Origin of the sequence: Pseudovibrio flavus (assembly GCF_009711345.1) — a bacterium.
GTDB classification, from domain to species: domain Bacteria; phylum Pseudomonadota; class Alphaproteobacteria; order Rhizobiales; family Stappiaceae; genus Pseudovibrio; species Pseudovibrio flavus.
The window spans coordinates 172,019-287,361 of the sequence record NZ_SMMA01000062.1 but is presented as its reverse complement, the minus strand read 5'-3'; the positions used below and the strand labels follow the sequence as shown (position 1 = coordinate 287,361).

The following is a 115,343-nucleotide window of genomic DNA, read 5'->3' as shown; positions in this document are numbered from 1 at the left end:
ATCTGCATTCATTCTTCAGAAGATGAAGGAAACCGCTGAGTCTTACCTCGGCGAGCCGGTAACACAGGCTGTTATCACCGTTCCTGCATACTTCAACGATGCTCAGCGTCAGGCAACCAAAGACGCCGGTAAAATTGCCGGTCTTGAAGTCCTGCGTATCATCAACGAACCAACCGCAGCTGCACTTGCTTACGGTATGGACAAAAACGACGGTAAAACCATCGCGGTTTATGACCTTGGTGGCGGTACCTTCGACGTGTCCATTCTGGAAATCGGTGACGGCGTATTCGAAGTTAAGTCCACCAACGGTGACACCTTCCTCGGTGGTGAAGACTTCGATATGCATCTGGTTGACTACCTTGCTTCCGAATTCAAAAAGGAACAGGGCATTGACCTCAAGAACGACAAGCTTGCTCTGCAGCGCCTGAAGGAAGCTGCTGAAAAAGCGAAGATCGAATTGTCTTCCGCTTCCCAGACCGAAATCAACCTGCCGTTCATCACTGCAGATGCTTCCGGTCCTAAGCACCTGACCATGAAACTGACCCGCGCGAAATTCGAGCAGCTGGTTGAAGATCTGGTTAAGCGCACCATCAAGCCTATGCAGGCAGCGTTGAAAGACGCAGGTCTTGCTGCAGGTCAGATCGACGAAGTCGTTCTGGTTGGTGGTATGACCCGTATGCCTAAGATCCAGGAAACTGTTAAGCAGTTCTTTGGCAAAGATCCTCATAAGGGTGTGAACCCTGATGAAGTCGTGGCAATGGGTGCTGCAATTCAGGCAGGCGTTCTGCAGGGCGACGTTAAAGACGTTCTTCTTCTTGACGTTACTCCGCTGTCTCTGGGTATCGAAACCCTCGGCGGTGTATTCACCCGCTTGATCGACCGCAACACCACCATTCCGACCAAGAAGTCTCAGGTTTTCTCCACCGCTGAAGACAACCAGACTGCTGTAACCATCCGCGTGTTCCAGGGTGAACGCGAAATGGCTGCTGACAACAAAATTCTTGGCCAGTTTGATCTGGTTGGTATTCCACCAGCACCACGCGGCGTGCCGCAGGTTGAAGTTGCTTTCGACATCGACGCCAACGGTATCGTGAACGTATCCGCTAAGGATAAGGGCACCGGTAAAGAACAGCAGATCCGCATTCAGGCATCTGGCGGTCTTTCCGACACCGATATCGAGCAGATGGTCAAGGACGCAGAAGCTCACGCTGAAGACGACAAGAAACGTAAGGCTCTTGTTGAAGCCAAGAACCAGGGCGAAGCGCTGTACCACTCCACCGAGAAGTCCCTCAAGGAATACGGTGACAAAGTGGGTGATGAAGACAAGTCCAAGATTGAAACCGCAATGGCTTCTTTGAAAGAAGTTCTGGACGGCGACGATCAGGAAGTCATCACCGCGAAGACCCAGGCTCTTGCCGAAGCTTCCATGAAACTGGGCGAAGCAATGTATGCTGCAGCTCAGGCTGAGGAAGAAGGCAATGGCGACGACGGCGACGTTCAAAAGCCGGTTGACGATGTTGTAGACGCTGATTTCGAAGAAATCGACGACAACGACAAGAAGTCCCGCTAATGACAAAGACCCCGCAGAGTTCGCTCTGCGGGGTCCTTTCAGGATTTCAGGGAGTTAAGGGATCCGCAAGACGCAAATCCGCTGACAACCCCAAGGGTTGAGACAGAGGCAACAAGTGCCCTCAGCAGGATTGGTCAGTGATATCTGGCCCGTTTGACGGATTGCCAAGTGCCAGCTTTCTATGTAAGGCGGCTATAAAAATACACAGGCATTGACGTAAGACATTTTCCAACAGGCTCCCCTATGAGGAGCGCGGACTTTGATTGCTGCAAGTCGAGACCCCGCGAACGAGAAGGAAAACAGTCGATGAAAACGCAATGCCCGACACAGACGCGTAGGTCTTTGGAGCTCAATTTATAATGTCTAAGCGCGATTACTACGATGTGCTGGGGGTGTCACGTGACGCTGACGAAAAAGCACTCAAAAGCGCCTACCGCAAACTAGCTATGAAGTTTCATCCTGACCGCAATCCGGGGGATGATGAGGCAGAAGCCAAGTTCAAAGAAGTTAGCGAGGCTTACGATACCCTCAAGGACGGCCAGAAGCGTGCAGCGTACGACCGCTATGGTCATGCTGCGTTCGAAAACGGCGGCTTTGGCGGCGGTGCCCAGCACGGCCATGACTTTGCCTCTGCGATGTCCGACATCTTCGACGAATTCTTTGGCGGCGGCGGTGGTCGTCGTGGCGGGGCTCCGGGCCGTGAGCGCGGTGCTGACCTGCGCTACAATCTCGAAATCACCCTCGAAGAAGCCTACGAAGGCAAGAGCGTTGAAATCGAGGTTCCGACCTCTGTTACCTGTGAAGCGTGTACTGGCACCGGCGCCAAGAAGGGCACCAAGCCAACCACCTGTTCCACTTGTGGCGGTGTAGGTCGCGTACGTGCGGCTCAGGGCTTCTTCACCATGGAGCGCACCTGCCCGACCTGTCAGGGCCGCGGTGAGATCATTACTGATCCGTGCGATAGCTGTGGCGGTACCGGCCGTACAACGCAAAAACGCACTCTGTCGGTCAATATTCCAGCTGGCATCGAAGACGGCACCCGCATCCGCTTGGGCGGCGAAGGGGAGGCCGGTCTGCGCGGTGGTCCATCCGGCGATCTTTACATCTTCCTCAATATCAAGCCTCATGAATTCTTCCAGCGTGATGGCTCGGATGTGTTCTGCCGCGTGCCGATCTCTATGACCACAGCAGCGCTTGGCGGTCAGTTTGAGGTGCCGAGCCTTGATGGCGGTACAGCTCGCGTGAAAGTGCCGGAAAGCACCCAGACCGGAAAACAGTTCCGTCTGCGTGGTAAAGGCATGCCGATCATGCGCTCTAGCCAGTTCGGTGATATGTACATTCAGGTTGTCGTGGAAACGCCAACCAAATTGACTAAACGTCAAAGAGAGCTTCTTCAGGAATTCGAGAAAGAATCTTCTGGCGAAAACCACCCAGAATCGACGGGTTTCTTCGCCAGAGCAAAAGACTTTCTTGAAAATATAAAGGGCTAAGCTCTACCAATAGGTAGAAACAGCCTCTATATTCTTGAGGAAATCCTCAGGGCAGGGAGGGCTGGATGCTGCAGGATACTAGAGTCGCCGTTGATAAAACTTGGCGGCGACTTTTGAAAGAAACGCGTTTTGTGCGTAACTGGGCCGCATCGCCGCTCAGAACAGGTGCCGTTGCGCCCTCCAGTCCTAAGCTGGCCGCTCGAATGGCCAGCTACATTCCTCGACAACTTGATGGTCCAGTGCTGGAACTTGGCCCCGGAACGGGTGCCGTTACCAAAGAAATTCTGCACCGTGTACCTCGCGAAAAGCTCATCTGCCTCGAATACAGCACCGACTTTTGCAATCACCTGCGCGTGAACTTTGCAGGGCTCAAGGTGGTTCAGGGCGATGCTTACAATATGGACAAGGCCATACCGGGCCTTCGTTCCGAGAGCCTCAGCGCCATCGTCTCAAGCCTTCCTCTCGTTACCCGTCCTCCTAAAGAGCGCTTGAAGTGTCTTGAACTTGCGTTCGACCTTCTAAAGCCGGGCGCGCCCTTTATTCAGTTCTCCTATTCGCTGGCCTCTCCAGTGCCTCTGGACATGGAGGGCATGAAGTGGCAGCGTTCGGGCTGGATTTTGCAGAATATTCCGCCAGCACGGGTATGGGTCTACCGAAAACCATAATATCTTTTCCGGCTCTTCAGGTATTGACGCAGGCACCCCGTTAGCCGCTAATTGTCGCCACTAGGTTCGCAAATTTTCAGCAGTTCAAATGAACGATGCGGGAGGCGTTACCATGCCAAGAATTCTTGTTTTTTCTGGGTCCGCACGCGGCGGTTCCCTTAATGGGCAACTTGCTGCTCTGGTTGCCAAGCGCCTTAGCCTTGCTGGCGCTGATACGACAATGATCAACCTCAGTGACTATCCGCTGCCGATCTACGACGGTGATCTTGAAGAAAATGACGGGATTCCCGACAACGTCTACAAACTTAGGGCTTTGATCGAGAACCATCACGGTGTTTTCATTGCCAGCCCGGAGTACAACTCTTCTATCACACCGCTTTTGAAAAACACTCTTGATTGGATCAGTCGCATCCAGCTGCCCGAGGAAGAGCCTTTAGAGGTCTATGGCAAGGGCATCTATGCAATCGGCGGCGTCTCTCCGGGGGCTTATGGCTCCATTCGCAGTCTGCTGCATCTTCGCACTGTTTTGGAAATGGGGCTTGGGGCAACGGTACTGCCAGAGATGATCAGCGTAAACTTTGGCCTCAAAGCTTTTGATGAAAACGGTGACCTTGCCAAGCCGCCTGCTCAGGCACGACTCGACAAGCTGGTAAACCGGCTTATGCGTGAGGCAAGCTACATAGAACTACAAGAACCCTAAGTTTTTTGAGGGTCCTGCATTGGCAACGCGGGAAGGACCACATACATAATGGATCACTTACGCGATCTGACGATCAGCTTCGCAATTAGAAATCAGTAGTTTGGAGTGGTTCGTATGAGCGAAAATCATGAGCCGAAACAATGGCACGGAACAACCATTCTAACCGTTCGTAAGGGCGGTAAGGTGGTCATCGCCGGTGATGGGCAGGTGTCGCTCGGCCATACCGTTATCAAAGGCACTGCACGCAAAGTGCGCCCTTTGGCAAAGGGTGAGGTTATCGCGGGCTTTGCTGGCGCCACCGCCGACGCATTTACCCTTTTCGAGCGCCTTGAAGCCAAGCTGGAGCAGTATCCGGGCCAGTTGATGCGTGCATGTGTGGAACTTGCCAAAGACTGGCGTACAGACCGTTATCTGCGCCGTCTGGAAGCGATGATGCTGGTAGCGGATAAGAACGTCTCTCTCGTTCTGACCGGTACAGGCGACGTGCTCGACCCGGAAAACGGTGTGATGGGCATTGGCTCTGGCGGTAACTACGCCCTCGCAGCTGCGCGCGCTTTGATGGATACTGACCTGAGCGCTGAAGAAATCTGCCGCAAGTCCATGGCAATTGCTGCCGAGATCTGCGTCTACACCAACGATAGCCTCACAATCGAGAGTTTGGATGATCAATCGGGACAGTCTTGATAGGGCTGTCTCCAAAGGCATCCTGACAGCTGACACAGCACAAAACCTCTATGATTTCCTCTTGTCAGAGCAGAGGGAGGCAACCCCTTCTGCCGACTTTGAGGATGTGCGGTTTGTGCGCGGCTTTCATGATGTCTTTATCTCCGCCGGACTGGTTATTCTGATTGTCGGCCTGCTCACAGGCGGCTACGCGCTTGAAATGGCAAACTTGGTCATTTTTGGCGGCGTGGCTGCGGTTAGCTGGGGCTTGGCCGAGTGGCTTGCAAATAAACAGCGGCTGGCGCTGCCTTCCATTGTTCTTTCCCTTTCCTTCGCGATTTTCGCAGGGCTTTCGCTATCTGTGCTGCTAAGAGCAGCGCTGTTTGCGCCTGATTTTTGGGCTTGGATCAATGGCAGTACCTCACGGCTTATCATTCTGGATACGCCGGAGGAAATATGGACAGCGGGTGCCGGAGCCCTTCTGGGTTCGGCTCTGTTTTACGCCCGTTTTGGTGTGCCGATAGCGCTTGCCCAGTGTTTGCTAGCTATTATCGTTATGGCCTATGGCTTCTTGGAGGACGGTCTTGGAACCGTCTCCGATGGTCAGCTGCAGGTGTTTGTTCTTGTGGCGGGTTTCGCCAGTTTTCTGGTGGCGATGTTCTATGATAGCCGCGACCCGAAACGCCAAACACTGAGTGCTGATAAAGGGTTTTGGCTGCATTTGGTGGCAGCCCCCTTGATTGCCCATGGCCTACTCGCCACATTCTCAGAGAATTTACAAAGCAGCGGCGAAGCGCTGATCATGATTTTCATGGTGCTTCTGCTTGGTGTTGTTGCTTTGATTGTCGACCGTAGAGCGCTGCTCATCTCAGGTCTTGGATATATGGGAGTTGCGATTTTCACGCTGCTCCAAGCGGTTAGCGTTGACGAAAAAGTCTTGATCGCTGCCGCTATGCTCATTCTTGGGCTTTTTGTTTTGTCGATTGGTTCCGGTTGGCCCCTTGCAAGAAAGTGGATCATGAAACCACTGGCCGGAACTCCGATTGCAGCAATTGTGCCCCCGACAAGAAAGTAAAAAGGTATGTCGAATTTTTCTCCGCGCGAGATCGTATCAGAACTTGATCGCTACATTATCGGGCAGCACGATGCCAAGCGCGCCGTTGCGATTGCGCTTCGCAACCGTTGGCGCCGCCAGCAGCTTGATGAAGGGCTGCGTGAGGAAGTTCTGCCAAAAAACATTCTGATGATCGGTCCCACTGGTGTCGGTAAGACTGAGATTTCCCGCCGCCTTGCAAAGCTTGCAAATGCTCCGTTCACCAAGGTGGAAGCAACCAAGTTTACCGAGGTTGGCTATGTTGGCCGCGATGTGGAGCAGATCGTCCGTGATCTGGTTGAAGCTGGCATTTCTCTCGTTCGCGAGCAGAGCCGCAAGAACGTAGAAGCCAAGGCACATGTTCTGGCAGAAGAACGCGTTCTTGATGCGCTGGTTGGTCAGAACGCTAGCCCGTCAACCCGTGACACCTTCCGCAAAAAACTGCGCGAAGGCGATCTAGATGAGAAAGAAATCGAGATCGAGGTCCGCGCGGCCCCTCAGATGCCGAACTTCGACATTCCGGGAATGCCGGGCGGTAGCGTTGGGGTGATGAACCTTTCTGACATGCTGGGCAAAGCCTTTGGTGGTCAGACCAAAACGAAACGCGTGTCCGTTCGCGACAGCCACAAGCTGCTGCTGGAAGAAGAGTCCGACAAGCTGCTGGACGAGGAAAAGGTAGTTCAGGAAGCAATTAGCCTCGTTGAAAACTCCGGTATCGTGTTCATCGACGAGATCGACAAGATCTGCGCAAAAGACGGCCGCCACGGCGATGTCTCCCGCGAAGGTGTTCAGCGCGATCTACTGCCGCTTATCGAAGGCACCGTTGTTTCTACCAAGCACGGACCGGTAAAGACCGACCACATCCTGTTCATTGCATCGGGTGCTTTCCACGTTGCAAAGCCATCTGATCTGCTGCCAGAGCTTCAGGGTCGTCTGCCGATCCGCGTTGAACTGAAAGCGCTGACCAAGGATGATTTCCGCTGCATTTTGACTGACACCGAGGTCAGCCTCATCAAACAGTACGTAGCGCTGATGGCTACCGAGCAGGTGAACATCGAGTTCACCGATGATGCAATCGACGAGATTGCGACCATCGCGGTGGACTTGAATGCGACGATCGAGAACATCGGTGCCCGCCGTCTTCAGACGGTGATGGAGCGTATCCTTGATGATATCTCCTTCTCCGCACCGGACCGCTCTGGTGATAGCGTTGTGGTGGATGCTGCCTATGTGAAGCAGCATATCGGCGAATTGGCTAAAAACGTGGATCTATCGCAGTTCATTCTCTAATTGATGTGTGCGTAGAAGAGTTTTCATAGCGATTATTGGACCGCGGCAAGTCTTTGTGCTTGCCGCTCCGCCAACGTGATGGCAGCATAACCTAATGGTAGCGATCAGAAAAAGTAACGAGGAAGGCCACAAACGCAAGTTCCTCGTGGTGGTGGATGACACTCCCGAATGCGGCAGGGCCATCGTTTACGCAGCCAAGCGCGCAGCGCGCACTGGGGGCGTTGTCCTGCTTCTCTATGTGATAGCGCCGGGTAATTTCTCGCACTGGCTTGGTGTTGAAGATATTATGCGCGCTGAGGCAATGGAAGCGGCAGAAACCACCTTGGCAAAAGCGGCGGAAGCCGTAAGGGCAGCGGCGCGAACGGAACCTGAGCAGGTTATTCGCGAAGGCAACAAGTCCGACGAGATCATGGCATTGATCGATACTGATGCCGACGTTGCCAACCTCGTGCTTGCAGCAGGTACAAGCAAAGAGGGGCCGGGGCCTCTGGTGTCGTCTATTGCGGGTAAGTCAGCGGGCTCGTTCCCGATCCCGATCACGATTGTGCCGGGCAACTTGGACGATGATGCTATAGCCGCCCTAGCCTGATTTATGCTAGAGAGCACACAGAATGTTCGTGTGTGCACGACAATGACAGCCTGCGCCTTAGGGTATATGTAGCGCGTGCCGATTAATCGGAGAGTGCGCAACGTAATGCGCTGTCTAAATCGTCATCTTTGGAAATGAGAAAATGTTTATCCAAACTGAAGCAACGCCAAATCCGGCAACCTTGAAATTCCTCCCGGGCCGCGTGGTACTGGCAGAGGGTACCCGCGACTTCCGTAGTTCTGAGGAAGCAAGCGTTTCGGCACTGGCTGAAGCTCTGTTCACCATTCCTGGTGTGGTCGGCATTTTCTTCGGCTATGACTTCATTACTGTAACCAAGGATGATACCGACTGGCAGCATATGCGCCCGGCGATCCTTGGCGCGATTATGGAGCACTTCATGTCCGGTCAGCCGATCCTGAAGGGTGAAGCGGCAGGCGATGAAGACCTTGGCGAAGAGTTTTTTGACGAGGGTGACGAAGAAACCGTCTCCACAATCAAAGAACTTCTGGAGACAAGAGTGCGACCTGCCGTCGCGCAGGATGGTGGCGACATCACTTTTAGAGGTTATCGCGACGGCGTAGTTTACCTAACAATGCGCGGCGCGTGTGCTGGTTGCCCATCTTCAACCGCTACGTTATCCCACGGTATTCAGAACCTGATGCGCCATTTTATTCCGGAAGTTCAAGAAGTTAGACAAATCCAGTAAGTCTAATAAAGTTTTAATGAAAAGGGCGGCTTGGCTGCCCTTTCGCTTTTCCAAAAATCAAGCGCTACTAAAGGGCTAGATCGAAAAGCGCCCTCGACATTTTCTTGTCTCAACGTTAATGAGGCATCATGAAGCTACTCGCAATTGACACTGCATTAAGCACCTGTGCCGCCGCTGTTCTTACGCAGGGTGAAGAAGGTGAAAATATTGTTGCCCAGTCCGAAGACTTGGGTAGGGGCCATGCCGAAAGAATTATGAGCATGGTCGGTAGTGTTATGGCCGAGTCACAGACTACCTTTAACGCTCTAGACCGTGTTGTGGTCAACGTCGGGCCGGGCAGCTTTACCGGGCTGCGCGTTGGACTTTCGATCGCTCGTGGTTTTGGTCTGGTTTTGGAAAAGCCGGTGGTTCCCGTTACCACGCTTGCAGCGATTGCTGCCGAAACTCTGGACAGAACCGGTGAAAAGCGCCCGCTGCTTGTTGCACTGGATGCGCGCCGCGATGAAGTTTATTGTCAGAACTTCACTGCTGATGGTGAACCGGTAGGAGAGGCTCGGGTATCGACGGTAAAGGATCTGGCATTCGCGCTAGATCCGGAAACGCTTCTGGCAGGTTCCGCCGCACAGGCAATTGCAAACGCAGCAGGGCTTGATGCCTCCCGCATTTGCAGTCACGCCGCTTGTGCGTCGATCGAATATGTCGCCCGCTTGGGAAGCAAGGCTCCCGAGGACGAGAAATCTCCTATGCCGCTCTACTTGCGTCCACCAGATGCAAAACCGACGGAAAAAGGAAGAATTCGGCGTCAATGATCACCGGGTGGCTTAAAAAGTCTCCGTTCATAGTTGAAAGAGCAGAGGAAGCGGAACTCCCGCTTCTTGCCAATGTTCATGCCGAGTGTTTCGCGCATGAATGGGGCACCTCTGAACTTTCCAAAATGTTCGAGCAGCGCACGAACGTGTTTTTCGTCGCGCGATATACAGGTGCACTTTCCAGCAGAGACCCTATCGGCTTCTTAATCCTGCGCTCAGTTGCGGGAGAGGCTGAGGTGCTGACGATTGCCGTCTCCCCGAAAAGTCGGGGGCGGGGTGTTGGCCGTGCCCTGATGGAGACCGGAATTTTCCATTTATACTCGGAACGCGTGGAAAGCTTGTTCCTTGAGGTAGATGAAGACAACACAAGTGCGGTATCTCTTTACAAAAGTTTGGGTTTCACCAAAGTTGGCGAGCGCAAAAGCTACTACAGCGCCAGCGAAGGGGCAGGAACAGCTTTGGTAATGCGCTGTGATCTCAATTGATTACTGATCGCGAAGCGCTTACAAGTTTGGTTTGAAAGTTCTTGGGCGTGTAGCCGAAAGTTGGCGCACTTTGCGGATTAGAAGACGCCCGAAAACAAAGAATTAGCGCGTTTTGGGCGATTCAGTTCGAACCATGACGCTCTTGGAAATTTATAGGGCACCTAATGGTCACAGAAAATGAAATGACATTGGTCGAGCTGTGTGCGGTTAAAGGCATGAGAATGACGGACCAGCGCCGTGTCATTGCCAGTGTCATAGAATCCGCTTCCGACCATCCAGATGTTGAAGAGCTGTATCGCCGCGCATCCGCGATTGATCCACGCATCTCCATCTCCACTGTCTATCGTACTGTGAAGCTGTTTGAAGATGCTGGCATCATTGAACGGCATGATTTCCGTGACGGTCGCTCGCGCTATGAAACGGTTTCTGAAGAACATCATGACCACCTGATCGATCTTCGAACCGGCAAAGTGATTGAATTTCGCAGCGAAGAAATCGAGAAAATTCAGGAAGAAGTCGCTCGTCGCTTAGGCTTCAAATTGGTGGATCACCGACTGGAGCTTTACGGCATTCCTCTCAAAAAGGATGAGAGTGAGTAATGGGTAGTTTCAGAGCGGTTGTTGTCCTCATCCTTGTGACAATTCTCTCTCTGGTTCTCATTCCCATACAATGGCTTGCGCTTAAATTTAATTGGTCGATCAAGCGCAAGTTGCCGCTATATTGGCATCAGGTAACCCGAAGGCTGATGGGTATTCGGGTTACGCAAGTGGGCGCAATGGCAGCTCATAGACCGCTTCTCATCACCTCCAATCACATCTCGTGGCTCGATATCGTTGTGCTGGGTTCAGTGCGACCACTCTCGTTTATTGCCAAATCAGAAGTCGCTGGCTGGCCAATCTTCGGGCTTTTTGCCAAGCTGCAACGTAGCGTGTTTGTAAACCGCTCCCGGCGCACCGACACCAGACGGGTAACGCGGGAAGTGGCAGAACGCATGACCGACGGCGATGCCATGGTACTGTTTGCCGAAGGGACATCCAGCAACGGGAACGAGGTGAAGCCGTTCCGCTCCGCCATTATTGGCGCGGTACATCATGCCATGGATGCTGACGGCAACAGCGATACGTACGTACAGCCGCTTTCCATTGCCTACACCCGTCTACACGGCATGCCGATGGGACGGCAGTGGCGCCCGCATGTCGCGTGGTATGGAGATATGGATCTACCCCCTCATTTGTGGGCCATTTTGAAAGAGGGCGGGGTAGACGTAACACTAACGTGGGGAGACGCGCGTCCCATTGAGGCAAACGCAAGTCGTAAGGCGCTCTCCACCGCGTTGGAGCAGGATGTCAGGGCCATGACAATTACCGCTTTGACCCACTAAATAGCCGCGTAAAGCCAAGCGTTTAGCCTGCTATGTAAACGAACACTTCTCATTCGCTCAAAAAGCAGGTAAAGCTGCCGCAACAGATGGATATGAGTGTGCTGCGCGCGAGGCGGCGCATGGCTAGAAATCAGGCGCTCCTGTGAAGTTGAGCGCAGAGGGATAAATGGACACCAATTCTAACAAGACAGGTGAAGGCGCCGCTGAGGACGTGGCTATCGCAGTGGGTGCGGACAAGCCCCAGCGCAAGGTTTTTGTAAAGACCTACGGCTGCCAGATGAACGTTTATGATTCCGACCGTATGACGGATGCACTGGCCAGCGATGGCTATGTTGCTACCGATACGATGGAAGACGCCGATCTTGTCATCCTCAACACCTGTCACATTCGCGAAAAGGCATCCGAGAAGGTTTATTCCGAGCTTGGCCGCGTTCGTAAGGTGAAAGAGGAAAAGGCCAAAACAGGCAAGCAAATGATGGTCAGCGTAGCTGGCTGTGTTGCGCAGGCAGAAGGGGACGAGATTTCCCGCCGCGCACCTATTGTTGATCTTGTTGTTGGGCCTCAGAGCTACCACCGTCTGCCGGAATTGCTACACCGCGCCTCCAATGGTTCGCGAGTTGTTGAGACTGAATTCGACATTCAGGACAAGTTTAAACATCTGGCAACACCGTCAAAAGAAGCTGTTCGCAAGCGCGGCGTAACCGCTTTTGTGACCGTTCAGGAAGGCTGCGATAAATTCTGTACCTTCTGCGTGGTGCCTTACACCCGTGGTGCAGAGGTTTCCCGCCGCGTAGAGCAGATCGTTTCTGAAACCGAGCGCCTCGCGGCAGCTGGTGTTCGTGAAGTGACCCTGCTCGGCCAGAACGTGAATGCTTGGCATGGCACCGGTCCGGATGGCCGCGAATGGGGCCTTGGTGAGCTGCTGTTCCGTCTGGCGAAGATCGACGGTATCGAGCGCCTGCGCTACACCACATCCCACCCGCGTGATATGGATGATGCACTGATTGCTGCGCACCGGGATCTGGATTCGTTGATGCCTTACTTGCACCTTCCTGTGCAGTCCGGCTCCGACAGTATTCTCGCAGCGATGAACCGCAAACACACGCGTGACGAATATTTCCGCCTTGTTGATCGTATCCGCAATGTGCGCCCTGATATTGCGCTGTCTGGCGACTTTATCGTTGGCTTCCCGGGTGAAACCGATCAGGACTTTGAAGACACGCTGGACCTTATTCGCCGCGTAACATACGGCTCTGCATTCTCCTTCAAATACAGTCCGCGTCCGGGAACTCCGGGTGCGTCCATGGATGAACAGGTTGAGGAAGCGGTAAAAACCGAACGCCTTGCCCGTCTTCAGGCTCTGCTGATGGAGCAGCAGGAAAGCTTCAATAAATCACTGGTCGGTCAAAAAATCGATGTACTCTTTGAAAAGCTAGGCCGTATGGAAGGACAGCTTGCTGGCCGTTCTGCATGGCTTCAGCCGGTGCATGTCGATGCACCTGAAGAGCTATACGGTGAAATTGCGACTGTAGAAATTCTCAAGGCTACTGCAAGCAGTCTACAAGGACGCCTTATTTAACAGCACGAAAAAAGGTGCTAGGGTTAGCGTAGCGAAATGTGTTCAAGACGGAGGAATGCTTGAAGGGCACCGCCCATTCTTCCCCCCGCGTAGGGGCAGCCATGAAACCCATCGCAGCATCAGATATGATGCACGTGGTATTGGCATTCGATGATAACCGGCTGGTTGGCGACTTGTTCGGCCAGTTCGACCAGAATCTAGCACTTATTGAACAGAAGATTGGTGTGGATGCGGTCGCGCGCGGTAATCAGGTAACCATAAGGGGCAGCAAGAGTGGCTGCGAGCAGGCTAAGCTCGCGCTGGAATCCCTTTATGCCAGCCTACAAAATGGACACGAGGTACATCCGGGTGATGTTGACGGTGCCATTCGCATGGCGCAGTCCTCGGAGGCCCAGTTGACGCTTCCGACGATGGAGCCGAAGTCGCGAATGGCCTTTGCGCAGATCGCGACCCGTCGCAAAACCTTGATTGCCCGCACCGCTGCGCAAGATGCTTACATCCGCGCAATGGATCGTTCTGATCTGACCTTTGGTGTCGGCCCTGCCGGTACCGGTAAGACCTTCCTTGCTGTTGCTTACGCTGCCGCCCTTTTGGAGCGCGGCGAGATTGATCGCATGATCCTGTCTCGTCCAGCTGTTGAAGCGGGTGAGCGTCTTGGCTTCTTGCCGGGCGATATGCGCGAGAAAGTCGATCCATATCTGCGTCCGCTCTATGACGGCCTTAACGAGATGATCTCGCCAGAGAAGCTCGAGCGTGGCCTTGAAAGCGGTATGATTGAAGTCGCGCCGCTTGCGTTTATGCGTGGCCGTACTCTTTCCAACGCTGTTGTCATTCTCGATGAAGCGCAGAACACTACATCCATGCAGATGAAGATGTTCCTGACGCGTCTTGGTGAAAATTCCAAGATGATCGTGACGGGTGACCCAAGTCAGGTCGATTTGCCACCGGGCCAGATGTCCGGCTTGAAAGAGGCGTTGAAAATTCTCGATGGTGTTGAAGGCGTTTCTCGCGTCAACTTCACCGAAAGCGACGTAGTGCGCCACGAACTGGTTGCCCGCATCGTTCATGCATACGATGAGGATGGTCGTCGCCGCGCTGAGCGTCGCCGTGCCTTGTTGGCCGCTGAAGGTGTGACTGACACCGCCAAGGCTATGAGTGCTAACCAAAAACAAAATAACGAGCGCTTGCAGGAAACCGATGATGAGTGAGCCATCATGCCCGCTGATTATTGATATCTCGATTCCGGCAGAGGGCTGGCCAGCGGAAGATAACCTTGCACACTTGGCTGAAAAGGCCATGGCTATGGCCTGTGAGGTTTCCGATCTGGAAGCATTGCCGGAGACAGAGGTATCTCTGGTGTTTTCCGATGACGATCACGTGCAGGAGTTGAACCGCACGTGGCGTAATAAGGACAAGCCGACAAATGTGCTAAGCTTTCCCGGTGACGATAAGGAAGAGCCGCCATTTGGACCGCTTTTAGGGGACATTATCCTTGCGCGGCAGACCGTTGAACGGGAAGCGCAGGAGCTGGGAATCCCCTTCGAACACCATTTAATTCATTTAATTGTTCACGGAACTCTTCATTTATTCGGTTACGATCACCAATTTGATGATGAAGCCGAAGAAATGGAAGGCGAAGAGCGCAAGATCCTAGCTCGTCTGGATATACCGGACCCTTATCAGGATGCGCCGCTTATAGCCGACGAATGATCGCGGTCAGCACAGCGTAACTGTGCGCCATTTAAGAGAAAGAAATGACTGGTTCAGAACCTCGAAGTACAGCAGCAAGCGAAGCTTCTGTTGCAGACGATAAAGCGGAGAGTAGCGAAGCGTCCTCCAAGAAGCTCGGCGAAGATACGAGCGAGCCTCAGGAGAGAAAGCCTGGCCTTTGGGCTGGGCTGAAAAACGCACTCAACCCTTTTGCAAGAATGCGCCGCAAGGCATCCGGCACGCTCAGGGCCAACCTTGAAGACGAGCTTGCGCGTAAAGATGTGGGCGCTGATGCAGCCTTCACCGCATCCGAACGCGAACTTTTGACCAACATCCTTCAGCTTCGCGAGCTTCGCGTTGATGACGTTATGATCCCGCGGGCTGATATTCAGGCGGTTGATGATACTGCCTCCATCGGCCTTGTGATGGAGAAGTTCCAAGAATCCGGCCACTCTCGTATGCCGGTTTATCACGACAACCTCGACGATCCACGCGGCATGGTCCACATCAAGGACCTTATGGCCTATTTCGCCGAGCAGGCGGGTTACAAGTCTTTCAAAGGCCGCAAGCAGGATAAATCCACTTCTGACAGTGCTGGAGAAAATGGCGATAAAGATACGCCTGATCTTGCGCGCGTTAATCTGGATACCCCGCTAAGCCAGACCGGCCTTATCCGCCCGCTTCACTTCGTGCCGCCATCCATGTCTTCTTCTGAACTGATGAAGCAAATGCAGGTGACCCGCGTTCAGATGGCGCTTGTCATCGACGAATACGGCGGAACCGATGGCTTGGTCTCGCTGGAAGATATCGTTGAAACAGTTGTTGGTGACATCGAAGACGAGCACGATAAAGACGAAGAGGCTATGGTTTCTCAGGTCGCCGATGGCGTTTGGGTAGCTGATCCTCGCGTTGATATTGAAGACCTGCAAGAAGAGCTTGGCACAGACTTTAGTGTGGGTGAGCACGCAGAGGAAGTTGATACTCTGGGTGGAATGCTCTTTACATTGCTAGACAGGGTACCGGTTCGCGGTGAGTTGATTGCTGACAAGCGCCTACCGGGCTATGAATTTGAAGTTCTGGACGCCGACCCACGTCGCATCAAGCGCCTGCGCATTTATCGCCGCCGCTTTGATCAAAGGGCCGGCAGTGCGCGCCTTCGTACCAAACGCACGGAGGCTGCCGCAGAATAGGCATCTAGTTAGAGCTGAGATTTGGGCATGGTTGTAGCAGCACGGGCATTGGCAGATAAGTGGGCGCAACCATTCCTCCTCTATACAGGAGCACGCAGATGGGCACTTTGTTTCCTTCTGGGTGCTCTTTCTGCTTTAGCCTTTCCTCCGGTGGGGTTCTTTCCGGTTCTCTGGCTAACCCTTCCGTCCTTCCTTTGGGTGCTCGATGGGGCGTTCGCCGGTACGGCTCACCAGAGAAGAGCGCGGTTTAAGGGATTTTTCTCCAGCGCGTGGTGGTTTCACTTTGGCTTCTTTGCTGCAAGCCTTTGGTGGATCGCGGAGGCCTTCTTGGTGGAGGCGGATGTCTATGCGTGGATGATCCCTTTTGCGGTCACTTTGATGCCTGCAGGCCTTGCGCTTATTCCGGCATTGGTTGTCGCGTTAGCTTCTCTTTTCTGGAGTACAGGAGCGCGGCGGGTACTGGTATTTGCTGTTGCGCTTAGCTGCGCGGATTGGCTGCGCGGTCACCTGTTTACAGGCTTTCCCTGGAACGCATGGGGTTATGTTGCCGATGCAAACAGCATCTTCCTCCAGCTATCAGCCTACTTGGGTGTTTATGGCCTAAGCCTTTATGTGCTGCTAGTCTTTGCAGCTCCTGCGGCGTTCTTGCGCCAAAGTGGGCGTCGGGCTGGTCTGGTGCTGGCAAGCTATGCGCTGCTGCTGGCTGTTGGTCTTGGTGCAGGCGCCTACCGCTATACCGCGCTGACAGTTTCTCCTACACCGTGGCAGGTCACGGTCATTCAGCCCAATATTCCGCAGGCGGAGAAATGGCAGCCGAAAAATCGCGACCTTCTGCTTCCACACTATCTGGAGCTTACCAGCAAGGCTCTTGCAAAGCTTGATCCCGCAAAACCTGCGGTCGTTGTGTGGCCTGAATCTGCTTTTCCGTATTTGCTGACGGAGGAGCCGGGCGCTCTACCTCTGATCGGTAACGTTCTTCGGGGCGGAAATATCCTCCTGACAGGGGGGATTCGCGGTGAAAGACGTAGTGATGGAGATTTTTTTTATAATAGCGTTTACGCGATAAATGACCGAGGCGAGGTGCTGGACGTTTACGATAAAGTTCACCTTGTTCCGTTCGGCGAATATTTACCATTCCGCAACCTCCTGCAATCTCTGGGTGTGGAACGTTTAGTTCCAGCCCCGTCGGATTTTACAGCAGGCTATCGTTACCGAGCCCTTAATTGGGGCGATGGTCTCAGCGTGCAACCGCTCATCTGCTATGAGGCGATTTTTACCGATACGCGCCTTCCGTTATCAGAACGCCCTGATTTTATTGCGAATGTGACAAACGATGCATGGTTCGGCGAAACATTTGGTCCCTACCAGCACTTTGCGCAGGCAAGGATGAGAGCTGTCGAGCAAGGTATTCCTGTCGTCCGTTCGGCGAATACAGGTATTTCGGCGATTATTGATCCAAAAGGAAAGGTACTCGCAGAAATTGATGTAAATGAAACCGGATCTATTCAAGGACACCTGCCAAATCTACTGGAGCCGACCCCTTATTCTCGCCTAGGTAATGCCATTTTTGGGGGGCTTATTCTCACGATAATTTGTCTCCTATTGGTACTAGGGGGCTTGTTACCTACTCGTAGAGATTGACGAGAAGCCCGAAATATCGTCAACATGTACGTGCGTGAGGTCGGTCTCTTATTCGCGCCAAAAGCGAAAAGGGGCTGCTAGGGCCGTAACAGCGCAACTAATAATAATAAATGCTCCGCAAAGAGAGCTTCGGCAAGAAACCCAACAACGGCCTCGGCCGTAAAGATGAAAGAAGAGGGCCTTTGTAATGCCCAGCAAAAAAGCACCAAACCCCATTGATGTGCATGTTGGTAGCCGTGTTCGGCTACGTCGAATGATGCTTGGAATGAGCCAGGAAAAGCTCGGCGAAGGCCTGGGTATTACGTTCCAGCAGATTCAGAAATACGAGAAGGGCACCAACCGCATTGGTGCAAGTCGGCTCCAGCATATCGCCACACTTCTCAAGGTACCTGTAGCCTTTTTCTTTGAGGATGCGCCTGGCACGCCTGAAGAGTCGCATGGCATTGGTGAGAATCCTCAAACCACTTACGTAGTGGATTTCCTGTCCTCCACCGATGGTCTTGCATTGAACAAAGCCTTTGTTCGCATTGAAGATCCTAAGGTGCGTAAGAAAATTGTCGAGTTGGTCAAAGCGGTTGCTGGCGAGGACGACTAGTCTGTGCAAACCGCAAGCCATTAAATTATGGGCTTGACGTTTCTTCCAAAGATTGGTTGATGAGACCTGAAGCGGCGGTACCCCGTCGCTTCAATTGTTTCTATCTTCCCAGAAGGACGCTCGCCAATGGCTCGTCAAGATTATGTTTTTACATCGGAGTCGGTCTCGGAAGGCCACCCCGATAAGGTTTGCGATCGCGTATCTGACGCTATCGTTGACGCATTTCTGCGTGAAATGCCTGAGGCTCGTGTAGCCTGTGAAACGCTGGCAACCACCAATAAACTGGTTATTGCTGGTGAGACACGCGGCCCAGCCTCTCTTACCAAAGAGTTTCTTGCCCACACTGCTCGCATGGCCATCAAAGACATCGGCTATGAGCAGGAAGGCTTCCACTGGCAGAACGTGGACATCGATGTACTGCTGCATGAACAGTCCGCTCATATCGCACAGGGCGTAGACGCATCGCAGAGCAAAGATGAAGGCGCAGGCGATCAGGGCATCATGTTCGGTTACGCATGCCGCGAAACCCCTGAGCTTATGCCAGCTCCAATCCTGTACTCTCACAAAATCCTGCGTTTGCTTGCAGATGCTCGCAAATCCGGTAACGAGCCAACGCTTGGCCCGGATGCAAAGAGTCAGGTTTCCGTTCGTTACCGCGATGGTAAGCCAGTTGGTGTGACCTCCATCGTGCTGTCTACACAGCACCTTGATGAGACCATGACCTCTGACGATGTTCGTGCAGTTGTTGAGCCATACATTCGCGCAGCCCTTCCTGCTGAGTGGATTTCTGACGAAACCATCTGGCACATCAACCCAACCGGCAAGTTCGTAATCGGTGGTCCTGATGGCGACTGCGGTCTGACTGGCCGTAAGATCATCGTGGACACCTACGGCGGTGCTGCCCCTCACGGTGGCGGTGCATTCTCCGGTAAAGACCCGACCAAGGTTGACCGCTCTGCAGCTTACGCTGCGCGCTATCTGGCGAAAAACGTTGTTGCTGCTGATCTTGCAGATCGCTGCACCATTCAGCTGTCTTACGCCATCGGTATCCCTGATCCGCAGTCGATCTTCATTGACACTCACGGCACCGGTAAGGTTTCCAACAGTGCAATCGAAGGCGCAGTTCGCGAGATCATGTCTTTGACACCGCGTGGCATTCGTGAGCACCTCGGTCTGAACAAGCCAATTTACGAGCGCACCTCTGCTTACGGCCACTTTGGCCGCGAAGCGACTGTAGATGGTGGCTTCTCTTGGGAGAAGGTCGATCTGGTGCATGGCCTCAGAGATCTTCTGGCCAAAGAATTCGCCTAATCTCGAATAACAACAAACAAGAAATGGCCGGAGGTAACGCCTCCGGCCCGACGATTATCATGGTAGACCATTACACAGGTTCATTCTTCGGTCGCCGCGTGGGCAAGCCGCTTAAATCGCGCCAGATCAACTTGATGAACGACTTCTTGCCGACCGTGTCGGTAGACATCACCAAGCCAGCACCAGCAACCCTTGCTGAATTGTTTGGCAAACCTGTCTCTTCCATCTGTCTTGAAATTGGCTTTGGTGGTTCCGAGCATTTGATGCATCGCGCCCGCACCAATCCTGATATCGGGTTTATTGGTGTGGAGCCGTTCCAAAGTGGTATGGCGAAAGCCGTTGGCACATTGGACGAAGAAGGCTTGGAGAACGTTCGGCTGTTTCAGGATGACGCGATCAAGCTGCTCGATTGGATGCCTGAAGGCTCCGTGGACATGGTCTATCAGCTCTATCCTGATCCGTGGCCGAAGAAAAAGCACTGGAAGCGCCGCTTTATCAATCCGGTCAATCTGGATCGCATCGCTCGTGTCCTGAAACCGGGTGCTCAGTTCCGGTGGGCAAGTGATATCGACACCTACGTTGATTGGACCCTCGGCCATTGCCGCGACCACGCCAACTTCGAATGGACTGCTGAATGCGCAAGCGATTGGCGTACTCCTTGGGAAGGTTGGCCGGGCACACGCTATGAGGCGAAGGCGCACAGAGAAGGTCGTATTGGCCGTTATTTGACTTTTCTTCGCGTCTAAGAGTTGTTGAGTACGTACTGCGGCTTTTGTTTGCCGGAGCTCTGTTTTTTTATTGCATAGCTCTGGTAAATGACTATATTGCGCGCAAGAGTTCTCTATCGGCTCATGAAGAGCAATCGGAGAGTGGGCACCGAAAGGACCCGCTCTTTTTTGTTTCTTGGGCCATGGTTTGGCCAGTAAATGCCCGACCAAAAAGGAAAATGACAAGGCTATTTCTAAAGTAGCCGGACGACAGAAGAAGGTTGAACGTGAGCGAGAGCGATCCAAGAATTGTAAAAGAACATGGGCTTGAGGCTCGTGTGGCAGCAATTGTAGAACCGGTCATCGAAGACCTTGGTTACCGTTTGGTTCGTATCCGCATCACCGGAAACAACGGGTGTACGCTTCAGATTATGGCTGAGCTGCCAGACGGTACTATGCACATTGAGGGCTGTGAGGAAATTAGCCACGCTGTTTCCCCTGCGCTGGACGTTGATGATCCGATCAGCGGTGCTTACCATCTGGAAGTTTCGTCCCCGGGTATTGATCGTCCAATGGTTCGTGCCAGCGACTTCGAACGTTGGGTTGGTCATCTTGTAAAGATCGAGATGACACTGCCGCAGCAGGGTGGTCGTAAACGTTTCCGCGGTTTCATTACTGCCATGAATGACGGTCTGGTTTCATTGAAGATGACCGACGTTCCAGCAGGTGAGCCGGACACTGCAGAGCTGCCTCTTAAAGAAATTGGTGATGCCCGTCTGATATTGACAGATGAGCTGATCGACGCAGCCCTGAAAGCAGATAAAGCGGCAAAAGCCGCACGGGGTGAAGAGGTAGACCCTGATTACTATAACCATTGATCGTTAGAGGGCGCCTGTTTGGCGCCCGCTTTTCGATCCGAGTAGATATGTCAGACGCCAATTCGAAACGGGAAATTGGCGCGTAAGGAGTGGACGAGACATGGCCATCAGCGCAAACCGACTGGAGCTGCTGCAGATCGCTGATGCAGTTGCACGGGAAAAGTCGATTGATCGCACCATTGTAATTGCGGCTCTCGAAGATGCTATTCAGAAGGCTGCAAGATCGCGTTACGGTACCGAGACCGAGATCCGCGCCGAGATCAATCCGAAAACCGGTGAGATCCGCCTGCAGCGTCTGCTTCTCGTTGTTGATGTAGTCGAAAACGTTTCTACTGAAATTTCCCTGCAGGATGCAAAATCCCGCAACCCGGAAGCGCAGCTTGGCGACTTCATCGCTGATCCGCTGCCACCGCTAGACTTCGGCCGCATTGCTGCGCAGTCCGCAAAGCAGGTAATCGTACAGAAAGTGCGTGAAGCTGAGCGTGATCGCCAGTACGACGAATTTAAAGACCGCATCGGCGAAATCATCAACGGCGTCGTGAAGCGCGTTGAATACGGTAACGTAGTGATCGACGTAGGTCGTGGCGAAGCAGTTGTTCGCCGTGATGAGCTGATCCCGCGTGAAGTATTCCGCAATGGTGACCGCATTCGCGCCTACGTCTTCGACGTTCGCCGCGAGCAGCGTGGCCCGCAGGTCTTCCTGTCCCGTACCCATCCGCAGTTCATGGCAAAACTCTTCCAGCAGGAAGTGCCAGAAATCTATGATGGCGTAATCGAAATCAAAGCAGTTGCTCGCGATCCGGGCTCCCGCGCTAAAATCGCTGTTCTTTCCAAAGACAGCTCCATCGATCCGGTTGGCGCGTGTGTTGGTATGCGTGGTTCCCGTGTTCAGGCAGTTGTTGGCGAGCTTCAGGGCGAAAAGATCGACATCATTCCTTGGAATGACGATGCTGCGACCTTCATCGTGAACGCACTGCAGCCAGCTGAAGTGGCTAAGGTTGTTCTGGACGACGAATCCGAGCGCATCGAAGTTGTTGTTCCTAACGATCAGCTGTCTCTGGCAATCGGTCGTCGTGGTCAGAACGTTCGTCTTGCTTCCCAGCTCACCGGTTGGGGCATAGACATCATGACCGAGGCAGAAGAATCCGAGCGTCGTCAGAAAGAGTTCCAGATCCGTTCTGACCTCTTCCAGCAGACCCTCAACGTTGACGAGATGGTTTCCCAGCTTCTGGCATCCGAAGGCTTCACCTCTGTTGAGGAAGTTGCCTACGTTGATGCAGAAGAAATCGCTTCCATCGACGGCTTCGACGATGATACCGCTGCTGAAATTCAGGCACGTGCTCGTGAGCACCTTGAAGAAATCGAAGCGGAACTTGCTGAACAGCGCCGCGAACTGGGCGTTTCTGATGAACTGCTCGAGATCGCTGGTCTGACCTCTGCGATGCTCGTTGCGCTTGGCAAGGACGATGTGAAGAACATCGAAGATCTTGCTGGTTGCTCCGCTGACGATCTCATTGGTTGGACCGAGCGCAAAAAGGGTGAAGTGGTTCGCGTCGATGGCGCGCTCACCGGCTTCAACCTCTCCCGCGCAGATGCTGAAAATATTGTAATGTCCGCTCGTGTTGCAGCGGGCTGGATCTCCCCTGAAGACCTTATTCAGGAAACCGAGGAAGAAATCGCTCCTGAAGAGGGCGAATTCTCGGAAGCTGAAGAAGTGGCTGTTGACGACGCCGTCGAATTCGAGCAAGACAACGGTGCAAAAGACGGGGCAGTCTCCGAGAACTAAGGTTTCGGACAAGGAATTGGTGGGAGCGGTCCTCCGCTCCCCGGTTTTGGGTGGTTTTGCCCCTTTCATGGCACAGGCCACCTGATTGGAATAAGGAGGACAACACCGGCTTTTATAGGGTACACTGAAGTGGCGAAGAAAAACGAGATAACAGAGCGAACCTGTGCCGTGACACGGGAAGTTTTGCCTGTATCGGAGCTGCTTCGTTTCGTCGTGTCACCCGACGGGGTTGTTGTTGCCGACATCAAAAATGTACTCCCAGGTCGCGGAGTATGGGTCAAAGCGACCCGGTCGAAGGTTGAGGAAGCTGTAAAAAAGCGCGTCTTCAACCGAGGCTTTAAGGAGCAGGTACACGCTGAGATCGGTCTGGCCGACCAAGTAGATAAAATGCTGGAGCACGCAGCTACCGGCGCGCTGTCCATCAGTCGCAAGGCAGGTGATTTGATTACTGGTTTCGCAAAAGTGGAATCAGCCTTGAGGGGCGATCGGGTCCTGGCTCTGGTTCATGCAACCGATGCCTCTGACGATGGCGTACGTAAATTGGCGGCTGTGGCCGCTTCGAGATTTGGCAAAGAGGACCCATTGGCGGTGGTCCGCTTGCTTGATTCGGCCCAATTAAGTTTGGCATTGGGCCGCGATAATGTGATACATGCTGCACTGCTCGCTGGACAGGCAGGTCGAAATTTTCTCAGAGCTGCAAGCCGATTGGCAGACTATAGAGAAGTTTCTCTGGCAAATGGCACAGGCGGCGCAAAAGGTGCAGTGGCGCAGGACTGAAGGCAATATGAGCGATAGCAACAACACAGACGACAAAACAGGCGGCGGCGAACGCAAAACACTCGGCCTCAAGCGCGGCGGAGTGGAGAAGGGCACTGTAAAGCAGAGCTTTTCTCACGGACGCTCGAAGGCTGTCGTCGTGGAAAAGAAGAAGCGCCGTGTGGTAATGCCGGGTCAGGAAACTGCAGCTCCGGCTTCTGCTTCTTCTACTCCAGCGACTTCCCAGCCAGCTCGCGCAGCAGCGAAACCAGGCGCAAAACCACAGCAGGGCCGTGGTGATGGTCGCCAGCAGGACGCGCGCCGTGGTGGCGAAGGTCAGAACCGCAATGGCGGTCGTGGCGGTCAGCGCCGTCAGGGCGGTCAGGCCCAGCAGGGCGGCGGCAACATTTTGCGTACCCTTTCTAAAGCGGAAGCTGATGCCCGTATGGTAGCGCTGCGCGAAGCACAGGTGCGTGAAGTAGAAGATCGTAAGCGCCGTGTTGAAGAAGAAGCGCGCCGCGTCGAAGAAGCTCGTGTAAGAGCAATCGAGGCGGAAAAAGCACGCGTTGAAGAAGAAGCACGTCAAAAGCGTGAAGCTGAAGAAGCTGCTGTAAAAGCGGCGGCTGAGGCAAAGGCTAAGGCAGAAGCTGCAGCAAAAGCTGCGGCTGAAGCAAAGGCTAAGCCAGAAGCGCCAGCTCAGGCTCCGCGTCGTTCCGAACGTCCAGCACAAGGTGCAGGCCGTGGCGAAGGCGCAGGTCGCGGTGAAGGTCGTGAGACCCGCGCACCACGTCAGCGTGACGGTAAGCCTCCACGTCTGGATGGTCCACGTCCGGGCGCAGGTCGCCCAGGCGCTCCACGTCCAGCAGGTGCTCGTCCGGCAGCAGGTGGTCGTCCGAACCCGGCTGATGCCCCAATGCCGACTGAAGAAAAGCAGCGTCCAGGTGGCGTTCGCACAGCTCCAGGTGCACGCGTAGGTCAGGGCCGTCCAGATGATGGCGATGACAACGATAAAAAGGGTCCAAAGGGCGCTCCTCGCGGTAAGAAGGCTCCGGCTCCTTCCGCAAAACCAGCTCGCGGTGGTGAAGACCGTCGCCGTTCTAACAAGCTGACCATCGTTCGCGCAACCGGTGATGATGATCCGCGTGGCCGTTCCATGGCTTCCCTGCGCCGTCGTCGTGAAAAAGAGCGTCGTGCAGGTCAGGAGAAGGTGGTTCGTGAGAAAGTAGCACGTGAAGTGGTGCTTCCTGATGCGATCACCATTCAGGAACTGGCAAACCGTATGTCCGAACGTTCGGTCGACGTTATCAAGCTGCTCATGAAGCAGGGACAGATGCTCAAGATCAATGACGTTCTTGATGCAGAAACTGCTGAATTGATCGCAGTTGAATTCGGTCACACCGTAAAACGCGTTTCTGAATCCGACGTTGAAGAAGGTCTTTACACCATCGATGATGATGAGGGCACCATGGAGCCACGTGCTCCGGTTGTTACCATCATGGGTCACGTTGACCATGGTAAGACCTCGCTTCTCGATGCTCTGCGTCAGGCAAACGTTGCTTCTGGCGAAGCTGGCGGCATTACCCAGCACATCGGTGCATATCAGGTAGAGCAGAACGGTCACAAAGTGACCTTCATCGATACCCCGGGCCACGCAGCGTTTACCGCAATGCGTGCACGTGGTGCGAAAGCGACCGATATCGTTATTCTGGTTGTTGCTGCTGACGATGGCGTTATGCCTCAGACTCGTGAAGCCATTCAGCACGCACGTGCTGCTAATGTGCCGATCATCGTTGCAATCAACAAAATGGATAAGCCAGGCGCTGATCCAGACCGCATCCGCAATGACCTTCTGCGCGAAGAAATCGTCGTAGAAAGCATGGGCGGTGACACGATCGACGTTGAAGTTTCCGCGAAAGAAAAGCGCAACCTCGACAAGCTGATCGAAATGGTTCTGCTTCAGTCTGAAGTTCTTGAGCTGAAAGCCAACCCGAACCGTACTGCAGAAGGTACTGTGATCGAAGCCAAGCTCGACAAGGGTCGTGGTCCGGTCGCTACCGTTCTGGTTCAGAAGGGTACTTTGCGTCCAGGTGACATTCTTGTTGCTGGTAGCGAGTGGGGCCGCGTTCGTGCAATGCTCGACGAGAACGGCAACAAGGTTGATGAAGCTGGCCCATCCAAGCCGGTTGAGGTTCTGGGCTTCCAGGCAACGCCTCGTGCAGGTGACCGCGTAGCGGTTGTCGAAAACGAGAGCCGCGCTCGTGAGATCACCGAGTACCGTAATCGTCAGATGCGCGACAAGATGGCAGCTCGCGTTGCAAGCTCCCGTAACTCTCTTGAAGCGATGATGAAGGGTCTGAAAGACGACGGTCAGCAGGAATTCCCGCTTGTCATCAAAGCTGACGTGCAGGGTTCTGCCGAAGCAATCGCAAGCGCTCTTGAAGAGCTGGGCAACGACGAAGTGCGTGCACGCATTATCGCCGCTGGCGTTGGTGGTATCACTGAAAGCGACATCACCCTTGCTATGGCGTCCAAGGCTCCAATCATGGCCTTCAACGTTCGTGCAAACAAACAGGCACAGGAAGCTGCTCGCCGCGAAGGTATTGAGATCCGCTACTACAGCGTTATCTACGATCTCATCGACGACGTGAAGGCAACCATGTCTGGCATGTTGGCCCCAGAACGCCGCGAAACCTTCCTCGGTTATGCAGACATCAAGGAAGTGTTCAACATTTCCAAGATCGGCAAGGTCGCAGGCTGTCTGGTCACCGAAGGTGTCGTACAGCGTGGTGCTCAGGTTCGCCTGCTGCGCGACAACGTTGTGGTTCACGAAGGCGAACTGGGTACACTGAAGCGCTTCAAGGACGAAGTGAAAGAAGTGGAATCCGGCGTCGAGTGCGGCATGAACTTCACCAACTACAAAGACATGCGTGTTGGCGACGTTATCGAGTGCTTCAAGGTCGAAGAAATCGCCCGTTCGCTCTAGAATTGGCTTGAATATTCAATAATTCAGGGCGCCGACGCGGGCTTAACGGTTCGCGTCGGCGTCTGAGCTTGTGAGAACAAAAATGGTTAAACCACGCAAAGAGACCGCAAGCGGCCCTTCACAGCGTCAGCTTCGCGTCGGCGAGCTGGTTCGCAAAGAGCTGAGTGACATTCTCTCCCGCGGGGCGTTGAACGACCCTGATCTGGAAGGCGTAATCATCACTATTCCTGAAGTGCGTATGACGCCTGACCTGCGTATGGCGACCTGTATGGTCATGCCTCTGGGCGGTGCCAACGTTGATAAGGTCGTGAAAGCGCTCAACCGTTCCGTTAAATACTTCCGTGGTCAGGTGGCTCGCCGTTTGACGATGAAGTACTCGACGGACCTGCGCTTTGTTGTCGATTCCCGCTTTGACGATGATGATCGCATCACACGTCTTCTCAACGAGCCGGCTGTGCGCCGTGACTACGCGCTTGAAGAAGACGAAGGCGATGACGATGCGTTTGATGGCGAAGACCATCAGGACAAGAACTAGAGCAATAAATGGCTAAACAACAGCGTCGCCGTGTACGCTATCCGGTGAACGGCTGGCTGGTCCTCGACAAGCCGCTGGAAATTACATCCAACCAAGCGCTGGGTAAGCTGAAGCGTATCTTCAGCCCCGATAAAGTCGGCCATGCCGGTACTCTTGATCCACTGGCGACAGGCTGCTTGCCGATTGCCTTTGGTGAAGCAACCAAAACCGTGCCGTTTGTTATGGGTAGCCGCAAAGTGTACCGCTTTGAGGTGACTTGGGGCATCCAGACCTCTTCCGACGATGCTGAGGGGGAAGTAATCGCCACTTCGGACGTTCGGCCTGAACAAGCTGATATCGAAGCGGTTCTTCCTGAGTTTCGCGGTGAGATCATGCAGGTCCCGCCGAAGTTTTCTGCAATCAAAGTAGATGGCAACCGTGCCTACGACCTTGCTCGTGATGGCGAGGAAGTGGAGCTCGAAGCGCGCCCAATCAGCATTCACCGTCTTAGCCTTGCCGAGGTGATCGGAACCGATAAGGCAGTGTTTGAAGCAGAGTGTGGCAAAGGCACCTATGTGCGCTCGCTCGCTCGCGATATTGCTTTGCGCCTTGGTACGCGCGGCTATGTGACGGATCTGCGCCGCCTGTTGGTTGGGCCATTCGGCGAAGCGGATATGGTCACGTTTGAAGAGCTCGACGCAGCAGCGAGTGAAGAAGAAACCGAAACCCCTCTTGAGAACGCAAAGCTCATGTCGTTCATCAAGCCGGTGGAAACGGGTCTTCAGCTTATGCAGGGCGTTGCCATAAATGGCGAGGCAGCTCAACGCGTTAAACGCGGTAATCCGGTTATCCTGCGCGGTGCCAATGCACCAATTGGACCGGAAGAGATTTACGTCACCTGTGGCGGTGATCTGATTGCGTTTGGCGAGGTAGCTCGCGGCGAGTTTAAACCAAAGCGCGTGTTCAATCTCTGAGCCTGCTGCAGCGGCTTCTAGCCCATCAAAATTTTACTGGAGTTTTGGCAGAGTTTCCTTCATATTCCGCCCGTCTGGACGGGTGAAGACTCTGCCGGACCTTTTGTTTTGAGCACGACCATGCTGGACGACATCTTGGCATGGCCTAGTTCAAAGCAGCGCTTCAAAAATGAAGCAACGCCATTTGGCGAATAACAAATGCCTCTTAGAGGCTAATCTATAAAGGATATTAGGATGTCGATTACTCCTGAGCGTAAAGCTGAGCTGATCAAAGAATTCGCGGTTAAAGAAGGCGATACCGGTTCTCCAGAAGTACAGGTAGCTATCCTGACTCACCGCATCGCAGTTCTGACCGAACACTTCAAAGGCCACAAAAAGGACAACCACTCCCGTCGTGGTCTTCTGAAAATGGTAAGCCAGCGTCGTAAGCTTCTTGACTACCTCAAAGGTAAAGAAGAAGCACGCTACCAGTCCCTGATCGAGCGACTGGGCATCCGTCGCTAATCGGACTAAAAGAACGCGGTGGGTTGCAACCCGCCGCGTTTTGTTTATGTAGATATGGGCCGGTTATGATAGGGCAGGATTGCCAGAGGCTTTTGACGAGCAAAAGAGCCTCTTGTCGTCTTGCCTGTTAAGACCAGCCAGTACGTGGAGACCTGCGTCACCCATCAACGGGTTCAGCCACCACAATGGCAGGCGCTATTTCTCCAAAACTATTCCTATCTGCTGCTCATGGGGGTGGCAGGTAAATGTATGCTAGGAAAAAAAATGTTCGATATTCATCGCGTGGAAGTAGATTGGGGCGGCCGTCCGCTCATCCTCGAAACCGGTAAGGTTGCCCGTCAGGCTGACGGCGCAGTAATCGCCACCTACGGCGAAACCAAGGTTCTGGCAACTGTTGTGTCTGCAAAAGACCCTAAGCCAGGTCAGGACTTCTTCCCGCTCACCGTTAACTATCAGGAAAAAGCTTACGCTGCTGGCCGCATCCCAGGTGGTTACTTCAAGCGCGAAGGCCGTCCTTCCGAACACGAAACCCTGACTTCCCGTCTTATTGACCGTCCGATCCGTCCGCTGTTCGTTGATGGCTACAAGAACGAAACTCAGGTAATCATCACCGTTCTGTCTCACGATCTGGAAAATGCTCCGGACATTCTGGCAATGGTTGGCGCATCCGCAGCTCTCACCATTTCTGGCGTTCCGTTCATGGGTCCAATTGGTGGCGCTCGCGTTGGTTACATCAACGGCGAATACGTTCTCAACCCAACCGTAGACCAGATGGAAGAAACCTCTCTGGATCTGGTTGTTGCTGGTACCAATGACGCTGTTCTGATGGTTGAATCCGAAGCGAAAGAGCTGACTGAAGAAGTTATGCTCGGCGCTGTAATGTTCGGTCACCGTGAATTCCAGCCAGTAATCGACGCGATCATCAAGCTCGCTGAAAAAGCTGCGAAAGAACCACGTGAACTGGTTGTTGCTGACCGTTCCGCGCTGTTCGCGCAGGTTAAAGAAATCGCTGGCGAAGACCTCAAAGCTGCTTACAAAATCACCCAGAAGGTTGAGCGTAAGAAAGCTGTAGACGCTGCTAAGGCAAAGGTTGTTGAAGCCCTCGTCACCGGCGAAGAAGGTGCTCCTGAAGGCGTTGTTGTTGGCGAACAGTTCAAGAAGCTTGAAGCTGAAATCGTACGCGGCAGCATTCTGGACACTGGTCTGCGCATCGACGGCCGTGACCTTTCCACCGTTCGTCCGATCATGTCTGAAGTTGGTATCCTGCCACGCGCACACGGCTCTTCCCTGTTCACCCGCGGTGAAACTCAGGGTCTGGTTGTTGCAACTCTCGGCACCGGCGAAGACGAGCAGTTCGTAGACATGCTTGAAGGCACCAAAAAGGCTACCTTCATGCTGCACTACAACTTCCCTCCATACTCCGTGGGTGAAGCTGGCCGCATGGGCTCCCCAGGCCGCCGCGAAATCGGTCACGGTAAGCTGGCATGGCGCGCAGTACACCCAATGCTGCCTGCACACCACGACTTCCCGTACACCATCCGCGTTGTATCCGAGATCACCGAATCTAACGGTTCTTCCTCCATGGCGTCCGTATGTGGTGCATCCTTGTCCCTGATGGACGCTGGTGTGCCTCTTAAGTCTCCAGTGGCTGGTATCGCGATGGGTCTCATTAAGGAAGGCGAGCGCTTCGCAGTTCTCTCCGACATCCTTGGCGATGAAGATCACCTCGGCGACATGGACTTCAAAGTAGCTGGTTCTGAAAACGGCATCACCGCTCTTCAGATGGACATCAAGATCGACGGTATCACCGAAGAGATCATGAAGGTTGCTCTGGAGCAGGCTAAAGGCGGCCGCGTGCACATTCTCGGCGAGATGGCAAAAGCGATCACCGAAGCACGTTCCGAACTGGGCGAACACGCTCCACGCATCGAAGTCATCAAGATCCCTGTAGACAAGATCCGTGAAGTTATCGGCTCTGGCGGTAAGGTAATCCGCGAGATCGTTGAAAAGACCGGCGCGAAGGTCAACATCGAAGACGACGGACCGTTAAGGTAGCGTCTTCCGACGGTAAGGCAATTAAAGCAGCTCTGAACTGGATCAACTCCATCGCTGCTGAGCCTGAAGTTGGCGTGATCTACGAAGGTACTGTTGTGAAGTGCGTTGACTTCGGCGCATTCGTCAACTTCTTCGGCGCACGTGACGGCCTCGTTCACATCTCCCAGCTTGCACCTAAAAAGGTTGCAAAGGTTACCGACGTGATCAAAGAAGGCGACAAAGTCTTCGTTAAACTCATGGGCTTCGATGAGCGCGGCAAGGTTCGCCTCTCCATGAAGGTTGTCGATCAGGAAACCGGTAAAGAGATCGAACGCGAAGAGAAAAAGCCTGAAGAAGGCAAAGCTGAATAAGCTGCTCTCGCCTAACGGTTAAGAATTGGAAAGGCCGCTCCTTCGTGGGGCGGCCTTTTTCTATTCGCGTTTCGACTGCGCTAGGAGCTGAGGCGGTTACTGATCGAGATCGTTGAGCGGGTTGTAGTCATCGTTGTTCTGCGGCTCAGTATGGTCCACCAGAATGCTAACGCCCATGCCGCCGGTAGAGATGAGTGTGCCGGGTGGTCCAACATTCCAACTGTTATTGGCTGCATCGTAAGTAACGAAAATCAGCCCTCTTAATGGAATGGAAAGCAGAATTTGAGTGTCCTGCGTGTAGTTGTAGTCAAGCAGCTGAAACTTGGTTCCGCGCTTTACCGGAAATTGAGAAACCGGAGTTTTAAAGGGCTTTTGGAAGTATACCTGCCAGACTTCTGGCTCTTCGATCTCGCATAAAAAGGAAATGTCGTATCTGGGCATGGCTTGCGTCCTAGGCGTGTTGCTTTCTAGGGGAATGACTATTCGGACGCGTTGGCTACCTTGTTGTGAAGCGGGGCCAGAGATGGAGTGTCATGAGCCATAGCGCTTGCGGCTATGCAGTGGGAACAGTTCTTAGGAAAGCAGAAGTACGACCATTTTCGATCGGATAAAGTGAACGAAACGGCTGCCGTGATATTCAACATGTTTTGCGTTAGTGCTTCAGCGGTTGCCTGAGAAGTTTTATGCTTGAGCTTAGTATACCTGTTTGAAGTGACAGCAGCTTCCTGCTATACCCACAACCGATTTGTTTAGGCTGCTGGGAAACTCGGGGTGTGAGATGAACGAGATGCGCTTGGTTGTTGTTGGAGCTTCGGGACGCATGGGGCGTGCGCTCGTAAAATCCATCAGTGAGCAGGACGGCCTCGTTCTGAGCGGCGCGCTTGAACGCGACGGCTCCGATGCAATTGGCAAGGATGCGGGCGATCTTGCAGGCGTTGGAACGCTCGGCGTAGCCGTTACTTCCGATCTCGAAGCCGCTCTAGAAGGTGCTGACGGTATCATCGACTTCACCGCACCGGTTGCCACCCTCAACTTCTCCAAAATCGCTGCTGAGCGTTCCCTCGTGCACATTATCGGCACCACAGGTATGAGCGCTGAAGAAGAGCAGGAACTAAAACGTGTCAGCGAAGGTTCGCGGACTGTAAAGTCCGGCAATATGAGCCTTGGCGTAAACCTGTTGTCGCTGCTTGTACGCAAAGCTGCAGCGGCGCTGGATGATGATTTCGATATTGAGGTGCTGGAAATGCACCACAAGCACAAGGTAGATGCGCCATCTGGGACGGCGCTTCTTCTTGGTCAGGCTGCAGCAGAAGGCCGCCAGATTGACCTTGCGCAGAACTCCGTTCGCTCCCGTGACGGGATTACCGGAGCTCGCAAGCGCGGCGAGATCGGCTTTGCCACACTTCGTGGGGGTTCTGTTGTTGGCGAGCATACTGTGATGTTCGCGTCTGAAGGCGAGCGGATCGAACTGTCCCATATAGCCACCGACCGGCAACTTTTTGCCCGTGGTGCCGTAAAAGCGGCGCTTTGGGCCAATAAGCAACAGCCGGGCTTTTATTCCATGGCCGATGTTCTCGGCCTGAACGACTAAAAAAATAACCTCCTAAGGAGAGTAAAATGGAACGCCTTTTGGTTCTCGTCCGCCACGGACAAAGTGAATGGAACTTGAAAAACCTGTTCACCGGTTGGAAAGACCCTAACCTGACTGAACAGGGTGTAGAAGAAGCAAAGGCAGCTGGTAAGAAGCTGAAAGACCTCGGCCTCGAGTTCGATCTTGCTTACACCTCCGACCTCACCCGCGCACAGAACACCCTGAAGCTCATCCTCGAGCAGCTGGGTCAGGAAGACCTGCCAACCACCAAAGATCAGGCTCTGAACGAGCGTGACTACGGTGACATCACCGGCATGAACAAAGACGAAGCTCGTGAAAAGTTCGGTGAAGAACAGGTTCACATCTGGCGCCGTTCTTACGACGTGCCTCCTCCAGGTGGTGAATCCCTGAAGATGACCGCTGAGCGCACCATTCCTTACTTCAAGGAAAACATCCTGCCTAAAGTTCTGGGCGGTGAGCGCGTAATCATCGCAGCACACGGCAACTCCCTGCGTTCCCTGATCATGGATCTGGAAGACCTGACCCCTGAGCAGATCCTTGCTCGCGAGCTCGGCACCGGCGCACCAGTGATCTACCGTCTGGACGAGAACGGTAAAGTTCTGTCCGTACAGGATCTGGCTGAATAAGCTATCCGGCGGTTACGCTTGAAATTTTCGAAAGCGGCTCCGGTTGGAGCCGCTTTTTTGTTTTGGGGCTTTAGAATAGTGAGGAGGGGCCAATGAAAACCATCGGTATCCTTGGCGGAATGTCCGCTGAATCAACGCAGATTTATTATCGTGAGTTATGCCGGCTTACCCGTGAGCGGTTGGGCGGCCTACATTCGCCAGAGCTTTTGATCCGCTCCCTCGATTTTGCGGCGATTGAAGCATTGCAGATGAAGGGTGATTGGGATGCAGCAGGTGCGATCCTCAATCGCGAGGCTAAGGCGCTGGAGCGCGGCGGAGCTGAGGTGCTCGTGCTTGCAACCAATACCATGCACAAGCTTGCAGGGCAGATGATGGATGGCGTGAATATCCCGTTTCTGCATATTGCCGATGCAACAGCCGCAGCAATCAATGCAAAAGAGCTGAAGAAGCCGGGCTTGATGGCTACAGCCTTCACCATGGAACAAAGCTTTTACACCTCACGACTCGTTGAAGCAGGTTTAGAGCCTGTTATTCCCGAGGATGAGGATCGTCGCGCCACCCACCGGATCATTTATGATGAGCTGTGTCAGGGCATCACGACTGCTCAGAGCGAAGCAGCCTATATCGCGATTGCGGAACGATTGGTTGAGCGCGGTGCAGACTGCCTCATCCTTGGCTGTACGGAAGTAGGCATGCTGCTCAATCAAAGCAATGTTAGCGTTCCTGTGTTTGACACAACCATGGTCCACTGCGAAGCAGCGTTGAACTTTGCTTTGAGTGACGCGCAATAAAAAAGCGGCGGGAAATCCGCCGCTTCTTGAATGCTTTAGTGTGCTCTTGGTTAGAGCTGGAAGCCCTGCTGGGTCACGTGATCTTTAAGTGGCACGCTTGGGCGAGCGCCAACGTGGGCGATTACCTCTGCAGCACACAGACAGCCAAGTTCTGCGCATGCTGTTAGGGTCTGCTCACGGGATAGACCAAGCATGAAGCCGGAAGCGAACAGATCGCCCGCGCCGGTGAGATCCACCACGTTTACGTCTTTGCTTGCAGGAACATGAACGGTTTCCTCGCGAGAAATCGCCATAGCACCTTCAGAGCCAAGAGTAAGTGCGGTGAGGGTGCAATCTTCACGAACAGCGTTGATGGCGGTGTTCAGATCTGCAGTCTGGTAAAGCGCTTTGAGTTCGTGCTCGTTAGCAAAGAGCAGGTCGACGATGCCGTCTTTAATCAGGCCCATAAACTCGGAGCGGAACCGGTCCACACAGAAGCTGTCAGAAAGCGTAAGGGATACGCGGCGGCCTGCGCCATGAGCAACCTTGGAAGCTTCAAGGAACGCTTGCTTTGCAGCTTCTGGGTCCCACAGATAGCCTTCCATGTAGGTGATAGCAGATGCCCGTACCACCTCTGGATCAATGTCCACCGGAGAGAGCGTAGTTGCTGCACCCAGATAGGTGTTCATGGTGCGCTCGCCATCCGGCGTGATCAAGATCATGGAGCGACCAGAAGCAAGTTCGCTATTTGCAAGCGGCGCTGTATCAAAGTGAACGCCGGAACCACGCATGTCGTGACCATAGCCTTCACCCACCTCATCCGTGGCAACCTTGCCGATATAAGCAGGACGACCGCCAAGAGAAGCAATGCCAGCTGCGGTATTGCCCGCGCTACCACCGGAAATGCGAGTGGTTTGCCCCATAAGATCATAAAGACGCAGTGCCTCATCGGTATCGATCAGGCGCATGGAGCCTTTATGCAGGTTCTGCGCAACGAGGAAGTCCTCTTCAACATGAGCGAACACATCGGTAATTGCATTGCCGATGCAAAGGGCATCAAATTTGAGCTCAGACATGAATGGTCCTTGTATTCCAAAGCCCACCGGCTGGCAGGCTTTGTTATCTTAAATATTCGGCGTTGGGCGCAGAGCGCGGTTCGCTTCCGGTTCTCTGATTTTGTGACGGAACGGGCTAGCGTTGTAAACGCCCAGAATCTTTAGCTCCGCGGAGAAGAATGCCAGTTCTTCCATTGCAAGAGCGACGTTCGGGTCTTCTGGATGACCTTCGATATCCGCGTAGAACATAGAGGCGAAGAACTGGCCCTCAAGCTGATAGGATTCAAGCTTGGTCATGTTCACGCCGTTGGTGGCAAAACCGCCAAGCGACTTGTATAGCGCTGCGGAAACGTTGCGAACGCGGAAGATAAAGGTTGTGATGGTCGGCTGGCCAGTGCGAACAGTTTTCTTGTCATCGCGGGACAGGATGATGAAGCGCGTTGTATTGTGAGCTTCGTCTTCCACGTTGCGCGCCAAAATATCGAGGCCGTAAATGTCTGCTGCCAGTTCTGGAGCAAGCGCACCCCATTTCGGGTCGCCTTTTTCCGCGATCTGTCGCGCGGAACCGGCAGTGTCTGCACCAATAACAGCCTGAATGCCGTTTTCACGGATGATTTTACGACATTGTCCCAGACCCATAATATGGCTCTGAACGTGTGTCAGGTCTTCCAGCTTGGAGCCCTTTAGGCCCATGAGCTGGAAGCGGATTGGCATGAAATACTCGCCAATGATGTGAAGCGAAGAGCGCGGTAGAAGGTAATGGATATCGGCAACGCGGCCTGCAACCGAGTTCTCGATTGGAATCATCGCCAGATCGGCATCGCCACTTTCAAGCGCATGGAAACAGTCTTCAAACGTCGGGCATGGGATGGCTTGATAATCTGGGTATACGCTGTTGCATGCCATGTGGGAGTTCGCACCCACTTCGCCTTGAAAGACGATCTTCCGCTGCTCGGACATAAAAAAATCCATTCGTTTGAAGTTGGATCAAAGTCTACAATCAGTTGCTTCTATCAATTTTTCGCGGATGAAGGTCAACAATCCACGTCAACATTTTGAATATTTCTCAACACACTGTGCATCAAAGCTGTCGATATGCCCAGTGCTCCGGGTACTGTGCGTAGAACGGATTCGCGTTCCTTGTCAGAGGCCCTAAACGCACGCAAATGGGGTTTTTGCGGAAAATACACCTGTGGCAAATCCGCGCATATTGCAAGCGCATTGGGGAATATACTTAATTTTACCGAGAGTTTTATGCTTTTAAACTCTTTGGTTGCAAGCGCCATTCTGCGCAAGTGAACGCCACGATTTCAGCCAGTTTAGGACGATTACAGACTGGAAAATTCGATTTGATCTTCCTTCCGTGGTGCTATTTCACGCCCAGATTGAGCGCCTAGCTGTAAGCACCTAAATCTAAACTCCTAGGAAAAACCCTCATAAGTCTATGGACAAGGCGCTGATTTTGCCTGTAGTTTCCCTCAAAATCTCTAGTCGTCGGTGGTTGGGTTTTAGGCGTAGGGGTAGGTCCGCCAGCCACTGTAAACATCGGAGCGTGGCAGTATGGATTCGTTTGAACTGAACAAAATTGCAGGGGCAATTCTGTTCGCACTGGTTGCTATCATGGGCATCAACTTTCTCACTGAGGTGATTTTTGCGCCTCATGATGATGGAAAGCGCGGCTACGAGATCGCAGTAGAAAGTTCAGGCGAGGCACCTGCTGGCACTGCGGAAGCTGCTGGCCCAGAGCCTATTGCGATCCGCCTGACCTCCGCATCTGTCGATAAAGGTGCAAAGCAGGCTAAGAAGTGCGCTGCGTGTCACACCTTTGAACAGGGTGGTAAGAACAAGGTTGGACCGGCTCTTTGGGATGTTGTTGGTCGTGCACCAGCCGGTGTTGATGGCTTCTCTTACTCTTCTGCAATGCAGAGCTATGGCGAGTCCCACAATGCTTGGACCTTCGAAATGCTCGATGCATTCCTTGCAAAGCCTAAGAACGAAGTATCCGGTACTTCCATGGGTTACGCAGGCATGAAAAAGCCGAATGACCGCGCAGACCTGATCGCTTACCTACGTTCGCTTTCCGAAAATCCAGCGCCGATCCAGTAATTGGTCCACAACGCGTTGGAATAAAATCAGAATAATTCGAAAAGGCCGGTGTATTTCCGGCCTTTTTTGCATTTGGAGGCCGTTAGTAACGGTTTTTCCGTCTGTTTCCCTTAAATTTTTGTCATCTTGGCAAAAGCCGTTGTCGACTAGGGCATCCGCGAACTACAGTGTTTGTCTAGGAAAGTCATAGTTTTAACGGTTTTTTGGTTTTCTGTACCGGTGGGCACAGGGGCTGGCAAAGCGAGGCAACAAGGGAACGACGAATGCTTGGTCAATTGAAGAGATTCTGCCGTTTTGGGGCACTGGCGCTGGTTGCGGGGGCATTGCTTCCATCAACCGCATTCTCTGAAGAACCCCAGTGGCGGCACGGTACAGCTCTCATTGGCGATGTTAAGTATCCCGAAGGCTTTGCCCATTTTGATTATGTAAACCCGCAGGCTCCAAAGGGTGGGCGTGTGCGCATGTCGGCCACTGGCACCTTTGACAATATGAACTACGTCATTCGCCGTGGAACGCCGCCCGTAGGCATTGGGCTGATCTACGATACCTTGACCACCTTCTCTCAAGATGAGGTTTCCGTTGAATATGGCTTGCTTGCCGAATCTCTTCAGTACCCTGAGGATTTTGGCTGGGTGAAGTTCCGCCTTCGCGACGGGATCAAATGGCACGATGGGACCCCGATCACACCTGAGGATGTGGTCTGGTCGTTCGAGCAGTGGGTCAAACACAATCCGCAGTACACTTATTATTATCGCAATGTCAGCAAGGCAGAAGTTTCTGGCGAGCGGGAGGTAACCTTTACCTTTGACCAGACAGGCAACCGCGAACTACCGCAAATCATCGGCCAGCTAACCGTACTGCCTAAACATTGGTGGACGGGCATCGATGCCAAGGGCAACCCAAGGGATATCGCATCGGGCACTTTGGAACCGCCGCTTGGTTCTGGCCCCTACAAGGTTGGCACTGTCGATAATGGCCGGTCCATTGCCTATGAGCGTGTAGACGATTATTGGGGCAAAAACCTCAATGTAAACGTTGGCCGCAATAACTTTGACGAGATTCGCTTTGAGTACTACCGCGATGAAGTGGTGGAGCTGGAAGCATTTAAGGCAGATCAGTTTGACTGGCGCTATGAAGCGACGGCCAAGAACTGGGTCACAGCCTACAAGGTGCCAGCCGTTGAGAACGGCAATATCGTACTGGAAAAGTTTCCGCAGGATTCCCGCGGTCGCGGCTTGATGGTGGCGTTCATTCCAAACACCCGCCGCGAAAAACTGGCAGATGTACGCGTTCGTAAAGCGCTGAACTATGCCCTGAACTTCCAAGAGATGAACCACACCATCTTCTTCGATCTGTATGACCGGATTGACAGCTACTTCTTTGGAACAGACCTCGCCTCTCGTGGTTTGCCTGAGGGGCTGGAGCTGGAGATTCTGGAAAGCGTTCGCAGCGAAGTACCAGAGAGCGTCTTCACAACGCCGTACACAAACCCTGTCTCTGGAGATGCGCGTCAGGAGCGCAATAACCTGAGAACTGCGCTGCAGCTTCTGAAAGAAGCGGGCTACGAGCAAAAGGGTCGTCAGCTTGTAAACGCTGAAACAGGTGAACCGTTCACTTTGGAATTCCTGATGAACGGCAACCGCTTTGAGCGTGTTGGCCTTCGCTATCAGGAAAGCCTGAAAAAGATCGGCATCGACCTGCAGCTCCGCATTGTTGATAGCTCCCAGTACATCAACCGCGTCCGCTCGCGAGACTTTGACTTGCTCTACACAGGCTGGGCGCAGTCGCTTTCTCCGGGCAACGAGCAGCGCAATTACTGGGGCTCGGCAGCTGCCTCCGTTGAAGCATCGCAGAATTATGCAGGCATCAACGATCCTGCAATCGACAAGCTGATTAATCGCATCATTCTCTCCAAAGACCGTGAAGAGCTTGTTGCTTCCACCCGTGCGCTAGACCGCGTTCTGCTGTCCCATCACTTCGTCGTTCCTGGCTGGACCTCCATCTACACCCGCGTGGCCCATTGGGATCGGTTCTCGCATCCTGAAGAGCTGCCAACCTACGACATCGGATTTCCTGATGTGTGGTGGTATGATGAAGCAAAGGCAGCAGCCGTGGAGGCGCGTAAATGATCGCAGGAAAAGACATCAACCGACGCGACTTTATTAAACTCAGCGCAGCCGGAGCGGCTGTGTTGAGCTTGCCCGCTACGGCTCTTCCAGCGTTTGCTTCTTCGCAAATGCATGGCCTGTCTGTGTTTGGTGACCTGAAATACGGACCGGATTTCACGAATTTCGACTATGTGAATCCGGAAGCGCCAAAAGGCGGGCGCATTGTGTTGACCGCGCCAAGCTGGTCCTACAATCAAAACCCGCAGACATACAACACCTTCAATACGTTCATTTTGAAAGGTGATGCGCCGCCGCGTATGGAGCTTTGCTTCGACAGTCTAATGGTCCGCGCCTATGATGAGCCGGATGCTGTATACGGGCTGGTGGCAGAGGCCGCGAAAGTAGCGCCGGATGGAAACTCCGTTACCTTCTATCTACGCGACGAAGCTCGTTTTCATGATGGTTCTCCGCTCACGGCTGAAGATGTTGCCTTCTCCCTGAACATACTGAAGGAAAAGGGGCATCCGCAGATCCGTCAGGTCTTGAAGGAAATGGTGTCCGCCGAGGCCAAAGACCTGCGCAACTTGCTTGTTACGTTCTCGGGTGAGCACTCCAACCAGCTACCGCTTCTGGTGGCTGTGATGCCTATTCTTTCTCAAAAGTACTACACCCGCTACGACTTTGCGCAGAGCACGCTTACGCCGCCGCTGTCATCAGGCCCTTACACCGTTGGCAGGCACGAAATTGGCCGCTTTATCGAGTATCAGGCCGTTGAGGACTACTGGGCCAAAGACCTGCCCGTTGTTCGCGGGCAAAACAACTTCTCCGTTATTCGGCTCGATTTCTTCCGGGAGCGGCAGGCAGCATTTGAAGCCTTCAAGAAAGGCAATGTGACCTACCACGAGGAGTTCTCGTCCAAGACTTGGGCAACAGAATATACGTTCCCTTCGCTCGTGGATGGCCGAGTGGCCAAGAAAGAGTATCCCGATCACCGCCCTGCAGGTGCCCAAGGCTGGTTCTTCAATACGCGTAGAGCCAAGTTTGCTGACCCACGCGTGCGCCAAGCCATTGGCATGTGCTTCGATTTCGAGTGGTCTAACCAAGCTCTGTTCTTCGACCTCTATACGCGTACGCAGTCATTTTTTGAAAACTCGGAGATGAAGGCAGAAGGTAAACCGGATGCAGCCCAGCTTGCACTGCTTGAGCCGTTTAGGGGGCAGGTGCCCGACAGCGTGTTTGGCGATGCTGTTCTAGCGCCGGTTTCCAACGCTTCTGGTCAGGATCGCAAGATGCTCTCTAAGGCGGCCAAGCTGATGCAGGAAGCAGGCTATACCCGTGAAGGGGATACGCTGCACGGGCCGGACGGAAAACCGTTCGAGTTCGAGTTCCTGTCTAATGCACAGTCGTTTGAGCGTATCGTTCAGCCGTTCGTGCGCAATCTCAACCTGATCGGTATTCGTGCGCGCTTCCGTCTGGTGGACCCTGCGCAGTATCAGGCGCGGCTCAACGAGTTTGACTTTGACGTCTGTGCCCGCCGTTTCGCTATGAGCCCGACGCTTGGGGCAAGTATTCGCCAGTTCTGGACCTCACAAGCAGCCGAAACATCGGGTAGCTACAACCTTGCTGGTATCTCTGATCCGGTGGTTGATGCGCTGGTCGATAAAGCCATTTTGGCCCCAACCCGTGCGGATATGACAACCGCAGCACGGGCGCTGGACCGAGTTCTGCGCGCCGGACATTACTGGGTACCTCAGTGGTACAAGCCGGTTCACACAGTTGGTGTGTGGGATATGTTTGGCAATCCGCAGACAATGCCTCGTTATGCCTTCCCTGTTGAAACGACATGGTGGGTTGATTTGGAAAAAGCCGTTCGCATCGGAAAAGTTGATTAAGGTAAAATAATAGATGGGCGCTTATATCCTGCGTCGATTGCTTTTGATGATCCCGACGCTGATCGGCATCATGGCAATCAACTTTATCATCATTCAATTCGCACCCGGCGGGCCGGTAGAGCAGGTTATTGCCCAGCTACAGGGCAATGATGTGTCTGCCACGGCCCGTATTTCCGGTGGTGGCGGCGACATGATGCAAATGGATTCTGGTAGTGGCGACGGCTCCTCGAAGTATCGAGGTGCCCAAGGTCTTGATCCTGAGTTCATTAAGGAGCTGGAAGCGCAATTCGGGTTCGATAAACCACCCTTGGAACGCTTTGCCACAATGCTATGGGACTATGCCCGCTTTGATTTTGGTGAGAGCTACTTCCGCGATATCAGCGTGATTGATCTCATAAAGGAAAAACTCCCTGTCTCCATATCGCTTGGCCTATGGATGACGTTGATCTCCTATATGATTTCCATTCCGCTCGGCATCCGCAAAGCCGTTAAAGACGGTTCTACATTTGACGTTTGGACTTCCGGCATCATCGTCGTGGGCTATGCCATTCCTGGCTTCCTGTTTGCAGTCCTTTTAATTGTTCTATTTGCTGGCGGCTCGTTCTTTGACTGGTTCCCACTGCGTGGCCTGACCTCTGAAGGGTGGGCGGATATGTCGTGGCCGGAAAAGATCATCGACTACTTCTGGCACCTGATCTTGCCACTGACAGCGATGGCGCTGTCGGCCTTTGCTACAACGACGCTGCTGACCAAGAATTCGTTCCTTGATGAAATCCGCAAGCAGTATGTGCAAACGGCCCGCGCGAAGGGGCTTACAGAGCGGCAGGTACTTTACGGGCACGTGTTCCGTAATGCCATGCTCATCGTTGTTGCGGGCTTCCCGGGCGCGTTCATCTCTGCGTTCTTCGCTGGATCGCTCTTGATCGAGACTATCTTCTCGCTGGATGGCCTTGGCCTTCTTGGGTTTGAATCCATCATCAACCGCGATTACGCCGTTGTGTTTGCAACGCTCTATATCTTCTCGCTGCTTGGCTTGCTGGTGAACCTCATCTCCGACCTTACATACACTTGGATCGATCCACGGATCGACTTCGAGAGCAGGGAGGTGTGAGACACATGGAATCGCATCTTGAAAAGCGCCTCGAAGAGCAGGGCTACACCGACATCAATCCATTGCCGGAGCAAACCCAGCCACCGGAACAGCGCTCGCGGTTTTCTCCGATCAACCAGCGCCGTTTGCAGAATTTCAAAGCCAATAAACGTGGCTTCTGGTCCTTCTGGATCTTTATGGTGCTGTTCGTGGTCACGTTGTTTGCCGAGTTTATCGCCAACGACAAGCCAATCCTCGTGTCCTACAAGGGCGAGATTCTGGCCCCTGTTTTCGTGGACTATCCAGAAGAGAAGTTTGGCGGGTTCCTTGCCATTACAGACTATCGCGATCCGTTCATTCAAGAAGAGATTGAACGCGATGGCTGGATGCTATGGCCACCTATCCGCTATTCGTACCGCACGGTGAATAACGAAATTCCTGTGCCTGCGCCTGCGCCGCCATCATGGACTATGGACAAGCAGGAGCGTTGTTCGAGATACACCGAAGGTGTCAACGATCCTAATTGTACGCTTGGCAACTGGAACTGGCTGGGAACTGATGATCAGGGCCGCGACGTGGTCGCCCGCGTTATTTATGGCTTCCGTATTTCTGTTCTGTTTGGCTTGGCGCTTACCATTGCCTCTTCCATCATCGGCATCGCTGCCGGTGCTGTGCAAGGCTACTATGGCGGCTGGGTGGACCTTGGCTTCCAACGCTTTATCGAAATCTGGACTGCGGTTCCTACGCTTTACCTGATTTTGATTGTGTCTTCGGTTCTGGCTCCGGGTTTCTGGATTTTGTTCTCGATTCTGCTCGCGTTCTCGTGGGTGGCTCTGGTAGGCGTTGTGCGCGCCGAGTTTCTGCGCGGTAGAAACTTCGAGTACATCTCCGCAGCAAGAGCGCTAGGCGTTTCCAACAGTGTCATCATGTGGCGTCACCTGTTGCCGAATGCCATGGTAGCAACGCTGACCTTTATGCCGTTCATCCTCAACGGTTCTATCTCCACGCTGACAGCGCTGGACTTCCTCGGGTTTGGTCTGCCTCCGGGCTCGGCCTCACTGGGCGAGCTTCTGGCGCAGGGCAAGAACAACCTGCAAGCCCCTTGGCTTGGTATCTCGGGTTTTGTTGTTCTTTCCGTCATGCTTTCCCTTCTCATCTTCACGGGCGAGGCCATCCGCGATGCCTTCGATCCGCGCAAGAGCTTTGAATAGGAGGGGCAAGAACAATGACGAATGAAAACAAACGCCTTTTGGATGTTAAGGACCTCTCCATTGCCTTTAAGCAAGGAGAGCAAGAGAACCTTGCCGTCGATAAAATCAGCTTCCACATCGACAGGGGTGAAACGCTCGCCCTTGTTGGTGAAAGTGGCTCGGGCAAGTCTATTTCGGCACTGTCTGTTTTGAAACTGTTGCCGTATCCGGCCGCAAGTCACCCGTCCGGCACAATCGAGTTTGATGGCAAGGAACTCATCAGCGCTACTGACGGTGATATGCGCAAGGTGCGCGGCAATCGTATCTCCATGATCTTTCAGGAGCCGATGACTTCTCTCAACCCTGTTCACACGGTTGAAAAGCAGATTTCGGAAATCTTGAAAGTTCACCGCGGCCTTGGTGAAACGTCGGCACGCGCCCGCGTTCTGGAACTGCTTACGCAAGTGGGCATTCCTGAGCCGGAAACGCGCCTTCAGTCCTATCCGCACCAGCTTTCCGGTGGTCAGCGCCAGCGTGTGATGATCGCAATGGCGCTAGCTAATGAGCCTGATCTTCTGATTGCCGACGAACCAACCACAGCGCTCGATGTGACAGTGCAGGCGCAGATCTTGAAGCTTCTTAAAGAGCTTCAGCAGCGCACTGGCATGGCTATGCTGTTCATCACTCACGACCTCGGGATTGTCCGCAAAATTTCCGATCGTGTTTGCGTGATGAATAAAGGCAAGATCGTTGAGCATGGTCCGGTTGAAGACATCTTCGAGCGCCCAACCCATGCCTACACACAACACTTGCTGGCTGCTGAGCCAAAGGGCGAACCGCCCCTCAGCGACGAGAGCAAGCCGATTGTGGTCAAGACAGATGACCTCAAAGTCTGGTTCCCGATCAAGCGTGGCTTTCTGCGTCGTACAGTTGGGCATGTCAAAGCGGTCGATGGCATTGATATCGCTGTTCGCGAAGGGCAAACGCTTGGTATCGTCGGCGAGTCTGGGTCAGGTAAAACAACACTGGGTCTGGCGATCCTGCGCATGATCGCATCGCAAGGCGCGATTACCTATGACGGCCAGCCGATCAATGACTTCTCGTGGAAGCAGATGCGTCCGCTGCGTCGCCATATGCAGATCGTGTTTCAGGACCCATTCGGCGCGCTGTCACCGCGTATGTCGGTTTCCGATATCGTTGGTGAGGGGCTAAAGGTCCACTACCCGCAAATGAGCGAAGCTGATCGTGATCGCAAGGTCGCTCAGTCGCTGGAAGAAGTGGGCCTAGATGCCTCAACGCGTTTCCGCTATCCGCACGAGTTTTCCGGCGGTCAGCGCCAGCGCATCTCCATTGCCCGCGCAATGGTGCTGGAGCCGAAATTCGTGATGCTGGATGAGCCAACCTCAGCGCTCGATATGAGCGTTCAGGCGCAGGTGGTTGATCTGCTCCGTGACCTGCAAAAGGCACATGGCCTTGCCTACCTTTTCATCTCGCATGATTTGAAAGTGGTTCGTGCCCTTGCAAATGATGTGATTGTTATGAAGCAGGGCAAAGTGGTTGAAGCGGGGCATGCGGACGCAATTTTCGACAATCCGCAGACAGACTATACGAAGGCGCTCATGGCAGCGGCCTTTAAGATGGAAGCCGTCGAAAACGGCATTGTTTCCATGTAACAAAAAAAGGCGGCCTTTGAGCCGCCTTTATCTTTTCGGGCTGGAGTTTAGAGCCAGCGGCGTGAGCGCTTGCAGTAGGCTTCGAACTCCTCACCAAACTTCTCGGTTAGCGCTCGTTCCTCGGGCTTGATCTGAAACACGTTCATGTAGGCAACAAAGCCGATAAGGCCAACAAAGGCTGCCATGGATGAGAGAAAGATCGACCAGCCGACAAGAACGAGCAGCATGCCCACATACATCGGGTTGCGCGTACGCTGATAAATGCCGGATGTGACCAGAGATGAAACAGCCTCTGGGTTCATAGGGTTTACGGTTGTTTGCGCTTTCTTGAAGGCGCTTATGCCTGCAAAGGCGATCCAAAGGCCTGCGGCTGCAAACACCACAAAGCCGATAATGGCCGCAGAGCGCGGTAATGGATAACCGGGAATAGCTGTTGCAAGGAAATACATGAGCGCCGCTGTCAGCAGACCCACTGCGACTGGCGGTACTTTAAGTTCAAGAGACTGCATGAAAACAACCAGAATGAGAAAGCCTGCAGGCACTATAAGCAGGCTCCCTTATTTGGCAATAGGGCTCTAGTTTTTCTCGGAAAAATCCATTCCGGCAATCGCAGCGGCAAAGTCCTTCGCCGAAAACGGTTCCAGATCTTCCATGCCTTCGCCAACGCCGATGAAATGTACCGGCAAGCCGTACTTGGCCGCGATAGCAACGAGAATACCGCCGCGCGCAGTACCGTCTAGCTTCGTCATTACTAAGCCGTTTACACCTGCTACCTTGCCGAAAATTTCGACCTGACTGAGCGCGTTCTGACCAGTGGTCGCATCCAGTGTCAGCAGGGTTGTATGCGGTGCGTCAGGAACCTGTTTTTTGATAACACGAACGATCTTCTCAAGCTCGTCCATCAATAGCGTTTTGTTCTGCAGGCGGCCGGCAGTGTCGATAAGCAGAACGTCGACGTTCTTTTCAATGGCCTGCTGAACGGCATCATAAGCAAGGCCTGCTGCATCTGCGCCGGTATCGCGGGCGATAACTTCAGCGCCGGTGCGCTGGCCCCACACTTTGAGCTGCTCAACGGCAGCAGCGCGGAAGGTGTCACCAGCTGCGAGCATAACTTTTTTGCCCTGCGCTGCCAGAAGCGAGGAGAGCTTGCCGATTGTGGTTGTTTTACCCGTACCGTTTACGCCCACCATCAGTACGATGTGCGGCTTGTGGCCACTATCGAGATTGAGCGGTAGAGCTACAGGCTCAAGAACACGTTCAACCTCTTCGGCGAGGATCTGTTTGACCTCTTCGCCGGAAATCTCTTTGTTGTAGCGACCTTCAGAGACCTTCTCGGTGATGTTCATCGCCGTATCAACGCCAAGGTCGGCCTGAATGAGAATGTCTTCCAGCTCTTCCAGTGTTTCTGCATCAAGCTTGCGCTTGGTGAAGATGGAAGTGATGCCCTCGCTCAAGGCTGAGGACGAACGGAACAAGCCCTGCTTCAGACGCTGGAACCAAGACTGCTTTGCTGGCTGTGGCTCAACCGGAACCGGGGCTACAACAATCTCTTCTTCTAAAGGTCTCGAAACTTCCTGAGAATTCTCAATCTCTTTAATTGGCTCAGCTTCTTGAGGTGCTTCAGCTCCTTCAGGCTCTCTAACTCTTTGAGCTTCTCCAGCTCCCTCAGTTTCTCGAGGTTCTTCAAAAACTCCGACATCGCCATCCTGCCCTGCTTTTTGTATAGGATCAGGGTTAGTCGATTCTTCAGCTTTATCAAAATCTGCAGACTCTAATTCCGGCTCTGCAGCTTCAACTGCTTCGAGAGCTGCGTCGTCGATGGCTTCCTGAAGCTCTTCAGTTGGCTGGTCTACCTCTTCCTCGACAACTTCTTCAGCGACTGGTGCTTCAACTTCGGCTGGCTCGGCCACCTCGGCTTCTGCTGCAGGTTCCTCTACCGCACCAAAATCTGGTTCAGGTGTTGCAATAGGCGTCGGTTCTACAAGGTCAGGAGCAGCGAACGGCTCAAGCAACTCACCGGAAGGAGCGGAAGGCTCAACAACGGGTAGCTCTTCGCTCGTCTCAGGGGTTGCTGGCAGCGCTTCTTCAGCGGCCTCAACAACCTGCTCAACCTCTTCTGCTGCAACAGGGGCGACAGTTTCGTTGTTCTCCGGCGTTTCTTCCCGGCTACCGAACAAACGACTGAAAAAACCGCGCTTCTTCTCGCTCATGCTGCAACAAAGTCCTTGGCTATAAGAGGTAGGCGAAGACGTGATTTAGAAAATCACGTCCGCAATTAGATGTTCTCCGGTATGGCCTGTAATGCGAGCTGTGACAAGGCTTCCAGCTTCTTTTGCATCCAGTTCAACAAGCGTGAACAGTTCAGTACGGCCAACGCCGTCTTTTTCTACCAGAATGCTGCGTGTTTTCCCGACTTCTGCTTCAAGGTGCTTGAGCAGCGCCTTGTCGCCCGCTTCACGCAGACGGCCCGCGCGTTCTTTCACAATAGCGCGTTCAACCTGCGGCATGCGAGCCGCTGGTGTGCCCGGGCGTGGAGAGAACGGGAAGACATGCAGATAGGTCAAACCGCATTCATCGACGATCTTCAGCGTGTTCTGGAACATCTCTTCGGTTTCTGTCGGGAAACCGGCAATGATGTCCGCGCCAAACACAACGTCAGGGCGCAGTTTGCGGACGTCTTCACAGAAGCGGATGGTATCTTCGCGCAGATGACGGCGCTTCATGCGCTTCAGCACCATGTTGTCACCGGCCTGCAAGGAAAGGTGCAGGTGTGGCAACAAACGCTGCTCACTGGCAATGGCATCCATCAACGCATCATCAGCTTCAATGCTGTCGATAGAAGACAGGCGAAGGCGTGCAAGGTCTGGCACATGCTTCAAGATCTTCTGGGTGAGTGTACCCAGTGTCGGTGTGCCCGGTAGATCAGCGCCGAACGAGGTGATGTCTACACCGGTCAGAACGATTTCGTTATAGCCGTTGTCGACCAAGCGCTTCATCTGGTCGATGATGACGCCCATCGGCACACTGCGGGAGTTGCCGCGGCCATAAGGAATGATGCAGAAGGTGCAGCGGTGGTCACAGCCGTTTTGAACCTGAACGAAAGCACGGGCGCGTCCCTGCAAACCATCAATGAGATGGCCAGCGGTCTCGCGAACGCTCATGATGTCGTTCACCTGAACTTTTTCGCTCTCTTCGATGCCGAACTGGGCAACGCCGCCGTAAGACTCGCGTTTCAGTTTTTCATCGTTGCCAAGAACGAGATCTACCTCTTCCATTGCCGCAAAAGTTGCTGCCTCGGTTTGGGCAGCGCAGCCGGTGACGATAATCTTCGCATTGGGATTATCACGGCGGATTTTGCGAATGGACTGGCGTGCTTGGCGCACGGCTTCATTGGTTACGGCACAGGTGTTGATGAGGACGGCGTCTTCCAGACCAGCGGCCTGTGCTTCGCTCTTCATTACTTCTGATTCGTAAGCATTCAGCCTGCAGCCGAATGTTACCACGTCAATGCTCAAGATACTGGCTCCGCGACCACGTCTCCCGGTGCGGTCTTCTCATAGGTCAGGCTGTCCAAATCCAGCAGACCCTCAAATTCAATCGTTGTCTCACCTGTCATAATCACATGATCATCGTTTGCGCGCCATTCGATGATCAGTGGGCCTCCCGGCAGGTGAATGGTTGTTTTGCGGCCCGTCAGTTTGTTGCGGGCAGCTGCAACACCAACAGCGCAAGCTGCAGTGCCGCATGCAAGGGTTAGACCCACACCGCGTTCCCAGACTTTCAAACGGATCTCGTCCGGCGCAAACACATGTGCTAGCGAGATGTTTGCCCGTTCAGGGAACATTGGGTGGTTTTCCAGCATTGGGCCAATGCGTTCAAGGTCGTAACCTTCAATGTCGTCTACCCAGAAAATCGCGTGCGGGTTACCCATGTTAGCGACAGAAGGCGTATGCAGAATTGGGTCGTCAATCGGGCCAATCTGCAGTTCGATCGCGCGGGTATCGGCAAACTCTTCTGCAAGCGGGATTTCATCCCAAGCCAGACGCGGTTTGCCCATATCAACGCTAACCAAAGTCGGGCTTTCGGTCGCAAAAGCTTCAAGGAAACCTGCTCTGGTTTCAATCACCACATGCTCAAGGCCGGCTTCTGCCATCAGAAGACGGCCAATGCAACGGGTAGCATTGCCGCAAGCGCCGACTTCACCGCCATCACGGTTATGAATCCGCATGAAGGCATTTGCGCCATTCTTTGCAGGTTCAATCGTGATCATCTGGTCAAAGCCGATGCCGGTTTTACGATCACCAATTGCAGCGATTTGCTCGTGGGTCAGAGGGCAGGCGTGTTCGCGCGCGTCCAGCACAACAAAGTCGTTGCCAAGACCGTTCATCTTCAAAAAGGGAAGGCGCGTTTCACTCATGCCTAATGCTCTAACCTCCAGCTGGTTCGTCGGCTCTATATGGAGCAAAAAACCGGAGATTTCCAGTGAAGAATCCCTTGGGCAGCTAATAGGAGCTGATCTGCATTACGTCGCCGGCTTTTAGCTGTTTTAGAATATGGCGCATCACATCCGGATAAACGGCAACGCAGCCTTCCGTTGGCAGAAAACCTTCACGGGCGATGTGGAAGAAAATCGCGCTACCTGCGCCTTTAAGCGCGGGAAACAGGTTTTGGTTGAGCACCACGACGATGTCGTAGAGGCGGTCCTCTCGCCACATCTTCTCGTGGGAGCCGCTGTAGGGAAGCTCGACTGGGCGGTTGTATTCATCTTTGGTGACATCATCGCACCAACCATCGATGCTGGTTATGGCCTGAGTCGGCAAATAGGTCTCAGGTCGGCCGCCTCTATCATCGCGGTAATAGACATCCAGAAACTCGAAGGTGCCGATGGGCGTTGCCCCATCACCCTCCTGTTTGTTGGCGGTGATTCCGCTTCGGCCGAGAGCACACGGATATGTGATGCCACAGAAATTCAGTAGGCCGCGTTGCGGATTGTCGCTTCGGGGCTTAACTGCGATGGTTTTTTGCGGTGTTCCGCCAACTGGTCTTGATAGTTTCAGCATGGTTTTTTGAATACCTGAACCGCTTTCTGGCCCGAAGATCAAGTCTTCAATAAAATTAAGGTCACCGTCGTGTGAACTAGATTTGACGGAGTTTTAAGATCACGAAGAAGTTTTTTCTGGTGTTTTAGTACAACCGTAGCCAAGTATGATCGAAAGTGATCCTACTTGAATATGAGGGCGAGAGGTGAAGATATGACAGCACGCAGACTTTTGATCGTGGATGATGATAACGACCTGCGCGAGGCGCTGGTTGAGCAACTGTCTCTCTATGACGAGTTTGAAACCGTGGAAGCGGAAAATGCCGCTGAAGGTTTAAAGCGTGCTCGCGATGGTCACTACGATCTGCTGCTCATGGATGTGGGGCTGCCGGATATTGATGGCCGTGAGGCAGTAAAGCTGCTGCGCAAGAACGGCTTCAAGTCTCCTATCATCATGCTGACAGGTCATGACACGGACAGTGACACCATTCTCGGCCTTGAAGCGGGTGCCAATGACTATGTGCCAAAGCCCTTCAAGTTCGCTGTGTTGCTCGCCCGTATCCGTGCTCATCTTCGCCAGCATGAACAAAGTGAAGACGCTGTCTTCACCATCGGCCGCTTCCAGTTCCAGCCAGCCGCAAAGCTGATGTTGGATCAAGATGGCAGCAAGGTACGCCTGACCGAGAAGGAAACCTCTATTTTGAAGTTCCTCTATCGGGCAGGAGAAAAGCCTGTCACGCGCGATGTGCTTCTGCATGAGGTGTGGGGCTATAACTCAGGTGTAACTACCCATACCCTTGAGACACATATTTATCGCCTGCGCCAAAAGGTAGAAAAAGACCCGTCAAATGCTGAGCTTCTGGTCACAGAAGGTGGTGGATATAAGCTTGTGCCTTAAGGCATTCGGCGCTATTGCAAGATTATGAGTCTTGCAAGCGATATTGGCGTCCTGAGACGCGTTCCAATGCTATCGGAATTCAGCGAGGATCAGCTTCGGCTCCTCGCTTTTAGCGCCGAGTCGTCCACGGTTCGCGAAGGCACCCGCATATTCCGGCAAGGTGAAATAGCTGACGGTGGGGTCGTAATTACGAAAGGCCGTGTGCAGCTTGAAACCGGAACGGGCGATCATATCGTAAATCACGGTGTTTATGGTGAGGGCACACTGCTTGGCGAAAACGCTCTGCTTTCAGACGGAATTCGCCCAGTTACAGCCAGAGCCTTGGAAGACTGTTCCATCATTCGCATTCGCCGACCGCTGTTCTCCCGCATGTTGCAGGAATATCCTGAGCTAGCTGGCAGACTTTTGAAGGTCCGCGCCGACAAATTCAAGCGCACAACGGATGCGCTTGAGCGTATTGGCCGCCGGCTCAGCGATATCGACCGCTTGAGCGCCTCCATCCATAAAAAAGAGGGTGGCTTAGAGGACTAAGCGCCAGCGTTATAGCGGAAATGAAAAAGGGCATCCATGGATGCCCTTTCGTGTTTCTAGCGTATGCAGCAAGTGCCTTAGTGCCAAGGATGGCTGTCAGCGATCTTCTCTTCATGCGCATCAATGTGGTGCGTTTTTTCAAGAGTAAGTCCGATGTCGTCCAAGCCATTGATGAGGCAGTGCTTGCGGAACGGGTCCATTTCGAACTGGATTGCGCCACCGTCTGGGCCGCGCACTTCCTGTGCTTCCAGATCGACGGTCAAAGTTGCGTTGGAGCCGCGGGAAGCGTCGTCCATCAACTTGTCGAGGTCTTCCTGACTTACGATGATCGGCAAAATGCCGTTCTTGAAACAGTTGTTGTAGAAGATGTCAGCAAAGCTGGTGGAGATCACAACGCGGATACCATAGTCCAGCAGCGCCCAAGGAGCATGCTCACGGGAAGAGCCGCAGCCGAAGTTATCGCCAGCAACGAGAATCTGCGCTTCGCGGTAACCGGCTTTGTTCAGAACGAAATCTGCGTTTTCAGAACCATCGTCGTTGGTGCGCAGTTCATGAAACAGCGCAGTGCCCAAACCGGTGCGCTTAATGGTTTTCAAGAACTGCTTAGGGATGATCATATCGGTGTCGATGTTCACCAATGGCAAAGGTGCAGCAACACCGGTCAGTGTTTTGAATTTCTCCACGAGTATTCTCCCCGGATCTTCGTAAGTCCGTAATAGCCTAGCTAAGCTGGTTAAGCGGTTTTCAGCCCTTCAAAAGGGTCTGCACCGATCATAAGATTCATGTTTTGCACCGCTGCGCCCGATGCGCCTTTACCGAGGTTGTCATAGACAGCCATCAAAACAGCCTGACGGCGATCTTCATTGGCAAAGACATGCAAGCGCATGGTGTTGGTACCGTTGAACGTTTCCGGATTGAGATCTTCGCGCTTCTGATCACCATTAAACGGAGCAACCTGCACAAAGCCGTTGCTGCCAGCGTAGTAATCAGCGATCGCCTCATAAAGAGCTGCGCCTGACGGGGCATCATTCAAAGCGCCCAACTGCAATGGAACGGCTGTAACCATGCCTTGAGCATAGTTGCCGACAGCAGGCTGAAACAGCGGAGTGCTCTTCAGCAGGCTGTACTTTTCCATTTCTGGAAGGTGCTTGTGGTTGAAGCCAAGAGCGTACGGCATGTAAGGCGAAGCGTTGGCATCTGCCTCATAGCTTTCGATCAACTGGCGGCCGCCGCCGGAATAGCCGGAAATTGCGTTCACGGTGATCGGCAGGTCAGCCGGTAGGAGGCCAGCAGCAACAAGCGGACGAATTGTTGCAATAACACCCTGCGGATAGCAGCCAGGGTTAGCAACAAAACGAGCCTCTTTGATGAGTGCGGTTTGCTCTTTTGACATCTCGGCAAAGCCGTAGGCCCATTCGGAATGGACACGGTGAGCGGAAGAAGCGTCAATCACTCTCGTCGTGCTGTTCTGGATAAGGCTTACGCTTTCTGTTGCTGCACTGTCTGGCAGGCACAAAATGGCAATGTCGGCGGAGTTCAAAAGATCAGCTCTTGCCGATGTATCTTTTCTCAATGCCGGATCAATGCTCAGCAGCGTAAGGTCCGGGCGGCCAGCAAGGCGCTCTCGGATTTGCAAACCCGTAGTTCCCGCTTCACCATCAATAAATACCCGCACGGACATGTTCATTTTCCTTAGGTTTCCAGTTCGGTACCAAGCTTGTTTTACACGCACTTGCGCACGAGGCATAGACGGTTACAGCCCGATTTGCTGCGCCATGTCCTCAAGAGCACTTGAGAGAGCCTCAAGCCTTCCAGCCGACTGGGATTAATCTTCTTTGCTTAAAAATGGTGCATATCCATAGGCAATCTGATCGTGGATGTATTCAGAACTACTGAAATGCGCCAAGACTATACGATAGCAAAAATGCGCAGGCTTTAACAGCTCAGAGCTGCAATAAGGCTGTGTAACGCAACAAATGCACGAACATAAGGCGCGGCTACGCAGCCACCAGCGTTCCGCTCAAAATTGGAAGAGGTAAATGCCATGTCCGGTGTAACGGCAAACGCGAAAAGCAGCCTCCTCGATCAAGCATGCGACCTGCTGGAAGATCAGAACCAGCAGCTGGCGCAGTTCGCTAGAGATTTCTTTGCACACGCAGATGAAGAAGACTTGCTTGCCTATTCTCCGCAAGACCTCTCCTACCTTGCTGGTCAGGCGTGGGATACGTTCCAGCTTCATCCTACAGGTACGCATGAGATAAAGGTTTTTAACCCTGTCGCGCCTCATCAAAGCAACCAGCTTGATGATGTAACCGTTATCGAAATCATGAACGATAACATGGCGTTCCTTGTGGCGTCGGTTTTGGGTGAGCTTCAGGTGGCGGGGCTAGACTTCCGCCTTGTTCTGCATCCGCTTTTCGTTGTCGAACGTGACGAAGATGGCAATCTCATTCTGTTTAAGGAAACAGTTTCGGCAGGCACACCGGGCCTACGCCGTGAGAGCTTTATCCAGATACACGTTACCCGCATCGATGACGCTGAAGAGATCGAGATTCTTCATGAGCGCCTGGAGTTGGTTCTGCGAGATGTCCGTCTTGCTGTAAATGACTGGGAGCCGATGAAGGCACGGCTTGAGAAGGCTGTGCAGGATTTCCATACCGCTCGCACCCCATACTCCAAGAACCAGTTGGATGAAGCCGTCCAGTTTTTGGAATGGATGAGTGCAGATAACTTCACGCTTTTGGGCATGCGTGAGTACATCTTTGAAGGCGGTGTTGAAAACGGTGAGATGAACTTCCTCACGGGCACCGGTCTTGGACTGCTGAATGATCCGGATGTGCGCGTGTTACGCCGCGGATCCGAATTCGTGGTTATGACACCGGAAATCCGCGACTTCCTGCTAAAGCCGGAACCACTCATCATCGCCAAGGCAAATGTGAAGAGCCGCGTCCACCGTCATGTCCATATGGACTACATCGGAGTAAAGCTGTTTGACGAGAACGGTGTTCTCAACGGAGAGCTGCGCATCGTCGGTCTTTTCACAGCAACGGCCTACACCAAGTCCACAGCGTCCATTCCGTATATCCGCCGCAAGGTCGAAAAGGTCATGAACTATCATGGCTTCGATCCGGAGAGCCATTCAGGCCGCATGCTTGGCAATATTCTGGAAGGCTACCCGCGTGATGACCTCTTTCAGATCGATACTGAGACCCTTTGCGAGTTTACGACGGACATTTTGAAGCTGAATGACCGTCCTCGTATTCGTGTACTGGCCCGACGAGACAAGTTTGATCGTTTTGTTTCAATCATTGCCTATGTGCCTAAGGACCGGTTCACCACCGAGAAACGCATTCAGATCGGTTCGTTGATGGCAAAGGCCTACGATGGCCGCATGTCAGCGTGGTATGCCTCCTTCCCGGAAGGGCCTCTGGTTCGCGTCCACTTCATCATTGGTCGTGATAAAGGTGAAACGCCTAATCCGGATCGTGAAGAGCTGGAGACAGCAATCTCCAAGATTGTGCGCACATGGTCTGATGGTCTTTCCGAAACGCTGCGTCTGACCCATGGAGCGTCACAGGCTCGTCCGTTGATCCGACGCTACGCTACGGCTTTCGAGGACGGGTATGAGGCGACAACGCCAATTGATACGGCCTTAGAGGATATCGGACGCCTTGAGAAAGTGACCGAAGATCGGCCGCTGCTGATCAGCTTCTATCGCCGTGAGGGCGAAACAGGTATGCAGCTTTCTTTGCGTACCTATCATTTGTCTGCGCCGCTTGCTCTGTCTGCCCGCGTGCCGATTTTGGAAAACCTCGGCTTTAGAGTGGTGAACGAGCGCACCTATCGCATTTCTCCTTCCGACAAGCCGATGTGCTATTTGCACGACACCACACTCTTCATTGAGGGCGGTGTCGGTGATGACTTCTGCGATGCCGACATCGAACGCCTTGGTGCTCTGTTCATCAATACGTGGGGTGATAGGGCCGAGAACGACGGCTACAACGGCCTAGCGATGACAGCGGGTATGGCATGGCGCGATATCGCTGTGCTTAGAGCCTTCTCCAAGTATCTTCGTCAAGCAGGCATTCGCTATTCCGAAGACTATATGTGGAGCACGCTCAACAGCTATCCATCGCTGGCAAAGCTGCTTGTTGATTTGTTCTACCTGCGCTTCCAACCATCAGTGGACGAGGAAAAGCGGAGCAAGGAAGAAACGGTTCTTCAGGCGGAGTTCTCTACCCAGCTTGATAGCGTTGTTAGCCTTGATGATGACCGTATCATTCGCCGCTTCAAGAACTTGATTGAGGCTATCCTTCGCACAAACTTCTTCCAGTTAGATGCTGAAGGTCAGCCAAAGCCAACCTTTGCCTTCAAGCTAGACTCCCACAAAATCGACGAGTTACCAAAGCCGCTGCCATACCGCGAGATTTTCGTCTACAGCCCGCGTGTTGAAGGCGTACATATGCGCTTTGGTTCTGCTGCTCGTGGTGGTCTGCGCTGGTCAGACCGCGCACAGGATTACCGCACCGAGGTGCTTGGCCTTGTGAAAGCGCAGCAGGTCAAAAACGCGGTTATCGTTCCTGTCGGTGCAAAAGGCGGCTTCCTGCCTAAGCGTTTGCCAACGGACGGCAACCGCGAGGCCTTTATTGCCGAAGGAACTGCAGCCTATAAGATCTTCATCAACTCCCTGCTTGATCTGACCGACAACATTGACGGCGAGAATGTTATCCCGCCGCAGATGGTTGTTCGCCGCGATAACGATGATCCATATCTCGTTGTTGCTGCTGACAAAGGCACGGCAACATTCTCCGACACTGCGAACGCGATCTCTGAAAGTAAGCATTTCTGGCTTGGTGATGCGTTTGCCTCTGGTGGTTCTGCTGGTTACGACCACAAGAAGATGGGCATTACGGCTCGCGGTGCTTGGGAAGCTGTGAAGCGTCACTTCCGTGAGATGGACAGGGATATTCAAAAAGAGCCATTCACCGTTTGCGGTGTTGGTGACATGTCGGGCGACGTGTTTGGCAACGGTATGTTGCTTTCCAAAGCAATCCGTTTGGTTGCCGCCTTCGATCACCGCGATATCTTTATTGATCCAAATCCAGATCCTGAAACGACTTGGGTAGAGCGCAAACGCTTATTCGATGTCGGCCGTTCCAGCTGGCAGGACTATGACGCCTCGCTGATCTCCAAGGGTGGCGGCATCTTCCCACGTAGCGCCAAGTCCATTGAGCTGACTGATGAAATCCGCAAGCTCTTGGATCTTGAAGTCCAGTCTTGTTCTCCGCAGGAGCTTATGAGTGCAATTTTGCGCATGAAAGCAGACCTTCTGTGGTTCGGCGGTATCGGTACCTACATTCGCGGATCCGATGAAACCGACGATATGGTTGGTGACCGTGCAAACGATCCGATCCGTATCAGCGCGCCTGAGCTACGGGTGAAAGTTGTCGGCGAGGGTGCAAACCTTGGCATCACCCAAAAAGCCCGTATCGAGTACGCCCGCCGTGGAGGCCGCTGTAACTCGGATGCAATCGATAACTCAGCTGGTGTGAACTCCTCTGACGTTGAGGTCAATATCAAGATTGCGCTGGGCAGTGCTGTGAAGTCTGGCAAGTTGGAAACCCCAGAGCGCAACACGTTGCTTGCGGATATGACGGATGAAGTGGCTGATCTGGTGCTTCGCAACAACTATCAGCAAACACTGTCCATCTCTCTTGCTGAACGCCATGCCTTGGAGGACCTCGGTTACCAGATGCGCATGATGCGCCAACTGGAATCCCAAGGCCTTCTGGATAGGGCCGTTGAGTATCTGCCAGATGACATCACAATTGATGAGCGTCAGAAGCAGGGACAAGGGCTCTCCCGCCCAGAGCTGGGCGTATTGCTCGCTTATGCAAAGCTGACGCTTTACGATCAGCTTCTGCAAAGCACGGTGCCGGATGATAAGTATCTTGCCAAGGAGCTGATGCGCTACTTCCCTGAGCCAATGCAGCAGCTCTACAACGACGAGATTGAAGGCCACCGCCTGCGCCGCGAAATCATCGCAACCATGCTGGCCAACTCCATCATCAACCGTGGTGGTCCTGCCTTCATCACTCGCATCACAGATCAAACGGGAGCAACGCCGGCTCAAATCGTACGCGCCTTTGCAGCTGTGCGTGATGCTTACGGTCTGACAGAGCTGAACTCGCAGATCGATGCGCTGGACAATAAGATCTCTGGCAAACTGCAGTTGGAGCTATACTCAGCTGTTCAGGAACTGGTGCAGAACAAGGTTATCTGGTTCCTGCGCAACGTGTCGTTTGAAGATGGCATTGAGCAGGCGGTAACACGCTTTAGGGAAAGTGTCTCGACGCTGTCTCCAAGGCTGGAGGAATATCTGCCTGAAGACATGGCATGCCGTTTGACCGAAGAAACTGAGCGTCTCGTTCACGCCGATGTTCCGTTTGATCTGGCAGCCCGTCTTGCTCGCCTCACTGGTGAGCGGATCATTCCAGATATCGTTCTTGTTGCTGAGCGGGCAGGTATGTCTGTAGTGGATGTCGCCGGAAGTTACTTCCAAGTCTCTGACTTCTTCCGCTTTAACTCCATTGATGCAATGGCACGCAGCTTCCCGATCCGAGATTACTATGACGGTCTGGCGCTGGATAAAGCGCGCTCGCAACTCGCTGAAGCCCTTCGAGAGCTGACAAGTCAGTCTATTGCCCATGAAGCAGGCTTTGAAGGCTGGCTGGCAGACGTTGGCGATAAGGCCAAGCGCATTCGCGCAGCAGTGGATGAGATTTTGGAGACAAACCTAAGCGTTTCCAAGTTCTCGGTTGCAGCGTCCATGCTCTCCGAGTTCTCCAAATAACAAAAAAGCCCCGCAGTGTTGCGGGGCTTTTTATTTGTTCAAACAACGGTGGTGGCCTTAATAGGCTTTGCCGTCCGGTTACTTTTCGTCGTTCAGGAAACGGGCGTTTCTAGAGCGAACGGAATTCTTACGGCGTTTGCCGGTGTCGCTGCTTTTTGCAAACCAAGTGGTCGCGGATTTGGAATAGCAGTCGTAGAAATCGCGGCTGTCGTACATGGACTTTGCTTTGCACCCATAGCCGTACCAGTAGCAATCGTCGTTGCGCTTGATTTCAATGTGACCGTGAACATTGCGTCTGTCGCGATCATAAACACAGACCGAACCGTCTTTGGCTTTGTCTGGGTGACTAACGCGCAAACGCTTGAAGCCATGCTTTGGAAGTTCGCTCTTCGCCATGTAAGCGGAGCGACCCGGTAGGTAGCTTTCTACGAGGCCCTTTTTCAGCAGCGCTTTTTTCACATAACGATAGCAATAGGTCATACCGCGAGAGTTACGGCGCGAACCACGCGCACTACGGCGGCGGGATGCTTCCTCTGTCTCTACCGCCTCATCATAGACTTCGCCTTCATCAAGCCCAAGAAGCGTGTCTTCCATCAGGCTCAACGTGTTCAGCTCTGTAAGGGGCAGGGTGCTGTAATCGCTCTCACTGATGTAAATGTCGGAAGGATATTCGGCTTCTCCCAACTCGTCGATATCGATACCAAGACGAACCAGCTTGCCGTTCTTTTCGCTTTTTACCCACTCGATCGGGGTAACTTCAGCGTTTGGTGGCAAGAGCGTCTGGTGCCCCTGGGATGCCTCATCAGGCTGGGTGTAGTAGGTCAGAAGCGTTGGCGTGGTAACTTTGAATCCGTCCGGCGCATCCATCGCATTTTGCGGTAGGGATGGCTTGTCTAGTTTCGCGGTCGTTCCCAGATCAACCTGACCCATTGAAAGGTCACTGGCTGCGTAGCTGGGCGAAAGCGCAAGAAAAAGAAGCAGTGCAGTAATACTGGCCCTAATCATGGTGTCTCGCGGGTTCTTTCCGTTCAAAAAGGCAAAAGGCCACCCATCTCCCACCAATCGAATGAGGGGAGTTGCAAGCCTGTCAGCGGGTACGAACCGGATGCAGGCAAAGGCAAACTGGAGCGGCGCAGCGAATTAAAGGGTCGGGTAAAGCTGCCGCAGCACTTCGCATGCGGCATGCACCGTCGTTTACAGCCACCCGATCATCGGATGCTGTAGTCAAACTCGGTTTTTGGTGTTCGCCCGAACTGAGAAGGGCTGAGAGAACTCCCAGCCTATCGTTATTGCGTGCTCTTAAATCTTCCGCAGCGCGACGGATTCGATGCGGTGTTGCTGACCCTTTGTAAGGATCAAGTCCGCTCGTGGCCGCGTTGGCAGAATATTCTGTCGCAAGTTCTCTCTGTTGATGTTCTCCCAGAGATCCGTTGCGATAGAGCGTGCCTTTTCGTCAGTAATTGTGGAAAATTTATGGAAGTAGGAGCCCGGATCGCGAAACGCTGTTTCACGAAGGCGCATGAAGCGCTCCATATACCAACGGCGCAAGGTCTCTTCTTCGGCATCTATGTATATTGAAAAGTCGAAGAAATCGGAGACAAATGGAACGGCCTTTGCTTCCTTTGACAGTGCGGTGGTTTGTAGCACATTTAGCCCCTCAACAATGAGGATATCTGGCTGATCTACAGTCACAAACTGCGCAGGCATCACATCATAAAAGAAGTGCGAGTAAATCGGCGCTTTTACACTACGCTTTCCGGCTTTGATATCAGACAGAAACTTGAGCAGTGCTGCGCGGTCATAGCTTTCAGGAAAGCCTTTGCGGCGCATCAAGCCTTCAGCTTCCAGAACCGCGTTTGGATAAAGAAAGCCGTCTGTGGTGATCAGGTCCACCTTGGGGCTCGCTGGCCAGCGGGCCATAAGCGCCTGAATGAGGCGAGCGGTGGTGGATTTGCCAACAGCTACAGAGCCTGCAATGCCGATGATGTAGGGCACCTTGCTGCCATTGCGGCCAAGAAACTTCTTGGTCGAGTGGTGCAGGGTCTGGGTGCCCTCAACATAGTAAGCAAGCAGTCGTGACAGCGGCAGGTAAATACTTTCTACCTGCTCTATTGAAACGAAGTCATTGAGACTGCGAAAGCTATTAATTTCATGCTCGCTCAATGTCATGGGTGTATCGGCGCGCAATCGCGCCCATTCCCCTTCCGAAAATACGGAGTAAGGGGAAAGTTCCAGTTCACTGATGTCGTGCAGGTTTATATCCATAAGTGTGGCTTTCACACGCTTATTTGCATTTTGCGGAGCCGCAGCTCCGCAAAGACCTTAATCTTTTGGCCGGGAGGCTTTTTCCTCCAGACCGGTTTGACCGGTCCGTGCCGCCAGAGTGGCCATAACCTCTTCAAGAGGTACATTGCCAACGTATAGTAGCACGAGAAGATGGTAGAGCAGGTCAGCGGCTTCGCCTTTCAGCTCTTCCCGATCTTCTTTTACGGCAGCAATAGCAGCTTCAACTGCTTCTTCGCCCACCTTTTGCGCACACTTGGCTACGCCTTTACCAACAAGCTTACGCGTATAAGACTTTTCATCTTCACTTTGCGCACGCGTGGCAACAATAGCTGCAAGTTCCTCAAGGGTGAAATTAGTCATAGGAATAGCTTTCTAACAAGACCTGCGTCTTGGGCGTAGCCCATATACTCTCGCTTAGGCATTGTCCAGTCGTACGGGTATGCCAGCCTCTGCCATGTGCGTCTTTGCCTCTTCAATAGAATACGTACCGAAGTGGAAAATAGACGCTGCAAGAACCGCAGTTGCTCCGCCGTCACGAATGCCCTCTACCATATGATCCAGCGTGCCCACGCCGCCAGAAGCGATAACAGGCACCGGAACCGCATCTGCAATAGCGCGAGTTAGCGGGATATTGTAGCCCTCTTTCGTACCATCTCGGTCCATGGAGGTTACAAGAAGCTCGCCGGCACCAAGGGCAACGGCTTTCTTTGCAAACTCAACCGCGTCAATGCCTGTTGGCGTGCGCCCGCCGTGGGTGAAAATCTCGAAGCGATCCGCTTCCCCTTCACCGGAGACTTTCTTGGCATCAATGCTGACCACGATACACTGGCTGCCGAACTTTTCTGCAGCTTCGCGGATGAAGTCAGGGTTCTTGACCGCAGCGGTGTTGATGGAAACTTTGTCCGCACCAGCGTTGAGCAGTTTGCGGATGTCCTCAACGGTGCGAACACCGCCGCCAACGGTAACCGGCATAAAGCACGCTTCAGCAGTGCGGCGAACCACATCGTAGATGGTGTCACGGTTATCGCTGGATGCTGTGATGTCGAGAAACGTCAGTTCATCGGCGCCAGCTGCGTCGTAAGCTTTAGCGGCTTCAACTGGGTCACCAGCATCGATCAGGTCAACAAAGTTGACGCCTTTCACAACGCGGCCGTCTTTTACATCAAGACAAGGAATTACGCGGGCCTTGAGGGTCATGCCAGTCCCTCCCGACTTGCCTTGATAAGCTCAAGTGCCTCTGTAGGGTCAAGGCGGCCGTCATAGAGCGCACGGCCGGAGATCGCGCCTTCAAGAATATCGCAATCTTCTTCCAGCAGGCGTTTGATGTCGTTGATATCTGCAAGACCGCCGGATGCAATTACCGGAATGGAGACTGCGTTCGCCAGTTCCAATGTGGAAGGAATGTTAAGGCCCTTCAGAACGCCATCACGGTCGATATCGGTGTAGATGATTGCTGCTACGCCAGCGTCTTCAAATTGCTTTGCAAGATCGACCACAGTGAGCTCGGAAGTCTCTGCCCAGCCTTCTACCGCGACTTTACCGCCCTTGGCATCAATGCCCACAGCGATGCGATCAGGGTACTTTTTACAAGCTTCCTTGACGAGGTCTGGATCACGCAGGGCGACAGTGCCGAGGATGACGCGGGCAATGCCTTTTTCAAGCCATGCATCAATGTGCTCCATGGTGCGGATGCCGCCGCCAAGCTGCACAGGGTTTGTCGTTGCAGCAAGGATAGCTTCTACAGCGTCGCCATTGCGGCTTTCACCTGCAAATGCGCCGTCTAGATCCACAACGTGCAGCCATTCAAAGCCTTGGTCCTGAAATGCCTTTGCCTGATCGGCAGGAACGTCGTTGAATACGGTTGCCTGATCCATATCGCCTAGTTTCAGGCGAACGCATTTACCTTCTTTCAGGTCGATAGCCGGAAAAATAATCATAGGTTGCTTCCTTGAATTCGGGTTGCAGGCTGCCGGTTACGGCGCCCAGCTCAAAAAGTTGGAAATCAGCTGCAAGCCAAGACGCTGGCTCTTTTCAGGGTGGAACTGCGTGCCCACGATGTTGTCGCGGCCAACCATAGCTGTGAACGTGCCGCCGTAATCAAAGCTGGCAATGCGCTCGGCTTCGTTGGCAGTCGCAAAGTGGTAAGAGTGCACGAAGTAGGCATGCAAGCCCTTGTCGCCAGTCTCAATGCCAGCCAGAACAGGGTGGCTATCTTCGCGCACATTGATGGTGTTCCAGCCCATATGCGGAATTTTGAGGGAAGGGTCACTCACCTGCATGGCGGTAACGTCGCCTTTGATCCAGTCCAGACCCTCAGATGTCTCGAATTCAAGGCCACGCGATGCAAGCAGCTGCATACCAACGCAAATGCCCATAAACGGGCGTGCATTGGAAATAACCGCTTCCTTGAGGGCCTCTTCCATACCGCTCACTGCCTGCAATCCACGGCGGCAATCGGCGAATGCGCCCACACCCGGCAGAACAATTCGGTCAGCTGCGCTTACAACTGCCGGATCTGATGTGACGATGACTTCATGGTGCTCATGATGATCATGGGCTGCCCGCTCAAACGCCTTGGCGGCGGAGCGCAAGTTGCCAGAACCATAATCAATAATCGCGACACGCATAAAGACTCTCCTAGTCTCTTAAAGTCAGTCCAACGACGCGTTCCTCGCCAATCCTTGGAATAATCTTCGGCTTGGCTTTTGCGGTAAGCTCGTTGCTTGATGGAACCTGATTGTTTTTGATAGCCCGCTCGAAAAAGCGGGTTTCAGCTTCGGTCAGGTTGGCGGCGTTTACGAGGCCGACCACCTGCCAGCCACGTTTTTGCAACGTCCAACCCTTCAATGCACCGGCTTCCCATGCAAACAAAATTGAGAAGAGCGCAAGAATTATCCAGCTCAAGGTCGGGCCAAACCCGGCGCTGAGCGCGGCAACCACACCGTATGCTGCCAAGTACCCTAGGAATACCAACCACATACGGTTGAAGAGGAGCCAAAGAAGGGGGAAAAACAGCGCCAGCCAGTAAAAGCCATCTCGTACAAACCGGAGTGCAGCAGCTTGTTCATAGGACCGAAGGTCCCCAGACGCTTCCGGTGGAGACAAAACAAGATACACAGCCATGCTGTTTTCCTTCTGGTGCTATCCGCCCAGCTGACCCTTAGTCGTTGGAATGCGGCCTTCCTGACGTGGGTCCAGCTCCATTGCGGTTCTCAGTGTGCGAGCAACAGCTTTAAAACATGTTTCGGCAATATGATGACCGTTGGTGCCGTAAAGGGTCGCCATGTGAAGGGTGAAGCCTGCGTTCATAGCAAAGGCGCGGAAGAACTCCTCAACCAGCTCTACATCGAATGTGCCGATTTTGCTGTGCGGGAATTCAACCTGCCAAACCAGAAACGGGCGACCGGATACATCAATGGCGCAGCGGGTGAGCGCTTCATCCATTGCCAAGTGGGTGTCAGCGTAGCGGGTAATGCCCGCCATGTCGCCAAGAGCCTGCTTGTAGGCTTGGCCCAATGCAATGCCCACGTCTTCAACCGTATGATGGTCGTCGATATGGGTGTCACCATTTGCGCGTACGTGGATGTCTGTCATGGAATGCCGAGCCAGCTGGTCGAGCATATGATCAAAGAAGCCAACTCCGGTTTTGATATCGGATTGACCGGTTCCATCCAAATTTACAGAGACGGAAATGTCTGTCTCTTTTGTCGTGCGCGAAATGGATGCCTGACGCATGGGTCTTCCTTCAAAATATCTGGTCGCAAGAATATCTTGTACCTGCCATGAAAATGTCATGGGACGCGGTGTTGTAACAGGAGCGTAAGGGCCTGAAAACACCTGTAGGTACAAAAAGCCGCAAACAATCGCGAAACAGTAGCGTTGCTTGTGATTAGGTGATAGAGACGCACCCGTTTAACCAGCTGAATCCGGAGCCACCAATGTCCTTCAAGCCAAAAACCGCAACAGACCGCCTGATTCTCGCTCTAGACGTGCCAACTGTAGAAGAAGCCCGTCAGATCGTCGAGGAAACCAAAGGCGTCGTTGGTACCTATAAAATTGGAATGCAGTTGCAGTTTGCTGGTGGTTTGACCTTTGCCGAAGAATTGGCACGCGAAGGACACTCCATCTTTCTCGATGTAAAGCTGCTGGATATCGATAACACCATCGCAAGCGCGGTAAAGAACGTTGCTAAGATGGGCATGAAGTTCATGACCCTGCACGCGTATCCAAAGACCATGCGCGCAGCTGTTGGCGCTCTTGAAGAAGTGGGCAACAAAGAGCTGTGCCTGCTTGGTGTAACTGTTCTCACCTCTATGGACGAAGAAGATCTCGTTGCTGCTGGCTACAAAGGCCCTATCGCAGATCTGGTTGCTGAACGCGCAGTTGATGCGTCCGCTGCTCACATGGGCGGTATCGTTTGCTCTCCTATGGAAGCAAAAGCTATGCGCGAGCGCGTAGGTGACAAGCTTGCAATCATCACTCCGGGCGTACGCCCTGCAGGCGCTGATGCAGGTGACCAGAAGCGCATCATGACCCCTGCTGACGCGATTTCTGCTGGCGCTGACTACCTTGTTGTCGGCCGTCCAATCCTCAAAGCTGAAAACCGCCGCGCAGCAGCTGAGGCAATTGTAGCTGAAATCCAGAGCGCTCTTTAAGCTGCTTTTGTTCAGCCGAGCTAGAAACGAAAAAACCCGCATCGAGTGATGCGGGTTTTTTTATAACTATACCTTGAGAGGCTTAGTTTGGCTGCTGCTGAGCTGCTGCTGCCTGCTGAGCCTGCATCAGGTTCTGACGGTACAGAGCCGCAAAGTCGATCGGGTCGAGCATCAGTGGAGGGAAACCACCGTTGCGGGTTGTGTCGGACAGAATGTTGCGTGCGAATGGGAACAGCATGCGTGGGCATTCGATAAGAATGAACGGATGCATGTGTTCTTTTGGAACGCCGGAAATCTGGAATACACCGCCGTAAACCAGCTCTACAGCAAACATTACGCCCTCTGGGGTGTTTGCTTTAGCGGTCAGGGTCAGAACAACTTCGAACTGATCTTCTGCAATCGGGTTCGCGCCAACGTTTACGTTGATGTCCAGCTTTGGCTGTTCGCCTGGCTGAAGAGACTTTGGAGCATTTGGATTTTCAAAAGAAAGATCCTTGATGTACTGCGCCAGAATTTTCATACCTGGGGCAACGGCTTCAGCTGTTGCAGCCTCTTGATTCTCACTCATAGTTTTCTTTCCCGTTTAACGGTGTGATCCATGTATTGCAGCATGTTGGCATGGAGCATTCTCACATGCGCACACGAAAAGGCAACTGATTGGTGGCTAGCATGTGCACATCAAGTATACAAGGCACGGCAGTTATCTGAGGTCGAAAACAATGCGATTGAAGGTTGCTGTTCCCCAATTGCTTTCTGTGCGTGGATATCTATTAAGGTAGATAGCAAAGGAACCTAGGAGAATTAACCCATGGAGAATGGGACCGTAGATCAGAACGGTTTTTTCAACCACCAGGTGAAGCTGGATACGTTGATACGCCTGCGCTGGCTTGCTGTCGCAGGACAAACCGTGGCGATCTTGATTGTCCACTATGGTTTCAAATTCCCGATGCCGATTGGCTATTGCTATGTGCTGGTCGCCATTTCGGCATGGCTCAACGTAATCCTCAAGTTCCGCTGGCCAAGTAGCACACGCCTTCCTGAGAATGGCGCTGCCATGCAGCTTGCCTACGATATTCTTCAACTCGGCGGCTTGTTGTATCTAACCGGTGGGCTGGGCAACCCGTTTGCGTTCCTGCTGCTTGCGCCGGTTATGGTATCGGCTACCGCGCTTTCAGCGCGCAATACGATCTTCCTCGCGGTTCTTGCAGGTCTCATCGCGACGATTTTGGCGGCCTACCGTTATCCGCTGCCATGGTTCAACGGCGCGATTATCGACATCCCCGTTCTGTACTTGGTGGGTGTCTGGGTCTCCTTGATCTGTAGTATGTTTTTTATGGCCACCTATGCGCTTCAGATTGCCAAGGAAGCGCGTCAGCTATCCGATGCTCTTGCCGCCAGTGATATGGTTTTGGCCCATCAGCAGCACCTCTCTGCGCTCGACGGGCTGGCAACAGCTGCTGCCCACGAGCTAGGCACTCCGCTAGGCACCATCTATCTGACAGCGAAGGAGCTGGCGACGGAGTTCGAACCCGGTGATCCTCTGCGTGAAGATGCCGAGCTGGTGTACCAGCAGGCGCAGCGCTGCCGTGAGATCTTGAAGAAGCTTACCAGCCTTTCCAGCGATACCGATCAGCACTTCACAAAAATGCCGCTAACGCGCATGCTGGACGATATCGCCGATGCCAATCGGGGCATAGGCGTTCATATCGACGTTGTGCAGATAGGCGAGGGAGCCGAGCCGGTTGGTGAGCGAAATCCGGGTGTTCAATACGGCTTGGGCAACTTGGTTGAGAACGCGGTCGACTTCGCCGACGCGAAGGTGATGATTACGGCTGACTGGAATGATGATGAGATCACCGTCATCATCAGCGATGATGGGCCGGGCTTTGCGCCTGATATATTGTCAAACATTGGCGAGCCGTACGTCTCGCGCCGTGGTCGCAGTCGCGGGCCCCTATCCACCTCTGGTCAAAGCCGTAAAGGTGCAGGTGAAAAAGGTGGAGGATTGGGGCTTGGCTTCTTTATAGCGAAAACCCTTCTTGAACGCTCTGGTGCCCGTTTGGTATTCGGCAATAAGAAAACGCCAGAAAAAGGTGCGGTTATCGAAGTTCGCTGGCCAAGGTCTGCCATGAACTTTCGTGATCCAAACGATATTGATCTAGTGTAAGTTACTATTAGCGATACTACTGAAACGTTATTCGTTTACGGAACGCTTTAGGCTACTTATGTTATATACTAAGAAAAACGAACAAACAGTTGAACATCCGGATCCTGACAAATGAACGAAACCGATAGTGCGCCGCAGGGCCGTCTTCTCATTGTAGATGATGACCGTCCGTTTCAGCAGCGACTAGCGCGAGCGATGGAAAAACGGGGTTATCAGGTCGAAACAGCTGATGGTGTGCGCGAAGCGCTTGGCCGTGTAGCTGTGGAAGCGCCTGACTATGCAGTTTGCGATATGCGCCTTGAAGATGGCAGCGGCCTTGATGTTGTTGAAGCTATTCGTATGAAGCACCCTGAAGCCCGCGTCATCGTATTGACCGGCTATGGTAACATTGCTTCTGCCGTTACAGCGGTAAAGCTTGGCGCGATTGATTATCTGGCAAAACCTGCCGATGCCGACGATATTCACGCCGCGTTGCAGCGTCTGCCAAACGAAAAAGCACAGCCACCAGAAAACCCGATGTCTGCGGACCGCGTTCGCTGGGAGCATATTCAGCGTGTTTACGAGCTGTGTGATCGCAACGTTTCCGAGACCGCTCGCCGTTTGAATATGCACCGCCGCACACTGCAGCGTATTCTGGCAAAACGCGCACCGAAGTAAGCCGACTACTTATTGGACATGAAAAAAGCAGGCACCGATTTCACGATGCCTGCTCGAAAAGACTGCGCAATTTCCTAGAAATTACTGTTCCAGACTGTGCTTTTGAATAAGCGGCAGCTGGGCCATGGTGAACACCATGGTGATTGGCATGAAGCCGAATACTTTGAAATCGACCCAGAAGTCGGTTGAGAAGTTGCGCCAGACGATCTCGTTGATAATTGCCAGCACGAAGAAGAAGACACCCCAGCGCAGTGTCAGCTTGCGCCATCCTTCATCATCAAGTTTGAATGCGCTGTCGAAGACATAACCAAGCAGCGACTTGCCGAAGAACAATCCGCCCAGAAGAATGGTGCCGAACAGACAGTTCACGATTGTAGGCTTGAGCTTGATGAACAACTCGTCCTGCAAATAGAGCGTCAGCGCACCAAAAACCAGAACCACAATGCCCGATACAACAGGCATGATTGGGAGTTGGCGGGTCAGGTAGTAGGAAACGCCCAGAGAAATGGTGATCGCGACCATAAAGGCAGCCGTTGCCAAAAAGATTGGCTGGCCGAGCGCTCCCAATGCCGGAAACATCTCTGCGAGCTGCTCGCCACGGGAGTTTGCGACAAAGAAAATCAGAAGCGGGCCAAGCTCAAGCGCTAGTTTCAGAAGCGGGCTGACCTCTTTGTGACCCTTGTCATTGGGCGAATGTTCAAATTCCATCTAAAGTTCTTCCCCTACCAGACATTCTAAGTGGTCTGATGATTTGAATTTGGGCTCGATACAGATATTTCCATGCCTTATGGCGCTAGACTGTGTCAGCAATTTGCAGATGGAGCAATGGGCACGTGCGTCCAGAGCCGCCTGTTGTTGAACTGCCAATCCGCTTTACTTTTGTGTATCAGGAGCAGTTGTTTTTTCTAAAACTTGGTACGTGCACGAAGAGCCTGAGCCAGAGTGCCTTCGTCCAGATAATCCAGCTCACCGCCTACAGGAACACCGTGAGCAAGGCGCGTTACGGTCACGCTTTCGTAGTTCGCGAGCTGATCCATGATGTAGTGCGCGGTGGTCTGACCTTCAACAGTGGCGTTAACAGCCAGAATGACTTCGGAAACGCTTCCTGCTTCCACTCGTTCTATCAGCTTCGCGATGTTGAGGTCGTCCGGTCCAACGCCATCAAGCGGCGATAAGGTGCCCCCCAAAACATGATAGTGACCGCGAACAGCAGAGGCGCGTTCCAAGGCCCAGAGGTCTGAAACGTCTTCAACAACCACAATGGTGGTGCCGTCACGCTGCGGGTTACTGCAAATGCTGCAAGGGTCCATGGTGTCTACTGTGCCGCATGTAGAGCATACGCCGACATTTTCCGCAGCGACTTTTAGCGCTTCAGCAAGCGGAGAAAGGAGTTGCTCTTTCTTCTGGATCAGATGCAAGCCAGCGCGCCGTGCCGAACGTGGCCCTAAACCCGGCAGTTTGGAAAGAAGCTGAATAAGCCGTTCAATTTCTGGTCCGGCAACTTTGCGTGTGCTCATAAATGTCCTGCGACGTTCCCCATGGAATATTTGAAATGGCATAGCCCCCGAAAGCGCGATGCGCAAGTGCTGTGCGACCTACAAAAAAGGGCTACGCCAATGACGCAGCCCTGATATTGAAAAACGGTGCCAGTAAATTAGAACGGCAGCTTCATGCCAGCAGGAAGACCCATGCCGGCCATCAGATCACGGGTTTTTTCCTGAACAAGCGCTTCACCCTTTGCTTTCGCATCGTTGTGAGCTGCAAGGATCAGGTCTTCCAGAATCTCAACTTCATCTGCTTTGACCAAAGACGGATCGATTTTCAGGCCTGTCATCTCACCCTTACCGTTAAGGGTTACATTCACCATGCCTGCACCGGCAGAGCCTTCAACTGAAAGCTCGTTTACAGCTTCCTGCAGGGTACCCATCTGCTCCTGCATCTGTTTGGCCTGCTTCATCATTTTCAAAAAGTCCATGGGACCTCTCCTTGATTTTTACTGCCGCGCTCGTCGGCTTTGTTTCTTGATTAAACTAAGAGCACTACAGCTCATCATCCCAATTATCGTCTAGGCTATCAGTGCCCGGAGGAAGCTCTGTCGGAACTAGCTCATCCTCTTCGGGACTGTGAATCTTTACGTCGACAACTTTAGCGCCTGGAAATGCCGAAATAAGGGCAGCCACCTCAGGGTGCGACTGCGCCTCTGAAACGAGCTGACGCTGATTGGCTTCTTTTTCTTCAAAAAGCGTCGGGCGTCCCTGTTCGCGGCTAACGGCTACCAGCCAGCGACGGCCAGTCCATTCTGTCAGCTTACGGCCGAGATCACCTGCAATGTCCGGACTGGCATCGCGTGTCGGCTGAACTTCAATGCGACCCGGCTGAAAGTTCACAAGGCGCAAAGTGCGCTCGATCGCAACCTTCATAGGAATGTCGCGCATCTTGGCTGCAAGGTCTGCAACTTCCTGCCAGCTACGAATGGCAATACGTTCAACTTCCTGAGGCGCAGTGCGCATAACAGGCGCAGGGGTGCCCACTGCCTGTGCTTGACCGCCTGCAACCGCCTGCAGTTTTACTGGTGCGCTGGGCCCGCTGGCGGAAGGTCCGCCGCCTCCTTGTCCGTTAGGGGTAGATGGGGCAGCGCTTGTACCGAGCAGCTTGCCAGCTTTCAGGAGCTTCAAGGCTTCTTCAGGATCGGGCAGGTCGGAGGCATAACACAGACGTACCAGTACCATGTCCGCAGCTGCGAGCGGCTTTGGTGCACTTTGAACTTCCTGAACGCCCTTAAGCAGAACCTGCCAAGCCCGCGATAGAACGCGCATGGAAAGCTTTTGCGCAAATTCCTGACCGCGTTGACGTTCGCTCTCGGTAACCGATGCATCGTCGCCAGCTTTTGGAACAACCTTCAGACGGGTTACAAGGTGCGTGAAGTCGGCAAGGTCGGAAAGGACAATCGCTGGATCTGCACCAACGTTGTACTGCTCTTTCAGCTCATCAAGGGCGCTGGCAACATCACCGCGCATAACATGCTCAAACAGGTCGATAACGCGGGCGCGGTCTGCAAGGCCAAGCATCTGGCGTACTTCGTCAGCCTCGATGCGGCCTGGGCCATGGGCCATGGCCTGATCCAGCAAGCTCAGCGAATCGCGTGCAGAACCTTCACCTGCACGGGCGATCAACGCTAGAGCTTCCTGCGAAATCTGGATCCCTTCCTTCTGGGAGATTTCGGTCAAAAGCCGAACCAGCGTGGAGGATTCGATGCGGCGCAAATCAAAGCGCTGGCAGCGGGAAAGAACGGTGACGGGAACCTTGCGAATTTCCGTCGTTGCGAAAATGAACTTTACGTGCTCAGGCGGCTCTTCCAGTGTTTTCAGCAGGCCGTTGAAAGCCGCGTTGGAGAGCATGTGCACTTCGTCGATGATGTAGACTTTGTAGCGAGCGTTCGCAGGGCGATAACGTGCCGCCTCGGTGATCTCGCGAATGTCATTGATGCCGGTGTGTGAGGCCGCATCCATCTCGATAACATCGACATGGCGGCCTTCCATGATCGCCTGACAGTGAACGCCAAGACGGTCCAGCTCAATGGTAGGGCGATCAATCTCGCCCGGAATTTCATAGTTCAGGCCACGCGCCAGAATACGCGCTGTTGTGGTTTTACCCACGCCGCGCACACCTGTCAGCATCCATGCCTGAGCAATACGTCCTGTTTCAAACGCGTTGCGCAACGTCTGCACCATCGGCTCCTGACCATAAAGGTCATTAAAGGTGCTTGGACGGTATTTACGCGCAAGAACACGATAGGCGCCAGACTGTTGAGGGGCTGGTGTCCCCGCAGTTTCTTCAGAAACCGGCTTCTGTGTGGTTTGAAGGTCTTCCATCTCGCCCCGCATTCAAATGCCTTGCCTGTACACGACAGACAAACTTCTGCCCCGGCCATTCAAGACGAAGACCGGCCGCTTGTCGAGGGTAGGGCGGGGGAATTTCGCTGGTAAGGTGGGAGGCTGGCACGATGACCCGTGCCGTGACTCGTTAGGGCTGCTTCCTTCCGGACCTGACCCGGTTGGCGAGTGGCTCGTCCACCACCAACCTCCCACCCGCTATATGGAGGTAAACGACCGCATTTGCAAGGCCAACGAAGTGAACTGTGGATGAGGCTGGGGAGAATAACTCACCAAGTCCTACACCTTAGAACGGGGCAAACTTGCAAAACGCCGCGCCCAAGCGTCTAATGGCCCGATTTTTATTTTATAGGTCCTAAGGAATGCTTGCGGAAAATTGGCGAGTAAATGAAGCTTCCCACTGGCTTTGCTATTCGGGAAACAGGCTTGATCGTGTCGCGCCCAAGAGGGCAGATTCGAGCTGGATAGAACAACAAATCAATCGTGATGATGCGCGTTTCATTGTGTTTGTTAGTGGAAGCGTAGTGCTGACGCAAAACGCGGGCGCACCGTGCCCGCTGCTTAGCGCTGAACTGGCCGATAAGCTTCCAGTGCGCCGTGAAGATGCTGTATTTCTTGGCGTTGATCATGAAGATGGAGACACGCCATACTTTGCGCAGTGGTTCACGCTGAAGGCTGATGACCTTAGCGAAGCTATCAGCGAGTTCGGGCCCTTTACCTGCGCAGGCCTTCGGGCAATGGCTTTGACCAAGAGCTACTCCGCCAATACCTACGGCATGCTTGCGCAAGCTGCAGCCTTGAGTAGATGGCATTCAACCCATCCCAAGTGCTCCATTTGCGGTGCAGATACCGAAGTGGATGAAGGCGGCTACCGGCGCAAATGCCCAAGCTGTGAAGCGCTTCATTTTCCGCGCACCGATCCAGCTGTCATCATGCTGATCAGTTATGGCGATGAATGTTTGTTGGGTCGTCCGTACCACCTTGCCGAGAATATGTATTCAACCTTGGCAGGGTTTGTGGAACCGGGCGAAACCATGGAAGATGCCGTAAGGCGAGAAGTTTTTGAAGAAGCTGGCGTTGAAGTGGGGGAGGTTTCCTACGTGGGCAGTCAGCCATGGCCGTTCCCGTCAAACATTATGCTCGGGTTCCGCGGCGTGGCGCGCAGCAAGACACTAAACATTGATTATCAGGAAATGCAGGACTGTCAGTGGTTTACGAAGGAAGAAACAGCGAAAATGCTTGGCGGTATAGCCGAGAGCGGTCTGTTTTGTCCTCCTGACATTTCCATCTCGCATTATCTGATCCGGTCTTTCGTGAACGAAGGATAAGGGTCGATATATGGTCAAATTGCCAAGGAGGGGTTATGGGCAAATGTTATTATCTGACGCATCCAAATGTAGAGATAGATCCGGCAGTGCCCGTTCCCGATTGGGATTTGTCTGATGTCGGCCGACAACGAATGCAAGAAGGTCTGCGCCAATCGTGGCTGATTGACGTGGACCATGTAATTTCCAGCCGCGAGAAAAAAGCCATTGAGACCGGACAGATCATCGCCGGTCATCTTGGTGTTGATATGGAAATTGTAGAAGGGCTTCATGAAAATGACCGCTCCTCAACGGGCTTTGTTCCGCCGGAAAAATTTGAAGAAATCGCAAACGAGTTTTTCGCTCGTCCTGCTGTGAGCGTGCAGGGCTGGGAACGGGCTTTGGATGCACAAACGCGGATTGTGTCTGAGATCAAAAAGGTGTTTGAGGCAATACCGCAGGATGACGTTGTTCTGTTTTCTGGTCACGGCGGCGTCGGTACGCTGCTCAAGTGCCATCTAGCCAATTTGGCGATTTCAAGAGACCATGATGTGCCTGCAGGCGGCGGGTACTGGTTTTGCTTTGATCGCAAAGATCTGGATGCTTGCGCAGCTTCAATAGATGCTCTGCAATGGCATGCCTTCGAGCCTCAGGTTGCTGAGGTAGCAAGCTAAAAACGTGGGTGCCCGAAGGAGAGGTGTTTTGCCTTCGGGCCTTGTTTCCCAAGACAGGCGTGTCTATTTGAATGCCTGTAGGGATTAAAGGGTATTTCGAAACGATGCTGTCACTCGCCATAAAATCATTCAAGCAGGTGTTCGAACCACCATTTCGCGCCATTTTCTGGAAGTCTATCGGGCTTACGCTGGCGCTCTTGGCGGTCATCTGGATTGTGATTCAGGGCTTGTTTGTCAGCTTCGTTACCGTTCCATACCCTTGGCTGGAAACAGCCCTTGGCCTGCTAACCGGCATTGGTGCTTTTATTGGCTTGGGCTTTTTAATTGGTCCGGCCTCGGCCCTATTCGTTGCCTTTTATCAAGATGATATCGCCGAAATTGTTGAAGAGCATGACTACCCGCAGGATGGAAAGGGTAAGGCTCTGCCTGTTATGACATCTCTGCGTATAGCACTGAAATTCGCAGGCGTTGTTATTTTGGGCAACTTACTGGCGTTGTTCCTGCTTTTGATCCCCGGCGTGAATATGGTCGCCTTTTTTGTCGTCAACGGCTATCTGCTGGGGCGGGAATTCTTCGAATTTGCCGCAATGCGCTTTATGCCAATTCCTGACGCGCAGCTCCTGCGTAAACGTCACGGGGCAATGGTCTTCATCGCCGGTTTGATGATTGCAGGCGTTATGGCCATTCCAATTGTGAACCTCATCACCCCGATCTTTGCGACTATTTTGATGGTGCATATATTCAAGCGCTTGAACTACTCCACCGCGGTTCAGTCATCTTAAGGTTGGGGTCTTCATGAGCATTCGCAGTTTTAAGCCAAGCGATACGCCTTGGGCCCATGCGCTTAACCAAGATCACGTCGTAGAGCTTTCATCCCTGACGCCAGAGCAGTTGGAGCATATGGTGGCAGAAGCTGCCTACGCGCAAATCTGCGGTGATACAGACGGCTTCCTCTTGGTTTTCGATGACAGGGCGAACTACAGCAGCCCGAACTTTCTTTGGTTCAAGCAGCGTTATGGCCGGTTCTTTTATATCGACCGTATCGTGGTCTCGCCAGAGGCCCGCGGTAAAGGTGTTGCCAAGGCGCTTTATGATGATCTGTTTGCTTTCGCAAAAGCCAAAGGGGTTGAAAGGGTCGTTTGCGAGGTAAATAGCGATCCGCCTAACCCAGCCTCTGATCAGTTCCACGCAGCGCTCGGCTTTAAACCCGTAGGCACTGCGGAGTTGGAAGGTAAAGGCAAAACAGTTACCTATCTCGCCTTTACGCTTTAGGTGGCGTTGTCAGTCTTCATCCAGACCAAGTAAGCCAGAGCGGAAGAAGAGCCCTGCCAGTCCGCCGCCGATCAAAGGCGCGACGATAAATAGCCATAGCTGCTGCACGGCCAATGGATTGGCTTCCATTCCCACCACTGCAGGACCGATAGAGCGTGCCGGATTGACGGATGTGCCGGTGATGTTGATGCCAAGTAGGTGGATCATCACAAGCGTTAAACCAATAGCGATTCCTGCAAAGTGGTTCGGCGCACCTTTTTGAGTGACACCCAAAATACAAACCAGAAAGACAAAAGTCGCCGTTACCTCAAACAGGAAAGCGGAGGTTTGGTCATATCCGCCAACTGTGTCCGGTCCCCAGCCATTCTGTCCAAGACCGCCATCCCAACCTGAGGCTTTGCCGGAGAGGATGAGGTAGAGCAAAACAGCGGCGAGTAGCGCTCCAATAACCTGCGAGATGACGTAGACGATAAACTCGCCAAACGACATGCGCCCTGCCAGCCAGACGCCAAAACTAACCGCCGGATTGATATGGCAACCGGAAACCGGTCCGATGCCATAGCCCATTGCGACAATGGACAGGCCGAACGCGAAAGCGATTCCCAGTAAGTTGACTGTGGTGATTTCGTCGCCCATTCCGCCAACAACGGCAACGCCGCAGCCGAACAAGACCAACGTGAAAGTTCCAATAAGTTCTGCAAGTGCCTTTTTCATATCCGCCTCATTCTTGTTTTTGTCAGGGCGGCATAGCTACGGCATTGATCAAGCTATGCTTTACAAGGACCTAATGATCCGATCCTTAAGCAATATAGTATTAATTGCGTAGCTTTTGACGATGTTCTTACAATATGCCTAATGACGCAGGTTTTTGAATGCGCTGGGTCATGCTGCCGGCCTTGCTGAAAAAGCCCTTGGAAATTCAGAATCTAAATATTGATGGAAATATTCATATTTAAAAACTGTGCAATAGCACTGTCTCTCTAGACTAATGTTGTAGGCTCTTGGTGCATTAAACAGAAGAAAAAAGAGGTTTTTTAGCTTTAAAGGCGATAAATTAAAGGGAATTGCGTGGGATGCTTTGACGCACTCGTATGATGCGGTTATTACAGTCTCACACAACGCCTTGTTTTATTTACGTATACGTAAACGTAAGGTGGCAGGGAACGGGAGAGAGGTTTATGGCGAACGCTGACACCAGGGCCAAACGGCCGTTATCGCCCCATCTTCAGGTTTACAAGCTTATCCTGACGATGCTGATGTCTATCTTGCACCGCATTACCGGCGGCGCACTTTACTTTGGAACAGTACTAGTCGCTTTCTGGCTTATTGCTGCAGCTTCAGGGCCTGAATGGTTTGCCTTTGTGAACGAGATCTATGGGTCGTTCCTGGGCCGTTTGGTACTCTTTGGCTTCACTTGGGCACTGGTTCACCACATGCTCGGCGGCCTGCGCCACTTCGTATGGGACATGGGCCATGGCTTCGAGTTGGAAACAGCCAACTGGATGGCTAAAGCAACCATCATTGGTTCCGTGAGCATCACGATCGTGCTCTGGATCATTGGTTACATCGTTGGATAGGAGTGATTGATATGTCCGATATGCGCACTCCTCTTAAAAAGGTTCGCGGGCTAGGCTCTGCGAAAGATGGCACACAGCACTTCTGGCGTCAGCGTGTAACAGCCGTTGCAAACGTGTTCCTTATTTCCTTTTTCATTATCCTGCTGATTTCTCTGCAAGGGGCTGACTACGAAACGGTCATTGGCACTTTGGAGAACCCGTTCATTGCCACTTTGATGCTGCTGGTGGTTCTGGTGGGCTGCTACCACATGAAGCTGGGCATGCAGGTGATTATTGAAGACTACATCCATAACGAAGGGCCTAAGCTGCTGCTCATTATGGGTAATATCTTCTTCTCCTCCTTTGTTGCGCTGGCTTCCACCATCGCAATTCTCAAAATCAGCTTCGGAGGCTGAATTCAATGACTGGATCAACCAGCAACGGATCTGCCCCGTCTAAGGGGGGTAAGGCTTACGAGTTCGTCGATCACACTTTTGATGTGGTTGTGGTTGGCGCAGGTGGCGCAGGTTTGCGCGCTACCCTCGGTATGGCCGAACAGGGCTTTAAAACAGCCTGTATTACCAAGGTTTTCCCGACCCGCTCGCACACTGTTGCCGCGCAGGGTGGTATTGCAGCGTCTTTGCAAAACATGACGCCAGACCACTGGCAGTGGCACATGTACGACACTGTTAAAGGCTCTGACTGGCTGGGCGACACCGACGCGATGGAATACCTCGCTCGTGAAGCGCCTGCTGCTGTTTACGAACTGGAGCACTACGGTGTGCCGTTCTCTCGTAACGAGGAAGGCAAAATCTACCAGCGCCCGTTCGGCGGTCACATGCAGAATTTCGGCGACGGCCCTCCAGTACAGCGCACCTGTGCTGCAGCTGACCGTACCGGCCACGCGATTTTGCATACACTCTACGGCCAATCTTTGAAGAACAACGCGGAGTTCTACATCGAGTACTTCGCGCTCGATCTCATCATGTCCGAAGATGGCGTCTGTCAGGGCGTTATCGCTTGGAACCTTGATGACGGCACCATTCACCGCTTCTCCGCCAAGATGGTTGTTCTGGCGACCGGCGGTTATGGCCGTTCCTACTTCTCTGCGACTTCCGCTCACACCTGTACCGGTGACGGCGGCGGCATGATTGCCCGCGCAGGTCTTCCGCTTCAGGATATGGAGTTCGTACAGTTCCACCCAACCGGCATTTACGGTGCAGGCTGTCTGATTACAGAGGGCGCACGCGGTGAAGGTGGTTATCTGGTGAACTCTGAGGGTGAGCGCTTCATGGAGCGTTACGCACCTTCCGCCAAAGACCTTGCGTCCCGCGATGTTGTATCTCGCTGTATGACCATCGAGATCCGTGAAGGTCGCGGTGTTGGCAAGAACAAAGACCACATCTTCCTGCATTTGGATCACCTTGATCCGGATCTGCTTGCAGAGCGCCTTCCGGGTATCTCCGAATCTGCGCGCATCTTTGCTGGCGTTGATGTGACCAAGGAGCCGATTCCGGTTCTGCCAACCGTTCACTACAACATGGGCGGCATTCCAACCAACTATTGGGGCGAAGTGCTGAACCCGACCGAAGAAGATCCGAACGCAATCGCACCGGGTCTCATGGCAGTTGGTGAAGCAGGCTGTGCATCCGTTCATGGTGCGAACCGTCTTGGTTCCAACTCCCTGATCGACCTTGTGGTCTTCGGCCGCGCAGCAGCTATCCGCGCTGGCGAGGTTATTGACCGCGAAGCGCCGGTGCCTACTCCAAACGATGCGTCCTGCCAGAAGATCATGGCTCGCTTTGACAAGCTGCGTTACGCTGACGGCAACACGCCAACGGCACAGCTTCGTGAGAAGATGCAGCGCACCATGCAGGAAGATGCAGCGGTGTTCCGTACGCAGGAAAGCCTTGAACAGGGCTGTCAGCGCATTTCCGCTATCTGGGAAGAGATGAAGGACATCAAGGTTACCGACCGCTCCATGATTTGGAACTCCGATCTGGTCGAAACCCTTGAGCTGGAAAACCTTATGGCGAACGCTATCACCACCGTTTACGGTGCTGAGGCGCGTAAGGAAAGCCGCGGCGCTCACGCTCGTGAAGACTTCAAAGACGGTCCTCTGGATGGTCGCGATGACGAAAACTGGCGTAAGCACACCATCTCCCACCTCTCCGAGGATGGTAAGGTGACATTGAGCTATCGTCCGGTTGTTCTTGATCCGCTTACCAAGCCGGAAGAGGGCGGTATCGATCCTAAGAAAATCGCACCTAAGGCCCGCGTCTACTAAGACGCCTAACCAGGAGTACGTTTAATGGTTCAGCTTACGCTACCTAAAAACTCCCGGATGGGAGAGGGCAAAATCTGGCCCAAGCCGGAAGGCGCAACCAACCTGCGCGAATATCGCATCTATCGTTGGTCTCCGGACGATGGTCGCAACCCGCGCATCGACACCTACTTTGTTGATGCCGATGATTGCGGCCCAATGGTTCTGGACGCGCTTATCTACATCAAGGATAAGATCGACCCGACGCTGACCTTCCGCCGCTCTTGCCGTGAAGGTATCTGCGGCTCGTGCGCGATGAACATCGACGGCACCAACACTTTGGCCTGTACCAAGGGCTCCAATGAGGTGTCTGGTGAGATCGTCAAGATCTACCCACTGCCGCATATGCCGGTGGTGAAGGATCTTGTGCCGGATATGACCCGCTTCTACGCGCAGCACCGCTCTATTGAGCCATGGCTTCAAACAACGTCGCCTCAGCCTGAAAAAGAGTGGCTACAGTCGCACGAAGATCGTCAGAAGCTGGATGGCCTCTACGAGTGTATTCTTTGCGCTTGCTGCTCCACCTCCTGCCCAAGCTACTGGTGGAACGGCGACCGTTACCTCGGCCCTGCTATCCTGCTTCAGGCATACCGCTGGCTTATTGATAGCCGCGATGAGGCAACCGGTAAGCGTCTGGATAATTTGGAAGATCCGTTCCGCCTCTATCGCTGCCACACCATCATGAACTGTTCTCAGGCATGTCCAAAGGGCTTGAACCCTGCAAAGGCCATCGCAGAGATCAAAAAGATGATGGTCGAGCGCCGCGTCTAATCAGGTCTTCTGGTTTAAAAACAAAAAAGCCGCTGTGTTCGGGGGTAGAACACAGCGGCTTTTTCTATTCAGGGCTATTGGAGGGGATAGCCCTGTCAACTTGCAGGTCAGTAGGTGCTTTCATCAAAGTCCGGTGAGTTGAATATGGGGCTGTTGAAGCGATAGGAAATACCAACGCGAACTACATCAGCGTCGAGCTCTTCTCTAAAGCTTGTACCACCAATCTCGAACCGACGGCTGTGATAGTCTACGTGCGCATAATCAAGTCTGAGCGCGAGGTTTTCTGCAACAAGAGCTTCAATGCCAGCGCCTACTGTCCACCCTGTCATCTGCTGCTTGTCCGAGCCTGTACCAAGCATCGGATTTCGTGCGGTAACTTCGGAAGTTGCCACACCTGCGTTCACGTAGGCCATGATGTATTGCCATACGATGCCGAAGCGGGCCTTGGCGGCGAGCATATAATCCGAATCGAGAACTGTTGAGTTTGGCAAAGAGCCACCAAAACCCCAGATGTTGCCTTCGATTTCGGCGCCGATAAATACGTTCCTGTAGACGTAGTTATAGCCAGCAAACAGCCCGCCAATACCACCGTCAAAGCCATTGCGCTCTCTAAAGCGGTCAGACCCTTCCAAGTGGGCATAGGCACCTTGAACACCGATATAGAAGCCATCCCAATTGTAGGTGTCCTCTATGACGATGACTTCTTCATCCTCGTAATAAAACTCTTCATCACCCTCGACGAAGATCTCGACCTCGTCCTCGTAGGTGATGTCTTCAAATTCCTGAGCAAGGGCCGGTGATATTATTGCGACGCTGCCAATTATCGCCGACGCAAACACTACTGCGCGATACATTGGTGTCCCCCGTTTTTTAGGCGTACCGGCTAAACCCGAGCCGGTAGAGCTATGCTTCAGACAGGGAAACTATAGGAAAGCTTGATTGATAAACCATTGATAACGCAGCGTGAAATATAGGGGGCGCGTTGCTGTAAGTGACAATGGCCTAAGTTAAATAAGGGTAGGGTGCATTGTTAAAAGACGCATCAACGTCTCTCAACACCCTTTAACAGTAGGCGAGTGAGCGCTCTATATTCTGCACGAACATCATCCATAGGTGCCTCGATCAGCTCCTCGGCATAGCGATAGCGGGAGGTTGCCGAATGAATCAGCAGAGCGGTCTGTTTGACATCGCGAACCTCAAACTCCTCGGCCATGTTGCCGGAGCGAAGCACGGTTTCAAGAATAGGTCGAATAACCCCAACAACGCGATTGTAGAATTCTGGTCGCCGTTTTTTGATGATCGCAAGGCAGCTCAAAAGCCCCGGATAGCGCTGTAAGAGTTCTGCACACTCGGTTAGCTCACGCAGCAACACGTCCTGCAAACGGGCAGACGCGCTAGCATTTGGGTCAACTGTTGTTTCCAAACGTGCCGCGAGTTTGGCAATCTCGGCGCCAACAACGGCGCAGGCAAGGTCCAGCTTGCTAGGGTAGAAGTTGTAAATGTGCGCCATGGAGATGCCGGAGTGCTCGGCAATCATGGAAACCGCGCTCTTCTCATAACCAACGTGCAGAAACGACCTTTTCCCTGCCTCAAGCAAGTCTGCTGCTCGGCCTTGAACGGTTAGATATTCTGCAATTGACATAAATAAGAGCGCCTTCTGAATAAAACGATTTAAAGTCAGTAATCATAGTGGGCGCTGTAATTCAACCTCGCATTCCGTAGGACACCTTTTTGGGAACTCCGTCTATCTGGCGCTCTTTTACGGGGAGCATGTGACAAGATGACAAGGGCTGAGGGATTGCCAAAGTGTACCGCTAGAGTATTCTATTAGAATTTACTAATATAAAGGAATCTGCAATGTCCGTAACCAATTGGCACGAATTCATCGGTCAGACAGACAAAAGGCTGGCTGAGCTGCGCCCTGAACTGCCGGGTGTAATGAAAGGATTTGGCGAGGTTGCCCGTAGCGCAATTGCGCCGGGTGTTCTGGATTCCAAGACCAAGGAGCTGATCGCTCTAGCCATTGGTATTGCAGCACGTTGTGATGGGTGCTTGGGCTATCATTCCAAGGCAGCGCTTAAGTACGGTGCAACGCGTGAAGAAATTATCGAAACCATAGGTGTTGCAGTTTACATGGGCGGCGGACCATCCCTGATGTACGGCGCTGAAGCTCTGTCAGCTTATGACGAGTTCGCTAAAGACGCCGAGACAGCGTAACCGCAAATATCTGAGGCGGTGGGAAGCTCCGTGTTTCCCCTTGTCCTCTGATTGTGCACCCGCTATTCAATTTATGTTTGAATTACAACGGTGGTACAATTGGACGGAACGCAGCCTCAAGCTATGCAGCGCGATCACGCTACGCGGGAAGAGTTGCGTCGGCGCCTTGCTGCTGTTGAGCAGCGCAAGGGGCTCAAGGTGCTTGCCGCGTCCGATCCCGGCATGCTGCTTGGGGGAGAGAGGGGCGCTGAGAGCTTTGTCTCCGCCCGTTTCATCTTCGTTCGTCCAATCGAAGAGTACCTGACCCTGTTCCCGTCAGATGAAACGGAGCAGGTTGAAGCCTCTCTGGCATGTGAGGCTGTAGGCTGGGACTTGAAGAAGGTTGTTATCGCGACCTTAAACGGCAATCCCAACCCGATTGACTGGGTACGCTGCCGTCCGCAAGTCCACGGTCACCCTCAGTTTCCGGATGCTCTATTGGGATTTGCTCAGGAATTCGGCGATCCGGTACGTACAGCGCAGATTTATCTGAAACAGCTAGAGCGGCACCGGCAACGGTTCGATGGTCGCCCGCTCAAAATCGTTCCCGAAAAACTTCTGATGCTGCTCAAACCGGCGCTGTCTTTGCGCTGGTATTCCCAAAACAAACTCCACGGCTTCCCGCCCGCAGATCTCAAAGGGCTGTTGGAAGAGGTGTTTGTGCGCCCGGTTTTAAGGGCGGAGATGGAAGAGTTGGTAACAGGGCACTACAAGGGCACCCTTCCAGAACAATTGGAGGTGCCCAAGCCGATATTGGAGCTGCTCCTCCAAGAGCTTGAGGCGGGTCCGGCTCTAAAAAGCCGAAGCAAAAGGCCGTTTACGCCAACGATAATGAAGGAAGCGGACCGGTTCTTCCTGAAATGGGCTGTTCAGAACCGCTCCGCCTCAAAAGGTGGTTAGCTCCAAGCCGGACTGGTAAAGATCGCGATAGTCGCGCCCCAGCCTACAAACCAAGCGAGGGAGCGCAGGCCCGGACGATTGGTCCAGTAGACGAAAATATACACGGCGCGAATGCTCAGATAGAGGCCGCAAAGGCTATCAACCCAAGATGGATCGCCGCCGTATCCCAGAGCCACCAAAACCGCTATCGCAAAAAATGGAAAGCTCTCTAGGCTATTGAGCTGCGCCCCCATAGCGCGCTCGGCAAAGCCTTCCTTCCAGAATTCTGGGTTTCGCGGGCGAGCATTGTCATATTTCCTATTAATCTTGGCGGGTACAACAGCCAGAAGCGGTAAAATCGCCGCCACAAGAATAGACCAAACGGCAAAAGGCATGGGGTTCTCCAAAACTCAAAAGTTGCAATTGTCTGTCTCTACGTATGCGGAAAGCCAGTTGGTTTTCATAGTGGTTTGAAAAGGTTTTGTAGCCTATGGACAAGCCAAAATTTCCCCGCCCATGATTTTGGTGTATTCTACCCTAGGGGTAACTTGTGGTTTTCTACATGAAACTACTGGATAAAGGGGGCAATCCATTAAATTGCGCGGTGGCGTGTCATCAGAAGGTCAGCTTCATGATGAATGGTCTAAAGACATGCCATTAAGAGCCCATGTATTTCGAGTTTGAATAATAAAATATTGTTTTGGAGATAAAAATGACGACTGCAAACGTGCTGTTCGTTTGTTCAGATAATGCCTTTTATAGTCCCATCGCAGAGGCATATCTAAATCAAGTCGCACCGGAATTTATTCGTGCGTTTTCCGCCGGACCAATGCCGGGCGGGGAGCTAAGTTCCCTTGCTCGCAAAACCATTTTTAAGTCTGGCCTGTCTGAGGAGGGGCTAGAACCCAAGTCGTGGACGATGTTCGCTCTTCCTCATGCTCCGCAGCCCGATTTTGTGATTTTACTTGAAGATGAGCAGATCCTTCAGCCGTTCCCCAAATGGGCCGATGCGCCAACCGTTTTGGCGTGGGCCGGCTCATTAGATCTCGAGCGCCCGAAAACTATGAAGGATGCAGAAGCTGCGTTCGAACGCATCAAGAAAGCGATAGACGAAGCGCTTCTAAGTCGGACTTTTGTCGCAAAAGACGAAGAATTGCGTGCCGTAGGGTAAAAAATTCTAGCGAAACTACGCAAAATCAAACCTATAAGAGCATCGTATATACCTAAAAACCATGGGTTTCAGTGGGAAACCCGTGTTTTTTTGTGCTCTGTTCTTTCCCTGTTTACGTTTTAGGGGCAACTTTGCGGAGAGTAAGTTTTAGATGGGTTGATGCAGCCCGATTGAAGGCAGGGAAAAAATTGCCATGAATCGCAGCTTGACGATCGCACTGGTATCCGTTTTGGCCATTTCCACCATGGCCTGCCAGCGCACCACCTACACCCGCAGTTATGTCTCTCCGCTTCCGGCAACGCCGACACAGCCAATCGCTGGCCAGTCTTTGGCGCCGATTGATCAAGGTCAGCCGGGCGCTGGTCAGGGCGAGATTGTTAGCCAGCCACTGGATGGTTCTGCAAACTCGCAGTTGGCTTCTGCTTCTGCAACCCAGCCATCTCCGGGCACCGTTGATCGTACGGACCTGCTCGGCGGCTGGAACGTTTCTTCTGGCGCTGACAGCTGTAAGCTGTTCATGACGCTCACCACTTGGAGCGGCGGCTACCGCGCTAACACCCGTGGTTGTTCCAACGAGAACCTGTCTCGCATCGCAGCGTGGGATCTGAACGGCTCTCAGGTTGTTCTTAAAGACGCAGCTGGTGGCAACGTGGCGACTTTGAATGGTGCAGGCGGCCAGTTTAACGGCGCGACCACTTCAGGTGAAGGTATCTCCTTCGCACGCTAACGCGGCAAATATGTCGATTTATAGAGAGCAAGGCTGTTGAGCTTTGCTCTCTTTTTTTACCCGATTTCCCAATTGACCTAAGGTCCAACGCTAGGCAATAGGTCGAATGGCGTTGGTAAAGCAGCAAAAATTACCTTGTTCTCACCGTATAACTCGGTATCGAGAATAAAGAGCTTGGAATTCCAGAGGCTTATTCCAAGCTTCAACGCTGACGGTACTGCAAGAAGGTCTGGAGCACGATCTAAGTGAGCGAAGCAATCCCAATCACGTCCACCGTTTTGGGGCGTTATCAATCCATGGTGCAGCTCGGAGAAATCGAGTCTGATCCCGCTCAGCTAGTATCGGTAAAAAGGCTGGATCGCCTGAATGAGCGTCTTGCCGAAACCCGTATGGCATCAAAGAAAAGCGCTCTGGGCTGGCTATTTAGCAAACGCAAGTCTGCAACAGAGCCGGTGACGGGCCTTTATATCTGGGGTGAGGTTGGGCGTGGTAAAACCATGCTTATGGATCTCTTCTTTGATGTTGCTGTAGAACCGCGCAAACGCCGCTCTCATTTTCATGAGTTTATGGCAGAGACCCATGAGCGCATTAAGGGCGCACGGGCCAAAATCGCCTCTGGTGAGTTAAAGGGCAGCGATCCGATCCTTCCGGTGGCTGAAGATATTGCCAAAGATGTACGCTTGCTGTGCTTTGATGAATTCAGCGTAACCGACATTGCGGACGCAATGCTTCTCGGCCGCCTGTTCACCAAGCTTTTCGAGCATGGTGTTGTTGTCGTGGCCACTTCCAACGTGGAGCCGGACAATCTTTACAAGGACGGACTTAACCGAAACCACATCCTTCCTTTCATCAAGCTATTGAAAGAGAAAGTGGAAGTTGTTCGCCTCGATTCGAGAACTGACTTCCGGTTGGAAAAACTGGCAGGTAGCGAGCTCTACATCACGCCTCTTGGCCCAGAGGCCGATTCGACCATGGAGCAAATCTGGCGCAGCCTAACCCGTGGAATGGCTCCTCATGCTGAGACGCTACATAATATGGGGCGCAATATTCCGGTAAATCGCACTTGCTCCGGTGCTGCGTGGTTTACGTTTACGGAACTATGCGTCGAGCCGCTTGCCGCTTCCGATTATTTGCGCATTGGCCATGCCTATCACACCATATTCCTAAGCGATGTTCCGGTTCTTGAGGCGAGAAAACGCAACGAAGCAAAGCGCTTTATCAACCTGATAGATGCCCTTTACGATAACGGCAACCGATTGGTGATCTCAGCGGAAAAAGAACCGCAAGATCTGTATGTTGCGTCAAGTGGAACAGAGGCTTTCGAGTTTGATAGAACGTCTTCGCGCCTAATAGAGATGCGTTCGGTAGACTATCTAAATGCTCATGCAGAGGACAATTCTGAATAATATTCGGTTTATTCAGAATTTCGATTTACGACTAAATTATTAATTCTCCGAAAAATTTGGAATTTTTTCAAATTATCATCGATTCAAAGCTCATTAGACTTGCACGAATGCGCAAAAACCGGTACGCCTGCGACAAATAGGCCGTTTTAATACGACTTAGTTTACGTTAACGGGAGCAGTTTGCATGGCACGGAACAAGATCGCGCTCATCGGTTCGGGGCAAATCGGTGGTACTCTGGCGCACCTCGCAGGTCTTAAAGAACTTGGTGACATCGTCCTATTCGACATTGCTGAGGGTACACCTCAGGGTAAAGCACTCGACATTGCCGAGTCCGCGCCTGTCGACGGTTTCGACTCCAACCTCTCCGGTGCCAACACCTACGAACAGATCGAAGGTGCAGACGTTGTTATCGTAACAGCTGGTGTTCCGCGTAAGCCGGGCATGAGCCGTGACGACCTGCTGGAAATCAACCTCAAGGTTATGGAGCAGGTAGGCGCTGGTATTAAGAAGTACGCGCCAAACGCATTTGTTATCTGCATCACCAACCCGCTGGACGCGATGGTTTGGGCTCTGCAGAAATTCTCCGGTCTGCCAACCAACAAGGTTGTCGGCATGGCTGGTGTTCTGGATAGCGCTCGCTTCCGTCACTTCCTCGCAGACGAGTTCAAAGTCTCCGTTGAAGACGTAACCGCATTCGTTCTGGGTGGTCATGGCGATACCATGGTTCCGCTGACCCGCTACTCCACCGTTGCAGGTATCCCGCTTACCGATCTCGTGAAGATGGGCTGGCTGACTGCAGAGCGTCTGGAAGAAATCGTTCAGCGTACACGTGACGGCGGCGCAGAGATCGTTGGTCTGCTCAAGACCGGTTCTGCTTTCTACGCACCAGCATCCTCCGCAATCGCAATGGCAGAAAGCTACCTGAAAGACAAAAAGCGCGTGCTTCCATGTGCAGCTTACCTTTCCGGTCAGTACGGTCAGAAAGACATGTACGTTGGCGTACCATGCGTGATCGGTGAAAACGGTATTGAACGCGTTATCGAAATCGAGCTGAACAGCGACGAACGCGCAATGTTCGAAAAGTCCGTAAGCTCGGTAGATGGCTTGGTGAAGGCTTGTAAGAAGATTCAGCCAGCACTCGGCTAATCTGAACGCACTGACTTCAAGAGGGGTCAGCACCCTGCCGTGTTGACCCACCCTCAAATACAGGCAGACAAATGAATATTCATGAATATCAGGCAAAGGCAGTACTAAAAGAGTACGGTGCTCCAGTTGCCGAAGGTGTTGCGATTTTTTCCGCGGATGAAGCTGAAGCTGCCGCAAAAAGCCTTCCAGGCCCACTTTGGGTCGTTAAGTCCCAGATCCACGCCGGTGGCCGTGGTAAAGGCAAGTTTAAAGAGCTTCCAGCTGAATCAAAGGGCGGTGTTCGCCTCGCGTTCAACCTTGATGAAGTGACCTCCCACGCTAAAGAAATGCTCGGCAACACTCTGGTTACCGCGCAGACTGGCGATGCAGGCAAAGTTGTAAACCGCCTCTACATCGAAGACGGTGCAGATATCGAGCGTGAGCTCTATCTCTCTCTTCTGGTAGACCGTACATGCGGTCAGGTTGCTTTCGTAGCATCCACCGAAGGCGGTATGGACATCGAAGAAGTTGCCCATAACACCCCGGAAAAAATTCTCACTCTGCCAATCGATCCAATGGCAGGTGTAACGGAAGAAAAAGCAGCAGCTCTTTGCGACACACTGGAACTGACCGGTGCAGCGCGCGAAGATGGTATGAAGCTCTTCCCGATCCTCTACAAAGCGTTCGTTGAAAAAGACATGGCGCTGCTGGAGATCAACCCGCTCATCGTCATGAAAGACGGTCACCTGCGCGTTCTCGACGCCAAGGTTTCCTTCGATGGCAACGCTCTGTTCCGTCACGACGACATTGTTGCCCTGCGCGACAAGACCGAAGAAGACGAAAAAGAGATCGAAGCATCCAAGTACGATCTGGCCTACGTTGCTCTTGACGGCAATATCGGCTGCATGGTGAACGGCGCTGGTCTTGCTATGGCGACCATGGACATCATCAAGCTGTACGGCGCAGAGCCTGCAAACTTCCTTGATGTTGGCGGCGGCGCGACCAAAGAAAAAGTGACCGCAGCGTTCAAGATCATCACCTCTGACCCTAACGTTAAGGGTATCCTCGTCAACATCTTCGGCGGCATCATGCGCTGTGATGTTATCGCTGAAGGTGTGCTGGCAGCAGTTAAAGAAGTTGGCCTTTCCGTACCGCTCGTCGTTCGCCTTGAAGGCACTAACGTTGAGCTGGGTAAGAAGATCATCAACGAAAGCGGCATGAACGTAATTCCAGCCGACGACCTTGATGACGCAGCTCAGAAGATCGTAGCTGCTGTGAAGGAGGCCGGATAATGTCTATTCTCGTCAACAAAGACACTAAGGTTATCGTTCAGGGTCTGACCGGTAAAACAGGTACCTTCCACACCGAGCAGGCGCTGGCGTACTACGGCACCCAAATGGTTGCTGGTGTTCACCCTAAAAAGGGCGGCACCGAGTGGACCGGTAATGTTGCTGGTGAAGAAAAGTCTGTTCCAATCTTTGCTTCTGTAAAAGAAGCAAAGGAAGCAACCGGCGCAAACGCTTCTGTTGTGTACGTTCCGCCAGCAGGCGCAGCGGCTGCAATCATCGAAGCGATTGATGCGGAAATCCCGTTCATCGTTTGCATCACCGAAGGTATTCCGGTTCAGGATATGGTGAAGGTTAAGGCGCGTCTCGACGCTTCTAACTCCCGCCTGCTTGGCCCGAACTGCCCGGGTGTTCTGACCCCTGAAGAATGCAAGATCGGTATCATGCCGGGCTCCATCTTCAAGAAGGGCTCTGTCGGCATCGTTTCCCGCTCCGGTACGCTGACTTATGAAGCAGTGTTCCAGACCACACAGGAAGGCCTTGGCCAGTCCACGGCAGTTGGTATTGGCGGCGACCCTGTTAAGGGCACCGAGTTCATCGACATGCTCGACATGTTCCTTGATGACCCTGAAACCGAATCCATCATCATGATTGGTGAAATCGGCGGTTCTGCTGAAGAAGAAGCAGCCGAGTGGATTCAGGAACAGGCGAAAAAGGGCCGCAGAAAGCCGATGGTTGGCTTCATCGCAGGTCGTACAGCCCCTCCGGGCCGCACAATGGGTCACGCAGGTGCTGTGATCTCCGGCGGTAAGGGCGGCGCTGAAGACAAGATTGCTGCTATGGAAGCTGCGGGCATCCGCGTGTCTCCTTCGCCGGCAAAGCTTGGCAAGACCCTTGTGGAACTGCTCGAAACGGTTTGATGCAATGGTTTACGCCCCTAACTCTCTAGAAACTACTAGGGGCGTACACTGACAAAAAAATAGGCACGCCTGCGCGTTGCCGGTGTGCCTATTCAAAAAGGGAGAGGCACTGCGTTCTTGGGAACAAAAGTGCCAAATGCAGGATAAGGGCTGAGCCACAAAGGCGAGTGCCCACAATGGAAGCAGGGTGGACTAAAAATCCGCTTTGGAAAATATGGCACGGCAGGACGCGAACAATATTGCTGCGCTGACGTCGTTTTTGTACGGCGGCAACGCTTCCTATATTGAAGAGCTGTACGCTCAATATCAGGAAAACCCACGGTCACTGGATCCAGAGTGGCAGGACTTTTTCTCCTCTCTGCACGACAATCCCGCAGATGTAATCAAAGAGGCTCGCGGAGCTTCTTGGAAACGCGCTGACTGGCCGGTTCCGGCCAATGGTGAACTGGTTTCCGCTCTCGATGGTGACTGGCCTTCCGAACAAGCTGTTAAGGAAAAGGTCAAGGCCAACGCAGAGAAGAAAGGCATCGACCTTTCCGAGCAGGACGTTCTGCAAGCAACGCGAGACAGTGTGCGCGCATTGATGATGATCCGCGCTTACCGTATGCGCGGCCACTTGCACGCAGATCTTGATCCGCTCCGTCTTGCTATTCCGGGAGACCATGAAGAGTTGCATCCGGCAACCTATGGCTTCTCCGAGGAAGACTGGGACCGCAAGATTTTCCTCGACAACGTTCTGGGCATGGAATCTGCCACAATTCGGCAGATGCTGGAGATCCTTAAGCGGACCTACTGCTCCACCCTCGGCGTCGAGTTCATGCACATTTCCGATCCCGCTGCGAAGTCCTGGATTCAGGAACGCATCGAAGGGCCGGACAAGCACGTTGCCTTTACCCCGCAGGGTAAAAAAGCAATCCTGAACAAGCTCGTAGAAGCTGAAGGCTTCGAAAAGTTCCTTGATGTTAAGTACACCGGTACTAAGCGTTTCGGTCTTGATGGTGGTGAAGCGCTGATCCCTGCGCTGGAACAGATCATCAAGCGCGGCGGTGCACTGGGCGTTCAGGAAATCGTGCTGGGTATGGCCCACCGTGGCCGCCTCAACGTTCTGTCTCAAGTGATGGGCAAACCGCACCGCGCAATTTTCCATGAGTTCAAGGGCGGTTCTTTCGCTCCTGACGAAGTGGAAGGTTCTGGTGACGTTAAGTACCACTTGGGTGCATCTTCCGACCGTACATTTGATGGTAACGACGTTCACCTGTCCCTGACTGCGAACCCGTCTCACCTTGAAATCGTGAATCCGGTTGTTCTGGGTAAGGTACGCGCAAAGCAGGACCAGCTGGCTCACTGGGTAGAAACCACCGAAGTTCCGCGTGAACCGGTTCTGCCATTGTTGCTGCATGGTGATGCTGCGTTTGCAGGTCAGGGTGTTGTTGCTGAGTGTTTCGGTTTGTCCGCGCTGCGCGGTCACCGCACCGGTGGTTCCATCCACTTCATCATTAACAACCAGATTGGCTTTACCACCAATCCACGTTTCTCTCGCTCCTCGCCGTATCCATCCGATGCTGCAAAGGTGATTGAAGCGCCGATCTTCCACGTAAACGGTGATGATCCGGAAGCAGTAACGTACGCTGCCAAGATCGCTATCGAATTCCGTCAGAAGTTCGGTCGTCCGGTGGTGATCGATATGATCTGTTACCGCCGCTTCGGCCACAACGAAGGCGACGAGCCTGCGTTCACCCAGCCGATCATGTACCGTAAGATCCGAAAGCACGAAACCACGCTGCAGATCTACGCTGACAAGCTTGTCAAAGAAGGCCTCATTTCTGCTGAGGAAGTCGATAAGGCCAAGGCTGACTGGCGTTCCCATCTCGACCGCGAGTTCGAGACCGGTAACACCTATAAGCCGAACAAGGCTGACTGGCTTGATGGCAAGTGGTCCGGCATGAAAGTGGCGAAAGAGGCAGACGAGCCGCGTCGCGGTTCAACCGGCCTTACTGACGCCAAGCTGGAAGAATACGGCCAGAAGCTTTCCTTCGTACCGTCCGACTTCAACGCCCACCGTACCATCCGCCGCTTTATGGATAACCGCGGCAAGATGATTGCATCCGGCGGCGGAGTTGATTGGGCAATGGGTGAAGCGCTTGCGTTTGCCGCCCTGCTTGATGAAGGCCATGCTGTTCGCCTGTCCGGTCAGGACTGTGAACGCGGTACCTTCTCTCAGCGCCACTCGGTTCTGTACGATCAGGAAAACGAAAACCGTTACATCCCGCTGAACCACATTCGTGAAGGGCAGGCCCGTTACGAAGTGATCAACTCCATGCTCTCTGAAGAAGCAGTGCTTGGTTTTGAATACGGCTACTCGCTGGCAGAGCCAAATGCTCTGACTATGTGGGAAGCGCAGTTCGGTGACTTCGCAAACGGCGCTCAGGTTCTGTTCGACCAGTTCATCTCTTCTGGTGAGCGTAAGTGGCTGCGTATGTCCGGTCTGGTTTGCCTTCTGCCGCACGGCTACGAAGGGCAGGGACCGGAACACTCCTCCGCCCGTCTGGAGCGTTACCTCCAGATGTGTGCAGAGGACAACATGCAGGTTGCCAACTGTACAACACCAGCGAACTACTTCCACATTCTGCGCCGCCAGCTCAAGCGTGACATTCGTAAGCCGCTTGTTCTGATGACGCCGAAGTCACTGCTGCGCCACAAGCGCGCTGTGTCTTCGCTGGAAGAGTTTAACGCAAACAGCAGCTTCCACCGTCTGCTGCATGATGATGCGGAGTCTAAGCCAGGTTCCACCGTTGCGCTCAAGTCTGACGACAAGATCCGCCGCGTGATCCTGTGTTCCGGTAAAGTCTATTACGACCTGCTGGAAGAGCGTGAAAAGCGCGGCATCGACGATGTTTACATCCTGCGTGTTGAACAGCTCTACCCGTTCCCTACCAAGTCCCTTTGCGTTGAAATGAAGCGCTTCAAAAATGCGGACGTGGTGTGGTGTCAGGAAGAGCCGAAGAACATGGGTGCATGGTTCTTCGTGCAGGAATACATTGAATGGGTGCTGGAGCATGTAGAGGCAAAAGTTCGTCGCCCGCGTTACGTGGGCCGCCCTGCCGCTGCTGCAACCGCAACCGGTCTGATGTCTAAGCATCTGGCTCAGCTGCAAGCCTTCTTGGATGACGCGTTCTCTTCGTGAGGATGCGTCTACCGAACCTGATTACAAACGGCCCTTTGGTCATTTAACGAGAAGAGACAAAGACATGGCGACGGAAATTCGCGTACCAACGCTGGGGGAATCCGTATCCGAGGCAACGATTGCTCAGTGGTTCAAACAGCCAGGTGAAGCAGTTAACGCCGACGAACCGCTTGTAGAGCTGGAAACCGATAAGGTGACCGTGGAAGTGCCAGCTCCAACTTCCGGTACCCTTGAAGCAATTATTGCTAAAGAAGGTGAAACCGTTGAGGTTGGCGCACTGCTCGGTCAGCTTGCAGAAGGTGCTGTTGCAGCTGCAGCCGCTCCTGCAGCTGCTAAAGAAGAGCCAGCGAAAGCTGAAGAAGCACCAAAGGCTGAAGCTGCTGCGGCAGTTGAAGTTACCGTGCCTTCCGCTGGTGAAAGTGTCACCGAAGCTGAAGTTGGCGAATGGTCCGTAAAAGTGGGCGATGTTGTTAAAGAAGACGACATCCTCGTTGAACTTGAAACCGACAAGGCTGCACAGGAAGTTCCATCTCCTGTTGCTGGTACCGTAATCGAGATTGCCGTTGAAACCGGCGCGACTGTTGAGCCGGGCAACCTGCTTTGCAAAATCGCACCGGGCGCTGGCGCTGCAGTTCCTGCAGCTGCTCCTGCAAAAGCTGCAGCCGCTACACCGGCTCCTGCTGCAAGCGCACCTGCAACCTCTATGCCTCCGGCACCGTCTGCAGCAAAAATGCTGGCAGAAAAAGGCATCGCTGCTGATCAGGTCGCAGGCTCCGGCAAGCGCGGTCAGGTTCTTAAAGGTGATGTGATTGCAGCAGCTGCTGCAGGTATTGCCCAGCAGGCAGCTCCGGCTGCTGCACCTGTTGCAGCTCGTGCACCATCCAACCCGAGCGATGAAGTGCGTGAAGAACGTGTTCGCATGACCAAGCTGCGCCAGACCATCGCGCGCCGCCTGAAAGACGCTCAGAACACTGCGGCTATGCTGACCACTTACAACGAAGTGGACATGAAGCCGATCATGGATCTGCGCAAGCAGTACAAAGACGTCTTCGAGAAAAAGCACGGCGTAAAGCTCGGCTTCATGGGCTTCTTCACCAAGGCTGTGACCCACGCTCTGAAGGAAATCCCTGCAATCAACGCAGAGATCGATGGCACTGACGTGATCTACAAGAACTACGCCCACATTGGTGTAGCTGTAGGTACGCCAAAGGGCCTCGTCGTTCCTGTGGTTCGTGACGCTGACCAGATGTCCATCGCCGAAATCGAAAAAGAAATCGGTCGTCTCGGCGTAATGGCTCGTGATGGCAAACTCGGCATGGCAGAAATGACCGGCGGCACCTTCACCATCTCCAACGGTGGTGTTTATGGTTCCCTGATGTCTTCCCCGATCCTGAACGCACCGCAGTCCGGTATTCTGGGCATGCACAAAATTCAGGAGCGTCCAGTTGCAGTCAACGGTCAGGTTGTTATCCGCCCGATGATGTACTTGGCTCTTTCCTATGACCACCGCATCGTAGACGGCAAGGAAGCCGTAACCTTCCTCGTCCGCGTTAAGGAAAGTCTGGAAGATCCGCAACGTCTGGTGCTGGACCTTTAATCGAAAAAGCTCAGTGCCCGGCATAGCCGGGCACTACTTCTTTATCGCTCGCTGTAGTGACCTAAAAATTCAAGGATTCCGAAATGTCCTACGACCTCATTGTTATCGGCACCGGCCCGGGTGGTTACGTTTGCGCTATCAAAGCTGCACAACTCGGTTTGAAAGTCGCCGTTGTCGAAAAGAACAAGACGTTCGGCGGTACCTGCCTCAACATCGGCTGCATTCCTTCCAAAGCGCTGCTCCATGCCTCTGAAATGTTCGAGCAGGCTAACCACAACTTCGAGAAGCTTGGCATCAAAACCAGCAAGCCGAAGGTGGACTGGAAGGCTATGCAGGCACACAAGGATTCTGTGATCAACGGCAACGTGAGCGGTATCGAATACCTGTTCAAGAAGAACAAGATCGAAGCACACATCGGTCTTGGCCGCGTTCTGGCCGCAGGCAAAGTTGAAGTGCAGGCGGAAGACGGCTCCACCACCATTCTTGAAACCAAGAATATCGTGATCGCCACCGGTTCCGACGTTATGCCGCTGCCGGGTATCGAGATCGACGAGAAGACCATCGTGTCCTCCACCGGCGCTCTTGAGCTGGAAAAAGTACCGTCCCGCCTGTTGGTGGTTGGTGCTGGCGTTATCGGCCTTGAACTTGGCTCCGTTTACGCACGCCTTGGCTCCAAGGTGACCGTGGTTGAGTTTATGGACAAGATCCTCGGCCCAATGGATGCTGACGTTTCCAAGCAATTCCAGCGCATGCTGAAAAAGCAGGGTCTCCAGTTCAAGCTGTCCTCAAAGGTCACTGGCGCAGTGAAAAAGGGCAAGACCCTTGAAGTAACTGTAGAGCCTGCGGCTGGTGAAGCTGCTGCTGAAACCATCGAAACCGATGTGGTTCTCGTTGCAATCGGTCGCCGTCCATATACCTCTGGTCTCGGCCTTGCCGAAGCTGGTGTTGCGCTTGATGATCGCGGCCGTGTTGTCACCGACGCGCACTACAAAACCAACGTTGACGGCATCTACGCCATTGGCGACGTAATCGCGGGTCCAATGCTTGCGCATAAAGCAGAGGACGAAGGCGTAGCGGTTGCTGAAATTCTTGCAGGCCAAGCTGGCCATGTGAACTATGAAGTCATTCCAGGCGTTGTCTACACCGCGCCGGAAGTGGCTTCTGTCGGCAAGACTGAAGAAGAGCTGAAAGCTGCTGGCATCAAGTACAAAGCTGGCAAATTCCCGTTCAGCGCGAACGGCCGCGCAAAGGCTATGCTGGAAACAGACGGCTTTGTGAAGGTTCTGGCGGATGCGGAAACCGACCGCGTTCTGGGCGTTCATATTGTTGGCTTCGGCGCTGGCGAAATGATCCACGAAGCATGCGTACTGATGGAATTCGGCGGATCTTCTGAAGATCTTGGCCGTACCTGCCACGCTCACCCGACTATGTCTGAAGCTGTTAAGGAAGCGGCGCTGGCAACCTTCGCCAAGCCAATTCATATGTAATTGCAAAGCGCACCACTTGTACGCTGGTATAGATAAATTAAAAGCCGCCTCAGGTTTCTGGGGCGGCTTTTTCTTTTTGTATTTTAACTGGACAGCTCAGCTTTTATTGGCCTTCACCAGATTGGCGAGGGCAATTGTTGCCAGCTGAGGGTCTTCTGCTGCACAGATCGCTGAGATGACTGCAACCCCATCCGCACCAGCTTTGATAACGTCAGCTGCATTGGAAAGGTTGATGCCGCCGATACCAACGGTTGGCAGAGGTGTAATTTCCGCGAAGCGGGCAAAGGTCTTCAGGTCCAGATATTCTGCATCGGATTTGCTGCCTGTCGGGTAGCAAGCGCCCATGCCCAGATATTGAACGAGCGTCGGGTCTACCGCCTCGAACTCTTTCTGGTTGGAAACAGAAACGCCGATGATCTTGTCCGGCCCAATCAGCTTGCGAACGGTAGAGGCCGCCATATCATCCTGCCCCACGTGAACACCCTGCGCATCAATTGCCAGAGCCACATCAACGCGGTCATTCACGATAAGCGGAACACCTGCCGGCCGCAGAACTTCCATAAGCCGTTTGCCGAGTTCAATCTGTTCGCGGGTACTTCCCGTTTTATCGCGTAGCTGCACAACAGTTGCGCCATGGGCTACCGCTGTTTCCACGATCTCGACCGGATTTTTACCCGGACAGTCTTGCGGTCCAATCACAAGATAAACGGAAAGATCAAATTGCTGCATTTAGTTCAGCTCCACGCGTGCCAACTCACGAATATTTTGTTGGGTGAGAGTATAGAGGCCGTCGATAATCTCAAGCTGAAGTGTCGCTGGTCCACGGCTCTTATCGGCCGCAAGCTCTCCCACAAGGCCAAGGAATACCATGGCGCTGATCGCAGCAATAAACGGGTCTTCGCATACAGCAAGTGTTGCACCTGTAAGAGCGGTTGCGGTACAGCCAAGGCCTGTCACATAAGGCATCATCTCATGGCCGTTGGAAACGCTTGCAACGCGCTCACCATCGGTGATGAAGTCAGTCGGGCCGGAAACAACAACAACGGCTCCGCTTTCCTTCGCCAGACGCTTAGCGCCGTCCAGTGCGCTTTCCGAGCTTGCTGTGCTGTCAACGCCCTTGCCACCAGCGCCAAGGCCAGCCATTGCCATAATTTCAGAGGCATTGCCGCGAATAACAGAAGGTTTATTCTCCAAAAGCTCTTTTGCAAGCTGAGTGCGGAAGCTCAGCGCACCAACTGCCACCGGGTCCAATACCCAAGGGCGGCCAGCGCTGTGAGCGGCAGCGGTTGCCAGTTTCATCGCCTCTGCTTGTGCAGGGGTTACGGTGCCAACGTTCACCACCAAAGCTCCCGCAACGCTTGCCAGTTCTGGCGCTTCCACAGGGCCGTCCACCATGGCAGGGGACGCACCAATTGTGAGCAGTGCGTTGGCTGTGTTGTTGGCAACAACGATGTTGGTCATATTGTGAACGAGTGGGCTTTGCGCGCGAATGGCACCAAGGGTCTCGCAGACGGAAGTCAGCAGAGTCATATTCGTATCCGTTTTTCGCAAAGGAAAGCGGCGCATACGCTAAACGATATGCATTGTGACTGTGATCGCTCCCTTCGCTGGCATTATCCAGAGCAGGTTCATCGGGTATAATCTCAGCCGCATCACTCAATCTATGATGGCGCGGCACCCCGTGTCACAACAGTGGCAACACTAGAGGGCGTATCGCACCAAATCAAGGGGCGTTTTAGCGTCGTGGGTGGGCCTTGTCGTAGATGGAAAGAAGGTGACCACTGTTCACCTCGGTATAGATCTGCGTACTGGAAAGACTGGCATGGCCCAGCAGCTCTTGAATAGCGCGTAGATCGCCGCCACCTGACAGAAGATGCGTGGCAAAGGAGTGGCGCAGCGCATGCGGTGTTGCGGTGTCCGGCAGGCCAAGAGCACTGCGAATGCGCTGCATGGCAAGCTGGATAAGGCGCGGGTTAAGCTTGCCGCCTCTAACACCAACGAAAAGCGGATCAGATCCCGAAAGCTTGTAGGGACACTGGCGCAGATAGTCCTCCACGGCATCCACCACAACAGGTAGAACCGGAACAAGGCGTTCCTTATTACCTTTACCGCGAATGCGCATGGTCGCTTCACCGGTCTTGGGGCGGGTTTGAAAGGTAAGGTTCAGCGCTTCGGAAATACGAAGGCCGCAACCGTAAAGCAGGGTGAAGACAGCCGCGTTGCGCGCTTCAACCCATGGCGTTTCTTCGAAGTTGAGGTCCTTGCTGATAATCGCTTTAGCGTCTTCAACGCCTACGGGCTTTGGGAGAGAGCGGGGCAGGCGCGGAGTTTTAACTGCCGATGCTCCGGCTGCATTCACCTCACCGCGCCGCTCAAGGAAAGCCAGAAACGAGCGGACGCCCGCAAGGCCGCGTGCCAATGTACGTGTCTGCGCTCCTTCTTTGCGTCGCTGTGCAAGAAAGGCACGGAACTCGATGGGCTTCAGGTCCTTCAGGTCTTTAACCGCAGGAGCGTCACCCAAATAACCGGTCATAAAGCGCAGGAACTGGGTCACATCGCGCTCATAGGCTTGAAGCGTATTTTCGGACAGTCGTCGCTCGGAGCCAAGGTGATTCAGCCAATCCTCGATCGCAGCGCCAAGGCCTGGTTTATGGATGACGAGAATCACGTCGGTATTATCGTATTTGGGTGCCATTGGTTAACAATAGTCTTCAAAAGTCGACGAAGCGTTTACACTTCGTCGAGGGAAACAAAGGGCTGCGACTTAAGAGGTTGGTGCAACAAACGAGTTGCTGTTGCCTTGCTCTTTGATGATGCGGCGGTTACGTTCGATCTCCCAATCAGATGCTGGGTCCGCAATGTGCCAGCTTTCAAACCGCTGTTTTTCTTCGTCACTAAGACCGATGCCGTAGGTTGCTTCCATGTAGAGGTAGGCGCGGGCAATATCGCCGCGAACAGCATCGCTAGGGTCGAAGATGCGCTTGCTACTAGAGACTTTGAAATCGCAGGCGCCGTACACTTTTTCGCCTTCCCAGTCGCCAACACGGTAATTGGAGCGGTCGCCGTTCAGCTCACCAATGGCAGGCACAAGGTTATGGAGGTCGGCTTCCATCGCCGCAAACTGGGCATCAACCTTGGCGCAGCAGCGACGGCCTTTGTAGGCTTTGCCCTTGCTGTTCACGCAAGCATCATCACCCTCCTGCCAGCAGGCACGGGGTGAGCCAAAGCGAGAAGCCGGTACAATGTGTTCCCATTCGATGCGCTTGGAGCGTGAGTTCGCCTTGCGAGGCTCATATCCGCAGCTGTCAGCGTCTACCTGCTTCTTATCGCTGTAAGAGCAGCCACAATAAAACGTTCTGCGGTCTACTTCTTCAAAATAGACCTTCTTCTCCAGAAGGCGCTTGGCAGTCCCGAACTTGAAATCAGGCTGGGCCAGTACAGCTGAGCCGGAGAAAAGCAGAATTAGCACTGCGGAAAAAAAGCGGAAGGTGCGCATCAATCAACACTCGTCGGTTTGGGTTCCAACAGCGTTGACGCAGGAGCATTAACTTTGTGTTAATCAAAGCGGGCTCAGCAGAGAAAAAAGAACAAAACGTGCTCAAACTCAGCAAAAAACCCCGCTAGCGGAGCGGGGTTTTGCCGCTTGCAAGGAGGAGGGAGGGGATCAGCAAGCGAACATTCGAGGGCGTTGAGAGGTTAGGTCAACTTTGGGGCATATTGAGTGCGGCGATGCCATCCCTCGAAATTGTGTATCTGTGCTTAAGAGAATATACGAGTCGCGCCAAATGAAATTGACCAGCATCAAAACACGTTGGTTTTTATAGGTATTGATGCGCAGTGGGGTCAGCGAGGGGCTTACCTATCTATTGCACTAAGGGGAGCTTTATAGGCGCAGCAACAAAAAAAGCGCAGGCCGTAGCCCGCGCTTTTGCGATCAAAATCCCAAAAGGGTTTAGATGATGCTCTGACCGGTTTTTGCCCAGTCAGCCATAAAGGATTCCAGACCCTTTTCAGTCAGCGGATGCTTGACCAGCGCTTTGAGGGTTGCCGGTGGAATGGTTGCAACATCAGCACCAAGCAGCGCACAATCTTTCACGTGGTTTGCGGTACGGATAGAAGCTGCCAGAATTTCGGTCTCGAACATGTAGTTGTCGTAGATCTGACGAATGTCGGAGATAAGGTCCAGGCCGTCGATGTGAATGTCATCAAGACGGCCGATGAACGGAGAAATAAAGGTCGCGCCCGCTTTTGCTGCCAGCAGTGCCTGATTAGCAGAGAAGCACAGAGTAACGTTGGTCTGTGTGCCCTGATCGGAAAGTACACGGCAAGCCTTCAAGCCTTCAAGGGTCAGAGGCAGCTTGATGCAGATGTTGTTTGCAATAGCAGTGAGTTCGCGCGCTTCAGCAAGCATCGCGTCTTTTTCCATAGCAACGACTTCTGCAGAAACAGGGCCATCAACAAGATCGCAGATTTCTGCAATCACTTCTTTCATCGGGCGGCCAGCCTTCATGATAAGAGAAGGGTTAGTGGTTACACCGTCCAACAGGCCAGTTGCTGCTAGCTCTTTAATTTCAGCGGTATCAGCTGTATCGACAAAAAACTTCATTTCGATGTGGCTCCTATATCCACTATGGCCGCTCTGCAAATGATTGAGAGCGAAAACAAGTAGGTCGGTTTAGTCTTTGTTTAGCCTAGACTGTCCCGAATCAACAACATTAATATGGTTCTTTCTTGGGAAGGGCGAGAGACTTGACGCATCAGCGGGATTTTTTTGGTGGGACAACTGACGATGGGCCTCAAGCCGTTGTTCCTGTTCTGGTTCCCGTCGCGGTTAATACAGCCTACTCCTATAAAGTGCCGGAGGGGATGAGCGTTCGTCCGGGCTCTATCGTGCGTGTACCTCTAGGCAATCGCGAAGTTGTTGGAGCTGTGTGGGACGGCCCGATTGATAGCAACGTGAACCCGAAAAAGCTGAAAAGCATCCTGCACGCTTATGAAGCCAAGCCCATCAGTGATGATCTGCGCCGTTTTGTAGATTGGGTTGCCAACTGGACGCTGGGCGCACCGGGTATGGTGCTGCGCATGATCTTGCGCTCCGAAGAAGCATTGGAACCGGAGCCTATGGTGACCGGTTACAGACGTCTGTTCGACGTTGAGCCAGATCGTATGACCACCGCTCGCGAAAAGGTTCTGGAATACCTTGAAGACGGCATGGCGTGGACCAAGGCGGGCCTTGCCGGTGTTGCAGGGGTTAGTGCGTCTGTAGTCGAGGGCCTTTATAAGCAGGGCGTTCTTGAAACGGTGATGATGCCGGCAACGCCGCCATTGCCGGACCCTGACCCGAATAAGAAGGGACGTACCCTCAATGAACACCAGCAGAACGCTGCAGACCGCTTAACCGCCGCCATTGGAAATGGCTTTAAAGCCTTTCTCATCGACGGTGTGACCGGTTCCGGTAAAACGGAAGTCTATTTTGAGGCGATTGCCGAGGCGATGCGGCAGAATAAGCAGGCGCTCGTGCTTGTGCCGGAAATCGCGCTAACAAGTCAGTTTCTAACTCGTTTTGAAGAGCGCTTTGGGGCTCGTCCCGCCGAATGGCACTCGCAGGTTCCAGCTAAACGCCGCGAGCGTACATGGCGTGGTGTCGCCAATGGCGAAGTAAAAGTCGTGGTGGGTGCTCGCTCTTCCCTTTTCCTTCCCTTTAAGGATCTAGGGCTGATCGTGGTCGACGAAGAACACGACGGCGCATACAAACAAGATGACCGCGTCCCTTATAACGCCCGCGATATGGCGGTCGTGCGCGGACATATCTCCAAGTTCCCTGTGGTGCTTGCCAGCGCGACACCTTCCGTAGAAAGTCAGGTGAACGTTCATTCCGGCCGATACGAAATGCTGCGCCTTCCTGCCCGTGCTTCTGGCGCCGAAATGCCGACCATTAAAAGTGTCGACATGCGTACAGAGGGGCCTGAACGAGGCAGTTGGCTTGCCCCGCAGCTTGTACAGGAAATGGCAACCGCGCTGGGCAACGGCAACCAGTCTCTTCTCTTCTTGAACCGGCGTGGCTATGCGCCGTTGACGCTCTGCCGTACCTGCGGCCATCGCTTCCACTGTGAGAACTGTTCCGCGTGGCTTGTGGAGCACCGCTTCAAGGGTAAGCTCGTTTGTCATCACTGCGGCTATAGCCAGCCTGTACCCCATAAATGCCCAGAGTGCGAGAAGCCGGATACGCTCGTGGCCTGTGGTCCGGGCGTGGAGCGGATCGGTGAGGAAGTCAGCAGCCTGTTCCCTGAAGCACGCGTTCTTGTGTTGTCATCGGACCTTCCTGGCGGCATGGAACGCGTCAAACGCGAGATGAAGCTGGTCGAGGAAGGCGAGGTCGATATCGTCATCGGCACACAGCTCGTTGCCAAAGGCCACAACTTTCCCCTGATGACTTTGGTGGGCATTATTGATGCCGATCTCGGGTTATCCAACGGAGATCCACGCGCTGGCGAGAGAACATTTCAACTATTAGCGCAGGTAACCGGTCGTGCGGGCCGTATTCACGGCAAGGGACTCGGCATTTTGCAGAGCTACGCGCCCGAGCAACCGGTTATCCAAGCACTTTTAAGTGGAAATCCTGATGAATTTTACCATGCAGAAATCGAGTCGCGCCAAAGGGCCGGACTTCCGCCATTTGGTCGCCTTGCTGCATTGATAATATCGGGGACAGACCGTGGAGAAACAGAATCCTATGCAAAATGCCTCATAGGCATATTGCCGCTTCTCGATGGCGTGACAGTGCTGGGACCGGCAGAAGCAGCGCTCGCGTTGGTGCGTGGGCGCTATCGTTTTCGTTTGCTCGTGATGGCAGGTAGAGCCTTTGATTTGCAGGGTTTTATACGCAATTGGCTGTCACAAGCGCCGAATCCCAAGGGCGGAATTCGACTACAAGTTGACATAGATCCGCAAAATTTCTTCTAACTTGTCTGTATAAATGCGGAGTTTCCCGCCTAAAAGGAATACCTAGCTTGTATTGCAAGGCTGTGATGGCTGTGCTATGCGGTTCGCGGCTTATTGGGCAAATCAATCCTGTTTTGTCCTGGTAACTGAATAAAGTGCGCCTTTTCAAGGCGTTGGAAATCGGGCAATTTTTGTTTTCCAACCTTTGAGCGCGCAGGAGAGCACGGATCCAGTGACTGACAACGTATCTCTCATTTCTGGCGTGGCCCTACGTTACGCTTCAGCTCTTCTAGACCTTGCCGAGGAGCAGGGTAAGACCGCTGAAGTGGAAAAGGGTCTCGATCAATTTGAAGCGCTGATCAACGAAAGCGCTGATCTCGGCCGTCTCATTAAGAGCCCGGTTTACAGCGCAGATGCGCAGACGAAAGCGCTAGATATCATTTTGGAAAAGGCCGGTATCTCTGGCCTGACCGCTAATTTTGTGAAGTTGGTAGCCCAAAATCGGCGCCTCTTCGCCGTTCCAGGTATGATCGCCGCATTCCGTTCCCTACTTGCCGCTAAACGCGGTGAAGCGACCGCTGAAGTTACTTCAGTGGCGGAACTGAGTGCTGAGCATACCGCTGCCCTTCAGGAAGCGCTTAATGCTTCTACGGGCAAGAACGTTAAGATTGCAGTGAAAGTGGATCCTTCCATTCTCGGTGGTCTCATTGTCAAGCTTGGCAGTAAGATGATCGATACTTCGCTGCGTACCAAGCTCAACTCTCTTAAGTTCGCGATGAAAGAGGTCGGCTGATGGACATTCGGGCCGCGGAAATTTCCGCAATCCTCAAAGACCAGATCAAGAACTTCGGCCAGGAAGCTGAAGTGACTGAAGTTGGTCAAGTTCTTTCCGTAGGTGACGGTATTGCCCGCGTTTACGGTTTGGACAACGTTCAGGCAGGTGAAATGGTCGAATTCCCGGGTGGTATCCGGGGTATGGCTCTTAACCTTGAATCTGACAACGTTGGTGTCGTTATTTTTGGTAGCGACCGTGACATTAAAGAAGGCGACACGGTTAAGCGTACAGGCGCTATCGTGGAAGTGCCGGTTGGTAAAGGTCTCCTTGGCCGCGTGGTTGACCCACTGGGTAACCCGATTGACGGTAAAGGTCCGATCGAGGCAACCGAGCGCCGCCGCGTTGACGTGAAGGCACCTGGCATTCTGCCACGTAAGTCCGTTCATGAACCAATGTCTACCGGCCTTAAGGCTATCGACGCACTGATTCCGATCGGTCGTGGACAGCGCGAGCTGGTTATTGGTGACCGTCAGACCGGTAAAACCGCCATCATCCTCGACACCTTCCTCAACCAGAAGCCTCTTCACGCTTCTGACGATGAGCACGACAAGCTCTACTGCATCTACGTAGCAGTAGGCCAGAAGCGCTCTACCGTCGCACAGTTCGTGAAAGCTCTGGAAGACGCTGGTGCTCTCGAGTACTCCATCGTTGTTGCTGCAACGGCTTCCGATCCTGCACCACTGCAGTATCTGGCTCCGTTCTCCGGCACCACCATGGGCGAATTCTTCCGCGATAACTCCATGCACGCTGTGATCGGTTATGATGACCTTTCCAAGCAGGCTGTTGCTTATCGTCAGATGTCCCTGCTGCTCCGCCGTCCACCAGGACGTGAAGCATACCCAGGTGACGTTTTCTACCTGCACTCCCGTCTGCTGGAACGTTCTGCAAAGCTGAACGAAGAGCACGGTAAAGGTTCCCTGACCGCTCTGCCGGTTATTGAAACCCAGGGTAACGACGTGTCGGCATTTATTCCGACCAACGTTATCTCCATTACCGATGGCCAGATCTTCCTTGAAACCGACCTGTTCTTCCAGGGTATCCGCCCTGCAGTGAACGTTGGTCTGTCGGTTTCCCGCGTAGGTTCTTCCGCGCAGATCAAGGCGATGAAGCAGGTTGCTGGTCCTATTAAGGGTGAGCTGGCGCAGTACCGCGAAATGGCGGCATTTGCTCAGTTCGGTTCTGACCTGGACGCAACCACTCAGAAGCTTCTGAACCGTGGTGCTCGCCTGACTGAACTGCTCAAGCAGCCTCAGTTCTCGCCTCTGAAAACCGAAGAGCAGGTTGCTGTTATCTTCGCAGGCGTGAACGGTTACCTGGACGGCCGTCCGGTAGATGCTGTTCGTGAATTCGAAGCTGGCCTGTTGCGCTTCCTGCGTGCAGACCATGCAGATCTTCTCGCAGCTATCTGGGAGAAGAAGGCACTCGACGCCGATTTGACGGAAAAGCTGAAAGCTGCTCTGGACGCATTCGTCAAGACTCTCGGTTAAACGAAGCAACGGTAAGGAACGGGGGCGCCCATGGCGAGCCTTAAGGACCTAAAAAACCGCATCGCTTCGGTCAAAGCGACGCAGAAAATCACCAAGGCCATGCAAATGGTGGCCGCGGCGAAACTGCGTCGTGCTCAGGAAGCCGCTGAATCCGCACGTCCCTATGCTGATCGCATGGGGACAGTGCTGGGTAACCTGGCTGCTGGGTTCGAAGGTCGTGACGATGCGCCGAAGCTGATGACGGGTACAGGCCGGGACCAGATTCATCTGCTCCTCGTCTGCACAGCAGAGCGTGGTCTCTGCGGTGGTTTCAACTCGTCCATCGCTAAACTGGCACGCGAGCATGCAAAGCGTCTTCTCGCTGAAGGTAAACGAGTCAAAATCGTTACAGTTGGCAAGAAGGGCTATGACGCGCTCAAGCGTGACATGGGTCAGTATGTAATTGAAAAAATCGAGCTGCGTGGCCTGAAGTCTATTGAGTTCAGCGATACCAAGGCAATTGGCGATCTCGTCATCAACTTGTTCAACGATGAGCAGTTTGACGTTTGCACATTGTTCTTTGCGCAGTTCCAGTCCGTAATCAGCCAGGTTCCGACTGCCAAGCAGCTTATTCCAGCAAGCTTCCCTGAAAGTGGAAGCGAGCGAAGAAGCAGCTGGTGGAAGTGCACTGTACGAATACGAACCGAACGAACAGGAGATGCTTGAAGATCTTCTGCCTCGTAACATCGCGGTTCAGATCTACAGCGCAATTCTGGAGAATGCGGCCTCTGAACAGGGTGCACGTATGTCCGCTATGGACAACGCGACCCGCAACGCAGGCGAGATGATCGACAAACTGACGATCACCTATAACCGTCAGCGTCAGGCTCAGATTACGACTGAACTGATCGAAATTATTGCAGGCGCGGAAGCGCTCTGACCGAGTTGAAACGAGGATTTTAGTGATGGCTGACACACAAGTCGGACGGATCACGCAGGTTATTGGCGCGGTTGTTGACGTGCACTTTGACGGCGAACTGCCTGCGATCCTGAACGCTCTGGAAACTGACAACGGCGGTAACCGTCTGGTTCTCGAAGTTGCTCAGCACCTGGGCGAAAACGAAGTACGTACAATCGCTATGGACGGTACCGAAGGTCTCGTCCGTGGTCAGGAAGTTAAAGACACCGGCGAACCAATCGTCGTTCCAGTAGGTGACGGTACTCTTGGCCGTATCATGAACGTAATCGGCGAGCCAGTTGACGAAGCTGGTCCGATTGTTCACGAAACCACCCGCGCTATCCACCAGGAAGCTCCTTCCTTCATGGAACAGTCCACTGAAGCGGAAATTCTGGTAACCGGTATTAAGGTTGTTGACCTTATCGCTCCTTACGCAAAGGGTGGTAAGATCGGCCTGTTCGGCGGTGCTGGCGTTGGTAAAACCGTTCTCATCATGGAACTCATCAACAACGTTGCGAAAGCACACGGCGGTTACTCCGTATTCGCAGGCGTTGGTGAGCGTACCCGTGAAGGTAACGATCTTTACTGGGAAATGATCGAATCTGGCGTTAACAAAGAAGCTGGTAAGGGCGAAGGCTCTAAAGCTGCACTTGTTTACGGTCAGATGAACGAACCTCCAGGGGCACGTGCTCGTGTTGCTCTCACCGGTCTGACCGTTGCTGAGCACTTCCGTGACCAGGGTCAGGACGTTCTGTTCTTCGTGGACAACATCTTCCGCTTTACCCAGGCAGGTTCCGAAGTGTCCGCACTTCTCGGCCGTATTCCTTCTGCAGTGGGCTACCAGCCTACTCTCGCAACCGACATGGGCGCGATGCAGGAGCGTATTACGACCACTACTAAGGGTTCCATTACATCTGTTCAGGCCGTTTACGTTCCTGCGGATGACTTGACCGACCCTGCACCTGCTTCCACCTTCGCTCACTTGGACGCGACCACCGTTCTTAACCGCTCTATCGCGGAAAAGGGTATTTACCCTGCAGTGGATCCGCTGGATTCCAACTCTCGTATGCTTGATCCACGTATCGTTGGTGAAGAGCACTACGGTGTTGCAACCGCGGTTCAGGAAACTCTGCAGCGTTATAAGTCCCTGCAGGACATCATCGCGATTCTCGGTATGGACGAGCTGTCTGAAGAAGATAAGCTGGTTGTGGCACGTGCTCGTAAGATCGAGCGCTTCCTGTCCCAGCCGTTCTTCGTGGCAGAAGTGTTCACCGGTTCTCCTGGTAAGCTTGTTGCTCTTGAAGACACCATTAAGGGCTTCAAGGGTCTGGTTAACGGTGACTACGATCACCTTCCAGAAGCTGCTTTCTACATGGTTGGTTCTATTGAAGAAGCAATCGAGAAAGCTGCGAAACTGGCTGCGGACGCTGCTTAATTCTGGCCTTCGGGCTGAGACGCGACTTGGTTCGGCGGCCCTTTAGGGGCGCCGGCCAGCGAGACGGACAGAGGAAGAGCTAAATGGCTGGAACATTTCAGTTTGAGCTGGTCTCACCGGAACGCCTTCTGCTTTCCGCAGTGGTGACAGATGTTGTCATCCCGGGAACCGAAGGTCAGTTTGGTGTTGGCGCTGGCCACTCGCCGTTTCTGTCAACCATGCGTCCAGGTGTTGTAAAAGCAACCGAGGAAAATGGTGACACGCATGAGTACTTCGTGCGTGGTGGTTTTGCAGACGTATCCACGTCGGGCATGACTGTTCTGGCGGAACAGGCGATTCCGATGGCTGAAATCGATGCGGCTTACATTGCTCAGCAGATCAAAAATGCTGAAGAAGATGTAGCTGACGCCGAAGATGACATCACAAAGCAGAAAGCATCTTTGATCCTTTCGCAGCTTCGCGAAGTCGAGGCAGCGATCGCCGCTTAAGGGTGGCACGATCAAGCTTAAAGATGAAAAAAGCCTCGGTCACGACCGAGGCTTTTTTATTGTCTGCGCCAAGCAGGCAGACCTGCAAATGATAAGGCCCCCAAGAATACTCATGGGAGCCTGAAGTCGAATCGACAGTTGCTGATTAAGCGGCGATTCGTTTAGCTGCGTTGTTTGCTGCACGAGCCTGTTCTGCGCGCGCTTTACGCTGCTCAGGGGTCTCGTAAACAATCGCTGCGTGGTACTCGCAGTAAGAGCCATCACCACGTGGGTTCTTGCATGGGAAAGTGTAGTTTCCGCTTTCGCCTTCAGCCCATTTGCACTGCGTTGTGCTTGGAAGATTGATACCGGACATTTCTTTTGCCTTCTTTTTTATCGGTCAGGCGAGTTTTTTGGTTATCGTTTGCTACATGCGCCAAGCCAAAAACAAGGCTGCATGCCGGGGGAAACGCTCGCAATTGTTTTAAGAGAACATCGGCCTCTTATACTTGCGCCACATCCCGTCGCGCCAGCCGACCAACAAACCTTATCTGACAGATTTTGGAATTTCTAGAGGAATGGGCTACGTATGCCTACGTACTGCGGCAATTTGAGACCCAAAATCAAGAGAACAATTAATTTAACTACATATAATCAGCTAGTTATCCAAGCAGATAAAATTCACTCTTCAGTAAAATATTAGCAACGCATGTCGCTTTCACCCGAAAGGCTAAGGGAAACTAGCTCTTTTGGCGGGAATAGTGTCCAAGCTCTCCACCAATACGTTCAAGTTTGGTTTGGTCATCAAGGTCGATTCGAGCAGCTTCCCCGATTTCAACTTGGTAAACTTGATCGCGGTTGCTCTGGATAAGGGCCTTACCGCCGATGTCGCCGGTAAGCTGTGTGAGTTCGCCAAAGTAACGCGCATCCCACAAAACCGGATTACCCCGCTTGCCACCGAACGAAGAGACGCCAATCAGGCAGTCACTGTCGGGCTCATAGTGGTTGATGAGCTGGTCAATATGCTCGCCCGAGACGTGGGGCATATCGGCCAGCAGAACCACAGCTGCTGCGTATCTCTGGTCAAGGATGTGTTTAACGCCAGCAACGATGGAGGTGGACATGCCCTCAGCAAAAGATGGGTTGTCGATAAAGGTGATGGGAAGCCCGTCCAGAGCTTCTTTGACTTCTTGCTCCATGTGTCCTGTAACAACGAAAAGCCTACTAAGGCCGCTTCCTAGTGCGTTCTCAGCCACACGGCGGACGAGGGGAATGCCGTCAACGCGGGCAAGCAGTTTGTTATGCGGTGCCATGCGCGTGGATTTGCCTGCAGCAAGCAGAAGGCCTGCAATATTGTGCTGCGGCTCGTAGGGTAGATCGGTGTTGGTTTCACGCGGCTGGGGCCTGCTATGAATCTCCTTTAGAAGACCGCCAACACCCATGCCCATAAGGTCACGACTGCTGACGGGTATGTTCGCCAGAAGCCTATCAAGCACCCAGTCAAAACCATTTTCCTGAGCAGAGCGGGCACAGCCCGGAGCGCCAATAACAAACTTTCCAGAAAGGTTGCCCAGTACCAACAGATTGCCGGGGTCCACGGGCATGCCAAAATGCTCAACTGCACCGCCAGCATCTATAATAGCGGCAGGGATGACGTCGTTCACGTCTACAACAGCAGATGCGCCGAAAACGATCACCAGATCGCATTCTGGTTGGCTGTCAACGTCGGCGAGAGCTTCTCTCAAAGCCCCCTGATCATGTGCGCATTGCACCTCCCAAGCCACACTAGAGCCGGAAGGTGCAAGACGCTCTTCTAGCACCTTGCGGGTTTTGCTGAGGACAGAGGGTTTGGTCTGCGGCAATACCGTAAACACCAGTCCGATGCGCTTGGCAGAAAACGGCGCGACCTTTATCGCGCCCCGCACAGCATCTTCCACCTTCGCAAGGTCGCTGCCTTTTGCTGCAAGAGGAATAATCTTGGCTGTCGCGATCATCCGCCCGTTCAGAACCTTTTCGAAATCCGGCAGGGTCGCGATTGTAATATCCTGCGATATGCTATTGGCGCTGTTGATCTTGTCCGCATCAATGCGCAGCAATCCGGCTTGGTCTGCATATAGGTTCATGCGCCCCGTAAAGGCGGGCAGGGTATGTGTTTCGTCGCCACGTGCAGCTTTGGCTACCCTCGTTGCAGCTTGGTCTTCGTGAACATCACCCTTTTCAAGCTTCAGCGCGGTAACCTTTGTGACTGATTGGGCGGCAAGGTTGGCGATGTCATCTGCGGTTAGGTGATGTCCCTTCTTCAATGTGAGATCACCGGCCTTCAATGTATGGGCCAGATAGCAGCCTTCAGCATCTTCAAGAGCAAAACCCGCGTAAATCATGGCGCCTCTGCTCTCTTGGGCTCAGGTTTTGGGCCGCGAAGCGCTAGAATAATCTCGGCAAGAACAGATACGGCAATCTCAGCAGGATTGGCCGCACCGATGTTCACACCAATGGGAGCGTGAATGCGCGCGAGCTGTTTTGGTGTAACGCCCGCCTTTTCAAGCCGCTCGCATCTGCTGGCATGGGTTTTCCGGCTACCCAACGCACCGATATAAAAACAGTCAGATTGTAACGCAGAGATAAGTGCGTAGTCGTCAATCTTGGGATCATGCGTCAGCGCAATCACCGCGCAGTAAGGGTCAAGTGACAGGTTCTTGAAAACATCTTCTGGCCACTCTGCTTTGAGCTGGGTGTCAGGAAAACGTTCCGGCGTTGCAAAGGCTGTGCGCGGGTCAATAACCATCATGTCAAAGCCTGTTGCGCCGACCATCGGCACAAGAGCCTGTGTGATATGAACCGCCCCGATAACAACAAGCTGAGGCTTTGGAATGCGAACGGTCAGGAAGAACTCATGCCCGCTTTCCGTTTTCACGCTGCCCGACTTGCCGCTCACGAACCGCTTGGTAAGTTCATCGGCAATTGTCGGGTATGAGGCCTCGCTCGGGCTATAGACCAGTTGCGCTGAAGAACCATTCACGGACGATATAATCGCTGCGGCTTTACGCTCCCTTTGCGCAGCTGCCAATCCTTCTATGGCCGACGCCAGCGACGGTGAGGAAAGCGGTTCGATGCGCACACCAATACGCCCACCACAGGAAAGCCCCACCCGCCATGCCGTCTCATCCGCAACGCCAAATTCAACAAAGGCGACAGCTTCGCGCTCGATAACGTCTAGGGCCTCGGTGATGACGGCAGCCTCAACACAGCCACCCGATACCGAGCCTTCAAAATTACCTTGATCGTCAATGAGAAGGTGAGAGCCCACTGGCCGCGGAGCAGAACCCCATGTGTGGGTGACAGTCGCCAAGGCGGCGCGGCGACCTTGGCTTAGCCAGTCGACAGCAATATCCAGGACATCAAGTGTGTCAGTGGGTTTGGAAATGCTGTCCATGTTCGTCATCCGTCGCCCCCGCTCGGTCGCCAGTTTTTGGCTGAAGGCTAAGGATATCGGTATAAATGCTCAGGATGCAACGTGCGGACATAAAAAAGATGCGCGGCCAGAGTGACCGCGCATCTTGAATTTTCAGAGGCTCAGGAGCTGTTACTCAGCGGCGCTATAGATTTCCGGCGCTGCATCCATAACCTCGTTACCGACATGCTCTTCAAAGCGGCGGAAGTTATTGGTGAACATCTCAACGAGCTTTGCTGCCTGCGCATCGTAGGCGAGCGGATCTTCCCAAGTGCCGCGCGGATCGAGAATCGCCGTGTCTACGCCAGCAACCAGAACAGGAACATCGAAGCCGAAGTTCGCATCCTTGCGGAACGCACCGTTCTTCAGTGTGCCGTTCAGTGCTGCAGTCAAAAGCGCACGGGTTTCTTTAATCGGCATGCGGTGGCCAACGCCGTAAGGGCCGCTTGTCCAACCGGTGTTGACCAGCCAGCAGTCAACATCATGCTTTGCGATCAGATCCTTCAGCAATGCGCCATACTCGGATGGGTGACGCGGCATGAAAGGAGCGCCAAAGCAGGTGGAGAATGTCGCCTGCGGCTCGGTTACGCCTTTTTCTGTGCCAGCAACTTTCGCGGTGTAACCGGAAAGGAAGTGGTACATAGCCTGCGCGCCGGTAAGCTTGGCAATTGGAGGCAGAACACCAAACGCATCAGCGGTAAGCATGATGATGTTCTTCGGATGACCTGCGCGACCGGCTTCGCTTGCATTTGGAATGAAGTCGATCGGGTAAGCGCAGCGGGTGTTTTCGGTTTTGGAGCCGTCGTTGAAGTTTGGAACGCGGTTGGAATCCAACACAACGTTCTCCAAAATCGTACCGAAGCGCTCGGTCGTGGAGAAGATTTCCGGCTCTGCCTCGCGGGAAAGGTTGATGGTCTTTGCGTAACAGCCGCCTTCAAAGTTGAAGATGCCGTTCGGCCCCCAGCCGTGCTCGTCATCGCCAACCAGTGTGCGCGAAGCATCAGCAGAAAGCGTTGTCTTGCCGGTGCCGGACAGACCAAAGAACACTGCCGCATCATCACTGTCGCCGTTGTTGGCGGAGCAATGCATAGGCATGATGCCCTGTTCTGGAAGCAGGAAGTTGAGCATGGAGAAGACTGACTTCTTCATCTCGCCTGCGTAAGAGGTGCCAGCAATCAGCACGACCTTGTTGGTGAAGTCGCAGGCAATAATGGTTTGCGAGCGGCTGCCATGACGGGCCGGATCGGCTTTAAAGCTTGGCAGATCAACGATGGTCATTTCCGGAACGAAGTTGAGAAGCTCTTTTTCTTCCGGACGACGCAGAAGGTTGCGAATGAAAAGCGAGTGCCACGCGTATTCGGTGAAAACGCGAACCGGTAACTGGCTGGAAGCATCCGCACCACCGTAAAGATCCTGCGCGTACAGTTCCATACCCTCGGCATGCTTGATCATATCTTCCTTGAGCAGCGCAAACTGCTCAGGGGTCATTGCAGCGCTGTTATCCCACCAGACCGAATTCTCGGTGGTCGCGTCCTTTACGATGAACTTGTCCTTGGGCGAGCGACCGGTGTGCTCACCGGTATCGACAACCAAAGCACCGCCTGCAGCAATATTTGCCTCGCCTTTGCAGAGAGAATACTCATAGAGCTCGGGTGCTTTCATGTTCCAATAGAGATTATTGATGCCGGAAAAGCCAAAAATCTCACTGCCTGCCACGGAATTCCGAGTACCGAACTCTGCCATTTCTTGTCCCTCAGTAATGCACTGTTCAAAGTGGACCTAATAAGTAATGCCGAGTGATAAGTTTTAACTTCGCTACACCTACCACTCATGAGTTGCATATAATGAGAACATAATTACAACAAGATGCCCTTACTCACCTAAACCGATTGAATAAGTAAGAAGTTCAGTGCAAAACAATTTTATATTGAAAAATCAGAATTTAAATCGATTTTGGTTTTACCAAACTGTGAATTTTACTTTGTCATTTGCAATGGAGTTGACCGAAAATCAAAAATATACTCGTCATAAAATCATGGTGATTCATTGACGCGAAAAAAATGTAATTAAACAGGCTTTTGCCTTATTTCGACCTTATGAGTTCTCACTGCTGTGCATCTGTAGTAAAACCAAAATCTAGGATAGAAGGATTAAGGCTCCAACCATGCCGACGATTGCCTTGGTCGACGATGACCGTAACATTTTGACTTCAGTGTCGATTGCTCTGGAATCTGAAGGGTACCGTGTTCAGGCTTACACCGATGGCGCATCTGCGCTAGAGGGGCTTTTAAACGACCCGCCAGACCTAGCAATTTTTGACATTAAAATGCCGCGTATGGATGGCATGGAGCTGCTTCGCCGCCTGCGTCAGAAATCTGACCTTCCTGTGATTTTTCTCACCTCCAAAGATGATGAGATTGATGAATTGTTTGGCCTGAAAATGGGCGCAGACGATTTCATCCGTAAACCGTTTTCCCAGCGCCTCATGGTAGAACGCGTTAAAGCTGTTTTGCGCCGTGCTCAGGCCAAGGACGCGACCACAAGTGCAGGCGAAGCCAGCAAGACCCTTGAACGTGGCCATTTGGTTATGGATCAGGAGCGTCACACTTGCACTTGGATGGGTAAGCAAGTCGTTCTTACTGTTACCGAGTTTCTTATTTTGTTTGCCCTTGCGCAGCGTCCTGGCGTTGTAAAGAGCCGTAACGCTCTCATGGATGCCGCTTATGATGATCAGGTCTATGTCGACGACCGCACCATCGACAGCCACATCAAACGTTTGCGTAAGAAATTCAAAGTCGTTGATGATGATTTCGACATGATCGAAACTCTCTACGGCGTAGGATATCGCTTCCGCGAAAACTAGGAAGCATCCTTGCGAGATGTTGGAAAGCGACAATTCCCAAGAAAGTGCCAAAGAACCTGCCGGTAAAACGCAGGCGCACGAAGGTCATGGCAAAAGCCGGTTTCGCTGGCTTCGCAGAAAGCAGGTCCGCCGTAGGGTGTTCTCGCGTTGGGGCGGTTTGCTTGGAACCTATATCTTCTCCTCTTTGACACGTCGAATTCTGGTTCTGAACCTCGTAGGCCTTGTGGCGATGGTTGTCGGTATTTTGTACCTCAACCAGTTCCGTGCAGGTCTTATCGATGCGCGTGTCCAGTCTCTGCTGACTCAAGGCGAAATTATTGCCGGTGCCATCGCCGCATCCGCCACCGCTGATACAAACACAGTGATGGTGGATCCCGAGCAATTGCTGCGCCTTGAGGCAGGGGAAAGCCTAAGCCCTCGTGGCAGTCTTTCTAATCTGGACTTCCCGATCAATCCGGAGCAGGTTGGCCCCGTTTTGCGGCGATTGATTTCGCCGACGAAAACGCGTGCCCGCATTTACGATCCGGACGGAACGCTGCTACTCGATTCCAGAAAGATCTACGACTACGATCAGATTTTCAGATTTGACCTGCCGCACCCTGAAGAAACGAAAACACCGTTTCTGGAAGGCCTGTGGCAACAAGCCAAACTCTGGATGCGGCGGGGAGAACTGCCGCTCTATCATGAATACGACGGACACGACGGCCTGAAATACGCCGAAGTGGAAGCTGCTATGTCCGGCTCTCCGGCAAGCGTTGTGCGCTTGTCTGACAAAGGCGAGATGATCGTCTCTGTTGCCGTTCCGATCCAGCGCTTTAGGGCTGTGCTCGGTACATTGCTGCTCTCCACCCAAGGCGGAGATATTGATGCCATCGTTGCTGCTGAGCGAAACGCGATCATCAAGATCTTTATC

At 53.3% G+C, this 115,343-nt stretch carries 105 protein-coding genes, 1 other RNA gene, 2 pseudogenes and 1 riboswitch (2 of these 109 running past the window's edge); of the genes and pseudogenes, 71 read left to right on the top strand and 37 right to left on the bottom strand.

Features of this window, described 5'->3' with window-relative positions; all coding sequences use genetic code 11:
• From dnaK to pnp, 29 genes and pseudogenes are all read left to right on the top strand, one after another.
• A protein-coding gene (gene dnaK, locus E1162_RS11765; RefSeq protein WP_155130913.1) for a molecular chaperone DnaK crosses the window boundary here: on the top strand, positions 1–1,570 show its 3' portion. It extends 344 nt beyond the left edge of the window; 1,570 of the gene's 1,914 nt are visible here — the last part of the coding sequence; the start codon falls outside the window, past its left edge; the stop codon is at positions 1,568–1,570.
• A gap of 359 nt (positions 1,571–1,929) precedes the next feature.
• Positions 1,930–3,060, top strand: a complete 1,131-nt coding sequence (gene dnaJ / locus E1162_RS11760) for a molecular chaperone DnaJ (RefSeq protein WP_155130911.1) — start codon at positions 1,930–1,932, stop codon at positions 3,058–3,060.
• 65 nt (positions 3,061–3,125) lie between these two features.
• Positions 3,126–3,725 (top strand): class I SAM-dependent methyltransferase, encoded by a 600-nt coding sequence (locus E1162_RS11755; RefSeq protein WP_257098918.1) that lies wholly within the window; start codon positions 3,126–3,128, stop codon positions 3,723–3,725.
• Positions 3,726–3,837: 112 nt separating this feature from the next.
• Complete coding sequence (locus E1162_RS11750; RefSeq protein ID WP_155130909.1) at positions 3,838–4,425, top strand: NADPH-dependent FMN reductase; 588 nt, start codon at positions 3,838–3,840, stop codon at positions 4,423–4,425.
• Between the two features lie 114 nt (positions 4,426–4,539).
• The gene (gene hslV / locus E1162_RS11745; RefSeq protein WP_155130907.1) at positions 4,540–5,109 is read left to right on the top strand and encodes an ATP-dependent protease subunit HslV; all 570 of its coding nucleotides are present in this window, start codon (positions 4,540–4,542) and stop codon (positions 5,107–5,109) included.
• Positions 5,087–6,163, top strand: coding sequence for a hypothetical protein (locus E1162_RS11740; RefSeq protein ID WP_155130905.1), 1,077 nt, complete (start codon positions 5,087–5,089; stop codon positions 6,161–6,163). Before hslV ends, E1162_RS11740 begins: the two co-directional genes overlap by 23 nt.
• A gap of 6 nt (positions 6,164–6,169) precedes the next feature.
• A complete protein-coding gene (gene hslU / locus E1162_RS11735; RefSeq protein WP_155130903.1) occupies positions 6,170–7,471 on the top strand; it encodes an ATP-dependent protease ATPase subunit HslU in 1,302 nt (433 codons plus the stop codon).
• Positions 7,472–7,565: 94 nt separating this feature from the next.
• A complete protein-coding gene (locus E1162_RS11730) occupies positions 7,566–8,060 on the top strand; it encodes a universal stress protein (RefSeq protein WP_155130901.1) in 495 nt (164 codons plus the stop codon).
• Between the two features lie 142 nt (positions 8,061–8,202).
• Positions 8,203–8,766 carry a NifU family protein gene (locus tag E1162_RS11725; RefSeq protein WP_155130899.1) on the top strand — a complete coding sequence of 188 codons (564 nt, stop codon included), beginning with the start codon at positions 8,203–8,205 and terminating at the stop codon, positions 8,764–8,766.
• Positions 8,767–8,894: 128 nt separating this feature from the next.
• Positions 8,895–9,575, top strand: a complete 681-nt coding sequence (gene tsaB / locus E1162_RS11720; protein WP_155130897.1) for a tRNA (adenosine(37)-N6)-threonylcarbamoyltransferase complex dimerization subunit type 1 TsaB — start codon at positions 8,895–8,897, stop codon at positions 9,573–9,575.
• Complete coding sequence (gene rimI / locus E1162_RS11715; protein WP_155130894.1) at positions 9,572–10,060, top strand: ribosomal protein S18-alanine N-acetyltransferase; 489 nt, start codon at positions 9,572–9,574, stop codon at positions 10,058–10,060. Before tsaB ends, rimI begins: the two co-directional genes overlap by 4 nt.
• A gap of 164 nt (positions 10,061–10,224) precedes the next feature.
• Positions 10,225–10,659, top strand: coding sequence for a Fur family transcriptional regulator (locus E1162_RS11710; RefSeq protein ID WP_155130891.1), 435 nt, complete (start codon positions 10,225–10,227; stop codon positions 10,657–10,659).
• Entirely contained in the window at positions 10,659–11,441 is a 783-nt protein-coding gene (gene olsA, locus E1162_RS11705; protein ID WP_155130889.1) for a lyso-ornithine lipid O-acyltransferase, read from the top strand. The genes E1162_RS11710 and olsA overlap by 1 nt, the downstream gene beginning before the upstream one ends.
• A 166-nt stretch (positions 11,442–11,607) precedes the next feature.
• Positions 11,608–13,020 (top strand): tRNA (N6-isopentenyl adenosine(37)-C2)-methylthiotransferase MiaB, encoded by a 1,413-nt coding sequence (miaB, locus tag E1162_RS11700; protein ID WP_155130887.1) that lies wholly within the window; start codon positions 11,608–11,610, stop codon positions 13,018–13,020.
• Between the two features lie 101 nt (positions 13,021–13,121).
• Entirely contained in the window at positions 13,122–14,228 is a 1,107-nt protein-coding gene (locus tag E1162_RS11695) for a PhoH family protein (RefSeq protein ID WP_306455034.1), read from the top strand.
• Positions 14,221–14,730, top strand: a complete 510-nt coding sequence (gene ybeY, locus E1162_RS11690) for an rRNA maturation RNase YbeY (protein ID WP_155130885.1) — start codon at positions 14,221–14,223, stop codon at positions 14,728–14,730. The genes E1162_RS11695 and ybeY overlap by 8 nt, the downstream gene beginning before the upstream one ends.
• A gap of 44 nt (positions 14,731–14,774) precedes the next feature.
• A complete protein-coding gene (locus E1162_RS11685) occupies positions 14,775–15,920 on the top strand; it encodes a hemolysin family protein (protein WP_155130881.1) in 1,146 nt (381 codons plus the stop codon).
• A 27-nt stretch (positions 15,921–15,947) separates the two neighbouring features.
• A complete protein-coding gene (gene lnt / locus E1162_RS11680; RefSeq protein WP_155130879.1) occupies positions 15,948–17,561 on the top strand; it encodes an apolipoprotein N-acyltransferase in 1,614 nt (537 codons plus the stop codon).
• 187 nt (positions 17,562–17,748) lie between these two features.
• Complete coding sequence (locus E1162_RS11675; protein ID WP_155130877.1) at positions 17,749–18,156, top strand: helix-turn-helix domain-containing protein; 408 nt, start codon at positions 17,749–17,751, stop codon at positions 18,154–18,156.
• A 126-nt stretch (positions 18,157–18,282) separates the two neighbouring features.
• Positions 18,283–19,467 (top strand): methionine adenosyltransferase, encoded by a 1,185-nt coding sequence (gene metK / locus E1162_RS11670; protein WP_155130875.1) that lies wholly within the window; start codon positions 18,283–18,285, stop codon positions 19,465–19,467.
• 59 nt (positions 19,468–19,526) lie between these two features.
• Positions 19,527–20,213 carry a tRNA (guanosine(46)-N7)-methyltransferase TrmB gene (gene trmB / locus E1162_RS11665; protein WP_155131004.1) on the top strand — a complete coding sequence of 229 codons (687 nt, stop codon included), beginning with the start codon at positions 19,527–19,529 and terminating at the stop codon, positions 20,211–20,213.
• Positions 20,214–20,461: 248 nt separating this feature from the next.
• Positions 20,462–21,052, top strand: a complete 591-nt coding sequence (gene rimP / locus E1162_RS11660) for a ribosome maturation factor RimP (protein WP_371311913.1) — start codon at positions 20,462–20,464, stop codon at positions 21,050–21,052.
• Positions 21,053–21,152: 100 nt separating this feature from the next.
• Complete coding sequence (nusA, locus tag E1162_RS11655) at positions 21,153–22,838, top strand: transcription termination factor NusA (protein ID WP_155130871.1); 1,686 nt, start codon at positions 21,153–21,155, stop codon at positions 22,836–22,838.
• 129 nt (positions 22,839–22,967) lie between these two features.
• Entirely contained in the window at positions 22,968–23,615 is a 648-nt protein-coding gene (locus E1162_RS11650; RefSeq protein WP_371311912.1) for an RNA-binding protein, read from the top strand.
• A gap of 7 nt (positions 23,616–23,622) precedes the next feature.
• Complete coding sequence (gene infB, locus E1162_RS11645; protein WP_155130867.1) at positions 23,623–26,577, top strand: translation initiation factor IF-2; 2,955 nt, start codon at positions 23,623–23,625, stop codon at positions 26,575–26,577.
• Between the two features lie 82 nt (positions 26,578–26,659).
• Positions 26,660–27,112, top strand: a complete 453-nt coding sequence (rbfA, locus tag E1162_RS11640) for a 30S ribosome-binding factor RbfA (protein WP_155130865.1) — start codon at positions 26,660–26,662, stop codon at positions 27,110–27,112.
• Between the two features lie 8 nt (positions 27,113–27,120).
• Positions 27,121–28,065, top strand: a complete 945-nt coding sequence (truB, locus tag E1162_RS11635; protein WP_155130863.1) for a tRNA pseudouridine(55) synthase TruB — start codon at positions 27,121–27,123, stop codon at positions 28,063–28,065.
• A gap of 234 nt (positions 28,066–28,299) precedes the next feature.
• Positions 28,300–28,569 carry a 30S ribosomal protein S15 gene (gene rpsO, locus E1162_RS11630; RefSeq protein ID WP_155130861.1) on the top strand — a complete coding sequence of 90 codons (270 nt, stop codon included), beginning with the start codon at positions 28,300–28,302 and terminating at the stop codon, positions 28,567–28,569.
• Between the two features lie 264 nt (positions 28,570–28,833).
• Positions 28,834–30,974, top strand: a pseudogene (gene pnp, locus E1162_RS11625) (polyribonucleotide nucleotidyltransferase).
• Positions 30,975–31,070: 96 nt separating this feature from the next.
• Here pnp and E1162_RS11620 read toward each other — a convergent pair.
• Entirely contained in the window at positions 31,071–31,415 is a 345-nt protein-coding gene (locus E1162_RS11620) for a hypothetical protein (RefSeq protein WP_155130859.1), read from the bottom strand.
• A gap of 337 nt (positions 31,416–31,752) precedes the next feature.
• Between E1162_RS11620 and dapB the strand changes: the two genes are divergently transcribed.
• The 3 genes from dapB to E1162_RS11605 all read left to right on the top strand — a co-directional run bounded on the left by dapB (position 31,753) and on the right by E1162_RS11605 (position 34,003).
• Positions 31,753–32,565, top strand: coding sequence for a 4-hydroxy-tetrahydrodipicolinate reductase (gene dapB, locus E1162_RS11615; RefSeq protein ID WP_155130857.1), 813 nt, complete (start codon positions 31,753–31,755; stop codon positions 32,563–32,565).
• A 26-nt stretch (positions 32,566–32,591) separates the two neighbouring features.
• Positions 32,592–33,212 (top strand): 2,3-bisphosphoglycerate-dependent phosphoglycerate mutase, encoded by a 621-nt coding sequence (locus tag E1162_RS11610; protein WP_155130855.1) that lies wholly within the window; start codon positions 32,592–32,594, stop codon positions 33,210–33,212.
• A gap of 92 nt (positions 33,213–33,304) precedes the next feature.
• The gene (locus tag E1162_RS11605) at positions 33,305–34,003 is read left to right on the top strand and encodes an aspartate/glutamate racemase family protein (RefSeq protein WP_155130853.1); all 699 of its coding nucleotides are present in this window, start codon (positions 33,305–33,307) and stop codon (positions 34,001–34,003) included.
• Positions 34,004–34,053: 50 nt separating this feature from the next.
• Here E1162_RS11605 and E1162_RS11600 read toward each other — a convergent pair whose 3' ends face one another.
• Together E1162_RS11600 and E1162_RS11595 are read right to left on the bottom strand one after the other, a co-directional pair.
• Positions 34,054–35,058 carry an adenosine kinase gene (locus E1162_RS11600; protein WP_155130850.1) on the bottom strand — a complete coding sequence of 335 codons (1,005 nt, stop codon included), beginning with the start codon at positions 35,056–35,058 and terminating at the stop codon, positions 34,054–34,056.
• 48 nt (positions 35,059–35,106) lie between these two features.
• Positions 35,107–35,997, bottom strand: a complete 891-nt coding sequence (locus tag E1162_RS11595) for a prephenate dehydratase (RefSeq protein ID WP_155130848.1) — start codon at positions 35,995–35,997, stop codon at positions 35,107–35,109.
• Between the two features lie 600 nt (positions 35,998–36,597).
• Between E1162_RS11595 and E1162_RS11590 the strand changes: the two genes are divergently transcribed.
• The 6 genes from E1162_RS11590 (at position 36,598) to E1162_RS11565 (ending at position 45,096) form a co-directional block, all read left to right on the top strand.
• Positions 36,598–37,143 carry a c-type cytochrome gene (locus tag E1162_RS11590; protein ID WP_155130846.1) on the top strand — a complete coding sequence of 182 codons (546 nt, stop codon included), beginning with the start codon at positions 36,598–36,600 and terminating at the stop codon, positions 37,141–37,143.
• A 263-nt stretch (positions 37,144–37,406) separates the two neighbouring features.
• Positions 37,407–39,272, top strand: a complete 1,866-nt coding sequence (locus E1162_RS11585) for an extracellular solute-binding protein (protein WP_155130844.1) — start codon at positions 37,407–37,409, stop codon at positions 39,270–39,272.
• Positions 39,269–41,143, top strand: coding sequence for an ABC transporter substrate-binding protein (locus tag E1162_RS11580; RefSeq protein ID WP_155130842.1), 1,875 nt, complete (start codon positions 39,269–39,271; stop codon positions 41,141–41,143). The genes E1162_RS11585 and E1162_RS11580 overlap by 4 nt, the downstream gene beginning before the upstream one ends.
• Before the next feature lie 13 nt (positions 41,144–41,156).
• On the top strand, positions 41,157–42,254 hold the full coding sequence (locus tag E1162_RS11575) for a microcin C ABC transporter permease YejB (protein WP_155130840.1): 1,098 nt from the start codon (positions 41,157–41,159) through the stop codon (positions 42,252–42,254).
• 5 nt (positions 42,255–42,259) lie between these two features.
• Positions 42,260–43,444, top strand: coding sequence for an ABC transporter permease (locus E1162_RS11570; protein WP_155130838.1), 1,185 nt, complete (start codon positions 42,260–42,262; stop codon positions 43,442–43,444).
• A gap of 14 nt (positions 43,445–43,458) precedes the next feature.
• The gene (locus E1162_RS11565; RefSeq protein ID WP_155130836.1) at positions 43,459–45,096 is read left to right on the top strand and encodes an ABC transporter ATP-binding protein; all 1,638 of its coding nucleotides are present in this window, start codon (positions 43,459–43,461) and stop codon (positions 45,094–45,096) included.
• Between the two features lie 47 nt (positions 45,097–45,143).
• Here the strand turns inward: E1162_RS11565 and E1162_RS11560 are convergent, their stop codons facing one another.
• The 5 genes from E1162_RS11560 to E1162_RS11540 form a co-directional block, all read right to left on the bottom strand.
• Complete coding sequence (locus tag E1162_RS11560) at positions 45,144–45,638, bottom strand: methyltransferase family protein (RefSeq protein WP_371311911.1); 495 nt, start codon at positions 45,636–45,638, stop codon at positions 45,144–45,146.
• Between the two features lie 33 nt (positions 45,639–45,671).
• Positions 45,672–47,306 (bottom strand): signal recognition particle-docking protein FtsY, encoded by a 1,635-nt coding sequence (gene ftsY / locus E1162_RS11555; protein ID WP_155130834.1) that lies wholly within the window; start codon positions 47,304–47,306, stop codon positions 45,672–45,674.
• A 45-nt stretch (positions 47,307–47,351) separates the two neighbouring features.
• Positions 47,352–48,611 carry a tRNA (N(6)-L-threonylcarbamoyladenosine(37)-C(2))-methylthiotransferase MtaB gene (gene mtaB / locus E1162_RS11550; protein WP_155130832.1) on the bottom strand — a complete coding sequence of 420 codons (1,260 nt, stop codon included), beginning with the start codon at positions 48,609–48,611 and terminating at the stop codon, positions 47,352–47,354.
• Positions 48,608–49,513, bottom strand: a complete 906-nt coding sequence (gene dapF / locus E1162_RS11545; protein ID WP_155130830.1) for a diaminopimelate epimerase — start codon at positions 49,511–49,513, stop codon at positions 48,608–48,610. Before dapF ends, mtaB begins: the two co-directional genes overlap by 4 nt.
• 85 nt (positions 49,514–49,598) lie before the next feature.
• The gene (locus E1162_RS11540) at positions 49,599–50,156 is read right to left on the bottom strand and encodes a L,D-transpeptidase family protein (protein WP_155130828.1); all 558 of its coding nucleotides are present in this window, start codon (positions 50,154–50,156) and stop codon (positions 49,599–49,601) included.
• 192 nt (positions 50,157–50,348) lie between these two features.
• On the opposite strand from E1162_RS11540, the gene E1162_RS11535 reads away from it, so the two are divergent.
• Entirely contained in the window at positions 50,349–51,032 is a 684-nt protein-coding gene (locus E1162_RS11535) for a response regulator transcription factor (protein WP_155130826.1), read from the top strand.
• A 24-nt stretch (positions 51,033–51,056) separates the two neighbouring features.
• A complete protein-coding gene (locus E1162_RS11530; RefSeq protein ID WP_155130824.1) occupies positions 51,057–51,563 on the top strand; it encodes a cyclic nucleotide-binding domain-containing protein in 507 nt (168 codons plus the stop codon).
• Between the two features lie 77 nt (positions 51,564–51,640).
• Here E1162_RS11530 and leuD read toward each other — a convergent pair whose 3' ends face one another.
• Entirely contained in the window at positions 51,641–52,246 is a 606-nt protein-coding gene (gene leuD, locus E1162_RS11525) for a 3-isopropylmalate dehydratase small subunit (protein WP_371311910.1), read from the bottom strand.
• Between the two features lie 50 nt (positions 52,247–52,296).
• On the bottom strand, positions 52,297–53,244 hold the full coding sequence (gene argC / locus E1162_RS11520; RefSeq protein WP_155130822.1) for an N-acetyl-gamma-glutamyl-phosphate reductase: 948 nt from the start codon (positions 53,242–53,244) through the stop codon (positions 52,297–52,299).
• 363 nt (positions 53,245–53,607) lie between these two features.
• Between argC and E1162_RS11515 the strand changes: the two genes are divergently transcribed.
• On the top strand, positions 53,608–58,416 hold the full coding sequence (locus E1162_RS11515; protein ID WP_155130820.1) for an NAD-glutamate dehydrogenase: 4,809 nt from the start codon (positions 53,608–53,610) through the stop codon (positions 58,414–58,416).
• A gap of 78 nt (positions 58,417–58,494) precedes the next feature.
• On the opposite strand, the gene E1162_RS11510 is transcribed toward E1162_RS11515, so the two are convergent.
• The 8 genes from E1162_RS11510 to hisB all read right to left on the bottom strand — a co-directional run bounded on the left by E1162_RS11510 (position 58,495) and on the right by hisB (position 64,437).
• On the bottom strand, positions 58,495–59,421 hold the full coding sequence (locus E1162_RS11510) for a hypothetical protein (RefSeq protein ID WP_155130818.1): 927 nt from the start codon (positions 59,419–59,421) through the stop codon (positions 58,495–58,497).
• 294 nt (positions 59,422–59,715) lie between these two features.
• On the bottom strand, positions 59,716–60,681 hold the full coding sequence (gene coaA, locus E1162_RS11505) for a type I pantothenate kinase (protein WP_155130995.1): 966 nt from the start codon (positions 60,679–60,681) through the stop codon (positions 59,716–59,718).
• Positions 60,682–60,738: 57 nt separating this feature from the next.
• Positions 60,739–61,062: a phosphoribosyl-ATP diphosphatase gene (locus E1162_RS11500; RefSeq protein WP_155130816.1), complete on the bottom strand. Its 324-nt coding sequence runs from the start codon at positions 61,060–61,062 to the stop codon at positions 60,739–60,741.
• 54 nt (positions 61,063–61,116) lie between these two features.
• The gene (gene hisF / locus E1162_RS11495; protein ID WP_155130814.1) at positions 61,117–61,899 is read right to left on the bottom strand and encodes an imidazole glycerol phosphate synthase subunit HisF; all 783 of its coding nucleotides are present in this window, start codon (positions 61,897–61,899) and stop codon (positions 61,117–61,119) included.
• Positions 61,896–62,639, bottom strand: a complete 744-nt coding sequence (gene hisA / locus E1162_RS11490) for a 1-(5-phosphoribosyl)-5-[(5-phosphoribosylamino)methylideneamino]imidazole-4-carboxamide isomerase (protein ID WP_155130812.1) — start codon at positions 62,637–62,639, stop codon at positions 61,896–61,898. Before hisA ends, hisF begins: the two co-directional genes overlap by 4 nt.
• Positions 62,640–62,675: 36 nt before the next feature.
• Positions 62,676–63,329, bottom strand: a complete 654-nt coding sequence (gene hisH, locus E1162_RS11485) for an imidazole glycerol phosphate synthase subunit HisH (protein ID WP_155130810.1) — start codon at positions 63,327–63,329, stop codon at positions 62,676–62,678.
• A 10-nt stretch (positions 63,330–63,339) separates the two neighbouring features.
• Entirely contained in the window at positions 63,340–63,825 is a 486-nt protein-coding gene (locus E1162_RS11480; protein ID WP_155130808.1) for a DUF2628 domain-containing protein, read from the bottom strand.
• 18 nt (positions 63,826–63,843) lie between these two features.
• A complete protein-coding gene (gene hisB, locus E1162_RS11475; RefSeq protein WP_155130806.1) occupies positions 63,844–64,437 on the bottom strand; it encodes an imidazoleglycerol-phosphate dehydratase HisB in 594 nt (197 codons plus the stop codon).
• Between the two features lie 203 nt (positions 64,438–64,640).
• Here hisB and pyrF point away from each other — a divergent pair, with 203 nt between their 5' ends.
• Positions 64,641–65,357, top strand: a complete 717-nt coding sequence (pyrF, locus tag E1162_RS11470) for an orotidine-5'-phosphate decarboxylase (protein WP_155130804.1) — start codon at positions 64,641–64,643, stop codon at positions 65,355–65,357.
• An 82-nt stretch (positions 65,358–65,439) separates the two neighbouring features.
• On the opposite strand, the gene secB is transcribed toward pyrF, so the two are convergent.
• Positions 65,440–65,925 carry a protein-export chaperone SecB gene (secB, locus tag E1162_RS11465; RefSeq protein ID WP_155130802.1) on the bottom strand — a complete coding sequence of 162 codons (486 nt, stop codon included), beginning with the start codon at positions 65,923–65,925 and terminating at the stop codon, positions 65,440–65,442.
• Between the two features lie 240 nt (positions 65,926–66,165).
• Between secB and E1162_RS11460 the strand changes: the two genes are divergently transcribed.
• Positions 66,166–67,524 carry an ActS/PrrB/RegB family redox-sensitive histidine kinase gene (locus tag E1162_RS11460; RefSeq protein ID WP_155130800.1) on the top strand — a complete coding sequence of 453 codons (1,359 nt, stop codon included), beginning with the start codon at positions 66,166–66,168 and terminating at the stop codon, positions 67,522–67,524.
• Positions 67,525–67,635: 111 nt separating this feature from the next.
• Positions 67,636–68,181, top strand: coding sequence for an ActR/PrrA/RegA family redox response regulator transcription factor (locus E1162_RS11455; protein ID WP_155130797.1), 546 nt, complete (start codon positions 67,636–67,638; stop codon positions 68,179–68,181).
• 81 nt (positions 68,182–68,262) lie between these two features.
• Here the strand turns inward: E1162_RS11455 and E1162_RS11450 are convergent, their stop codons facing one another.
• The 5 genes from E1162_RS11450 to ffs all read right to left on the bottom strand — a co-directional run bounded on the left by E1162_RS11450 (position 68,263) and on the right by ffs (position 72,266).
• A complete protein-coding gene (locus E1162_RS11450; protein ID WP_155130794.1) occupies positions 68,263–68,889 on the bottom strand; it encodes a septation protein A in 627 nt (208 codons plus the stop codon).
• Between the two features lie 197 nt (positions 68,890–69,086).
• A complete protein-coding gene (gene recR / locus E1162_RS11445; protein ID WP_155130792.1) occupies positions 69,087–69,698 on the bottom strand; it encodes a recombination mediator RecR in 612 nt (203 codons plus the stop codon).
• 137 nt (positions 69,699–69,835) lie between these two features.
• Positions 69,836–70,156, bottom strand: coding sequence for a YbaB/EbfC family nucleoid-associated protein (locus E1162_RS11440; RefSeq protein ID WP_155130790.1), 321 nt, complete (start codon positions 70,154–70,156; stop codon positions 69,836–69,838).
• A 64-nt stretch (positions 70,157–70,220) separates the two neighbouring features.
• Complete coding sequence (locus E1162_RS11435; RefSeq protein WP_257098917.1) at positions 70,221–72,053, bottom strand: DNA polymerase III subunit gamma/tau; 1,833 nt, start codon at positions 72,051–72,053, stop codon at positions 70,221–70,223.
• A 115-nt stretch (positions 72,054–72,168) separates the two neighbouring features.
• An RNA gene (gene ffs / locus E1162_RS11430) (signal recognition particle sRNA small type) lies at positions 72,169–72,266 on the bottom strand.
• Positions 72,267–72,436: 170 nt separating this feature from the next.
• On the opposite strand from ffs, the gene nudC reads away from it, so the two are divergent.
• The 4 genes from nudC to E1162_RS11410 all read left to right on the top strand — a co-directional run bounded on the left by nudC (position 72,437) and on the right by E1162_RS11410 (position 75,324).
• Positions 72,437–73,402, top strand: a complete 966-nt coding sequence (gene nudC / locus E1162_RS11425) for an NAD(+) diphosphatase (protein ID WP_155130786.1) — start codon at positions 72,437–72,439, stop codon at positions 73,400–73,402.
• A 35-nt stretch (positions 73,403–73,437) separates the two neighbouring features.
• Complete coding sequence (locus E1162_RS11420) at positions 73,438–74,052, top strand: histidine phosphatase family protein (protein ID WP_155130784.1); 615 nt, start codon at positions 73,438–73,440, stop codon at positions 74,050–74,052.
• Positions 74,053–74,123: 71 nt separating this feature from the next.
• Positions 74,124–74,834, top strand: coding sequence for a sulfate transporter family protein (locus E1162_RS11415; protein ID WP_306455033.1), 711 nt, complete (start codon positions 74,124–74,126; stop codon positions 74,832–74,834).
• 13 nt (positions 74,835–74,847) lie between these two features.
• Complete coding sequence (locus tag E1162_RS11410) at positions 74,848–75,324, top strand: GNAT family N-acetyltransferase (RefSeq protein WP_155130782.1); 477 nt, start codon at positions 74,848–74,850, stop codon at positions 75,322–75,324.
• Positions 75,325–75,333: 9 nt separating this feature from the next.
• Here E1162_RS11410 and E1162_RS11405 read toward each other — a convergent pair whose 3' ends face one another.
• On the bottom strand, positions 75,334–76,038 hold the full coding sequence (locus E1162_RS11405; protein ID WP_155130780.1) for an aquaporin: 705 nt from the start codon (positions 76,036–76,038) through the stop codon (positions 75,334–75,336).
• Positions 76,039–76,502: 464 nt separating this feature from the next.
• Here E1162_RS11405 and sdhC point away from each other — a divergent pair, with 464 nt between their 5' ends.
• The 4 genes from sdhC to E1162_RS11385 are packed head-to-tail and all read left to right on the top strand — an operon-like array spanning position 76,503 to position 79,974.
• Positions 76,503–76,901, top strand: coding sequence for a succinate dehydrogenase, cytochrome b556 subunit (gene sdhC, locus E1162_RS11400; RefSeq protein WP_155130778.1), 399 nt, complete (start codon positions 76,503–76,505; stop codon positions 76,899–76,901).
• A gap of 11 nt (positions 76,902–76,912) precedes the next feature.
• The gene (gene sdhD / locus E1162_RS11395) at positions 76,913–77,296 is read left to right on the top strand and encodes a succinate dehydrogenase, hydrophobic membrane anchor protein (protein WP_155130776.1); all 384 of its coding nucleotides are present in this window, start codon (positions 76,913–76,915) and stop codon (positions 77,294–77,296) included.
• A 5-nt stretch (positions 77,297–77,301) separates the two neighbouring features.
• Positions 77,302–79,167: a succinate dehydrogenase flavoprotein subunit gene (gene sdhA, locus E1162_RS11390; RefSeq protein ID WP_155130774.1), complete on the top strand. Its 1,866-nt coding sequence runs from the start codon at positions 77,302–77,304 to the stop codon at positions 79,165–79,167.
• Between the two features lie 24 nt (positions 79,168–79,191).
• Complete coding sequence (locus tag E1162_RS11385) at positions 79,192–79,974, top strand: succinate dehydrogenase iron-sulfur subunit (protein ID WP_155130772.1); 783 nt, start codon at positions 79,192–79,194, stop codon at positions 79,972–79,974.
• Positions 79,975–80,081: 107 nt separating this feature from the next.
• Here the strand turns inward: E1162_RS11385 and E1162_RS11380 are convergent, their stop codons facing one another.
• Together E1162_RS11380 and E1162_RS11375 are read right to left on the bottom strand one after the other, a co-directional pair.
• Positions 80,082–80,828 (bottom strand): outer membrane protein, encoded by a 747-nt coding sequence (locus E1162_RS11380; protein ID WP_155130770.1) that lies wholly within the window; start codon positions 80,826–80,828, stop codon positions 80,082–80,084.
• Between the two features lie 188 nt (positions 80,829–81,016).
• Positions 81,017–81,616, bottom strand: a complete 600-nt coding sequence (locus tag E1162_RS11375) for a TetR/AcrR family transcriptional regulator (RefSeq protein ID WP_155130768.1) — start codon at positions 81,614–81,616, stop codon at positions 81,017–81,019.
• Between the two features lie 215 nt (positions 81,617–81,831).
• On the opposite strand from E1162_RS11375, the gene E1162_RS11370 reads away from it, so the two are divergent.
• Together E1162_RS11370 and E1162_RS11365 are read left to right on the top strand one after the other, a co-directional pair.
• On the top strand, positions 81,832–82,191 hold the full coding sequence (locus tag E1162_RS11370) for a carboxymuconolactone decarboxylase family protein (protein WP_155130766.1): 360 nt from the start codon (positions 81,832–81,834) through the stop codon (positions 82,189–82,191).
• 123 nt (positions 82,192–82,314) lie between these two features.
• A complete protein-coding gene (locus E1162_RS11365) occupies positions 82,315–83,130 on the top strand; it encodes a DNA polymerase beta superfamily protein (RefSeq protein ID WP_155130764.1) in 816 nt (271 codons plus the stop codon).
• Here E1162_RS11365 and E1162_RS11360 read toward each other — a convergent pair.
• Positions 83,127–83,504, bottom strand: coding sequence for an MAPEG family protein (locus tag E1162_RS11360; RefSeq protein ID WP_155130762.1), 378 nt, complete (start codon positions 83,502–83,504; stop codon positions 83,127–83,129). The two genes, E1162_RS11365 and E1162_RS11360, sit on opposite strands and share 4 nt — an antisense overlap.
• A gap of 317 nt (positions 83,505–83,821) precedes the next feature.
• On the opposite strand from E1162_RS11360, the gene E1162_RS11355 reads away from it, so the two are divergent.
• The 9 genes from E1162_RS11355 (at position 83,822) to lpdA (ending at position 96,013) form a co-directional block, all read left to right on the top strand.
• Positions 83,822–84,280 (top strand): arsenate-mycothiol transferase ArsC, encoded by a 459-nt coding sequence (locus tag E1162_RS11355; protein ID WP_155130760.1) that lies wholly within the window; start codon positions 83,822–83,824, stop codon positions 84,278–84,280.
• Between the two features lie 193 nt (positions 84,281–84,473).
• Complete coding sequence (locus E1162_RS11350; RefSeq protein WP_155130758.1) at positions 84,474–85,007, top strand: protease inhibitor Inh/omp19 family protein; 534 nt, start codon at positions 84,474–84,476, stop codon at positions 85,005–85,007.
• Positions 85,008–85,252: 245 nt separating this feature from the next.
• The gene (gene zapE / locus E1162_RS11345) at positions 85,253–86,413 is read left to right on the top strand and encodes a cell division protein ZapE (RefSeq protein WP_371311909.1); all 1,161 of its coding nucleotides are present in this window, start codon (positions 85,253–85,255) and stop codon (positions 86,411–86,413) included.
• 184 nt (positions 86,414–86,597) lie between these two features.
• Positions 86,598–87,560 (top strand): malate dehydrogenase, encoded by a 963-nt coding sequence (gene mdh / locus E1162_RS11340; RefSeq protein ID WP_155130756.1) that lies wholly within the window; start codon positions 86,598–86,600, stop codon positions 87,558–87,560.
• A gap of 71 nt (positions 87,561–87,631) precedes the next feature.
• The gene (gene sucC / locus E1162_RS11335) at positions 87,632–88,831 is read left to right on the top strand and encodes an ADP-forming succinate--CoA ligase subunit beta (protein WP_155130754.1); all 1,200 of its coding nucleotides are present in this window, start codon (positions 87,632–87,634) and stop codon (positions 88,829–88,831) included.
• A complete protein-coding gene (gene sucD, locus E1162_RS11330; RefSeq protein ID WP_155130752.1) occupies positions 88,831–89,745 on the top strand; it encodes a succinate--CoA ligase subunit alpha in 915 nt (304 codons plus the stop codon). Before sucC ends, sucD begins: the two co-directional genes overlap by 1 nt.
• A 214-nt stretch (positions 89,746–89,959) precedes the next feature.
• Positions 89,960–92,929 carry a 2-oxoglutarate dehydrogenase E1 component gene (locus E1162_RS11325; RefSeq protein WP_155130750.1) on the top strand — a complete coding sequence of 990 codons (2,970 nt, stop codon included), beginning with the start codon at positions 89,960–89,962 and terminating at the stop codon, positions 92,927–92,929.
• 64 nt (positions 92,930–92,993) lie between these two features.
• Positions 92,994–94,526: a 2-oxoglutarate dehydrogenase complex dihydrolipoyllysine-residue succinyltransferase gene (gene odhB, locus E1162_RS11320; protein ID WP_155130986.1), complete on the top strand. Its 1,533-nt coding sequence runs from the start codon at positions 92,994–92,996 to the stop codon at positions 94,524–94,526.
• Positions 94,527–94,609: 83 nt separating this feature from the next.
• Complete coding sequence (lpdA, locus tag E1162_RS11315) at positions 94,610–96,013, top strand: dihydrolipoyl dehydrogenase (RefSeq protein ID WP_155130748.1); 1,404 nt, start codon at positions 94,610–94,612, stop codon at positions 96,011–96,013.
• A gap of 96 nt (positions 96,014–96,109) precedes the next feature.
• On the opposite strand, the gene thiE is transcribed toward lpdA, so the two are convergent.
• The 5 genes from thiE to fsa form a co-directional block, all read right to left on the bottom strand.
• A complete protein-coding gene (gene thiE / locus E1162_RS11310) occupies positions 96,110–96,742 on the bottom strand; it encodes a thiamine phosphate synthase (RefSeq protein WP_155130746.1) in 633 nt (210 codons plus the stop codon).
• On the bottom strand, positions 96,743–97,543 hold the full coding sequence (thiM, locus tag E1162_RS11305; RefSeq protein ID WP_155130744.1) for a hydroxyethylthiazole kinase: 801 nt from the start codon (positions 97,541–97,543) through the stop codon (positions 96,743–96,745).
• A 50-nt stretch (positions 97,544–97,593) separates the two neighbouring features.
• A riboswitch (TPP riboswitch) is annotated at positions 97,594–97,705 on the bottom strand.
• 43 nt (positions 97,706–97,748) lie between these two features.
• Positions 97,749–98,708, bottom strand: a complete 960-nt coding sequence (locus E1162_RS11300) for a tyrosine recombinase XerC (protein ID WP_155130742.1) — start codon at positions 98,706–98,708, stop codon at positions 97,749–97,751.
• Between the two features lie 69 nt (positions 98,709–98,777).
• Positions 98,778–99,509, bottom strand: coding sequence for an endonuclease (locus tag E1162_RS11295; protein WP_155130983.1), 732 nt, complete (start codon positions 99,507–99,509; stop codon positions 98,778–98,780).
• Positions 99,510–99,965: 456 nt separating this feature from the next.
• Positions 99,966–100,619 (bottom strand): fructose-6-phosphate aldolase, encoded by a 654-nt coding sequence (gene fsa, locus E1162_RS11290; RefSeq protein ID WP_155130740.1) that lies wholly within the window; start codon positions 100,617–100,619, stop codon positions 99,966–99,968.
• Between the two features lie 143 nt (positions 100,620–100,762).
• Between fsa and E1162_RS11285 the strand changes: the two genes are divergently transcribed.
• From E1162_RS11285 to E1162_RS11260, 6 genes and pseudogenes are all read left to right on the top strand, one after another.
• Positions 100,763–102,976, top strand: coding sequence for a primosomal protein N' (locus E1162_RS11285; protein ID WP_155130738.1), 2,214 nt, complete (start codon positions 100,763–100,765; stop codon positions 102,974–102,976).
• A gap of 211 nt (positions 102,977–103,187) precedes the next feature.
• Entirely contained in the window at positions 103,188–103,748 is a 561-nt protein-coding gene (locus E1162_RS11280) for a F0F1 ATP synthase subunit delta (protein WP_371311908.1), read from the top strand.
• A complete protein-coding gene (gene atpA, locus E1162_RS11275) occupies positions 103,748–105,277 on the top strand; it encodes a F0F1 ATP synthase subunit alpha (protein ID WP_155130734.1) in 1,530 nt (509 codons plus the stop codon). The genes E1162_RS11280 and atpA overlap by 1 nt, the downstream gene beginning before the upstream one ends.
• Positions 105,278–105,307: 30 nt before the next feature.
• Positions 105,308–106,196: pseudogene (locus E1162_RS11270) on the top strand (F0F1 ATP synthase subunit gamma).
• Between the two features lie 25 nt (positions 106,197–106,221).
• Positions 106,222–107,649, top strand: a complete 1,428-nt coding sequence (gene atpD, locus E1162_RS11265) for a F0F1 ATP synthase subunit beta (protein WP_155130732.1) — start codon at positions 106,222–106,224, stop codon at positions 107,647–107,649.
• A gap of 83 nt (positions 107,650–107,732) precedes the next feature.
• Positions 107,733–108,137 (top strand): F0F1 ATP synthase subunit epsilon, encoded by a 405-nt coding sequence (locus E1162_RS11260; RefSeq protein ID WP_155130730.1) that lies wholly within the window; start codon positions 107,733–107,735, stop codon positions 108,135–108,137.
• A gap of 145 nt (positions 108,138–108,282) precedes the next feature.
• Here the strand turns inward: E1162_RS11260 and E1162_RS11255 are convergent, their stop codons facing one another.
• From E1162_RS11255 to E1162_RS11240, 4 genes are all read right to left on the bottom strand, one after another.
• Positions 108,283–108,492, bottom strand: coding sequence for a hypothetical protein (locus E1162_RS11255; protein ID WP_155130728.1), 210 nt, complete (start codon positions 108,490–108,492; stop codon positions 108,283–108,285).
• Positions 108,493–108,856: 364 nt separating this feature from the next.
• Positions 108,857–110,497: an NTP transferase domain-containing protein gene (locus E1162_RS11250; RefSeq protein ID WP_155130726.1), complete on the bottom strand. Its 1,641-nt coding sequence runs from the start codon at positions 110,495–110,497 to the stop codon at positions 108,857–108,859.
• On the bottom strand, positions 110,494–111,558 hold the full coding sequence (locus tag E1162_RS11245; protein ID WP_155130724.1) for an XdhC family protein: 1,065 nt from the start codon (positions 111,556–111,558) through the stop codon (positions 110,494–110,496). Before E1162_RS11245 ends, E1162_RS11250 begins: the two co-directional genes overlap by 4 nt.
• Before the next feature lie 141 nt (positions 111,559–111,699).
• The gene (locus E1162_RS11240) at positions 111,700–113,310 is read right to left on the bottom strand and encodes a phosphoenolpyruvate carboxykinase (RefSeq protein ID WP_155130722.1); all 1,611 of its coding nucleotides are present in this window, start codon (positions 113,308–113,310) and stop codon (positions 111,700–111,702) included.
• Positions 113,311–113,731: 421 nt separating this feature from the next.
• Between E1162_RS11240 and E1162_RS11235 the strand changes: the two genes are divergently transcribed.
• The gene (locus E1162_RS11235) at positions 113,732–114,430 is read left to right on the top strand and encodes a response regulator transcription factor (protein WP_155130720.1); all 699 of its coding nucleotides are present in this window, start codon (positions 113,732–113,734) and stop codon (positions 114,428–114,430) included.
• A gap of 16 nt (positions 114,431–114,446) precedes the next feature.
• Positions 114,447–115,343 carry the start of a sensor histidine kinase gene (locus tag E1162_RS11230; RefSeq protein WP_155130718.1) on the top strand. It continues 927 nt past the right edge of the window, so the window shows 897 of its 1,824 coding nt (coding positions 1–897); its start codon is at positions 114,447–114,449; its stop codon lies beyond the right edge, outside the window.

Excerpts from the sequence above, each read along its gene's own strand:
- E1162_RS11380 (WP_155130770.1), bottom strand. The coding sequence starts at position 80,828 with ATGTATCGCGCAGTAGTGTTTGCGTCGGCGATAATTGGCAGCGTCGCA.
- lnt (WP_155130879.1), top strand. The coding sequence starts at position 15,948 with ATGGTTGTAGCAGCACGGGCATTGGCAGATAAGTGGGCGCAACCATTC.
- hisH (WP_155130810.1), bottom strand. The coding sequence starts at position 63,329 with ATGCGTGTCGCGATTATTGATTATGGTTCTGGCAACTTGCGCTCCGCC.
- odhB (WP_155130986.1), top strand. The coding sequence starts at position 92,994 with ATGGCGACGGAAATTCGCGTACCAACGCTGGGGGAATCCGTATCCGAG.
- mdh (WP_155130756.1), top strand. The coding sequence starts at position 86,598 with ATGGCACGGAACAAGATCGCGCTCATCGGTTCGGGGCAAATCGGTGGT.
- E1162_RS11540 (WP_155130828.1), bottom strand. The coding sequence starts at position 50,156 with ATGCTGAAACTATCAAGACCAGTTGGCGGAACACCGCAAAAAACCATC.
- E1162_RS11510 (WP_155130818.1), bottom strand. The coding sequence starts at position 59,421 with ATGATTAGGGCCAGTATTACTGCACTGCTTCTTTTTCTTGCGCTTTCG.
- dapB (WP_155130857.1), top strand. The coding sequence starts at position 31,753 with ATGAACGAGATGCGCTTGGTTGTTGTTGGAGCTTCGGGACGCATGGGG.
- atpD (WP_155130732.1), top strand. The coding sequence starts at position 106,222 with ATGGCTGACACACAAGTCGGACGGATCACGCAGGTTATTGGCGCGGTT.
- lpdA (WP_155130748.1), top strand. The coding sequence starts at position 94,610 with ATGTCCTACGACCTCATTGTTATCGGCACCGGCCCGGGTGGTTACGTT.
- E1162_RS11435 (WP_257098917.1), bottom strand. The coding sequence starts at position 72,053 with ATGGAAGACCTTCAAACCACACAGAAGCCGGTTTCTGAAGAAACTGCG.
- E1162_RS11730 (WP_155130901.1), top strand. The coding sequence starts at position 7,566 with ATGGTAGCGATCAGAAAAAGTAACGAGGAAGGCCACAAACGCAAGTTC.
- E1162_RS11675 (WP_155130877.1), top strand. The coding sequence starts at position 17,749 with ATGCCCAGCAAAAAAGCACCAAACCCCATTGATGTGCATGTTGGTAGC.
- recR (WP_155130792.1), bottom strand. The coding sequence starts at position 69,698 with ATGAGCACACGCAAAGTTGCCGGACCAGAAATTGAACGGCTTATTCAG.
- rimI (WP_155130894.1), top strand. The coding sequence starts at position 9,572 with ATGATCACCGGGTGGCTTAAAAAGTCTCCGTTCATAGTTGAAAGAGCA.
- E1162_RS11515 (WP_155130820.1), top strand. The coding sequence starts at position 53,608 with ATGTCCGGTGTAACGGCAAACGCGAAAAGCAGCCTCCTCGATCAAGCA.
- E1162_RS11610 (WP_155130855.1), top strand. The coding sequence starts at position 32,592 with ATGGAACGCCTTTTGGTTCTCGTCCGCCACGGACAAAGTGAATGGAAC.
- dnaJ (WP_155130911.1), top strand. The coding sequence starts at position 1,930 with ATGTCTAAGCGCGATTACTACGATGTGCTGGGGGTGTCACGTGACGCT.
- thiM (WP_155130744.1), bottom strand. The coding sequence starts at position 97,543 with ATGACTCTGCTGACTTCCGTCTGCGAGACCCTTGGTGCCATTCGCGCG.
- E1162_RS11590 (WP_155130846.1), top strand. The coding sequence starts at position 36,598 with ATGGATTCGTTTGAACTGAACAAAATTGCAGGGGCAATTCTGTTCGCA.
- E1162_RS11240 (WP_155130722.1), bottom strand. The coding sequence starts at position 113,310 with ATGGCAGAGTTCGGTACTCGGAATTCCGTGGCAGGCAGTGAGATTTTT.
- E1162_RS11750 (WP_155130909.1), top strand. The coding sequence starts at position 3,838 with ATGCCAAGAATTCTTGTTTTTTCTGGGTCCGCACGCGGCGGTTCCCTT.
- E1162_RS11755 (WP_257098918.1), top strand. The coding sequence starts at position 3,126 with ATGCTGCAGGATACTAGAGTCGCCGTTGATAAAACTTGGCGGCGACTT.
- E1162_RS11455 (WP_155130797.1), top strand. The coding sequence starts at position 67,636 with ATGAACGAAACCGATAGTGCGCCGCAGGGCCGTCTTCTCATTGTAGAT.
- ybeY (WP_155130885.1), top strand. The coding sequence starts at position 14,221 with ATGAGTGAGCCATCATGCCCGCTGATTATTGATATCTCGATTCCGGCA.
- secB (WP_155130802.1), bottom strand. The coding sequence starts at position 65,925 with ATGAGTGAGAATCAAGAGGCTGCAACAGCTGAAGCCGTTGCCCCAGGT.
- sdhA (WP_155130774.1), top strand. The coding sequence starts at position 77,302 with ATGACTGGATCAACCAGCAACGGATCTGCCCCGTCTAAGGGGGGTAAG.
- E1162_RS11365 (WP_155130764.1), top strand. The coding sequence starts at position 82,315 with ATGCAGCGCGATCACGCTACGCGGGAAGAGTTGCGTCGGCGCCTTGCT.
- E1162_RS11415 (WP_306455033.1), top strand. The coding sequence starts at position 74,124 with ATGCCTGTAGGGATTAAAGGGTATTTCGAAACGATGCTGTCACTCGCC.
- thiE (WP_155130746.1), bottom strand. The coding sequence starts at position 96,742 with ATGCAGCAATTTGATCTTTCCGTTTATCTTGTGATTGGACCGCAAGAC.
- hisF (WP_155130814.1), bottom strand. The coding sequence starts at position 61,899 with ATGACCCTCAAGGCCCGCGTAATTCCTTGTCTTGATGTAAAAGACGGC.
- truB (WP_155130863.1), top strand. The coding sequence starts at position 27,121 with ATGGCTAAACAACAGCGTCGCCGTGTACGCTATCCGGTGAACGGCTGG.
- sucD (WP_155130752.1), top strand. The coding sequence starts at position 88,831 with ATGTCTATTCTCGTCAACAAAGACACTAAGGTTATCGTTCAGGGTCTG.
- nusA (WP_155130871.1), top strand. The coding sequence starts at position 21,153 with ATGGCCATCAGCGCAAACCGACTGGAGCTGCTGCAGATCGCTGATGCA.
- E1162_RS11535 (WP_155130826.1), top strand. The coding sequence starts at position 50,349 with ATGACAGCACGCAGACTTTTGATCGTGGATGATGATAACGACCTGCGC.
- E1162_RS11685 (WP_155130881.1), top strand. The coding sequence starts at position 14,775 with ATGACTGGTTCAGAACCTCGAAGTACAGCAGCAAGCGAAGCTTCTGTT.
- hisB (WP_155130806.1), bottom strand. The coding sequence starts at position 64,437 with ATGCGTCAGGCATCCATTTCGCGCACGACAAAAGAGACAGACATTTCC.
- sdhD (WP_155130776.1), top strand. The coding sequence starts at position 76,913 with ATGTCCGATATGCGCACTCCTCTTAAAAAGGTTCGCGGGCTAGGCTCT.
- E1162_RS11245 (WP_155130724.1), bottom strand. The coding sequence starts at position 111,558 with ATGACGAACATGGACAGCATTTCCAAACCCACTGACACACTTGATGTC.
- ftsY (WP_155130834.1), bottom strand. The coding sequence starts at position 47,306 with ATGAGCGAGAAGAAGCGCGGTTTTTTCAGTCGTTTGTTCGGTAGCCGG.
- E1162_RS11530 (WP_155130824.1), top strand. The coding sequence starts at position 51,057 with ATGAGTCTTGCAAGCGATATTGGCGTCCTGAGACGCGTTCCAATGCTA.
- E1162_RS11410 (WP_155130782.1), top strand. The coding sequence starts at position 74,848 with ATGAGCATTCGCAGTTTTAAGCCAAGCGATACGCCTTGGGCCCATGCG.
- dapF (WP_155130830.1), bottom strand. The coding sequence starts at position 49,513 with ATGAGTGAAACGCGCCTTCCCTTTTTGAAGATGAACGGTCTTGGCAAC.
- E1162_RS11695 (WP_306455034.1), top strand. The coding sequence starts at position 13,122 with ATGAAACCCATCGCAGCATCAGATATGATGCACGTGGTATTGGCATTC.
- rpsO (WP_155130861.1), top strand. The coding sequence starts at position 28,300 with ATGTCGATTACTCCTGAGCGTAAAGCTGAGCTGATCAAAGAATTCGCG.
- E1162_RS11570 (WP_155130838.1), top strand. The coding sequence starts at position 42,260 with ATGGAATCGCATCTTGAAAAGCGCCTCGAAGAGCAGGGCTACACCGAC.
- sucC (WP_155130754.1), top strand. The coding sequence starts at position 87,632 with ATGAATATTCATGAATATCAGGCAAAGGCAGTACTAAAAGAGTACGGT.
- coaA (WP_155130995.1), bottom strand. The coding sequence starts at position 60,681 with ATGGATATAAACCTGCACGACATCAGTGAACTGGAACTTTCCCCTTAC.
- hslV (WP_155130907.1), top strand. The coding sequence starts at position 4,540 with ATGAGCGAAAATCATGAGCCGAAACAATGGCACGGAACAACCATTCTA.
- rbfA (WP_155130865.1), top strand. The coding sequence starts at position 26,660 with ATGGTTAAACCACGCAAAGAGACCGCAAGCGGCCCTTCACAGCGTCAG.
- argC (WP_155130822.1), bottom strand. The coding sequence starts at position 53,244 with ATGTCCGTGCGGGTATTTATTGATGGTGAAGCGGGAACTACGGGTTTG.
- tsaB (WP_155130897.1), top strand. The coding sequence starts at position 8,895 with ATGAAGCTACTCGCAATTGACACTGCATTAAGCACCTGTGCCGCCGCT.
- E1162_RS11250 (WP_155130726.1), bottom strand. The coding sequence starts at position 110,497 with ATGATTTACGCGGGTTTTGCTCTTGAAGATGCTGAAGGCTGCTATCTG.
- E1162_RS11620 (WP_155130859.1), bottom strand. The coding sequence starts at position 31,415 with ATGCCCAGATACGACATTTCCTTTTTATGCGAGATCGAAGAGCCAGAA.
- E1162_RS11605 (WP_155130853.1), top strand. The coding sequence starts at position 33,305 with ATGAAAACCATCGGTATCCTTGGCGGAATGTCCGCTGAATCAACGCAG.
- E1162_RS11420 (WP_155130784.1), top strand. The coding sequence starts at position 73,438 with ATGGGCAAATGTTATTATCTGACGCATCCAAATGTAGAGATAGATCCG.
- infB (WP_155130867.1), top strand. The coding sequence starts at position 23,623 with ATGAGCGATAGCAACAACACAGACGACAAAACAGGCGGCGGCGAACGC.
- E1162_RS11575 (WP_155130840.1), top strand. The coding sequence starts at position 41,157 with ATGGGCGCTTATATCCTGCGTCGATTGCTTTTGATGATCCCGACGCTG.
- E1162_RS11405 (WP_155130780.1), bottom strand. The coding sequence starts at position 76,038 with ATGAAAAAGGCACTTGCAGAACTTATTGGAACTTTCACGTTGGTCTTG.
- sdhC (WP_155130778.1), top strand. The coding sequence starts at position 76,503 with ATGGCGAACGCTGACACCAGGGCCAAACGGCCGTTATCGCCCCATCTT.
- E1162_RS11450 (WP_155130794.1), bottom strand. The coding sequence starts at position 68,889 with ATGGAATTTGAACATTCGCCCAATGACAAGGGTCACAAAGAGGTCAGC.
- E1162_RS11580 (WP_155130842.1), top strand. The coding sequence starts at position 39,269 with ATGATCGCAGGAAAAGACATCAACCGACGCGACTTTATTAAACTCAGC.
- E1162_RS11600 (WP_155130850.1), bottom strand. The coding sequence starts at position 35,058 with ATGTCTGAGCTCAAATTTGATGCCCTTTGCATCGGCAATGCAATTACC.
- E1162_RS11595 (WP_155130848.1), bottom strand. The coding sequence starts at position 35,997 with ATGTCCGAGCAGCGGAAGATCGTCTTTCAAGGCGAAGTGGGTGCGAAC.
- miaB (WP_155130887.1), top strand. The coding sequence starts at position 11,608 with ATGGACACCAATTCTAACAAGACAGGTGAAGGCGCCGCTGAGGACGTG.
- hisA (WP_155130812.1), bottom strand. The coding sequence starts at position 62,639 with ATGATTATTTTTCCGGCTATCGACCTGAAAGAAGGTAAATGCGTTCGC.
- E1162_RS11300 (WP_155130742.1), bottom strand. The coding sequence starts at position 98,708 with ATGGCACCCAAATACGATAATACCGACGTGATTCTCGTCATCCATAAA.
- E1162_RS11710 (WP_155130891.1), top strand. The coding sequence starts at position 10,225 with ATGGTCACAGAAAATGAAATGACATTGGTCGAGCTGTGTGCGGTTAAA.
- E1162_RS11500 (WP_155130816.1), bottom strand. The coding sequence starts at position 61,062 with ATGACTAATTTCACCCTTGAGGAACTTGCAGCTATTGTTGCCACGCGT.
- hslU (WP_155130903.1), top strand. The coding sequence starts at position 6,170 with ATGTCGAATTTTTCTCCGCGCGAGATCGTATCAGAACTTGATCGCTAC.
- nudC (WP_155130786.1), top strand. The coding sequence starts at position 72,437 with ATGCTTGCGGAAAATTGGCGAGTAAATGAAGCTTCCCACTGGCTTTGC.
- E1162_RS11740 (WP_155130905.1), top strand. The coding sequence starts at position 5,087 with ATGATCAATCGGGACAGTCTTGATAGGGCTGTCTCCAAAGGCATCCTG.
- E1162_RS11725 (WP_155130899.1), top strand. The coding sequence starts at position 8,203 with ATGTTTATCCAAACTGAAGCAACGCCAAATCCGGCAACCTTGAAATTC.
- olsA (WP_155130889.1), top strand. The coding sequence starts at position 10,659 with ATGGGTAGTTTCAGAGCGGTTGTTGTCCTCATCCTTGTGACAATTCTC.
- E1162_RS11460 (WP_155130800.1), top strand. The coding sequence starts at position 66,166 with ATGGAGAATGGGACCGTAGATCAGAACGGTTTTTTCAACCACCAGGTG.
- trmB (WP_155131004.1), top strand. The coding sequence starts at position 19,527 with ATGGTAGACCATTACACAGGTTCATTCTTCGGTCGCCGCGTGGGCAAG.
- E1162_RS11355 (WP_155130760.1), top strand. The coding sequence starts at position 83,822 with ATGACGACTGCAAACGTGCTGTTCGTTTGTTCAGATAATGCCTTTTAT.
- E1162_RS11585 (WP_155130844.1), top strand. The coding sequence starts at position 37,407 with ATGCTTGGTCAATTGAAGAGATTCTGCCGTTTTGGGGCACTGGCGCTG.
- E1162_RS11350 (WP_155130758.1), top strand. The coding sequence starts at position 84,474 with ATGAATCGCAGCTTGACGATCGCACTGGTATCCGTTTTGGCCATTTCC.
- E1162_RS11360 (WP_155130762.1), bottom strand. The coding sequence starts at position 83,504 with ATGCCTTTTGCCGTTTGGTCTATTCTTGTGGCGGCGATTTTACCGCTT.
- atpA (WP_155130734.1), top strand. The coding sequence starts at position 103,748 with ATGGACATTCGGGCCGCGGAAATTTCCGCAATCCTCAAAGACCAGATC.
- E1162_RS11385 (WP_155130772.1), top strand. The coding sequence starts at position 79,192 with ATGGTTCAGCTTACGCTACCTAAAAACTCCCGGATGGGAGAGGGCAAA.
- pyrF (WP_155130804.1), top strand. The coding sequence starts at position 64,641 with ATGTCCTTCAAGCCAAAAACCGCAACAGACCGCCTGATTCTCGCTCTA.
- E1162_RS11255 (WP_155130728.1), bottom strand. The coding sequence starts at position 108,492 with ATGTCCGGTATCAATCTTCCAAGCACAACGCAGTGCAAATGGGCTGAA.
- E1162_RS11260 (WP_155130730.1), top strand. The coding sequence starts at position 107,733 with ATGGCTGGAACATTTCAGTTTGAGCTGGTCTCACCGGAACGCCTTCTG.
- E1162_RS11565 (WP_155130836.1), top strand. The coding sequence starts at position 43,459 with ATGACGAATGAAAACAAACGCCTTTTGGATGTTAAGGACCTCTCCATT.
- metK (WP_155130875.1), top strand. The coding sequence starts at position 18,283 with ATGGCTCGTCAAGATTATGTTTTTACATCGGAGTCGGTCTCGGAAGGC.
- E1162_RS11325 (WP_155130750.1), top strand. The coding sequence starts at position 89,960 with ATGGCACGGCAGGACGCGAACAATATTGCTGCGCTGACGTCGTTTTTG.
- E1162_RS11235 (WP_155130720.1), top strand. The coding sequence starts at position 113,732 with ATGCCGACGATTGCCTTGGTCGACGATGACCGTAACATTTTGACTTCA.
- E1162_RS11480 (WP_155130808.1), bottom strand. The coding sequence starts at position 63,825 with ATGGCTGTGTATCTTGTTTTGTCTCCACCGGAAGCGTCTGGGGACCTT.
- E1162_RS11375 (WP_155130768.1), bottom strand. The coding sequence starts at position 81,616 with ATGTCAATTGCAGAATATCTAACCGTTCAAGGCCGAGCAGCAGACTTG.
- E1162_RS11440 (WP_155130790.1), bottom strand. The coding sequence starts at position 70,156 with ATGGACTTTTTGAAAATGATGAAGCAGGCCAAACAGATGCAGGAGCAG.
- E1162_RS11295 (WP_155130983.1), bottom strand. The coding sequence starts at position 99,509 with ATGCGCACCTTCCGCTTTTTTTCCGCAGTGCTAATTCTGCTTTTCTCC.
- E1162_RS11370 (WP_155130766.1), top strand. The coding sequence starts at position 81,832 with ATGTCCGTAACCAATTGGCACGAATTCATCGGTCAGACAGACAAAAGG.
- fsa (WP_155130740.1), bottom strand. The coding sequence starts at position 100,619 with ATGAAGTTTTTTGTCGATACAGCTGATACCGCTGAAATTAAAGAGCTA.